Source organism: Streptococcus sp. HCA-5024 (genome assembly GCF_037890265.1).
Taxonomy (GTDB): Bacteria; Bacillota; Bacilli; order Lactobacillales; family Streptococcaceae; genus Streptococcus; species Streptococcus lingualis.
In genome coordinates, this window is the sequence record NZ_JBBKBR010000001.1 from 400764 (window position 1) to 516106 (window position 115343).

The following is a 115343-nucleotide window of genomic DNA, read 5'->3' on the forward strand; positions in this document are numbered from 1 at the left end:
AAAAATCTGTTTTAATTCCGTCCTTGGCCAGATCTTCTACCAATTCTTGGTAAAAGTCTGCTCCCAGACGAGCCAGGCGATACCAGGCCTTATTCCGCCGTTTAGAAAACCAAGGGCTAATAATGCCTGCCGCTGCCTTAGTTGCTTGGCCGACTCCATGGTCATAGACGGTCACATCCACTTGTACTTCTTTGGATAAATAATAGGCTGCAGTAGATCCCACGATCCCTGCACCGATAATGGCAACTTTCATCATGCCCCCTTAGATATGGTAAAAAGGATTGGTGCTGGCTTGACTGCCAATCACTTCAATCTTCCACGCTTCTTCAGCCTTCCACTGATTGAGCTTTTCTACTAATTTTGACACAAAAAGAACCTCGATATGGTGTCCCGGATCCAAGGCCAAGAGCCCATCACTCAGCATGTCCTGAGCCGTGTGGTAGTAGATATCTCCTGTGATATAGACCTCTGCTCCCTTTGCGAGAGCATCCTTGTAAAAGGACTGGCCACTTCCTCCACAAATGGCGACGTGCTCGATGACCCGTTCCAAATCTGCCTGGTCATAACTGACTATGCGCAAAGCATCTAAGCCAAAGGTTTCTTTGACCTTTTCAGCCAACTGGCCAAAGGTTTGGGTAGCTACCCGACCGATCCGGCCGATTCCGAATCCTTCCCCTGTCATACTGAGGGGTTCTGTATCTTCAATGTCCAAGAGCTGGCAGAACCAATCGTTGAGACCATCTGAGACAATGTCAATATTAGTATGGCTGACGTAGACTGCGATATCATGCTTGATCAAATCGATATAAATCTGATTTTGGGCCCGATCGGCTACCAAATCCTTAATCGGACGGAAAATGGGCGCGTGCTTGACGATGATCAAGTTCACTCCATGGGCGATAGCTTCCGCAACCGTCTGCTCGCGGATATCTAGGGCCACCATGACCTTATGGATGTCTTTTTGCAGCGTACCGACCTGTAGCCCACGGACATCTCCCTCCATGGAAAGCTCCTGAGGACAGTAGTCTTCATAGCGTTTGATGACTTCACTTGCTAACATGTAGAACCTCCTTGATGTGAGCGATGCGCTCTTCTAACGATGTTCTGGCAGATTGATTCTCAACTGGGACCTGCTCCAAGGCAAAACTTAATTTCTCTACTTCCTTGGACCACTTTTGGACAAACGCTGGAGCTTGCTCCTGCATCAAATAGGGACCAAAGCGTAGTTCCTTGGCTGACAACTCTTGAGAACCCTGTTCCACCACGAGGATCTCATAGAACTTCTCATTTTCTTCCAAGATAGCTTCATCAACAATGCGAAAATCATGCTCTACTAGCCAAGCCCGCAGTTCATCTTCCCGATTATTGGGCTGGAGGACCAAGCGAGAGACATTGGCTAATTTCTCAAGACCTGCCGCTAAGATATCTGCAATCAAGCGTCCGCCCATGCCAGCAATGGTAATACAGGAAATGCCATCTGTTGGTTCAAATGCAGCCAAACCATTGGCCAGACGGACCTCGATCTTGTCCTCTAAACCATTATCGGCGACATTTTGCAGGGCAGACTGATAGGGCCCCTCTACCACTTCCCCTGCAATGGCAGCCTCAATCTTACCTTCCTGTAAAAGGGCGATTGGGAGATAGGCATGGTCACTCCCCACGTCCAACAGACGCGCTCCAGCTGGGACGAAGCTAGCCACCAAGTCCAAGCGATTTGATAATTTTGTAAATTCCATGTGCTACTTTCTAAACTTTTATTCCACCCTTTAGTATACCATGTTTGCACCATTAAAAAAAGGCGCAACGGCGCCTTTTCATTATGCATCAATTTCCTTATATTCTACTTCCAAGCCACGTTTCACAGCTGGGCGATTGGCAATTTTCTCTGTCCAAGCTTGCAGATGCTTGTATTCCTTCACATCCAAGAAAATCCCTGCACGGTCCCAGACCTTGTCTTGAGCTAGACGGCCATACCAAGACCAGATGGCAATATCTGCAATGGTATAGTCATCCCCTGCGATATAAGGTTTAGTGGCCAATTCTTTGTCCAGTAAGTCCAATTGACGTTTGGCTTCCATGGCAAATCGGTTAATGGCATACTCGATTTTCTCCGGCGCATAGTGGAAGAAATGACCAAAGCCTCCCCCTAGGAAAGGTGCAGCCCCTGTCTGCCAGAAGAGCCAGTTGAGCACTTCTGTCCGTTTAGCCCGATCAGTCGGGATTAATTTGCCAAATTTCTCCGCTAGATACAGGAGGATATTGGCCGATTCAAAGACACGAATGGCTTGATCGCCTGATTGATCCAACATGGCCGGAATTTTCGAGTTTGGATTGATGGCTACAAAGTCACTACCAAACTGATCTCCCTCACCAATCTTGATCCGATAAGCGTCATAGCCTGCATCCACTCCCAGCTCTTTCAATTCCTCCAGCATAATGGTAGCCTTGATCCCATTGGGTGTTGGAAGGGTATAGAGTTGGAAAGGTTGATCGCCTTTTGGAAGAGTTTGTTCAAAGCGGGCACCTGCTGTTGGTTGGTTCAAGCCACCCCAGGCTCCTCCCATTTGACTTGGTGCTTCCCATACTTCTGGTAATTGATAGTTTGACATCTTTCTTCTCCTTTATTTCGCTACTCCTAGCATATCAAATATTGGGTTCCCTTTCAAAGATCTGCTACGCGAAGGCTACTTGACTTTTTTTGTCAAAATGATAGTATAGAAAAAATACAATTTTAAGGAGAAAATCATGTCCACGATCGATTTTCATAGTTTGGCAAAGACAGAACTTCACTGTCACTTAGACGGTTCCTTGTCGCTTCCAATCATTCGCCAGTTGGCAGCTATGGCCAATATTGACCTACCCGCTAGCGATGAGGAGCTCAAGCACCATGTCACTGCGCCTGCCCACTGTGAGAATCTTTTGGACTATTTAGAGGCTTTTGACTACATTAGGCCCCTCCTTCAAACCAAGGAAGCCTTGACGCTTGCTGCTTACGATGTGGCCAAGCAAGCTGCTCTCGAAAATGTCCTTTATATTGAGGTTCGTTTCGCACCAGAATTGTCCATGGACCAAGGGCTTACCGTTCCAGAAACTATCGATGCTGTCTGCGATGGTCTACGCCAAGCCCAGGAGGAATTTGGCATTGTTGCAAAAGCCTTGGTCTGCGGCATGCGCCAGTCAGATCAAGAAGTCACCTCTCGCATTCTTGCAGAAGCCAACCAAGTTAGCGATCAGGATTTTGTTGGTTTTGACTTTGCCGGGGATGAGCACAACTACTCTCCAGAAGATATTCGACCTTTAATCGAGCAAGTCAAGAGTTACCATCGGCCCATGACGCTTCATGCAGGTGAGTGTCATTGCCCACACTTTGTTGCCCAATCGATTGCATTTGGAATCAAACGCAATGGCCACGTGACGGCTCTATCTCATGAACCAGCCTTACTCCAATACTTTATTGAAAATGAGGTCACTGGTGAACTCTGATTGACCAGCAACCTCCAAACAAAAGCAGCGCCGACTATAGAAGATTTCCCTTATCTGAAGATGAAAGCAGCCGGAGCTCGGATCAGTATCAATACCGATAACCGGACTGTATCTGATACCGATCTTACCAAGGAATATGCCCTCTACCATCAGCATTTCCAAACCAAGGAAACTGACTTTTACCAACACAATATCGATGCCATCCAGGCTTCCTTTGCTAGTGAGGAGGAAAAACAAGAACTCCTTAGCAAACTAGAAAAAGCCTATGCGGACTATTTATAAAGGAAAAAACTAGCACTTTATGAGTACTAGTTTTTTGAATGGTTAAAAATTATTTTTTCAATTAAGAACCTATTTTTTTCAGTAAAAATAATGTCTTATTTTTAAAACTATTCAAGTATAAACTAAAAACTTTCCGCCGTGAGAAAAGTGCCTGAAACACTATTGTTTCAGGCACTCGGGAGTTTTGAAACCTTAGGTTCAAAACTAAGTCATGGAACTTCTTCGAAGTTCGCTGACGTCCGTACTCACATAAGGAAAGTTTCCAGGAAGACTTAACCTTCCATCTGCAGCTAGCACTCAAATAAGTGCTAGTTTTTTTAATCCTTCCACAAATCCATGGCCTTCAAGAAATCGTCTGAAACGGTCACATTGCGTGGGTTGGCTTGTTCGCGTTCTTGTAGTTTCGCCTCTACTTGGGCTAGACTGTTGATGCCTTCACTGCGCCAGTTGCGTAAAATGGCTTGGATATATTTCCAGTGAGGCTTGCCGTTAAAGACAGCTTCTCGTAATGCTGCCTTGATCACATCTGGATCTGTCTGATCTTCGCGCACAGTCTTGGTCAAGTCTTCAATCTCAAAAGGTGTCAAGAGTCGTCCCAGTTCTTGTTGGAAGGTTTCCACCAAGTCCTTGATGACATTTCCCTTCGCAGGCGCGCTTTGTGCCTTCCCTTGTGATTGGGCTTCTAAAATCTCATCCAAGCGCTCCAGGGCAATGGTCGCATCAAAGATGGCTTCAATCTCGCCATTGAGCTCAATGGTCCGGTATTGAAGAAGTCCCTTGGTGGTCAAATTGGACATAATCCGATTGACCTCTGTCACCGTTTTTCCTAGATGACTAGCAATCTGATTGGGAGTTAAGGCCTCTTGACCAGTCGTATTTTGAAGAAAGAAAAACTGCCAAACCAAGTAATCATCTGCTTGGTCAAACAATTCATGATAATGAAAAAGCAAGGCACTCGGAAGAACCAAGTTGCCATACTTAAATGCTTGTGAATATGTCATAATTCCCCTTTATAGGTAACCATAAAATGAAATATCTTTTTCCAATTCTTCCAAGCGGTAAGGTGTTTCTTGATAAACCGCATAGTTGATCCAATTACTAAAGAAAGTCGTCGCAGCTAGATTCCAACGAATGCGAGGTTCTGTATTGGCATCATTCTCATCAAAGTAATTTTTTGGAAGGGCTGGATCCAAGCCTGCCTTGACATCTCGGTGGTATTCTTTCGCCAGCGTATCGCGATCATACTCCAGATGGCCAAAGCTATACACCTCACGCATGTCTGGACTGGCAATGATGGAAAGGCCAACCTCATTTCCCTGAGCGATCACCTGAAGATTACTCTTTTCCAGAACTTCCTTCAAAGGAATATCGGTATAGCGGGAATGAGGGGCAAGGAAACGGTCGTCAAAGCCTCTCATGAGAAGACTCTCAGGACGCACCACTACCTGGTCATAGATGCCAGATAATTTGTCACAGAGCTCAACTTTTTGAATCCCGTAACGGTGGTACAGACCAGCCTGGGCTCCCCAACAGAGGTGCAGGGTAGAAAAAACATGACGCTTGGCCCATTCAAAGACCTGGGTCAACTCTTCCCAGTAGTCCACTTCCTCAAAGTCCATCTTTTCGACAGGCGCCCCCGTCACAATCAAGCCGTCATAGTAATTATCCTTGATATCCTCAAAAGTCTTGTAAAAACTCTCCATATGCTCGGCCGCTGTATTTTTAGACTTATGGCTCGCCATATAGAGGAAATCTACATTGATCTGCAAGGGCGTATTGGCCAGGAGGCGTAGCAGTTGAGTCTCAGTTGCTTCCTTAGTCGGCATGAGATTCAAAATCAGAACATTTATAGGACGAATATCCTGGTGAGTTGCTCGAACATCATCCATGACAAAAATATTTTCTGAACGAAGGATATCGACTGCTGGTAATTTTTTATCTAGAGTAATTGGCATAAAAAGCTCCCATCTTACAAGTTCTTAACTAACATTATATGATAGGAGCTTATAGTTTTCAATTATGGTTTTTCTGTAGCCAGTTATAGTATTAGACTATATTAGTAATGCATCAAGACTTTGTAGTCGTAATCGCCGATCGCTTCGCGACCTTTCAAATCATCCAACTCGATCAAGAAGGCACACCCTGCAACAACTCCACCGAGTTTTTCGATCATTTCGATGGTTGCTTTCACCGTACCACCAGTCGCCAAGAGGTCATCAACGATGAGGACACGTTGACCTGGTTTGATAGCATCAGCGTGCATGCAGAGGGTATCCACACCGTATTCTTTTTCGTAGTCAGCAGAAATGACTTCACGTGGCAATTTACCAGGCTTACGAACAGGCGCAAATCCAATTCCCAACTCAAAAGCGACCGGACATCCAACGATGAACCCACGTGCTTCAGGACCAACGATCATGTCGATTTTCTTATCGGTCGCATATTGAACGATTTCACGAATCGCATAACTATAAGCATTGCCATCTGCCATCAAAGGGCTGATATCACGGAAGGTAATTCCTTCTTGTGGATAGTTTTCAATGCTTGCAATGTAATCTTTTAAATCCATGGTTAACTTTCTTTCATAAAAAATTTTTTACATTCCATTATACCATGAATTCTACTAACTTGCATCATTTTTTGCCAAATCATTTTCCCAAGCTCCTGCGTCAAAAGCAAAAATCCCACATCCGAAAAATGATGTGGGATTGGAATTGGAAACATGCTTACTATTCTTCTATCAATTTATCGTACTCGATTTTCAAATCACCTAGGTTTTTTAAAGAATATCGAGAGCTTCCCCTTTTGAACCAGGTGCCAAGAATGTATTGTTCAGCTACCTTCTTACTTTGCTTTTTCAACCAAGTACGGTCTTTGCCGTAGGTGGCAAGGTGATCAAGAAGTTGCTGGCCCTCGTAGCTTGTCTCATTAATTGTCAAATAGAGGTCGCTTTGGTAAAAAATCTTTTTAGAGGCGTTATATTCAAATATCAAATTAACTGATGTATTTTCATCTAATTTGTATTTGTACATATAGAACCAATCCTTATTGCCCCTAAACATAGTAACAGCTAGATGCTCCTTTCCCCCAACGGTTTCATCTGAATAAGGATAAGTTTGAAATCCCTCGTCGTCCTTCCAGATGCGATCACTTCCAATCGTTTCTGTATAAGGCTTAAACATCACATAGCGCATCATCCCACCATTTTCAGAGTATACGATCTCTTCCATAGGATTTTTGAGGCTCAGGTAGATTCCCAGCCAATAAAGGCAAAAAAGTAAGATGGGAATCAACCAAACAAATAATTTAAAATTTTGCTTCATTATTCATCTTTCTTATATTGCATTTCTTCTTTTTCCAAACTTTCAATGAATAGGTAGGATGAATTATACTTTTCATGTTCCTTCAGATATTCCATTGATTGTTCTTCCGATGGTGTTTCATAAAGAACTGCATCACTTGTTTCTGCAATTATTTTTCCAGAGATCTCATCTGGTACTAAACTAGTAAAAATAGTTGATTTAACTTCCTCCAAGTCAACATTTTGTTTAAATTCTTTCTCTCTTAAATTTGGAGAGCTTTGCAGATCACTCATGTAATTATTCATCGCTTGCGTATAAGATTGAGTATTCGAAGTCATACGTTTTACAATATTAACAGAATCTAAGTCCGCAAGATAATCATCAATTCCAATAATTGGCTCCTTATCGGTCGCATTTCTAGTAGTATCACCTTCCCAGCCTGATAAGTCTTTAACATTTTTTCTTCCACCATAAATATCAGCTAAAACAAACCATCTAGGATTTAGATGTGTGGCCATTGTGATAGACTGATGAGTAAAGTCAGCTTTTTGATACATACTTTTTGCAACATCATAAACTTCTTCAGACGATATTTTATTATTTGTATATTTTTCCGCAACCCTTTTACTGTATTCCTTTAAGTCATCTTCTTCATACCTTCCAATATGTTCATCTGTCCCTGATACTATATGTTGTACATTTAATATATAGTAAAGATGTTTTGACTCCTCTTTACTTAATCCTAGTTCATCCATAATTTCATCAAAGCTCTTCTCGAAATGCATAACACCATAAGTTGTTAACTCTTCATAGTAAAAATAATCAACTAAAGAACCCGCAGTTTCATCCCACTTAAATCCCGTATATGAGGCGCTTCCAATAATCCTAAGAAGTATGTAATCTTTTTCCTCTTGAGACTTATCTGGGAATTTTTTATCAATGCCATCTCTGACTTTTATGATTTCCCTTGCCGTCTGCTCGTTAAATCCATACTGCACCATCAGGTTCTGAGCAAACATTGCATCTTCTGGGGACAGATCTTGTAAACTTGGGGATTCGCTTACTATTTTTTGAGCCTTTAATTCATCAACCCAAGACATATCTAGCCCATCTGTATAGTAATTACCATTAGCATCAACAACCACTTGACTTAACTGACTTGCTCCTTGAATAGCAAGTTGAAGAACAGTTAAACTATCTGAGAAAAATGATGCTACCTGTGATACAAACATTTCCAACTCATTAATTTTCTTTGTCACACTCTGAATTTCTGACTCTAGATTATTTTTTGAGTCAGTCAATTGACGAGAAGTCTCACGATGGGCATCGGAATTAAAAGTTAATTTATTAAAAAAGCTCTCATGCTCAGCAATCTGTTCATTAACAACTGTTAACATGTCTTCTTTACTTTTTTTGAGAGCTTTTAATTCTTCTAAATCAAGATTTCCATATTGAGATACAGGTTCATTTGCTGTTTTATATGAATTCAACTCGATCTGAATATCATCCACTGCTTCCTTGATTTTCGTAATTGCAGGGATAATAATATCGGTAAAAAGTCCTTTACCCGCAGTATATGCAGCTCCCTGCAATTTACCTGAATCCAAAGAACTTACCAAATAAGCGCAACCATTTGATAATCTTTCTGTAATTTCATTTGCAATTTCTATATTGTTTGATAGTGCATCAATTAATGCACTAGATTCTGCAGAACTATATTTCACTCCCAAGGCAATCGATTCCTTTCTGATATTAATTTATCTCTTTGTTCATCCGTATTTCGACGGATCGATTGACTCCATTTTTCTATGTCATCAAAATGGGTTTGCACATATTCGGACATTTGACGACGCAGTTCTTGATTATTTTCTAACTCCTGAATTCTAAATTGTGTTGACATATCCGATTCTGTTAGTAATGAGTCCACGCCAGAAGACAGCTGTTCAAATTGCTCAGCTAAATAAAGAACTCTGTTTTCATGGCGCTTCTGTAATAATTTAAAATCATCTTCCTTTTCTTCAAGTTCTATAATTTTTCGAGTCAAAGTAGAGCGCTCTTTTTCGCTCTTATCTATTTTTTTATTTAATGATTCCATCTTTGAGATTCCTCTATATCTCTCTTTTCAATTACAGCAGCAATTTGAGGGAACTTGTTGGCTTGAATTAGAACTGCTTGACTAAATTCGCTAATAGCCTGAAGAACTGAATTTGTTACCTCCTTTCCATTTTCCATTCCTGTAATTTCTTGGGTGTAAGAAAATGAAACTTGCTGATTTTGCACATTACTGGTATCAACTGAAACCAGCTCACTAATTGCATCTGCAGCTGAAATAGCATTTGATTGTATTAAGGCCATTTAATTCCTCCAAATAATTTTTTACTAAGAGATCACTCTTAGTTTTCCTTTGAGTTAGAAGTATTATAACATGCTTTTATAATTAAAAAAAGCTTAGTTAGTAGTATCTAAGCCTCATTGTAACTGATCTCCTATTATATTTATATACACTAAAAAAATCCCACATCTGAAAAAGATGCGGGATAATAATTGTTAGAATAGCCTTTTACTGTCCTTCTATTAATTTGTTGTACTCAATTTTCATATCCCCCAAGTTTTTCAGGGAATAACGGGAGCTTCCGTTTTTAAACCAAGTACCCAGGATGTATTGTTCGGCGACCTTCTTGCTTTGGTTTTTCAACCAAGTACGGTCTTTGCCATAGGCGGCAAGTTTCTTTAGAAAATCACTACCCTCTACTTCTTGATCATCCGCATAAAGATAGACTTCTTCTTGAATCAATGCTCTTTTTTTAGAATTGTATTTGAACATCATACGAACCGATACATTTTCTTTTAACTGATATTTATACCTATAAACCCATTCCGAACTGTCCCTAAACATCATGACGGATAGGTCTTCCTGACCACCAACGATTTTATCAGAATAGGGAAAAGTCTGAAATCCTTCATCTTCCTTCCAAGGAGCTTCACTTTCGATTGTTTGAGTGTAGGACTTGACAATCATATTTCGCATCATCCCACCATTTTCAGAGTAAACAATCTCCTCCATGGGGTTCTTGAGACTCAGGTAGATTGCTAGCCAATAAAGAGCTAAAAGTAGGATAGGAGTAAGCCAGAGGAAGTGTTTTAGGTGTTTTTTCATGAGGCCTGTCCTGTCAGATAATCATAGATTTCACGAACTGTCCCAAGAGCCATCAATTCCTGCTCTTTCACCGTTTGTTTGAGATTTTGGTAGATGGTGCTTTCAGCGATTTCTCGTTTTTCTGCTGTTTTATTGACCTTCATAATGCCATTTTCAATGGTCACAAAGCCCAACTCTTGGAAGATCTGGATCATTTTGACCAATAGGATCTGCTGGATCTTGAGATAGGTTGCTAGTTCTTTGAGTTTGTAACGAACATCGAACTCTGGGTATTGATAAATGGTTTTATAGAGTTTGGCATACTGGTCCCTGCTACCGTAGCCTGTCAGATAGTAGGCTTTGGCGATCTCATTTTTGAAATACACAGCTTGGAAATCATGCTCTTGAAAGATGTGACGCAGTTGCTCTATATCCTCAGGGATATTTCCAACCACTACAGCAGTTGCTCCTGCTAGATCAGGCAGTTCTTTGGTAAAATCAAGAACAGGAACACCTGCGGGGAGGCTGGCATTTTTAGAGCGGATATTAAAGAGCTGCACACCATCCACACGCGCATCAACCAGCATGAGCTGGAGGGTCGTTTGACCATTCCATTGGTTGACCGACAACTGCACAGCTAGCTCTAGGTCTTGCGCCTGTGCAAACTCTGCCTCTAAGCTTCCCAAGCCAAAGGCAACCACCTCAAAGGTCGCATCTTCTTGAGAAATTTTGAGTTTCAAGTGGGTATTGCCGGCTCCCATTGAGCGCGCCCCTTCTACCTTGAAGTTACGGACCAGAAAGACGGGCTTTTTATTGTCCATGCCAAAAGGACTCAAGCGATCAAAGCTTTTCAAGGTCTCAAGCGTTAGTTCTGTTAGATGCAGTTCCTCGTCGATGGCTAAGCTAGACTTGCTGCTGAGATCAATCTTTTGCTCTCTAATGTAATCCGTAAGAGCCTGAGACAAGGCAGGAAGTTGGTCCACCTCCAGCGTCATCCCTGCTGCACCAGCATGTCCTCCAAAGGCGACAAAGAGCGACCGGTGGGGATCGAGGGCGTCAAAGATATTGACCGACTCAGGACTCCGAGCGCTTCCTTTAGCACGCCCATCTTCGATGCTTAAAACAACTACTGGCTGATGAAGCTCTTCTAATAGACGGCCAGCTACAATACCAAGGATCCCTGGATTCCAGCCTTCCTTGGCCAAGACCTGGGCGGATAAGCTCGGATCGACCATGGTTTTAGCTTCGTCATAGATGGCTTGGACAATCTCTTTTCGTTCTTCATTCTTTTGATGAATCATGAGGGCAATCTCGTGCGCCTCTTCATCGTCAAATCCTGTCAGGAGTTCAATGGCCGGATTGGGATCATCGAGGCGGCCAAGGGCATTGAGACGAGGAGCAATCTGAAAACCAACCGTTTCTTCATTGACATCCTCCGGACGAATCCCTGCGATCTCCAAGAGTTCCTGCAAGCCCATGCGCTGGGTATGTTGGAGAACACCCAGACCATATTTGACTAGAATCCGATTCTCATCTGTCAGGCTGACCATATCAGCAATGGTCCCAATTGCTACCAGGTCTAAGAGATCGACTGGTACTTCCTCTAAGAGGGCACAGGCCAACTTAAAGGCCACACCACATCCTGCTAGATAATGGAAGGGATAATCCGCATCTGGATGCTCCGGATGGATGATCGCATAAGCATCCGGTAAAACCTCTGGCATGGAGTGGTGGTCGGTCACGATGACATCGACTCCCATCGCTTGGGCCATGGCAATGGCTTGATTGCCCGCGACCCCATTGTCCACCGTGACAATCAGGGAAATGCCTTGTTGCTCGATAAAGTATTTGTAGATACTCTCATTGGGACCATAGCCGTCTGTGAAGCGGTTGGGTAGGTAGACTTGCACCTCTGCCCCCATCTGCTCCAAGGTTTCCTTCATAATAGAGGCCGAAGTCATCCCATCCGCATCATAGTCTCCGTAGATCAGGATCTGCTCATAATCTTCAATGGCCCGTCGAATGCGCTCCACTGCTTTCTCCATATCATGGAGCAAATAAGGGTCGTGAAGTTTCTCTAACTTGGGCTCTAAAAAGTCTTCTAAATCCTCTTTGGTTTGAATGCCACGCTCATACAGCAAGGTTGCTAAGGACCCTTCCAGGCCTGCTTTTTTGGCAAGGGCCAAAAAAGTCTCATCTGCACTTGGCGAAGCTAACTGCCAATCGTATTTTGAAGTGATCATCTAGCTTTTGGTCTCCTCTTTTTCTTATCTGAATATTATAACATGAAAGGCTAAAATGGCGGGAAATAAAAGGTCGACTTATACAAAAACCAAAATCAACATTTTTCATTATTTTTGTTGCATTTAACTTGACTTATCATACTAAAAGAATATAATAATGATGATAATAATCTTTTAAATATGCAATGGGATGATTATTCTGTTAAAATTTGCAACGTTTATTATCACTTTAACATTATGACGCTTGTCATTTCCCTTGTTTTTCTATCTAAACAAACGTAGTTAGAGGGTTTGAGCTGATTTTGTCGGTGGGTTTGTTTTCTTTTAATGCATAAAGAGGAGCATATAATTCATCGATCTATCCTAAACTGAGGCAGCTGGTTTCATGGAGTAGAAATTAGAAGCCTTTCTATTTTAGGATATATCACTATATAGAAAAGCCTCGGAAAGGGCAGGCAGAAGAAAGGAAATGAGGCCAATTGAAATCTCTTTATAAAAAGATAGTTGCATTTGTAGCTATCATCGGTGTGGTAGCCTTGGGCTTGTCTGTGATCAAACCCGTAAGCGCGGCCACTGTTTCACCAACCGTCACCAACTTAAAGGCCCAAACAAATGGACAAAAGGTTACCTTTTCATTTGACTGGGATTTAACTGGTAAATCAGTTAAAGACGGTGATACATTTACTATTGACGCTCCAGAAGGTGTTAATATCACTGAAATTGCAACTCAATCACTCCAAGCAAATGGAGCTGAAGTCGCAACCATTTCAATGACAAACAAAAAGATTACTTTCACCTTTAAAAAAGCAATCGAATCCATGAACCAAAACGTTAAGGGTGGTTTCTCATACAAAGCAGAATGGGATAGCACACCAGGAAATCCTGGAAATAAAACTGCCACTTCTAAGGTTGGATCTGAATCCGTTGTTATCACTCGTCCTGACGGACCTGGAGTATTTGAATCTGTGTTGAACAAGTACAACCTTACTGGTGACTATGTAACTAAGCAATTCAAATTAGACGCATCTGAAAACTATGCATGGTTGAATGTTGGAGATGACTACTATCTGACAAAATGGTTCATCCGTATCAATGGAGATGGTAAGAAACAAGCTTTGACAAACCCTGTTGTATCAGATAAAATCCAAGCTCCAGCAGTCGATTACTCAAAAATCACTTTTGCTCCTGCTGCTAACCACGCTGCAAATGAATTCTTTGTGGGAACTTACTTGAAACCATCCTTTACATTAAGAAAAGGTGGACAAGTGGTGGCTTCTGGTTGGGACTTCTGGCAACATGTGAAATTCGATGCGGACGGCAATGGATTTACTGTGAATTTATCAGACGTCAGTGATGTCTTTAAAACAGCATCAAGCGATGAATTGATCGTTGAATACCAAACATTAATTCCTAAGACAACCATCAGAGTAGATAACAATGCTACATTGACAGCTGATGAAATCACAACACCTCAAACTGACCCAGCATTCTGGAACAATACAGAATTGAAATACTGGGTTACTGGAGATCAAACAGTTACTGTTCAAAAAGAATGGGTTGGTGATGATGAAGCTGACCGTAAAGATATCACGGTTCAATTGTATGCGGACGGCAAAGCCTTGGATGGGTTAACACAAACCCTTACAAAAGCTTCTGGCTGGAAAGCAGAATTTACGAAATTGCCAGGTATCAAAGACGGTAAGAAGATTGAGTACTCAGTAGTGGAAACAAACACTCCAGAAGGTTACACTTCTAAAGTTGAGAAAATTGATGATAACAACGTGATTAAAGTGGTCAACACATCAAACAAACCAAAGGTGACTGAAACTACTGCAGACCTTGTCGTTAAAAAAGCTTTCGAAGTAGCTGGTGATCAGGAACATAAACAAGTTCCAGTCACAGAAGGTCAATTTGAGTTTGTCTTGAAAGACGAAAACAACAAAGTAGTCGAAACTGCCAAGAACCAAGCAGACGGCACTGTTAACTTCAAGTCTCTAACCTTCAATAAAGAAGGTAGCTATACATACACGATCACTGAAAACAAAGGTACGGATGCTACTATCAACTATAGTACTCAAAGCATCACGGCTACTGTCGAAGTGAAGAAAACTGACGACAAACTCGTTGCTACTGTCACTTACTCAGGTGGAGATGGTGAAGAAAAAAATACGATCACCAATACTCAAAACAAACAAAAAGTTTCAAATGCTAAGGTGACCTTAAACCTTAAAAAAGCATTTGAAGGTGGTGAACTCAAGGGCGATGACTTTGAGTTTGTTGCAAAAGATTCAAACGATAAAGTTGTTGCTACAGCCAAGAACCAAAAAAATGGTTCGATTACTTTTGATAACATCACTGTAGACAAAGCAGGGACATTCAAATATACCATCACTGAAACAAAAGGTACGGACAAAAGCATTACCTACAGCGATAAAACCATCACGGCCACGGTTGTAGTGGTTGAAAAAGACAACGCCTTGGTTGTAGAACAAATCAGCTACTCTGATGGTCAAACTGACACAGATACGTTCACCAACAAAAAAGAAGCTCCTAAAACAGAAAGTGTAACAGCTACACTTCAAGTGAACAAGCTCCTTAAAGAAGGTGAAACAAACTTACCGTTGACAGATGATCAATTTGAATTTGTCTTGAAAGAAGGAAATAATACCCTTGAAACTGCCAAGAACAAGGCAAATGGTACTGTAACCTTTAAGGAACTTTCTTATACTGCAGAAGGAACACACACATACACCATTACCGAAAATAAAGGTACTGATGCTTCTATCAACTATAGCACACAAACCATCACTGCTACTGTTGAGGTGAAGAAAGTAAACGACAAACTCGTTGCTACTGTGACTTACTCAGGTGGGGATGCTGAAAAAGGAGATACGTTTACAAATACGAAAACACCTCCGACACCTGTTCCTCCAACAGTGAAACCAACGACAGCTAAATTCAAGGCTAAAAAAGTATTGGCGATCAATGGTTCGAGCGATCGTACACTGAAAGCAAATGAGTTTACTTTCCTTCTCAAGGATCAAAATGGTACGCTCGTTGATACCAAGACAAATGGTGAGAATGGGGATATTCTCTTCAATCCAGTAAGATTTAATGAAGCTGGTACGTTCACCTACACAATTGTTGAACAAAAACCAGCTACACCAGAATCAGCAATCACTTATGATGAATCTGTTCATACTGTAACAGTAACTGTTACAAAAGACGAAAATGGACAATTGAATGCGGATGTGCAATACGACGGTAAAAAGGATACTCCTACTTTCACCAACACGTACACACCTCCAACACCTCCAACTCCAAGTGAAAAACAAATTACCACAAGCAAGATTTTAGAAGGTTGTGACCTTCAAGGTGGTGAATTTAGCTTTAACCTCTTGGACGAAAATGGAACTGTTCTTCAAACAAAACAAAATGCTGCAGATGGTACAGTGACATTTGATGCGATCGCCTACACGGAAGCGATGATTGGTACTCATAAATATACCATTAAAGAAGTCCTACCAGCTGATCAGGCAAATATCCAATATGACGAAGGTCAAGTGGATGTCACAGTGACCGTCACAAAAGATGAAGCATCAAACGCTATCCAAGCAGTTGTTTCATACGGTGCGAAGAAAACCTTTATCAATAAGGTCATCCCACCAACTCCACCAACAGTGAATAATCCTGAATTGAAACTTTACACCCTTAGAGTTCGTAAGGTAGATGAAAAGGGTGATTACCTTGCCGGTGCGGTATTTGGACTCTTTGAAGCGGATGGTGTGACACCTGTTGCAAATCCTTATGGTCAAGGCCAAGCACAAGCGATTTCTGGTCAAGACGGACTTGCAAGCTTCGTTGGATTTGAAGCTAAAGAGTATGTCATCAAAGAGCTCTCAGCTCCAAGTGGTTACCAACTTTCAGATACAACCATCAAGGTCTCTGCAAGCGACTTTGCTTCTGCAACAAACCTTGTCGTTGATAAAGGAAACGTGGTGAATAAACTTCTTCCACCTCCACCATCAACAGATAAACCATATATTCCAACAACAAGCACAAGCAAACCAAAAACTCCATCATCCAACGGAGATAAGCCGAAGCCTGGTGACAAGCCAAAATCTAGTGAAACTCCTAAATCTAGTGACAAGCCTAAAGAAGGTAAACGATCTCTTCCTTCAACAGGAACGGAAGATCATTTAGGACTTCTTGTAACTGGTATGACATTAATCGCTACAGCTATTGCTTCTCTGAAACTTAAGAAGAAGGAAGACTTCTAAGAAACATGAAAGATCTAGTCAAACACGACTAGATCTTTTTCTTGTATTCGGTTACTCAATTCTGAATATTTTGATCTTCATAAAAAACAACTTTCCCATCTTTAACTTTAAATGAGTAACTGATAGAATCGGCGTAACTACCTTTGGAATAATAGAAATCATAGGCACCATCCGGCAGTTTGCTAGCGTCTAATTTTTTGGCTGCTGCTTTTAAGTCTTTTTCCTTAACGGATACACCATCCTCTATATAAATAGTCATACGGATTAACTCTTGATCGATTAAGGTCTGAAAAGGGATTTGATAGTAACCGGCAAAGTCCTTTTTCCCTTCTTTGAGATTTTGACTTGCGATACTATCTAGAATTTGCTCCTTCTCATCACGGTTGGAGTTAGATAAAAAACCAAAGAAACTAATAGGAAGACCTAGAGATTGCTTCTTTAATTGTCCCTCAATTTTCTTCTCCTTCTTTTGGACAGATTGCTGCTTCAAGTACGCTTCCTTATACTCTGGAAGATGGTCACTAGTTGTATCTGTCCAATCATTATGAAACACCGTATCCGTTTCTAATGTCACTGTTTGTCCATCATAGGTTTTCTCAGAGTAGGTATAAGACACATGATAAGTTGGGATTTCCAAAGCAGTCCAATCCAGTTTGTTTATGGTCACATCCCCATGCAGACCAACCTTAGCAAGCTCACTGCTGACTACTTCCTTCGCCTTTTTATAATCACTCGGTTTCATGATCTTGCAACTGGAAAGAAGAAAGAAACAAAGAATAAGTGGAATTCCTGCGAATAGTTTGAAATAGTTGGGCTTCATAGCCTGACCTCCTTGCTAAATCCGACCTAATCGATTAATTTTTTACAGCAGTCATATCTGAACAACCTATGAACCGATTGAAAATTCTAATGATAATTGAGAAGTTCCTATTATATGACATGACTATTTTTGAACGACCCATTTTGCATCACCATAAACAACCGTAAATGGTCCATCCCCATCTGTTAAATAGTTAATTTTATATATACCAGATTCTCCTGCTTCAAGGACTGTTGGCTGTTTGTAATTTAAAGTATTATTCAGCATATAAGCAGATTTGCCATGGCCATCATAGAGATCTACATTTGTATAATCTGGAGTATTTTCAATACTGAGAGGTGTTGTATTTGATAGGGTGAATTCGACGATCAATCGATGTTGTTTTTTCTTTGTATCGATACGGTCTTGATCATCCTGAACATCCAAATTTGGATCGTCTGTTACACTATTCAGTGTAACTTCTAAGCCATTAGCAAATAGAACTGGCTCTCCAATCGCATAGCTTTTAACAGGATTTTTTGGGTTAAAATTCTTTAATTTTTCTTTTACCTTTTGTCCATCACTATTATTTCCAGATGGGATGGTCCAAAAGATATTATTCTCATCTTGCTTACCATACTGATTATCCCCCTTCATTTGTTGAGGGATTTGTAAGAGAATAGCCAAGTTTTTTAAATCAATTCGAACATCACCTTGATTTGTCACTTCCATTTCAACCGTGAATTCCGTAGGCGAAGTTTTACTATCAGCATAACCGGATAATGAGGTTGCCTCGAAATTTTTGTTAACTAACTGTTGTAAAACTGTTGAAAGCATGATATAGGAAATATGATCATCACGATTTGTTTCTTTTTCAGCATACCTTTGATGGAATTCATCGAGCCAATCATAGAAGGCTTGATTGAAATCTGACTCATTAGGATTTTTATAATATTTATTCCCTCTCGATAAAAGCTCTGGGAAGTAAGTTGGTACCTGAATGCGAATGAATACTTTGTTTCCCTTAACTGCATAGACCTTTAACTCATATTTTTTTCCAAAGCTCAATGCATTCGTCATGAGCTTCAAATACATCGGACCATATATTTTGAGGGGGTACTTCTCACCAAGATATTCCACATAAGTATTTGGATCAAAAGTACTACTGTTTTTTTCAATTTTAGGGATAATATAATCGTTCCAGAGTCGAGTATACATATCTTCTTGATTTTTTGCCCCATTGGCCTTGATTACTGTGTCTATTCTACTTTGATCTACATAGACTCCTTCAACGACCTGCAAAGCTTTTTGAACCCTTCCTTCCTCAGATAGAGAGGCTTCATTCGGTTGCTGTCCATATATTGAAATACCATCGCTATCATCTGACCTCATATATTGTGGAAGTTTTTCGAACGTTATGTATCTGATACTGTTCTTTGCATCCCAATCAAATGTTGCTGCAGGTCCTGTCTTGTCAAAATGAATGTTTTTTCGATCGATTTTCTTCTGTACTTCTTTATTCGAAGAACCTTGTTTTTCTACAGTTCCTTGTTTGCAGGCACTCAAACATACTGGTATAAGTACCGAACATAAGACAAGGCCCCATTTTATTTTCTTCTTCATTCCATCTCCTCCTAATCTCATCCTCATTTTACCATCAATCCCCCCTTTTGTCAGTCAAATAGATAAGAGGCTGGGACAAAAGTCCTAGCCTCTCAATTGTCTTTGGATTGTCGAGCAAGACGCAGTGGTTGAGTGGGCTCTACTACGCTGATTTCATCAGCTTTTACAGCCCTACTCAACTGTGCGGAGGTGGTACGACGAAATCGAATTCTTACGAATTACCGATTTCTGTCCCACTCTCTTTATTTCATATAGATCATCCCTGTACAGGATTGCTCGGAAAGTTCAACAAAGCCCAGGGATTGGTAAAAGGCTAGATTTTTCTCGCTACGTTCAGTGGCAAGGAGCCGTTGGTAGACATTTGGGAAGGTCGCTAAAGCCTCTTCTAAGAGTTTCTTTCCAATGCCTTGGCGCTGGTGATCTGGTCTTACCAAAAGGTCCTGCACAAAAATAACCGAGTGGCCATCACCTACCAAGCGAATGTAGGCGACGAGCTCTTTCTCATCATAGACGGCCAACTGCCAGAGACTAGCTTTGACAGCTTGTTCCAGCATAGATGGGTTGTTGGTATAATTGGTCCAACCCACCGAGCTGTAGAGTGCGAGTAGGTCTGTCATCGCTGGAATTTCTTTTTTATAATCTAACATCTTAACTCCTTTTTAACCGATAGTGCTGGAAGAAGGCGATATCCCGGTAAGGGGACTCTTGGCAAACAGCTAGCTCCATCTCAAGCATAGACTCTCGCCAGCCTTCTTGGCCCTTGAAGCGGTTGTCCTGCAAGGCATAAAAGACACGGATCCCTTGGTAGTCCTGAACTTCGAGGGCTAGATCGTCTACTTCTCTATCTAGATCATAGGCCTGTGCCAAACCCATGGAGTGGGTTTCCAGATCTTGACCGGTTAAGAGATCAAGCGCCTTCTGAGTATCATTTTCAAAGACGACGGTCTGTAGGACGCGGCCAACCTCATTGTGCTTGACGATAGAGAGCAGGCCTCCTGGTTTTAAGAGACGGGTGAATTCCTTGAGAACATCCTTGCGATCCTCCACATACTCCAAGACATTGTGGCAAAGGATGACATCAAAACTGGCATCTTCAAAGCTCTCTATCTGCTCCAGACTTCCGACGAATTGCTGGTAGGAATGGTCCTGGGTCCGCAAGGCCACCATTTCCTCATTAGGTTCCACAGCAAGGACTTCACTGTCTTGCGCCAAGTGATTGGCTACAAGGCCAAAGCCACTGCCGAAATCAAGGACTCGCTTACCTTTGATGTCTTTTAATTGTTCAAAAAGGATATCATAATAGATCTGTCCCCAGGGTTGCCGGAGGTTCTCTAAATAGGCTTGAATATTTGCGGCCATCGATCTCCTCCTATTTGAAATTGAACATCTTGCAGGCTAGCTTGTCCGAGATGCGAGGGAAAAGGGTATAGAGCTTGTGGGTCAAGTTCAAGAGCCAAGGAAGATTGAGCTCGCGTTTTGCTTTTCCAAAGTTCTTTACAATCTTCTTGGCTACAAAGTCGGGTTCCAAAATGTAGCGGTCCACAGCTTTGACATAGCTTCCGTCTGGGTCTGCCTGGTCAAAGAAAGTGGTCCGGATGGGGCCTGGATTAACCGTCGTCACATGGACACCAAAAGGCATGAGTTCTAAACGCAGGGCATTGGAAAAGCCAATGGCCGCAAACTTAGTAGCTGAATAAAGGCTGGATTTGGCTGTTGCAACGAGCCCCGCCATACTGACGATATTGACAATGTGCCCCTTGCCTGCTTCCTTCATGTGCGCACCAATCAAACGTGAAAACTGCATGAGGGCAAAGGTATTGACTTCAAACATGGCATGAATCTGCTCATTGGTAATCTGGTCAAACTCTTCAAAGATTCCATAGCCTGCATTGTTGACCAAGAAATCGATCTGTCCATAGCGCTGATAGAGCTCTTCTACCAAATCTTGGACGGCTGAGGAATCCGTGATATCGATCCCGATGCATTCAGCTTGAGGATGACTGGTATAGAGCTTTTCCAATTTTTCTTGATTTCTACCTAGGAGAATCAGCCGATCTTCAGGGAGGAGCTTGACCATTTCTTGGGCCAATCCTCCACTTGCTCCTGTTATGAGAATGGTTCGCATCTTATATCTCCACTTCTTCCAAATCTTTGACGACATAGACATTTTCAAAAATGCTGGACGCATCCTTGCGCAATTGGCTGATATCTTTTGATAAGAAGCGAGCACTGATGTGGTTCAAAAGAAGGCGTTTTGCTCCAGCTTCACGCGCCACTTCTGCCGCCTGCATATTGGTCGAGTGACCGTGTTTCTTAGCAATTTTCTCATCGCCCTTGCCATAGGTAGACTCATGGACCAAGACATCCGCATTGACTCCAAGGCGGACGCTGGCATCAGTCTTTCTGGTATCTCCGAGGATCGTGATAATCTTACCAGGTCGAGGAGCTGAAATATAATCCGCTGCAATGATCTTAGTGCCATCCTCCAGGGTGACATCTTGGCCATTTTTAACCTGACCAAAGAGCGGCCCAAAGGGAACACCCGCTGCCTTCAGCTTATCTGCGTCCAGCGTCCCTTCGAGGTCCTTCTGCATGATCCGGTAACCCACGCAGAAAATGGTGTGGTCCAAGGCCTCGGCATAGACCGTGAATTTATCGGTTTCTAAAATCTTACCTAGAGAATGTTCATCGAATTCATGAAAATGGATGCGGTAAGGCAGGCGAGAGCCTGATACGCGAAGACTGGTCATGACAAAGGATTTGATCCCTACTGGTCCATAGATATCCAGATCCGTCTGCTCTTCATTGGCCTGAAAGGCCCGACTAGAGAGGAAACCTGGCAAACCAAAAATATGGTCTCCGTGTAGGTGAGTAATAAAGATCTTGCTAACCTTTCGCGGACGAATAGTCGTTTCTAAAATTTGATTCTGTGTCGCTTCGCCACAATCAAAGAGCCAGACTTCATTGATCTCGTCCAGCAATTTGAGCGCTAGGCTCGATACATTACGGGCTTTTGAGGGTTGCCCAGCTCCCGTTCCTAAAAATTGAATGTCCATTGTCTACTTTCTATCTATATAAATCATGGCCGTCCGGTTCTCTGAACGGAAAGAAAGGTTGCCTGGGTAGGCTTGCGCTAGCTCAAGGAGCTCCTCTTGGTTATATCCTGATAGTTTCAAGCGTCCATCTTCCAAGGTCATCAAGTCAGTCAGGGCTGAGAGGGCTTCTGTTTTAGTGACCACTTCTGGCTCAGCCTCTTGCAAGCAGATCTTGCCATCTTTTTCAAAGACCAAACAATGTGGAAAGATCTCTGCAATTTCGAATAAAATCGAAGGGCCGATTTCCTCTGCTGGATGTTCAGCAAAGACACAGGCTAGCTCTTCATTTACGTAAGCCAAGCCATAAGACTTCCCAGATAAGTTGAGGCGAATAAAGGGCTTTCGTTCATCAAAGCTTTGCTGAACTGTGAATAAGTCAAATACCCGACTCAAGTCCAAGAAATAATCCATGGCCTCCTTGGGGCTCTTCTTTTGATAGAGCTCTGCGAAATAGGCGTTGATCACACTTGGGGGAGGCGTAATCACACGGAGACGCAATTCCTCAGGGATTGTGCTTAAAAGATTGGTCAGGTAGACCCGATCGAGGCTGGTATAGCCTCCATATTTTATTGCTAAATCAACGTAATCCGTCATAAAATTCTTCCAACTTCCACTTATTTTTCTCTGCGATATAGCCTTGAATGACCTCGACATCCTCTTCAAATTCGCGCTGGTCAATGATCGCTACTGTTTCTAGATCATGTGTCCGATAAGATTTTGAAAAGGGAACGCGAATGGTAAAGGGAACAAAGAGTTCTCTCAGTTTTTCTAGGAGCAAAGCCTGGAGATCTTCACGGGCTGTCTCAGAGCGTGCTGAAATCAAGCTAAAAGGTGTCTGGGTTGGTGTAAAGTCTGCTACTTTATCTGCTTTGTTGTATAGCGTCAAGCGAGGGATCTCCAGCATATCCAGATCCTTCATGATCGAAAGCACCGTCTTTTCATGCTCCTCGTGATTAGGATCAGATGCATCGATGACATGGACCAGGAGGTCTACATTCTTACTTTCTTCCAAGGTTGACTTAAAGCTCGAAACCAACTCTGTTGGTAGATCTTGGATAAAACCAACCGTATCGGTCAGCGTCACTTGCAGATTACCAGTTAGATGGATGCTCTTAGTTGTTGCGTCCAAGGTCGCAAAGAGTTCATCGGCTTCATACTGGCTCTTACTGGTCAGCTGATTCATAATGGTCGACTTTCCTGCATTGGTATAGCCGATCAAACCAATCTTAAAGACAGGTGATTCCAAGCGTTTTTCACGAAGGGTTTCCCGGTTCTTTTCAACTGCCTTGAGCTGACGCTCAATATCGGTGATTTGATTGCGAACGCTCCGGCGGTTCAACTCCAACTGACTTTCCCCTGGACCACGAGAACCAATCCCCCCAGCTTGACGGCTGAGCATGATCCCTTGACCGACAAGGCGTGGCAAGAGGTATTTGAGCTGGGCCAAATGTACCTGCAACTTCCCTTCATGACTCCTAGCCCGCATGGCAAAGATATCTAAAATCAACTGCATCCGGTCAATGACCTTAACCCCAAGGATTTCTTCTAAGTTAACATTTTGACGGGGGGTTAGGCGATTATTGACCACCACGGTCGTAATCTCATCTGCTTCGACCATTTGAGCGATTTCTTCGAGTTTTCCTGAGCCGACAAAGGTCTTGGTATCGTATTTCTCCCGCTTTTGTGTATAAGAGCCCCGGACATCCCCACCAGCTGTTTTAGCCAGGCTCGCCAACTCCTCCATAGACATGTCAAAATTGTCCATACCTTGAAGTTCCACACCGACCAAAAGGATGCGTTCTTGTTTTTTTTCTGTTTCAATCATGCTGTAAAAACTCCTTTACATCTGCAAGAACCTGCTCCTTGAAGTGGGGGGCAGAAATGGCGTAAAATTTTACTTCCATCCGATTTCGAAACCAGGTCAACTGCCGTTTGGCAAAGCGCCGCGTATTGCGCTTGAGGATCTCACTGGCTTCCTCAAGGCTCTGCTCTCCCTTAAAGTAAGGAAAGAGTTCCTTGTAACCAATCCCTTTAGCTGCCTGAACCTCCAGATGGTCATCATAGAGCCACCGAGCTTCATCCAGCAAGCCTTCCTCTAGCATGCGATCTACTCGGCGATTGATGCGCTCATAGATCAAGGATCGATCATCATCTAGACAGATGAGATAGGGTTCATAATCGGTCTCTTCGTTTGCGAGGTCCTGCCCAAAATGCCCAATTTCAAGAGCCCGCATGGCCCGACGGCGATTGATCTGAGGAATCACAAGTCCTTGCTCCGCTACCCTTTGGTACAAGTCTTCATCCGACAACAAATCCAATTGAGCGCGATAGGCCAGAATCTCTTCATGAGGAACTTCACCACCTAGATGATAACCTTCGAGCAAACTTTGGATGTAAAGGCCTGTCCCACCTGCAATGATAGGAAGCTTACCTCGGGCTGTGATCTCTTCAATGGCAGTCTTGGCTTCTCTTACAAAATCAAAAGCCGAGTAAGACTCGGTCACCTCCCGCACATCAATCAAATGATGGGGAGCTGCAGCTTGCTCTTCTGGTGTCGCCTTGGCTGTTCCAATATCCAGCTTGCGATAGACTTGTTGACTATCGCCACTAATGATTTCACCATTGAGGGCTTGTGCTAAATCGATCGCAAGAGCTGTCTTTCCAACAGCGGTCGGTCCCACAATCACAATTATCTTGGTTTTCATCGTTTTTCCTTGCAAAATTCACGTTTTTTCGTTACCATATATTATAACATAAATATTTAAAGTTCAGAAAAGGAGAAATTCTCATGGCTAAAGGATTTGGTAAAGGTTTTGTTACTGGTGTTGCTGGTACAGTTGCTGCTGTCGCAGGTGCAGTTTACACATTCAAGAAAAAAGTAATCGAACCAGAAGAACAAAAAGCAGCTTTCATCGAAGAAAACCGCAAAAAAGCAGCACGTCGCCGTGTCTCACACTAATCATTCAAAAAGCTCCGGGCAACCGGGGCTTTTTTTGTATCTGTTAGTTGCTTTTACATTTTAATAAGTCAGTCGAAATATCCAATGAATTAGTCAAGTAATCCCACAATTCTCTATGTCATCATTTACATATTTTTCTTTCCGCAGTGACAAAAGTACCTGAAACAGGAGCTGTTTCAGGTACTCGGAATTATTGAGACCCTAGGCTCAATAATTAGCTATGGAACTTCATGGATTGCTGAAATCATCCACTGGATAATTTCACCTAGCGTCCGCCGTCACCTAAGGAAAGATAAAATATAAAGAATGATTTCACCGTTCTTTGATCATCTTCGTTGCGATCTCCAAGAGTTCCACTCCCATCTGAAAATGCTCGTCTAACAAATCATAGACGGCATCTTCGGACAAGACACCACAAGGAAGATCTTCTGGAAAGTCAGCTTGATTGGACAAGTCCAAATCATCAAAATAGGCCTGACTACTATAATAATCGCGCAGTTGGATATAGCTTTCTTGATGCTCTCTTAGTTGTTCCACTGCTTTTTTGGTTTCTTCCAAAGTCTTGGCATAGTCATTCAAATAACCTTCCATTCTTTGGATCCGTTCGATGTTTTCCTGTGCAATTGCCATGATTTACTCCACTTTCACCACTTCTAGATGGATTCCTCCTAGAAGCACGAGATATTTTTCTACTTGCTCTTTGCCATAAGAACGACGAAGAGCTTCTGCATAGAGATCGAGCTGATCCCGGTAGCGTTCGACCAACTGGCTAGGAACCTTGTAGTGATCCGTCTTATAATCAAAGAGCAGGATCCGGTCTTCTAGCACCAAGTAACCATCCAAAATCCCCCGCACGACGAAGTCCTCACCACTGGCTGGATCTTTCTTCAGCATGGCAAAGGGAGCTTCGCGACGGACACGTGGGGCTTCTTTTTGAAGCAAGGCCCCCAAAGGCGTCTCATAGAAAGCAAGGATGGCCTCTAGCTTGATACGGGCTTTGACCGCTGGCTCTGCTTGAACTTGCTCCAAGGCTTGACGCAGTGTATCTAGCGTGATTTCTTCTTCAAGAGGCACGCGCTGCATGAGTTCATGGACAGCACTACCGACCTGGGCTCCTGTCACGGCTTTTTCTTGACCAAAAGTTGGCAGCTCAAACTCAGGCGTCACAGTCTTTGCATCCATAATCTGGACGCCATTGGCATCCATGACCGGCTCGTAGAATTTCTTAATCTGACTAGGAGTACGGACACTTGGCAAATGAATGGCCGGAGCATAGAGCTGATTGAGACGATCAACATTTTCCAAGATATCCAAGGCCCGGCGAATATCCTCTGACTGGCGGACATCCTTGAGCTGATCCAGGCGGGCATCCTTTTCCTTCTCTAGTGGCTCCAGCTGGTCTGGTGTCAGGTCTTCATCTGTCACAAAACGCGTGTCATAGGCTAGGGTATTCTTGGTAAATACATCTTGAATAGCAAAGAGCCAGTCCTGATAAGAGGTCCATTCTTTTCGTTTTTCCGGATCCAGCTTGCCATTGCGACTAGTCCCCCAATCGGTATCACGCAGTTTGTCCTCACGGCCTTTTCCGACCAAATAGAGCTTGAGCTCAGCCCGTGTCATGGCGACATAAAGAAGACGCATCTGCTCAGAAATTGTGGCCAGTTTTGTTTCTTCCACATTGCGTTGGTAGCAAGGTGTTTCGATCTGCAGGCGAATGGTTTCTGGAGCAGCTGGATTTTCTGTCTCAACCGGCAGGTTCGCAACATATTTAAAGCCAATCCCTTTTTGACGACTGAGAATGATTGGCCCCGATTGATCCTTACGGTTAAAGGCCTTGTCCATATTGAGAATAAAGACATACTTGAATTCCAGCCCCTTACTCTTATGGACGGTCATGAGCTGGACGGCATCTTTTGGAGCCGCAAGAGGGACGCTGGCCAAATCGTGTTCATTTTCGATCACCTTGTCGATCATAGCAATGAAGCGCGACAAGCCCTTGAAGCTGGCCTTCTCATAATCATTGGCCCGAAGCGTCAAAGCGTAGAGGTTGGCCTGGCGCTGGGCCCCATTTGGAAGAGCGCCGACATAGTCATAGTAATAGCGATCATCATAGATTTTCCACAGCAAATCATAGAGCGAAGAGGTCTTGGCAGCAGCGCGCCATGCGGATAAAATTTTGAGGAAGTTCTCGATTTTAGCTGAGAGCTTGGCATCAATCAACCGTGCCTGCTCTGCAGTCTTTTCAAGGGCTAACTGGACCTTGTGGTAGAAGGCCACTTGCTTTTGCTCTGGAAGCGTCTGTAAGGAAATCCGTGCCAACTCATCTTCATCAAAGTCAAACATGGGGGATTTCATGAGAGCAACCAAGGGATAATCATGCAAGGGATTGTTAATGGTCCGCAAGGTATCCAACATGACCATTACTTCCAGTGACTCAAGATAATGCGCCTGTCCGCTATCTGCCACAATCGGAATATGGTACTGGTCAAAAGCTTCCAGTATCGCATCATTTCTCGTTCGAGTCGCAGTCAAGAGCGTGATCTCTTTAAAGGGCACTTTTTCCACCCGATGGAGACGTAAAATTTCTTTGATGACCAGGAGAATTTCTCCCTTGGAAATCGTCTCGACTCCAAGGGAAGCTTCCTCGTCTTCAGTCTTTTCTTCCTGATCTTGGGAGCCATCATAGAGCAAAAATTCTGCTCGATGTTGTGGCAAGGCCATCCGCTGCTTGTCGCTTCCTGCAACCAGATAATGGGTTTGATTGTAGTCAATCTCTCCTACCTCTTCGTCCATCAAATGGCGAAAGACATCATTGGTCGCGTCCAATACCTCCACATGACTCCGGAAGTTTTCCTTGAGGAGGATCAACCGTCCTTTCGCCCCTTCTTCTTGATAAGCCTTAAATTTATCATTAAAAATCTGTGGATCTGCCTGACGGAAGCGGTAAATGGATTGCTTGATATCTCCCACCATGAAGCGATTGTGGCCATTTGACAGCAAGTCCAACATCCGCTCTTGGGTGTGGTTGGTATCCTGGTACTCATCGACCATGACCTCATGATAGCGCTCTTGATAGGCTTGTCTCACTTCTGGGAATTGCTCTAAAATTTGAATGGCAAAATGACTGATATCCCCAAATTCATAAGCTTTTTCTTGGATTTTTCGCTCCAAGTAAGCGAGAGCAAAGTCTCTGATAAAGTCCCGCAGCAAGGAGAGCATGGGGCCTTCTTCTTGGTGGAAGGTTTGTTGAAATTCCAGCTGATAGAGCTGATTTTCCAAGTCTCTGAGGCGATTGATATGTATGGTTTTATCCTGGTTATAGGCTGTGACTAACTCTTTCAACTCTTCCTTACGGGCTCTGTTGGTCAAAGCTCCCCCATTTGAAGCCCGACTAATCGCGACGACAGCTTTTAGGACAGAGGTCAGTTGCTTTTTATTGGTGCGACCTGTCAGGCTTCCAATCTGATCGAGCACCTCTTCTACAGCTTCCAAATATTTGGCCTTACCAAATGCTTGGCCTTCATTGGACAAATGAAAGGCAAAAAAGCTTTCTGCCTCATAGAGGGCCTGCTGGATGCTCTCCATCAGAGTAGCTTCCACCTGGTCAAAATCGGTCTCTTCATAACCTTTTAGGAAATGCTCTTCCAGCCATTTCTCCGGATCACTGGTCGACTGAAGAAAGTCATAGATCTGGTAGATCTGTTCTTTAAACAAGGTCAAATTTTTGCGCTGCCCTGTGAAATTCTTGACCATCTGCACAAAGGCTTCTTGGTTTTCCCCCTGGTAATAGCGGTCAAAAACAGCTTGAAAGACTTCATTTTGTAAGATGCGTTGCTCACTGGCATTTTGTAAAATGCGAAACTGAGGCGCCAACCCAAGCAAATAGCCATAGCGCGTTAGGACCTTTTGGGTAAAAGAGTCCATGGTTCCGATATCGCTGGTGGCGACATCTGCGATTTGACGGGCCAGGTGTTGCTTGAGCTCTGGGTCATCGCTCGCTTGCAGGGCTTTTCCAAGTTCACTTTCCAAACGCTCCTTGAGCTCCCCTGCTGCCTTGACCGTAAAGGTCGAGATAAAGAGCTCCTTAATCGAGATGCCTCGCTGGATCTGATCCAAAATCCTTTGCACCATGACAAAGGTCTTCCCCGAACCAGCAGAGGCTGACACCAAGATATTGGTCCCCGAACTATAGATGGCATCGATCTGTTCTGGTGTTCGCTTTTGCTCTTTGGTAGAAACTGCCTCTTGGGCCTGAAGGGCCTTGATTTCTTCTCTTGTCAAAAATGCTTGTTTGATCATTTGTTCAAGACCTCCTTCATCTTCTCGATCCAAGCGGTTTTCACCTTTTCACCGCGTATTCCTTTTTGGTCTAGTTTGGTCAAGAACCGTGCCTGACCTAGGTGACGATCCGCTTCAAATCCTGTGATCGATTTAAACTGCTCCACGAATGGTGCGATATTGCGCCCATTTTCACTATAGGGATTGATGGCAAATTGCCCCTTGAGAATCCCTTCTGCTGCTGTTTTATAGAGATAAGCGTTGTACAAGAGGAGCAAGTCCAGCTCTTCCTTACTCAGCATCATGGCCTTGTTTTTGTCATAGGCCTCGCCCAGATAAGGCGCCTGATCTGCCATAAAGAGCCCCTTGTACTGTTGACTTTTCATGGTTTGGTTGATGGCATCCTCTACTGTCTTGGTCTTTTTCAGATCCACTACAGGATCTCCCATTTCCAAATACATGGCCCCGAAAATCCCCTGCTCTTCTTGGTATTCCTTCAGATCCTGGATGGCAGAAAGATAGGTCGGCAATTGAGAATTCAGGCCATTAAAGAACTTGTCATAGTGGAACTGCGTCAGACTGGACTTGTAGTCCACGACTCCGAGGGCTCCCCGATCCCTCAATTGATCAATGCGGTCCACCTTGCCTCGTAGCTGCAGAAGACGGCCATCGGACAATGGATAAGAGGTGTGGGTGCTCCCTCCAAAGAGGGTCTCTTCACCAATGGTCTCGATGCCATTTTGCTGGGCGAGGACCCGTCCGGTTGTTTTCGCGGTATCAAGAAGCAACTGACGAATAAACTCGGTCTCTCCACTTTCAGCATACAATTGCTGGAACTCTGCTTCCTGGCTGGTTTCTCGAATCGCCTCGTTTAAACGCCGATCAAACGCTTGATCGGAGCTATCTTTTAAGACTTTTTCAAAGATCCGGTGCAGGAAATTCCCATGACTGCGAGCATCTGGCCGGATGGTTTCGTCTTCTTGTAAGCCCAAGACATAGCGCAGATAAAAGGCATACTGGTGCTTGTAGTATTCATTCAAGGCAGAAGCGGATAAGGTCAATGCTTTGCCCTCTGGATAGAGCGCTTGAAGCGTATCCGACTGAAGCTGACGGCTCTTTAATTCCGTTGAAATTTGAGGAATCTGGATGCCTTCAGTGGCTAATTTCTTGCGTAAGACCCGTACCGCCACACCCCAAAAGCTGGCTTCTTCAGGAGACAACTCACTCGTAATTTCTTCTTGATGGAGCTCGATCACGCGCGCTAAAAGGGCTCGGTAGGTCCCGATATCATCACTCGAAGCTTGGGCTTGTTTGGTCGTCCACTCGATGGCAATAGGCTCCTTGGCCAATTCGACAAGGTAAGGAGAGACACTATCTTCCATTTCATTGACCAAGCTAGGAGCCGATAGAACCAGTTGGTTGGTCGCCGCATTGAGGAGCGAAACTGCCACAAAGCGATTCTTCTTGAGATTTTCGCTGGTCACCACCTGGAGCTCTGCTCCTTCTTGGGTGGCGTCATTGAGCTGCTGGCGCTCTTCTTCACTGAGTAGAGAGGTGTTCTGAGCGATCTTTGGAAAACGCTCCTGGGTCAGCCCGATCGCGTAGACGTAAGGCGCTGTCAAGGGTTCAATCAAGTCATAGGACTGAACCGTGACTACATCGACCGTAGCAGGAATTGTCCGGTATTGAGACAATTGCATCCCCGATAAGAGGAGGGCCAAAAAGTCATCCACTGTCAGCTCTTGGTCCTCAAAGACCAGGTTCAACTCTTCTAAGACATGAAGGAAGGCCTTCCAGACTTGATCATAGCGCTCCTGCTCCTCCAAGGATAGATCCTTGATCAAAGCTTGTAGGTTCTGAGAAAGCTGAGCCTCTTGCAGAAACTCTGTAAAGGCGGTTAAGAGATGGGTCACCTTTTGTTTGCGCTGTGAAAAGAAAGGGACTAGAGGTTCTACGACGCGTTCTCGGAGAGTATTGAGCTCTTCCAAATTAAACTTACCCTGACGATTGCTGGTAAAAGGCTTGTGAAATTTTGTAGCACCCTTTACTTCTGCAAAGCGAAGGTATTGCTCAAAAGCATCGACTTCCTCTTGCGTCAGATCACTATACAGACCCGTTTTCAACAGATTGATAACGTCTTCTGTCTGGTAATTGAACTGCTTGATCCGCCCTAGCGATTCAACGACCTGAATCAAGGGATGGTGGACCATGGCTTCACTTCGTCCCAAGTAAAAGGGAATCTGATACTGGTCAAAAATGGTCTTGAGTTGCAGTTGATAAGCTTCTACATCGCCTAGCAAGACCCGAATATCCCGATAGCGGGCCCCATCATGAAGACGCTGACGGATCGATTTAGCGACAAATTCCAACTCTTCCTTTTGCGTATTGGTTTGCCAGAGTTGAACCGCTGTTCGGTCGTGCTCCTTGAGCTCATTTTCAACTTGTGAAAAATCGTAGCGCGCTTCTAGCATGCGGGTAATGCGACTAAAGGAATCTTCAATCGCTTGCCCACAATACTGAGGCTGTACCTCAAAAGTCTTAGCCAGCTGAAGGAGAAAGTCAACACTAGCCTGGTAAAGATTGCCCTCTCTAAAGCTTGCTCGATAGGCTTTTTCACTGGCATAGACCCCGATGACAATCTCCACTCCTTTTCGGTGAAGGAGACTAATCAAAGCCTCTTCTTCCGCAGAAAAACGCGTGAAGCCATCGACGACGATCGCTACATCCTGTAATTGCTCTTCCAGCCGTCCTTCTTCGACCTGATTGAGGAAAAAGGCCATCTTGGACTGGGATTCATACCGGTGCTGGACCAGCATCTCAGAGACTGCTTCAAAAATCGCCAAGAGGTCCTCTCTTTTTTCAGCTTCCTCGAGCAACTCCAAATCTGTAAAATCCATCTGGGCTGTCTGCAATTCATGATAGAGCTGGACCAGTTGCTGGATAAACTGAGGATCCTTACGCAGGGCCCCGTAAACTTTAAGATCCTGCTCCTTCATGTGGGAAAGAGCTTTAAAAAATAACATGCCGAGACCGATATCATCTAAGGGTTGCTCCTCAAAAACCTGATTCAGGATGAAATAACGAGCCATTTGGGCAAAGCGCGTGACAGTAATGGCAAAAGAAGCCTGACCTTCTAAATAGGACAAGACCTTGGCTTCTTTTTCAAAGGAAAGAGAGTTGGGCGCAATGTAAAACACACGCTTGCCCTTTTCTACTAACCCTACGGCTTCTTGTGTCAGGACCTGGGTCAAGGGGGTCCGAACATCCGTATAGAGTAATTTCATCCGATACGTTCTCCTTTTGGCATTTTCTTGAGAGCTTGTTATCTCCTTATTATATCATTTTCACAAGAGGGACTAAAGCAAGAAGTCATGCTCCTCTTGGCCCAATATTAGGAGATTTATGCTACAATAAAAGTTGAAGAGACAGAAAGGATACCACCTATGACCAGCATTTATGATTTTTCTTTAGAAAACCAGAATGGGGAGGAGATTCCCCTTTCTCACTACCAAGGTAAGGTCCTCATCGTGGTCAATACAGCAACAGGCTGTGGCTTGACCCCGCAATACCATGGACTGCAAGATCTATACCTGCGCTACCAGAAAAAGGGGCTTGAAATCCTAGACATCCCCTGTAACCAATTCATGGGGCAGGCACCAGGAACGGCAGAAGAAATCAATAGCTTCTGTAGCCTCAACTACCAGACCACCTTCCCACGATTCGCTAAAGCCAAAGTCAATGGTAAAGAAGCCCTTCCTCTCTATGACTGGCTCAAAAACCAAGCAGCCGGGCCACTAGGCAAACGCATCGAATGGAACTTCGCAAAATTTGTCATCGACCGACAAGGCCAAGTCGCCCAACGCTTCTCCTCCAAAACAGAACCAGCTGCCATGGAAGACTTGATCCAAGAATTACTTGAGAAATAAGCAAAAAGCCTGAAAGTGTAGTCAGGATTTTGATGAATGGCTATTTATTTTCGAGACTTTCCGCTGTGAGAAAAGTGCCTGAAACAATAACGTTTCAGGTACTCAGGAATTTTGAGAGTAAAACAGTTTGGGAAACTGTTTTAGCCTGAGCCCAGAAATTAAAGAGCGAAGGGGCTCAATAATTAGTCATGGAACTTCCTGGATTGCTGAAATCATCCACTGGATAATTTCACCTAACGTCCGTACTCACCTAAGGAAAGTTTCTAAGAAGTCATTATCCATAAGCCAAAAAAGCCTGAGCTAACGCTCAAGCTTTTTTATTATTAATCAATTTCAAGTCCACCGGTGTACAGGCGGTAATAGGTGCCACGTTCTGCCATCAAGGAAGCATGGTTGCCTCGTTCGATGATGCGTCCGTGGTCCATCACCATGATGACATCGGAATTGACAATCGTCGATAGACGGTGGGCGATAACAAAGACAGTCCGACCTTCCATCAAGCGGTCCATCCCTTCTTGCACCATCTTCTCTGTCCGTGAGTCGATCGAAGACGTCGCTTCGTCCAGAATCAAGACTGGCGCATTGGCAAGGGCTGCACGGGCAATGGCGATCAATTGTCGTTGACCATTTGATAGGCCAGCCCCATCATCCGTCAAGACTGTCTCATAGCCCTGATCCAAGTGCTTCACAAAGGAATCCACATTGGCAATCCGAGCTGCTTCAAGGATTTCTTCCCGTGTTGCATCAGCACGGCCATAAGCGATGTTTTCTGCAATCGTACCAGTGAATAAGTGGGTATCTTGAAGAACGATTCCAAGGGAACGACGAAGAGAATCTTTCTCGATCAATTTAATATCGATTCCATCATAGGTGATCATTCCTGACTGGATGTCATAGAAGCGGTTGATCAAGTTGGTGATGGTTGTCTTTCCTGCACCAGTCGCTCCGACAAAGGCCACTTTTTGACCCTTATCTGCATAGAGATTGATGCCATGAAGAATTTGTTTCTTCCCATCATAAGAGAAATCAACATTATCAAAGACCACATTTCCGACCATCTTGACAAGCTGGTAATCTCCATTTGGACGAGGGTGTTTCCAGGCCCACTTGTTGGTTTTCTGATCAGTTTCGACCATTTCTCCATCGACCAGTTCATAATTGACCAGCGTCACTTTTCCTTGGTCGACTTCTTCTTCTTCGTCCAAAAGATCAAAGACACGATCTCCACCAGCCAAGGCCATAAGGACAAAGTTCAATTGTTGAGAGACCTGAGCAATGGGACCTGTGAAGGAACGGTTCAATTGCAAGAAGGCCATGAGTCCACCAATGGTTAAACCACCGACGCCGTTTAGCGCAAAGAGTCCACCGATCAAGGCTGTTAGAACAAAGGAAACATTTCCCAAGTTCCCAAGAATGGGCATGAGGACATTGGCATAGCGGTTAGCCTGGTAGGAAGACTCAAAGAGTTGGTCATTGATCCGGTCAAAATCCTCAATGCTTTCTCTTTCATGCACAAAGGCCTTGACCACTTTTTGACCAGACATCATTTCTTCAATAAAGCCGTTCTCAATCCCCAAGTTCTTTTGTTGGGCGCCGAAGTAACGACCTGACTTGCCAGAAACATCCTTGATGATAAAGACCATGACGATAACCATGAAGAGAACAATCAAGAACAAGAGTGGACTAACCGTCAGCATGGTAATCGTTACCCCAAGGATGGTAATTGCTGAGGATAAGAGTTGAGGAATGGATTGTTCAATCGCTTGGCGAAGAGCATCAATATCATTGGTATAGATAGACATGATGTCCCCGTGTTGGTGGGTATCAAAGTAACGTACCGGCAGTTTTTGCATACGGGCAAACAACTGATTTCGAAGACTTCTAAGTGAGTCTTGTGAAACGGTCGCCATAATCAAGGTAAAGCCATAGTTAGCAAGTACCCCGATCAAACAGATCAAACCGACCCGTGTTAAGAAGGACAAGAGCGGTCCGAAATCATGGCTATTGCTTGTCAGCATGGGCTCCACATAGACGTCGACCAAGGACTGAATCGAAGCTGTCACATTGACCGTCGCAAGAGACGATAAAATGATTAAGATAAAGGAAACAATCAAGGATACCTTGTAGTTTTTCCAAAGGAAGTCGAGCAGGCGAAGGATAGAGCCTAGATTTGCTTTTTTCTTAGTTTTCATCTGCTTCTCCTTTCCCTTGTGTTTGCATTTCATATACTTCTTGGTAGATGGCATTGGTCGCAAGCAATTCCTCGTGACGACCGATGGCATCAATCTGACCATCATTCATCACAATGATGCGATCTGCATCTTGAATAGAGGAAATCCGTTGACCAATGATGATTTTGGTAGTCTCTTTCAAGCTGGTTGCCAATCCTTGACGGATCAAACTATCCGTCTTGGTATCGACCGCCGAAGTCGAATCATCCAAGATCAAGATCTTCGGATTCATGAGAAGGGCACGCGCGATACAGAGACGCTGGCGTTGGCCACCGGAGACATTGGATCCCCCACGCTCAATAATAGTGTCATAGCCATCTTTGAAATCTTGAATAAATTCATCGGCTTGGGCAATCTTACAAGCTGCGATGATCTCTTCATCTGTCGCATCCTTATTTCCCCAGCGCATATTTTCTTTAATCGTACCAGAGAAAAGGACATTGGTCTGAAGAACCATGGCCACTTGCTTACGAAGGGAATCCAGATCGTATTCTTTGACATCGTGGCCTGCTACTGTCACCCGACCAGACTCGACATCATAAAGACGAGGAATCAACTGAACCAAGCTTGATTTCCCTGATCCTGTTCCTCCCAAGATACCAATCACTTCCCCTGAACGAATGGAAAGATTAATCCCTTGTAAAACATGGGTCTTATCGCCATTTTCATCAGTATAGGCAAAAGTCACATCCTCAAAGTTGATCGAGCCATCAGCAACTTCTTTGATCCCATTTTCTGGAGAGACAATCGTCGCTTTGGTCGTCAAGACTTCATTGATCCGCTCGACAGAGGCCATAGAAATCGACAGCATGACAAAGATCATCATAAACATCATGAGCGACATGAGAATGGTCATGGTGTAGCTAAACATAGAGGTCAAATTCCCAGTAGAGAGTTGACCACCAACGATCAGATGAGCCCCGATCCAAGAGATCAAAAGGAAAGAAGCATACATGGAAAGCATCATAGCTGGGCTACTCAAGACAACGACACGGATAGCCTTCATAAACATGTTATAAATCAAACGTGAAGCCTTCTTGAATTTAACGGTTTCATCTGCTTCCTTAACGTAAGACTTCACCACTCGCATATTGGTGATGTTTTCTTGAATGCTGTTATTGAGATTGTCATAAGCTTCAAATACTTCTGTGAAGAGCGGATAAACAATCTTCATGATGATGCTTAAGACAGCTGCCAAAAAGATGGTCACATAGACAAAGATCATGGCCATTTCCGCATTGATCATGAAACAAGCCACAATGGCAAAGATCAAATTAAGCGGTGCCCGTACACAGATCCGAATGACCATTTGATAGGCATTTTGCACATTGGTCACGTCCGTCATCATCCGAGTGACTAACCCACCTGATGAGAACTGATCAATATTTTCAAATGAGAAGGTTTGAACCTTTTTGAAAATAGCCCGACGAAGGTTTTTGGCAAAACCAGCCGATGCATAGGCGCCATAACGGGCAGACTGCATCCCACAAAAGAGGGAGAGAAAGGCACAGACCAGCATGAGCCCACCGTAAAACAAAATATTGTTCATGTTTCTTTGTTGAACACCTTGGTCCAAAAGACTCGCCATGACAAAGGGAATCGAAATCTCAAACATGACTTCAAAGACCATGAACAAGGAAGCCAAAAACGAGGGCTTCTTGAATTCTTTGATCTCGGAAATTAAGGATCGAATCATTATTACCTCCAATGTTATTCATACTTTTTTCTGCGGTAGAAGCAAAGCTTCTTTCCATCGAAAATAGGTCAAAACACACAAAATTCCCTGAGGGAAAGACCCTAGGGATTACGCGTTTTTTATAGTCTTCATTGTAACCTAAATTACAAAAAAATGCAAGATTTTTAGACAGCATCCGTTTTTCTGTTTATCTAGTACAAAAGAGGCTGGGCCAAAAGTCCTAGACTCTCAATTGTCTTTGGATTGTCGAGCAAGACGCAGTGGTTGAGTGGGCTCTACTACGCTGATTTCATCAGCTTTTACAGCCCTACTCAACTGTGCGGAGGTGGGACGACGAAATCGAATTCTAACGAATTACCAATTTCTGTCCCACTCTCTTTTCTATTTATTCAGCTAAGAGCACTTCTTTGATGGTTTGTTTTTGGAGTTTTCTGTTGGATAGATAAAAGAGGCTTTCATAAACCACAGCAAAAGCAAGCAAGGTCCAGAAGCACACATTCCCATCAAAGTGATGCTCAATTTTACCAGGAACCGTATCTTTGATCACACCGATCAAGAATTCCATGATACCGTATTGATAAGCCGTCCCAAGAACAAATCCTAGATAGGCCCAAAAACGATAGGGAGCGAGAATATGACTTTGGCATTCACGATCGGTGTAGCCAAAAGCCTTCATAAGAGCCAAGGTTTCACGACTTTCTGAGACAACAATCCCCAATGACAAAAAGAGTATCGAGAAAGAAAGGATCAAACCAATCATGATCATCATAGTTTGGATGATATCATCTGTGTAATCCCTGAGGCCAAAGGACAATTGAACCATGGCCGCAAAACACATGGATCCAAAGACCACAAAAAACAAGATCGATTTTCTCCCCCAAATCAGTGACAAGGATAGCTCTTTTAGGAAGTCTTTCTCTTTCTTAGGAGCTCGCTTTCTCCTTTTGACCTTGATCGGACTTGGAGACTTTTTCAATAAGAGAAGCGCAGGCGTTTGTAGTTGTCTTCTAGCATAACCAATCGCGAGAAGCATAAAGAAGCTCGTTGGCAGGATCACCAAGGCAAGCAGGAGCTGCCAGTGAAGGTGAATGGTAATTTCTGGCAAAATCCCCTTCTCATTACGGAAGTCGTAAAAATGTCCCATCATGAGAAATGAAGCGAAATAGCCAAGAAGCGCTCCAGCTCCAAAACTAAGTCCAAAGGCCCAAAATCGTTTCGCCAACTGGCCATTGCTGTAGCCCAAAGCCTTTAAAATCCCTAATTGTTCCTTGTGGTCATCAACAAATTGTTTGATATAAAAACACATGAGAAGGACCGACGTCAAGGACAAGACAACCCCACTGACCATGGCCACCATCCAGGAAAGCGAAACCTGGGCATCATAGTAGGTCTGAATCATGGGATTGGTTTTCGAAATTTCCAACTGCACGATATCCAGGTAAAAATTCAAGAAGAGATTGGCCACAAAGACCGCACAGGCTCCAATGATACTGACGACAACTAATTTTCGAATATCTTTTACTGAAAACATGGCTTACCATCCAATCTCATAGGCAGTCTGAGGCTGATCATTGGTCACAACTTCGGTAATCTTGCCACTATTGACACGAATGATGGTTCTGGCCATATCCGCAATATTTTGGTTGTGCGTCACCATGATGAGGGTGAAGCCCAGCTTTTCCTTTAACTTCCAGATATAGTCCAGAATCTTGCGCCCTGTTTCTTCATCGAGAGCTCCCGTCGGCTCATCTAAAAAGAGAATCTCTGGCTTTTTGGCCAAGGCCCGAGCAATGGAGACTCTCTGCTGTTCCCCACCAGACAATTCACTCGGATATTTGTCCAGCTTATCGCCAAGTCCCAAATCCTCGATGATCTGCAAAAAATCATGATTGTTTGCCAGGTCAGCCCCCATTTTTACATTTTGTCTGACCGTTAGATTCGGCAATAGATAATACTGCTGGAAAATAAAGGCAATCTTCTCCCGTCTAAAGGCCGTCAATTGAGCATCCGTGAGTTGAGACAAATCTTGTCCTTGAATGAGGATATGTCCCTCATCTACCTTTTCTAAGCCTGATAACACGTTTAAGAGAGTTGATTTCCCCGATCCAGAAGGGCCGAGGATAACCACATCATCCTGGTCTTGAATCTGCAAATCAATCCCTTTTAAAACCTTGGTTTGGCCGTAACTTTTGTGCACATTTTCTAGTTGAATCATTTCTTTCCTACCATTTCTTTGATGAGAGATTGACAAACCTCTGTCAGTAATCCAATCACTTCTTCCATGCCGAACTGATAAATACCAGAAGCAACCATAGAGGCCATCCCGTGTGAGTAGATAAATAGATGCTGGTACAAGCGACTAGCTTCCTCTACAGTCAAAGGATAGTCTGCAACAATCGAATCCAGAACCAATTGGTAACTATGATCCTTCATGGGAAGAAAATCTTGAAAGCGACGAATCGGATCTTTGCTAGGATTTTGGAAAAGCAATTGAAAAAGTTGGGGCTCTTTTGAGGCGAAAAGGATATAAGCAACCCCGACAGATCGGAAAGGCTTTTCATCTTCTAAGGCCTTGCGAATATACTCCACCACGACCATTTCCGCAGCACCAATAACCTCTGCTTGTAACTCAGCCATATTAGCAAATTGCCCAAAAATGACTCTCGGTGTGGCTCCCAGTTGCTCCGCTAATGCTCGAGCCGTTAAACTAGCCATGCCCTGTTCGCGTACCAATTGTAAAGCTGTCCCAATGATAGCCTCTTTACTAAATTTAACCTTGGGTGGCATAAGACTCCTTTCACGCAACATTTGTTGCGCAACGCTTGTTGCATAAAAGAATACCATAAAAGATAGAGACTTGTCAAGAAAAATCTGAAAACTACCAAACAAAAAACCAGACCACCGATAAGAGTGGAATCTGGTTTACTAACAAGATTCTAAGGCAAATCATTTCCTGCAGCCAAGTAGATTTGGTACCATTCCTTACGAGTTAGGGTGACTTCTGCTGCTTTCCCTGTTTCAAGGACATGCTGGGGCTTGGTCGTTCCGATGACCGCCTGCATCTTACCAGGATAGCGGAGGACCCAAGCAAGGGCGATAGCTGTCGGTGTGACCTGGTATTTTTTCGCCAAGTCAGTAAGGACGTGATTGAGGGCCGCAAACTCTTCTTTACCGACAAAATTCCCCTTGAAGTAGCCATGCTGGAGGACAGACCAAGCTTGAATCACCGTATCAGTTAAGCGACAATACTCAAAGACACTGCCATCTCGCACGGCTGCTTTTGGCCCTTCCATATTGACATGAAAACCAGCTTCAAAGCTCGGTGTAAAGGCTGCACTCAACTGCAGCTGGTTGACCTTGAGAGGTTGTTTGATAGCCGTTTTGAGCAATTCCATCATCATGGGATTTTGATTGGACACCCCAAAATGACGGACCTTGCCCGCTTGCTCCAACTGATCAAAAGCTTCCGCTACTTCTTCAGGCTCCATGAGGGCATCCGGTCGGTGAAGGAGAAGACTATCCAAGCGTTCAATCCGCAGACGCTCGAGGATGCCATCAACGGAATCCAAAATATAATCTTTGGAAAAATCAAAATAGGTAAAGCCATCTTTGCGAATCCCACACTTGGACTGGATCCACATCTGGTCCCGAAGATCCGGACGACGCTTGAGGACCTTCCCCAGCAGGACCTCACACTGACCATCGCCATAGATATCCGCCAGATCAAAGGTGTTGATCCCAATTGACAAGGCTGCCTCCACCAAGGCCTCCACCTCATCTTCACTCATCTGACTGATCCGCATCATCCCAAGGACAATCGTGGACAGACGCTCATTTTCAGCAAACTCAATATAGTTCATGTCCGCCTCCTTTTCTGTAGTTCTATTGTATTGAAAAGGCTTGCAAAAGTCAATTTGAAATCAAAAAGCCCTCAGCGATAACTGAGAGCTTATCTAATTAGCGATAGCTAAGAGCACGTTTGATGGTCTTCCATGGTCCGAGGTCATCGGTCTGAAGGATCAGGCTCGCATAGATACGGGCAATGAGCACTGTTCCCACAATGGTAAAGAGAACTGCAATTCCCAATGAACCCCAAGCTTCAAGACCAGTCGCGTAGCCATTGATGGTACGGAATGGCATGAAGAAGGTTGAGATAAAAGGAATGTAGGAACCGATCTTTAATAAGAAGACATCACCGGCACTTCCCAAGGTGGTTACCCCAAGGAAGCTAAAGATAACTAACATCATCAGTGGCGAAATCGCTTTTCCTGAATCTTCAGGTCGTGCAACTGTGGAACCTAAGAAGGCAGAGAGCACCACATACATAAAGATCCCAAGGATAATGAAGAAGACGGTATTAAGCGAGATCGCTTCTGCTAGGTGTTGGGTAATTGGAGAGTTTGGAGCGAGAATATCCTTGACAACTGGGATATCTGCTCTAAAAATCCAAACAGCTACTAACCCAACGACATAGACAAAAATATGGGTAAAAATCACTCCGAAGAGTCCGAGCATGCGTGCGAAGAAATAGTCGGTTGCTTTGATACTAGAGAAGACCACTTCCATGATCTTGGTTCCCTTTTCACTGGCCACTTCTTGGGCTGTGATACTAGAGTAGAAGATCAAAATCATATAAAGCAGCATTCCCAGACCACCTGCAACCATGGTTTGCACCATTTTCAAGCCTTCTTTTTTCTCGTCAATTTTTTCTTTGAGAGAAACCTGTTGAGACAAGGCTGTCAGCTGCTCTTTGCTTAGATTGGCACGCGCTAGATTGATCCCTTGTTGGACCTGGCTTAATTTCGCAGTGACAAGGCTTTTCAATTCCATTTTCATGGCTTGATCACCCACATAAGTGGCTTCTAGCTGGCCATCTTTTTCATCGACCGTTAGGTAAGCAGCTGCTTTCTCATCCTTGATAGCTTTTTTAGCTGCAGCTTCATCCTTGTAGTCCAAGGTCAAGCCATCAGTTCCTTTGAGACTTTCTTTGACAGCTGGAACTTCTGTCACCAAGGCCACCTGGTTTTTGGCATCTGTAGAAGAACCTGTCAGATAACCGATTCCAATGCTCAATCCTAAAAAGAGGAAGGGACCGAAGACCATGAAGAGGAAACTCCATGATTTCACTTGTCTGATATAGGTTTCTTTCATTACGACAAACATCTGTTTCATACTTCTACTCCTGATTCAAGTTTAAAAATCTCATCAATAGTTGGGGCTTGGTGGTCAAAGGTTGCTAGGTAGCGACCCTTGGTCAAGCGGTCAAATAATTCTGGACCAGCTGACGCATCATCCAAGATCAACTTCCAAGTACCTTGCTTGGTCATGCTGACCTTGGTCACGTGTGGCAGAGCTTCTAGCTCTTCTTTGCTAAAGTCGTTAGAAACAAAGAGACGAGTCTTGCCATAGCTATTACGGACCTCTTGGACTGGCCCTGAAAGGACAACCGAACCATCACGGATCATTAGGATATCATCACACAACTCTTCGACATTGGTCATGACGTGGTCAGAAAAGATAATGGTTGCCCCACGCTCTTTTTCTTCAAAAATGACCTGCTTGAGCACTTCTGTATTGACCGGATCCAAGCCGCTAAAGGGTTCATCTAAAATGATCAATTTAGGCTCATGGATCAAGGTGATGATCAATTGAACCTTCTGTTGGTTCCCTTTTGAGAGACTCTTTATTTTATCGGTCAATTTTCCTTTTACTTGGAGTTTTTCCATCCAGGTCGGTAATTTTTCCTTGACCTCAGCAGTGCTCATTCCTTTTAAGGCAGCCAAATAGCGGACCTGCTCAAAAATCGTGAGTTTTGGCATAAGACTACGTTCTTCTGGCAAATAGCCAATTTCCTTGTAGGTTTCTTGGGTGATCGCTTTGCCACCTAGGCGAATCTCGCCACTGTAGTCCAAAAAGCGCAAGATACTGTGGAAAATAGTTGTTTTCCCGGCACCATTTTTCCCAACTAAGCCAAGGATATGCCCTTGTTGAGCTGTCAGATCTACTCCGAAGAGAACCTGCTTATTCCCAAAGCTTTTTTCTAAATTTCTAATTTCTAACATGGATGACTCCTTTACTCTTTATAATAACGTTTGGTAATCTTGTATTGTGAGACCAAGATATAGAGATAAATCAGTGATACAACTACTAAGGCTAATAAGATATCGGTATGGAAAAAGGTACCAATCAAGAAAATTCCAATTAAAGCAAAAGGCAAGATATAATTGTTTAACTTAATGATAATTTCATAGTTTTCCTCGTAGCTAATCTGCTTTTCTGCTTCATCCATCATACTCATCATAAATTCACGCACTTCCTTGGCATTAGCATTGCGGGGAATTGGTTTTCCATAAATCAGATGGAAGGTCTTGCGAAAGAAGATATCCGATAGGAAAAATAGGGCAAACAAGACAAGAAAGAGATAGAGCATGGTAAAGTCTCCAAAGATAAAAGCCATGTCCCCAGCGCCAGGTCTATCTAAGTCGACCAATTGACTATAAAAAATGACGACTAAAAAGTAGGGCAAGATCATGATGCCTTTAAAAATGGTCGCTAAGCCATATAGTTTTTTCTTTTGAATGTCATAGTGATAGGCTTCATCATCGTCTTCTATTTGGAGCATCTTTTGATGGACTTTTCTCGCGCACATCAGTAAGACCATCGTGAGTATAAATGCGACTAAGAATAAAACTGCTGAGCCCAAAAGGAGTACTTCTTTACTAAAGAAGGATTGGATTTCTAGGGGCTTTTCGTATCCAAACATTTCTGTCAAAAATCCGATAACTCCTCCGATCAAGCCGGAAACTGTAATGATCCCTACATTTCTCCAAAAACGAAAACGGGCTGACCTTTCTTTATACTTCTTTTTCATTGTTATTCCTCTTCCTCTACTAGACTAAAAACATTTTCCACCGGTTCCTTGAATATCTGGGCGATGGTGATCGCAATGATAACCGAAGGGGTGTACTCCCCTCTCTCCAAGAGACTGATCGACTGGCGCGAGACTCCAGCTAGCTTGGCTAGCTCAGATTGGTTGAGACCATCACGCGCCCTCAGCTCTTTCAGTCGATTTTTTAAAATCATGGCTTTCGCCCCCTTATAGTTGAATACCTTGAATATCTTGAATATCTTCGATACGGACTAATTTGGTTTCTCTTTGTTGTTTATTGGTCTCACGACTCAATTTGACCCAATCTTCATCGATATCCATAATCTCATATTCGGTTCCAAACCCATTTACTGTCACCTTGACCTTTTGGCCTTTTAATTCTTCTAAAAGTCTAGACATTTCTTGATTTCCTTTCACTTGTTTTTCTAATCTTTTAATACGTTTGTTCAACTTTTTTATCTTCTTTTCTGTGCTTGCATAAATGATAACCAGAAAAGGGATAAATAGAATCCATATAGCTCCCATAAGAATACCTCCTCTTCTTTCAACTAAAAACATTGTAACACTTCTTTTTCTTTTTGACAAGTATATTTGTCAAAAAAATAAAAATATTTGTCAAAAATAAAAATATGATTGACAAGATCATTTGAGGTAAGAAATAAAAGGTCCGTATTTGCGCACCTTTTAGCGTTCCTTTTTCCATTGACAAGATTTAGAAAAAATTTTTATAATGAAGAAAATACTACTAAGGAGAATCTACATGACGATTCGTATAGCTCAACCAAAAGATATTCCTGCTTTAATTGGTCTCTTAGAACAGATTCTTTCCGTTCACCACCAAGCTCGTCCCGATATTTTCAAGGAAAGTGGCGAAAAATATAGTGAAGAAGAGTTAGAACAGTTAATGGCGCAAGATCAGACACCGATTTTCGTCTATGAAAATGCGGATGGCCAAATCCTAGGACATCTCTTCGTCACTATTAAAGAAGTCTCTGACAATCCTGTGCTTCATCCGATAAAAACCCTCTTCATCGAGGACTTGTGTGTCGATCAAGCAGTGCGTGGGCAAAAGATCGGCGATCAACTCTATCAATTCGCTGTCAGCTATGCCAAGAAAATCGGCTGCTACAACCTAACTCTTAATGTCTGGAATGACAATGAAGGAGCCCTTCGCTTCTATCAAAGACAGGGCATGAAACCTCAAGAAACGGTCATGGAAACCATCTTGTAAAATGAATTTTAAAAACCGTTGATGAGTCATCAACGGTTTTTTCTATACACATTTTAACGTACTTCTGCGTCTACTTTTTCTTCGAGAGAAGCTTGGATTTTTTCCATGTAGCGTGCGACTTCTTCATCCGTCAAGCTATCTTCTGGATTTTGGAAGGTCAAGCTGTAGGCCATAGACTTCATGCCAAGACCTAGTTTTTCACCGGAGAAGACGTCAAAGAGTTTGATGTCTGTCAAGCGTTTCACGCCAGCAGCTTGAATCGCATCAACCACTTCTTGGTGGGTCACTTCTGCTTTGAGGAGAAGGGCGATGTCACGGCTCACTGCTGGGAACTTAGTGATTTCCACAAAGGCTGCGGCTGGTTGAAGAGCTGCTTCAATAGCAGATAAGTTCAATTCTGCCACATAGGTTTCTGGGATATCATAAGCCTTAGCTGTTACAGGATGGACTTGTCCCAAGACCCCAATCACTTGGTCACCCAGTGAGATCAAGGCTGTCCGACCTGGGTGGAGACTCTTGATTTCTTGTGTTGCTGTATAAGTCACAACAAGACCCAAGCGAGCAAAGAGGGCTTCAAGGATTCCTTTTGCATAGAAGAAGTCAACTGGAACAGCTGCAGTTTGGAAGTCTTTTTCAGCGACTAAGCCAGTTAAAGCAAAGGCAAAGCTGTTGATTTCGTTTGGCAATTCTTCTTTTGGATTGCCTGTCTGTTCAAAGACTTTTCCGATCTCGTAGAGGGCCAAATCTTTGTTCTTACGGGCGACGTTATAAGCTACGGTATCTAAGATCCCTGAGATCATATTTTGACGGAGGACTGAACGATCCACAGTCATTGGCCACATAAGCTCTGTTAAGTTGCTTGGAGATGTAGCGAACTCCACTGCTTTTTCAGGAGTTGTCAGAGCGTAGGTAATGATTTCAGTCAAGCCTGCTCCTTCAGCAATGGTCCGAACTTGGCGACGCAATTTTTGAGTCGCTGTCAATTCACCTGCTGTCCCGTCATCTTTTGGAAGGGTTGCTGGTAATTTGTCATAACCATAAATCCGAGCAATTTCTTCAAAGAGGTCCGCTTCAATGGTGATGTCCCAACGGCGACGAGGAACGCTGACTGTGAAGCTTTCTGCATTTCCAGAAAGGCCAAAACCAAGACGACGGAAGACATCTTCGACATCCGCGTAGGAAAGCTCTGTCCCAAGGACACGGTTCACGTCTGCAAGAGTTGAAGAAACTTCCACATCAGAAGTATCCAACTGGCCTGCTGAAACGATGCCCTTACGCACGGTTGCACCAGCCAATTCAGCAATCATGCTCGCTGCCGCATCAAGGGCTTCATTGACAGTTGCCACATTGATCCCTTTTTCAAAACGTGAAGATGATTCAGAACGAAGGTTGAGGCGACCGCTGGTCTTACGGATTGATTTGCCATTGAAGACAGCCGCTTCAAGAACAACACGAGTAGATTTTTCAGAGATTTCTGTAGCTTCTCCACCCATGACACCTGCAAGGGCTACTGGTTTATCCGCAACCGTAATCACGAGGTCACTTGTTTCCAACTCACATTCTTCCCCATCCAAGGTTACCAATTTTTCACCAGCACGCGCTTCACGCACACGGATATCAGTTCCTTCAAAGGTATCCAAGTCAAAGGCATGCATAGGTTGACCAAAGTAAAGCAGAATATAGTTGGTTACATCGACCACGTTATTGATGGGACGGATGCCTTCGTTCATGAGGAGGTTTTGCAACCATTGTGGACTTGGTGCGATGGTTACATCGTCTAAGATACGGGCTGCATAGTAAGGTGCCTTATCAGTGTCAATGCTGACAGAAAGAGCATCTGCTACAGCTTGGTCCGTTTCAGTCAACGTAAAGTCTTTGAAATTGACTGCCTTGTCATAGATCGCTGCTACTTCGTGCGCCACCCCACGCATAGAAAGAGCGTCTGCACGGTTTGGAGTGATGGAAAGTTCGATGATTTCATCATCCAAGTCGAGGTAAGAGAAGACTTCTTCTCCTGGAACAGCATTTTCTGGCAAGATTTGGATGCCATCTGCAAATTCTTTTGGTACAACGGAGTCAGAAATTCCCAATTCACCAAGGGAACAGATCATTCCGAGAGATTCCAAACCACGGATTTTCCCTTTTTTAATCTTGTAGTTATCCGCAATGCGAGCACCCGGAAGAGCCACCATAACCTTGATGCCTGCTCGCACATTTGGTGCTCCACAGACGATTTGACGGGCTTCTTCTTCACCCACATTGACTTGGCAGACATGCAAGTGTGTTTCTGGCACATCTTCACAAGACAAGACTTCTCCGACGACAATTTTTGAGAGACCAGCAGCTGGTGATTCCACACCTTCTACCTCGATCCCTGTAGTTGACATTTTTTCAGCCAACTCTTCTGATGGCACATCCACGTCCACCAATTGTTTTAACCATTTATATGATACTAACATTATTCTGATCGTAAGATCCCACTAGGTGAGATCTTCTCAATTCCTTTCTCTCAATTTGGACCCACAATTAAGCTTGCGGATTCTCCTTCAAATGCTTGCGCAGCAACCAGTCTGTATCCACGGTTTCCCCTGTGATAAAGTGGTGCTCGCTAAACCGTTTAAATCCGAATTGTTTGTAAAAGTTTTGGGCCTTAAAATTTCGTTCCCAGACACCCAGCCAGGCCCAGTCAAATCCACGTTTTTGAGCTTCTTTTAAGGCAAAGCTAAACATTTCCTTGCCATAGCCCTTGCCATGATGTTCTTTTTTGACATAGATGCGCTGGATTTCAAAAGCATTGTCCATCTCTACTGGCTCTGTTTGTGCCTTACCCCAGTTAAACTTGAGAAAACCACAAATTTCCTGATTGTGATCTAGGACAAAATAGGTCTCTGATTCCGGGTCTGCCAAATCCTTTTGGATTTGCTCTAGCGATAAAACCGTCTGGTAGTAATCTTCCATATCGGCATCAGAGATGTAGGGACCAAAGGTATCCCCATAGGTTTCCACCTCTAATTCCCTTAAAATTTGAAATTCATTCGGCTTAACTTTTACTAACATGATGATTTAAATTGTTCTGAAAAACGGATATCCCCTTGATAGAAGCCACGGATATCATTGATTCCGTAACGAAGCATGGCTACACGCTCCTGACCAAGTCCGAAGGCGAATCCTGAATAGACTGTTGAATCAATGCCACTCATCTCAAGGACGCGTGGGTGAACCATACCGGCTCCCATGATTTCAATCCAACCAGTTTTCTTACATACGTTACATCCAGCTCCACCACATTTGAAGCAAGAAACGTCTACTTCAACTGATGGCTCGGTAAATGGGAAGTAAGAAGGACGCAGACGGATTTGACGTTCTGCACCAAACATCTTTTGCACGATCAATTGAAGCGTTCCTTGAAGGTCTGCCATTGAGATGTTCTTCCCAACAACCAAGCCTTCGATCTGATGGAATTGGTGGCTGTGGGTCGCATCATCCGTATCCCGACGGAAAACACGCCCTGGAGAGATCATCTTCAATGGTCCCTTGCTAAAGTCATGCGCATCCATCGCACGCGCCTGTACTGGTGAGGTATGGGTCCGAAGCAAGATTTCTTCTGTGATATAGAAGGTATCCTGCATATCCCGCGCTGGGTGATCTTTAGGCAGATTCATGCGTTCAAAGTTGTAGTAGTCTTGCTCCACTTCAAAGCCATCCACGACTTGGTAACCCATCCCAATAAAGATATCTTCGATTTCTTCACTGGTTTGGGTCAAGATATGACGGTAACCACTAGCAACTGGACGCCCTGGAAGGGTCACATCGATACTTTCGCTAGCTAGTTTCGCTTGGACTTTCTTTTCTTCCAAGAGTTTGGTTGTTTCTTCAAAAGCAGCCGTCAAGACATCGCGAGCTTCATTGACGTGTTTCCCGATAACCGGACGCATCTCTGCAGAAACATCTTTCATCCCTTTGAGGATCTCAGTCAGAGATCCTTTTTTCCCAAGGACAGAGACCCGTAGTTCTTGCAATTCTTTTTTATTTTCAGCAGAAATCTGCTTCAAAGCTGCCAGCGTTTCTTCACGAAGCGCTTTTAATTGTTCTTCAATCGTTGACATATTTCCTCCATCATGGTCCCTCTACAGACATAGAAAAAACCACGCGCCAACACCCACATTCGGAGCGTTGACACGCGGTACCATCCGTTTTTTATCCGTAAACCAGACCTTAATTTCTAAATCCTTTACGCAAGTGAATTCACTCAGCTTTCATGCAAAGAGCTTTCAGTCACGGCCCTTCTCCCTGTCGCACTTCCCTTGAGGTACTAGTCTTGCAGATTTCTATTCAATTACTACATAGTTTATCAGATTTTTAGTTAAAAAACAAGTTAGATGAGACTAATTCACTAGAAAAAGGAACAAGAGGTAGTGCATTATCTATTTGCCTTGTCAGTTGCATCTGCTTGCCTCTTCAATAGAAGAGTGGCTGCTTGGTTAAAACCATCACACCAGTTATACCATTTTGCTTCATACTCATCTTGAGGCAAGATACGATGTTTTAAATCAAAAACAGAGGATATCTTTCTTTCCTCGCAAGCTTGCGCATAGAGAGCATACAACTCATCGCCACCATCTCGATCAAACTCAGCAGAAATCGTATCCCGACCTGCCAATAAAGCCAGATAAGCCCTGTGATGCCCGTCTGTAATCAAGAAGCAATCTCCAAATGCAAGAACACTAATTGGATCCACATTGATGATGTCTACCGACTGATCCAGCATCTGGATAGCTTGTAACTTCTTTTCTGATAAATATAGTTGGGTCGGATGAAGATCTGTTATCTTGACTTCCATATCTTTCTCCTCTACCATGAGTAACATAGCTGGTCGTGTGCACTGGTAAACATTTTTAAAGGTCACGATTTAAAGACCTGCCAAAGCAAAATTACCCTGCCATTCTTGTGATTCGTTTTCTTTTTATTTAATGACTTGTCCAGCATCTTTCAAGACAGATTCTGGAATAGTAATGCCCAATTCATCTGCGACTTTTTTATTGATGACAGATTTTCCTTGGCTAAAGATTTCAACAGGTGTATCAGCTGGTTTTTGACCTTTCAAGATCTTCGCAGCCATTTTACCAGTTGCTACTCCAAGATCATGTTGGTCGACAACGACTGAACCAAGACCACCAGCTTCTACCATAGCTGTCGCACTTGGGAAGATTGGTTTTTTAGCTGTTTTGTTAGCTTCGACAACAGTTGAGAAGGCTGATGCGATAGTATTGTCGATTGGAACCCAGATGGCATCGACTTTGCCTGACATTACAGACACGGTAGAAGCAATTTCATTTGTAGAAGGGACTGAATAAGGAACCACCTTGTAACCTGCTTTTTCAGCTAATTTTGTAAATTCTTCTACTTGCGTTTTAGAATTATCCTCACTGGTTGAGTAAAGGATCCCGATTGTTTTCACGTTTGGAGTCAACTCTTTGATCAATTTCAACTGTTGCTCAGTTGGATTGTGGTCAGATACCCCAGTGATATTGCCACCTGGTTTTTTTAAATCTTTGACCAATTTAGCACCGACCGGATCGGTGATAGCACCCATGACAATTGGTTTGTCTTTGGTTGCACTAGCCAAACCTTGAGCAGATGGAGTTGCAATCCCAATCAAGACTTGGTTATCCTTGTCTACCAATTGTTTACTCATGGTCGCAACTTTGTTTTGGTCGCCTTCTGCATTGAGGAAATCAATGTCCACTTTGTCCTTGTCATAACCTTCTTCAGCCAAACCATCTTGAATCCCCTTGTAGATCAAGTCGAGCGAAGGGTGGCTGACCAACTGCAAGACCCCAACTTTAGCCTTTTCATTGCTGCTTGCTGCCTTGTTGTCTTTGCCTGCTGTAGCTGAATAGATCGCTGTCCCAATGACTGCTGCTGCAATCAAACCAATAATTCCCATTAAACGTTTATTTTTCATTTTTAATACCTCTTCTATTTTTCATTTTCTTCTTTTTTTCCATCATCTAAAGACTGCGACGCCATCGTTTCTTCATTTCTTTTCTCCCTTCTCATCTAAAACAAAAAACACGCCCACACATAGCAAAAGCTATGTGAGGACGTGTCATCGCGGTGCCACCTCACTTATGGGAAAAGGATAGTCTCCCCCATATCTCTGTCTTGTCTAGCAACAAGTTGCACGATAAGGTGTGCCAACCGAATTTTTATTGTTTCAAATTCATCTCATCATTAGTCCAATTTCATAAACTGCCGCTACCCACTCTCAGCAACCGTGGGCTCTCTTGAAACTTTCATTTACTACTTTTCTAATTTCTTACATTTTAGAATTTTCTTTCAAAAATGTCAATACTTTTTCTGCATTTTTTTGAAAACGTTCGCATTTTCTCTTCATTTTCTATTGAACAGCTTCTAGCTTCTCTCTGGGATTTCCGCTCTAATTTTGATATAATTTACTAGAATAAACGCTAGAATGTTGAGGAATCCCATGTCTTTTGATGGATTTTTTTTACACCATATGGTGCAAGAATTGAAGGCCGAACTCTTGAGCGGTCGCATTCAAAAAATTAACCAACCTTTCGAGCAAGAATTGGTGCTCCAAATCCGAGGCAATCGGAAAAACCAAAAGCTCTTGCTCTCTGCCCATTCTGTCTTTGGACGGGTTCAACGGACCCAGACCAACTTTGAAAATCCTGCCTTTCCCAATACCTTTATTATGGTTATGCGCAAATATCTTCAGGGCGCTGTCATTGAAGGAATTGAGCAAATGGAAAACGACCGGATTCTTGAAATCCGTGTCTCCAATAAAAACGAAATTGGAGATGCCATTTCTGTCAGCTTAATGATCGAAATCATGGGCAAGCACAGTAATATTATTCTCCTAGACCGGACCAGCAATAAAATCATCGAGGCCATCAAACATGTCGGCTTCTCACAAAATAGCTACCGGACCATTCTTCCTGGATCAACCTATGTAGCCCCTCCGAAAACCGACGCGGCCAATCCTTTTACAATTGGAGATGAAGCCCTCTTCGCCCTTCTTCACAAGGAAGAGTTAAGTCCAAAGAACCTTCAAAAATGTTTCCAAGGTTTGGGGCGAGATACGGCTCAAGAATTAGCCAAGCGACTTGAGACCGATGAAAAATTAAAGACCTTCCGGACCTTTTTCAAGACACCTTCTGAGCCTCGCCTAACGACCAAATCCTTCTCGGCTATCCCCTTTGCGGATGCGACCAGTCAAAGGTTCGAAACACTTTCAGATCTGCTAGATGACTATTACCGAGACAAGGCTGAGCGCGATCGGGTGCAACAACAGGCCAGTGAATTGATCCGCAAGGTCGAAAACGATCTTGAAAAGAACCGGAAAAAATTAGCCAAACAAGAAGCCGAGTTAGCAGCGACCGACAATGCAGAAGAGTTCCGCCAAAAAGGAGAATTGCTGACAACTTTCCTCCACCAGGTACCAAACGACCAAGACCAGGTTGTCCTGGACAATTACTATACCAACGAACCCATCACCATCCAACTCAATAAGGCTCTGACCCCCAACCAAAATGCGCAACGCTACTTCAAACGCTACCAGAAGTTAAAAGAAGCCGTCAAACATTTGACCATCCTCATTCAAGAAACCAAGGAAACCATTTCTTATCTTGAAACGGTTGAAACAGCCCTTTCTCAAGCGAGCCTAGCTGAGGTGGCAGAAATTCGAGAAGAGCTAATCCAGACCGGCTTTATCAAACGGCGCAACCGCGAAAAAATTCATAAACGGAAAAAACCTGAGAAATACCTAGCTAGTGATGGAAAAACTATCATTTTAGTGGGTCGCAATAATTTACAAAACGATGAACTGACCTTTAAGATCGCTAAGAAAGATGAGCTCTGGTTCCATGCCAAAGATATCCCGGGAAGCCACGTCGTCATTACAGGAAATCTAAATCCATCCGATGAAGTGAAGACCGATGCTGCAGAGTTGGCCGCCTACTATTCCAAGGCCCGCCTCTCAAACCTGGTCCAAGTAGATATGATCGAAGCCAAGAAACTCAATAAACCAACCGGTGGAAAGCCCGGCTTTGTCACCTACACCGGCCAGAAGACTCTGCGGGTCACCCCAGAAGAAGAAAAAATCAAAGCCATGAAATTAACGGACTGATTTCAAAAATAAAAGGTTGAGCGACGCTCAACCTTTCGTGTTTAAGATAATGTTATTTAAGAAACTTTCCTTAGGTGAGAACGGACGTCAGCGAACTTCGAAGAAGTTCCATGACTTAGTTTTGAGTCTAAAGTCTCAAAACTCCCTAGTGCTTGAAATGATTATATTTCAAGCACTTTTCTCACGGCGGAAAGTTTCAATATATGTTGAATGAGCCTAAAAGTATACCTCATTTTATTTTTCAGCATACTTAGAACAGTTTGTCTACATTCTAAAAGGTTGAGCGATGCTCAACCTTTTTATTCTGCTTTATTGATGTCTTCTTTGACCTCATCAACATTGAATTTGGCAAAGAGGTACTGACGGTCTTGAACTGGGAAACGTTGATCCAGCTGATCGATAGCTCCCACCTCTACAATCCCTTCTGTGATGACAAAATCCATGACATGGCCACCAAAGGTGTGGTCATCTGAAATAAAGTGCAAATGATAACCAGCCACACTCACGCCATGGAAAATTTCTGGTGTCCAAAAACCGACGATGGTTCCAGTGACATTTTCCCGTGTATATTCTGGCTGATGGGTTGCAACCTCTGCAAACTTCATCTCTGGTGTTGATTTTGGAATCATACGGACATGCATCTTGGCAAAGTCACCACGAATCTTAATGGAGCGGAAAAGATTTTCCCCATCGTAATAAGATTCAATACGGGCTTCCAATTCCTCGTCCGTCATTTCAAAGCGTTGGCGGAAAATGACTTCTGCTTGGTGAGGGACGACTGCTGCATAGGGAACCTTGGCATCCGGAGAAACTTCGACTATTTCAGGATGGTCCCCTGATCCCTTGGCCTGATATGCCTTACCATCTAATACGATCAACTCTCCATCAATAGAATCAAGCGTCCCAACTCCTAGATCTCCGTGTTCCAAGAGTTCTCCAATCGTAAATGAACCCCCATACAGACCCGCCATTAGGGCACCTAAGGTATTGTATTGAAAAAGTTTCACTGGTTCCATGTTTTTCTCTCCTCATTCTATCTTCTACCAGTATACCACAAACTATTCCGAATCTTCACGATATGGTTTTGATTAGAGGCTATCATAGAGGGTTTGCATCTGTACATCGTCTGGTACGATCGCCAAATACTGATTAGCCACTTCACGCGCCTTCGTCACATCTCCAGCCTCACGCAACAAATAAACATAGGCTTCGAGGAATTCTGGGTTGTCCTTTAAGTCCTCATAGAGCTCTTGGTAGGCTAAGACGGCCTCTTCTGATTTCTCCAAGGCAGCCAAGGCACGGGCAATGTTCCACCGGGTAACAACTGTTTCGACTTCTTCATTTTGCCAATCCAAGACTTGGTCAAAGCGTTCCTGTTCCAAATAAAGGGTGGTCAGGCGAAGAGCAATCTCTTCTATATCATCTGCCACTTCTTTAGCCTCTAATAGATAAGCTTCTGCTTGCTCAGGCTGGTGGAGTTCATAAGAAAGCTGAGAAGCAAGGAGCTTCAATTGGGCATCAAATGGATTCTTCTGGATCCCTTGTTTAGAAATCTCAAGTGCTTTTTCACGGTCATTTTCAGCCTGTAAAGCCAAAGCATAACCATACTCATAACCCTCAAAATCAGGCGACAAGGTATCAATTTGTTTGTAGTAGATCAGGGCTTTTTGGAATTCTTCTTGGTCAGACAATAAGGTCGCTAATTCGTAAGCAATCTGGTCATCAAACTCAATCTCCAGAGCTTTCTCTAAGAAGGGAACAGCTGCTTCAAATTTACCAAGATTGGCATAGGCAAAACCAATTCGTTGATAGGTGGAAATTCCTGTTGCTTCCAAAATCTCCCGATTGTCTAACTGGGCATACTCTTGGATAGCCTCTTGGTAGCGTTCCAATTCCAGATCAATTTCAGCTAGTCCTAATTGAATGATGGGATCATCAGACAGACGGGCTGCTTCAACTAATTTTTCACGCGCCACATCTGCTAGGCCTTCCATCTGATAGAGATCCGCCTTAACCAAGAGACTGGCCACATACCAGTTAGAGTCTGGCTCAATTTCTTCTAAATAAGCAAAGGCCTCTTCCGTTTGGCCTTCCTCTGCAAGGATGGTTGCCAAACTTAGATACACTTCTGGATAGGTTTCTGCAATCTGTTCATAGATCTCTTTTGCCTGAGGGTAAAAACCGATACTTTCAAGATATTGACCTAAATCCAATAATTGCGCTTCACTATCTTCTAACAAAGCCTGTTGAAATTGAACTTCTGCCTCTTCTAGCTCTTGCCGATCGAGAGCCTCTACCATTTGTTGACTATGACTCACTGTGTGTTTCCTCTTCTACTTCATTGTGTTCTTCATACAAGCCACTGACGACCTTATACCATTCAAAGATAGCTCCGATCACCACCTTAGCAGATGCATAGACTGGAATTCCAAGGAAAACTCCCCAGATTCCAAACATAGATCCTGATGTCAAGAGCACAAATAAAATGGTAATTGGATGGATATTTAACTGGCTTCCCAAAACCAAAGGTGATACAAAACGTCCTTCAATGGTTTGCTCCACCGCAAATACAATCAAGACCTTAATAAACATCTCTGGTCCTGCTACCAAGCCCAATACTAAGGCAGGTAACATGGCTAAGAAACTACCCAAGTAAGGGATCAAATTCAAGATTCCCGCAGAGATCCCCAGTGTCACCGCATAGCGCAAACCAATGATCTTAAAGAAGACGATGAACATAATAGCGACGACAATGGCTACCGTAATTTGCCCTCGAACGTAGTTGGAGAGTTGGGTGTTGACATCTGAGAGAACTTGTTCAGCCGGTTTACGAATCTTAGTCGGTAAGAAGCGAACAATGTGGCCCTTTAAATTTTTTCCATCTCGAAGAAGATAAAAGACAATAAAAGGCATGATGATCAAGGCAACAATGACTTGCGAAGCCACTCCAATCAAGTTGCTGACCCAATTGACAGCCCGCCCAGAGATCGAACTGGCCCAAGAAGTAATGTTTGCAGACAATTCCTTGGTGATCTCATCTAACTGGGGTTTGATATCAGAGGAGACGCGATTATCTAGAAAATCATCGATGGTTGCATTGGCCTTTTCCAAATAAGTTGGCAAGTTATGAAAGAAACTCACCACTTGTCGTTGGACGGATGGAATCACTACAGCTAGACCCCAAATTAAAAGCACTGCAATCAAGAAAAAGACGAAGGAAATCGCAAAAATCCGCTTGAGTCCTTTTCTTTCAAGAAAGTCAACAATAGGGTTGAGCAGGTAATAGAACAAACCAGAGATAATAACAGGCAGCATGACGGCTCCTGCAAACTCAAAAATAGGAATAAAAATAAAGGTGATTTTACTCAAAACCAAAAGGTTCAAGCCCAACAGCAAGGTAACTAAAAATACGGTAATGGCCTTGTTGTCTAAAAACCATCTAAAAAACCAGGACAAACTAAACTGTTTTTCTTTATTATCCACAGAGAACTCCTTTTCATTTCAATCTGTTTCTATTTTAGCATTTTTTGAGCTTGAAGTTACGAAAAAACTGGCAAAATCAGAAAGAAAGGCCTCCCCTTTTCAACTAGCAATTGCCTTCCAATAGGACCTTTGATATAATAAACCTAACAAATCATACGAGGTGACCTATGTCTCAAACCATTTATTTCGGTACCTATACCAAAAAAGAATCCAAAGGAATTTACAAGGCACAATTTGACCCTGAAACAGGGACATTGAGCCAACTTGAACTAGTTGCAGCTGAACCCAATCCAACCTATATCGCTTTTTCTGAAAAAGGAAACCTCTACAGTGTCGGAGCTGAAGAGGGTAAAGGAGGAATCGCAAGCTTTACAGCTGATTTTCAGCCACTCAATCACGTTGTTGAAGAGGGGGCGCCACTCTGCTATGTCTCTGTCGATGACAAGCGTCAACTGGTCTATGGAGCCAACTATCACAAAGGCCAAGTTCTCGTATATCAGCTAGAGGCAGATGGGCGTTTGTCCTTTGTCGATCAAGACACCCACCAAGGAAGTGGTCCTCATGCCAATCAAGCAAGTCCACATACCCACTATGCAGACCTTACGCCAGATCAGTACTTAATCACGTGTGACCTAGGAACTGATAGTTTGCATGTCTATGATGTCAGTGAGGAAGGAAAACTGACCCTGATCAATCAGTATCAAACAGCTCCAGGGGCAGGACCTCGTCACCTGGTATTTCATCCTCACTATAAGACTGCCTATCTCATCAATGAATTAAATGCTACGATCGATGTACTCTTTTATGACGGTATGGGTGAATTCGAACACTTCCAAACTGTTTCCACACTTCCATCAGACTACGATGGTCAAAAATGGGCTTCTGCAATCAAGCTCTCAGCTGATGGAAAATTTCTCTATGCATCTAACCGTGCTCATAATTCCATCGCTGTCTTCAAAGTTGTGGCTGATGGTAGCCTAGAACTGATTGAAATTGTTCCAAGTCAAGGGCTCAATCCACGTGATTTTACGCTTAGTCCTGATCAAAACTATTTGATCGCAGTCCATCAAGATTCACCTAATGCCACCGTCTTCAAACGAGATTCTGCTAGCGGAAAATTGACCCTTCTATCCGACGACTTCTATATTCCAGAGGCCGTTTGTACGGTTTTTCATTAAGTCGTTTTAGTTGTCAAACCTCTAAAAAAATGATTAAATAGATGAGAAAAAGGCGCGAGCCTGACTTCACAACTTATATTTTAGGAGACTTTAACATGAATCCATTGGACTTATTTAACCAAGTGAAAGAAATGATCGAAAAGAAAGATTTCGACGCTGCAAAGAAATTTGTTGATGATAACAAAGACAACCTCGGTGACTACCTTGAACAAGCAAAAGGGCTTGTTTCTGGAAATGAAATGGTCAGCGGTGCCTTGGACAAAATCAAAGGCTTGTTCTAATAAGACGATTCCTCAACGCTGTAGTTGAGGAGTTTTTGTTTGGCTCGATAACAAAAAAATCCTTGAGAAAACTCAAGGATCTTTTTAGTCTAGTAAACTAGCTTATTTCTTAAGGTTGTAGAATGATTTCAATCCACGGTATTCAGCTACTTCACCAAGTTGATCTTCGATGCGAAGCAATTGGTTGTATTTAGCGATACGGTCTGTACGTGAAAGTGAACCAGTCTTGATTTGTCCTGCGTTTGTTGCAACTGCGATATCAGCGATTGTTGAATCTTCAGTTTCACCTGAACGGTGTGATACAACGGCAGTGTAACCAGCTTCTTTCGCCATTTCGATAGCGTCGAATGTTTCAGTAAGAGTACCGATTTGGTTAACTTTGATAAGGATTGAGTTAGCAGCACCTTCTTCGATACCACGTGAAAGATAGTCAGTGTTTGTTACGAAGAAGTCGTCACCAACCAATTGAACTTTACCACCAAGACGTTCAGTAAGAGCTTTCCAACCGTCCCAGTCGTTTTCATCCATACCATCTTCGATAGTGATGATAGGGTATTTGTCAACCAATCCTTCAAGGTAAGCGATTTGTTCTTCAGCAGTACGAACAGCAGCGCCTTCACCTTCAAATTTAGTGTAATCGTAAACTTTGCGTTCTTTATCGTAGAATTCTGATGATGCACAGTCAAATCCGATAAATACGTCTTTACCTGGAACATAACCAGCAGCTTCGATAGCAGCGATGATAGTTTCTACACCATCTTCAGTTCCGTCGAAACGAGGAGCGAATCCACCTTCGTCACCAACGGCAGTTTCAAGACCACGACCTTTAAGGATTTTCTTAAGTGCGTGGAAGATTTCAGCACCCCAACGAAGAGCTTCTTTGAATGTAGGTGCACCAGCAGGTACGATCATGAATTCTTGGAAAGCGATTGGAGCATCTGAGTGAGATCCACCATTGATGATGTTCATCATTGGAGTTGGAAGAACTTTAGTGTTGAATCCACCAAGGTAGCTGTAAAGTGGGATTTCAAGGTAGTCAGCAGCAGCACGAGCTACAGCGATAGACACACCAAGGATTGCGTTTGCTCCCAATTTACCTTTGTTAGGAGTACCGTCAAGAGCGATCATAGCACGGTCGATAGCTTGTTGATCACGTACATCATAGCCGATGATTGCTTCAGCAATAATGTTGTTTACGTTGTCAACAGCTTTTTGAGTACCAAGACCACCGTAACGAGATTTGTCACCGTCACGAAGTTCAACTGCTTCGTGTTCACCAGTAGAAGCTCCTGATGGAACCATACCACGTCCATGAGCACCTGATTCAGTATATACTTCTACTTCAAGTGTTGGGTTACCGCGTGAGTCTAGGACTTCGCGAGCGTAAACATCAGTAATAATTGACATTTCTTACTCTCCTTATTGAGTTATATTTTTTACTCCTCTATCATATCGTAATTAGGCTATTTTTTCAAGAAAAAACAAGGAAATCTACGAAAATTGAGAAGTTTTTAACAAGAAAACGGTTCCACTGCCTTATTTTCTTCCATTTCCCTTCCTTATTTAATTTTTTAGCATTCTTCTACTCTTCTGCTGCGCTTTATGCTATACTAAGCTTATGACAGATATTAATAAAACGATTTTAGAAAAAGCTGCTGGTCCTACTCGATTCAATCCGGATGAGCAGCGTCGATTTTTGGAGACGTATGAGGAACGGGTGATTGCTTCATGCACCTTGGAGGAGGCAAGGGACAAGATGTACCTGGAGCAGTATTCGACAATCCTCACTGATATTTCAGAGCGCTTTCAACCTATTTTGGTCAAGATCTCTCCAGCTTTAGACGAAAGCAGCCAGCTACAATATTTGAAAAAAACCAAGGACCTTGGCTTGGTAGCGAGCATCGTTTCGGATGACTGTCGCCATTCCCCCTTTGGTCTCATCATCCATACTGACCACCCATCTGGAATTTCTCCAACAGATATGAGTCTCCAGTATCCAAATTTGTTTGAAAAGAAAGAAGAGACTGCCAGTCCAGAAAAGAAATCATTTTGGAAACGTCTCTTTAGCTAAAGAAAAACCAATGGAAGGGAACATCTCCTTTCCATTGGTTTTTTAGTTTGCTTTTATTTTTAAAAGGTTCCCAATATTTCGAGCACAGGAAATCAGATTCCTTTCAGCATGAGCGAGTGCATCTGCTACCTCACAAGGAACAGGTACGATAGAGAAGGCAGCTTCAATGTGATGACTAGGAAAAGCAGGCAAATCGTCCGCTAAGCTACCACAAATAGCAAGCACTGGGATCTTCTCTGGTGTTCGTTTGGCTACCCCGACAGGAGCTTTTCCAGACAAAGATTGGAGGTCCATCCTACCTTCTCCCACGACGACCAGATCCGCTTTTTGAACCTTACGATCGAAGTCGATTAGATCCAAACTTTTCTCAATTCCTGAGGAAATCTGACCTCCCGCAAAAGCGACCAAGCCTGCTGCCATGCCACCTCCAGCTCCGGCGCCAGCCATGGATAAAATTCGGGCATCTGCTAGCTGGTAAAAATCCTGCATAGCCTGGTCGACAGCTGGAAACAGAAGGAGATTCAAACCCTTTTGCCCGCCAAAGATATAGGTTGCTCCTTGACTGCCACAGAGAGGATTGGTGACATCCGTTAAGACCTGGAGCTCGATGTCTTGTAAAGCTTTTGGAACCGCACTGGTATCTATTCTATCCACACGACCGATCGAAGCACCTACCGGACGAAGCAGATGACCTTGGTCATCATAGAAGGCTACCCCTAGTCCGGCTGCCATCCCAATCCCGCCATCATTGGTAGCTGAACCACCAATTCCCACACAGATCGTTTTAACCCCTTGGTCAACCAATTGCAAAATCAGTTCACCAATTCCTCGTGTCTCTAGTTCTAGTGGATTGCGTTTTTCAGCTGGGATAGAGCCTAAGCCAACAAGAGAGGCCATCTCAAAAAATGCCATCTCATCTTTTTGGTAGTAAGCCATTGAAACAGGCTTCCCAAATGGTCCTGTTACCTGAGTATGCTTCTTGGTTAAATTCAGAACGCCAGCGAGTGTATCCATGGTTCCTTCGCCACCATCCCCTATGGGAAGGAGGTCAAAAGTTGCATCTGGTAGAGCCTCTTGAAATCCTTTTTTTAAGGCTTCTGCTACTTGTTTGGCGGATAAGGATTCTTTAAATGAATCCGGTGCTAGTAGGATATGCATGCTGTTTCCTTTCTATGCTGGTCTAGAATTTCAAGAACTAGGCTTAAATCCCTCTTCTCGATACGATATGGGGCTCGCTCAGCGACGATTGGCTTAGCCATAAAGGCAATCCCGATACCGGCTGTTTCAATCATGGGAAGATCATTGGCACCATCTCCCATAGCAATCGTCTGACTTCGTGGGACATGATTTTCTTTCGCCCACGTCAGGAGAGACTCTTTTTTCCTTTCAGGTGTGATTATCCCACCGAGGACTTTCCCTGTCAAACGGCCATCAGAAGCCTCTAAATGATTTGCTAGGACTAGATCAATTCCTAAAGACCTCGCAATAGGGTCGATGACTTCATGAAATCCCCCGGAAACAAGACCAACCTTGTAACCTCTTTGATGTAGTTCCGTGATTAATGTTTCAGCACCCGGCGTGACTTCCATCTGCTCCAAAATTTTCGGAAAGATAGAGGTCTCTAACCCCTTCAATAAAGCAACACGCGCCTCTAAAGATGCTGAAAAATCCAGCTCCCCTTTCATCGCTTGTGCTGTAATCTCTGCCACTTTTTCTCCCACGCCAGCTTCTTGAGCTAGTAGATCAATCCCTTCCTGTCGGATCAAGGTTCCATCTACATCCATAACGAGGAGACCTGTTACTTCTTTCATCGCTTTCCTTTCTTATTTCTCCCTTACTATACAAAAATAGGGTTTAAATTTCAAGTTTCAATGATGATTTGAAGATAAAAAAATGACCTCCTAAAAGGTCATTTTTCTGTTATTAGAAGCGAATTTGCTCCCGAGTTTTTTCGTATGAAGTAACAAAGCGATCAGTTACGCCAGCTTCTACCATTTCCAAAGCATCTGAGATCACCTTAAAGGAAGCTGCATAGTCATATTCTCTTTCGAAAATATAAAGGGATTCATCAAAAGCTGCTTGCACATGATCATCAAATGAACGGTAACGGTTCGAGTATTGCAATAACTGCTCGGTTAAAGTAGCATTTTGTACAATTCGATAAGTCGCTTCTTCCAATTCATTCATATCATTTGTCAAAATATCTAACAAACGATTGGTTGACTCGATGTTGATTTTATCCCCTTCCAACTCATCCATCAAAGCCTCTGTATTGTTGCTTGCTGTGAAGAATAATTCCAAGAATTCTTGAGGGATTCCTGGCAAGTTTCGCTTGTCCATATAGCGTTTAATGGCATGCAAACGGTTGGCATAGATGTTAACTTTTTGGCGAGCATTGGCATCGTCTTTTTCAACTTTTGAAAGGGAATCACTCAAGCCGATTTGCTCATCTTCGATTTCTTTCAAGCGAGCCTCAATAGCTTCTAACTCTTCTTCTACGATAGAATAAGCTTTTTGTGTTTCAGATGAATCTTTCAAGGCATCTTCTACCACATTTTCTTGTGAAGATAGCTCAGCTTCCAACTCTTTTAACTGTTGGCTGAAGCTTTCATTCAAGACGAATGTTTTACCAAGGCGTTCCACTTCTGCTGCAAGGTTGCTATTGTTATCTTTTGCGTGTTTCAAATAGCCAGGCAGTTGTTTCACTAACTTCTTCACAACTTTTTGTGATTCAATTTCACGAGTAAAGATGTGATACAATGCATCGATTTCTTCTTGAATTTGTTCATTTTCGTAAATGGCATTGTCCAATTCAAGGGCGGATACATTTGCCATATTGTTCTTCAAGGAAGCATGCAACTGTTGGAAACGAGATTCAATATCTGTTTCAGTGAAGTGGTAGCCAGATTCCAAAAGCTTGCGGTAGCCACTTTCCAAATCCTCTAATTGGTCTGGAAGTTTTGCTTGAAGGGCAGTGACAATTTCTGGCACTCGCTCAACAATTTGTTTTAAGGCTACAATATGATTTTCAGCTGTATCAAGGATTTCAGCCGCTTCAACAGGGTCACCTGAAGAATTCAAGGTTACAAATTGTGAGAACTCAGATTGAATATTTCCAATTTGTTTTTCAATTTCAGGAAGCGCACTGCCATAACGATCTGGGTCTGAAGTGACTTCTTTTTGAAGTTCTTCAAACATATCCAAGGCATGAACCACACGACCGCTATTCTTTTGTTCCTGCTCTTCCAGATCAGAAAGGGCTTTGCGAATCGCCTTGATATCTTCGTCGATCAATTGGATCTGACTTTCGATATTGTCAATGGCTTGTTTAGCCTTCATGAAACGGAAAGAATTATTATAGCCTTCCGCTTCAAACAGATTGTTTTCAATATCAGCAAATGAATTTAAGGATAAATCTACCCATTTTTGATTCCATTCACGAAATGCAACTTGACTTTGACCAATCAAATGCATGTTTTTTACGGCCTCTACTTCATCGTTGACCGGAAGGTTGTATAACTTTTCTTTTCGTTCTTCCAGTGCTGCCAGTAAGGCTTCATTTCGTTTTCTCAAAATGACTGCAACCACATATCCTACAATCAAGATAAGGGCGACAATAAAGATGAGAACAATTAGTCCACTAGACATATAAAAACTCCTTCATCGTATTACTTGAACGTAATCCTAGTAATTATACCATAAAATATCCATTAATGGGAAGCGTTCGGTGAATTTTATACATCGAGTGTACTATATTCAGCGTTTTCTTCGATAAATTCACGACGTGGTTCCACACGGTCCCCCATCAACATATCAAAGATCTTATCTGCTTCCGCAGCATCGTCTACTGATACTCGTGCCATCAAGCGGTGTTCTGGATTCATGGTTGTTTCCCATAATTGGTGATCATCCATTTCTCCAAGACCTTTATAGCGTTGGATGGTTGGTTTTGAGCGACCTTCTGAATAACGTTCCAAAGCTGCAGCTAATTCAGCTTCTTGGTTGGCACCAGGTTGGATATATTCTTTGATTTCACTACCGACTTTGACCCCATAGATTGGTGGTTGCGCGATGTAAACATATCCCGCTTCCAAGACTGGTTTCATATAGCGATAGATCAAGGTCAATAGAAGGGTTCGGATATGAGCGCCATCGACATCGGCATCGGTCATGATCACTAATTTTTGATAACGCGCTTTTGTAACATCAAATTCGGCACCAAATCCAGTTCCCATAGCAGTAAATAAACTACGGATCTCTTCATTGGCTAGAATTTTGTCCATACTTGCTTTTTCAACGTTCAAGATCTTACCACGGATTGGGAGAATCGCTTGGAATTCCCGATTTCGACCAGATTTTGCAGATCCTCCGGCTGAATCCCCTTCGACGATAAAGAGTTCTGTTTCTTGTGGATTGTTTGAAGAACAATCTGCCAATTTACCAGGTAGGTTGGAAATCTCAAGCCCTGATTTCTTACGGGTTACCTCACGCGCTCGCTTAGCAGCCACGCGAGCTTTCGCTGCTAAAATCCCTTTTTCGACGATTTTCTTAGCAATTTGCGGATTTTCCAAAAGGAAATCAGAAAAGGCATCACTAAAGAGTCGATTGGTAATCTTAACAACTTCTGAATTTCCAAGTTTGGTCTTGGTTTGTCCTTCAAACTGTGGATTTGGATGTTTAACCGAGATCACTGCTGTTAAGCCTTCTCGAACATCTTCCCCAGTTAGATTGTCTTCGTTTTCTTTTAAGAGTTTATTTTTCTTAGCATAATCATTGATCACACGAGTGAGAGCTGTACGGAAGCCCTGTTCATGCGTTCCACCTTCATGGGTATGAATGTTATTCGCAAAACTCATGACCGTCTCATGGTAGCCTGTGGTATATTGCATAGCTACTTCAACTGTAATATCATCCATTTCACCATCTGTGTAGATTGGTTTTTCAAAGATGACATCTTTGTTTTCATTGATGTATTCAACGTAACTAGAGATCCCACCTTCGTAGTGGTAATGCTTTTCTTGCTCTAAGCCTTCTCGCTTATCCGTCAAAGAAATACGCAAGCCACGATTCAAAAAGGCTAATTCTTGAATCCGTTTATTTAATTTTTCAAAATCATACTCGGTGGTTTCCGTGAAGATTTCTGGGTCTGGAATAAAGTGGACGGTTGTCCCTGTCCGATCTGTCTCCCCGATGACTTTCAAATCATCCACAACGTGTCCACGTCGATACTCTTGGTAATGGATACTGCCATTTTTATAGACGCGAACATCGAGGGATGTGGAGAGGGCGTTGACGACGGATGATCCTACCCCGTGAAGACCACCAGAAACCTTGTAGCCGCCTCCGCCGAATTTTCCTCCTGCGTGAAGTACGGTAAAGACAGTTTCGACGGCAGGTCGACCTGTCTTTTCTTGGATATCCACTGGGATCCCACGACCATCATCGACAACCGTGATCGAATTATCTGCTTCAATGAAAACTTCAATATGGCTAGCAAAACCAGCTAAGGCTTCGTCAATCGAGTTATCTACGATTTCCCAGACCAGATGATGAAGACCTTCTTTTGAGGTAGAACCAATATACATTCCCGGACGCATCCGAACGGCTTCTAGTCCTTCCAAGACCTGAATCTGACTGGCATCATATTCTTGCGCTTGAATTTCTTGCTGTTTATCCTCTGTCATAATTTCCCTTTTCTATTCAAATATAAACTGGTGTAAGTGTGGCATGGAATCAAATAAATAGGTCGAAAGCCCTGCAGCCTTTCCAGCTTCTATATCGATTGGACGATCTCCGATGACCAGACCGTCTTGAATACCATATTTTTCCTTCAAATAAAGCATAGAGGCTGGGTCTGGTTTTCGAGGAAAGCCCTCGTCTGCCGTTACAATCTCCGTAAAGTAGGGTGCAATGCCTGTCTGTTCAATAAGGGTCAAAACTTGGCGATCCCGATGAGATACCAAAAAATGGCGTCCTCCATGTACTTGAATCTCTTCTAGTAACTCTTTTGCTCCATCAAATAAAACCGGATCTTGCAAACCTAAGGCTTCTTTTTTCTTGTATTCCGTACGAAAATTAGGAATATGAGGCGCAAAGGTATGGATAGCATCCTGTGTTGAGATTTTTAACGCTGCATAAACAGAATCATGATCGGCTTGGATGTGAAAGTCCTTCAATGTCGCTACAAAGGCATTTGTGGACGTTTCGTAATTATCCAATAGCGTCCCACCAAGATCCCATATAAAATCATGATAATTCATAGTCAATATTATACCACAAATGGACAAAAAAAATAAGCTAAAACCCTCATTTAGGGGGGATTTTAGCCATTTTTTACGGTCATTTCATTTTAAATCAAATAAAACTCTTTTCACACTATAATAATGATCTATCACCAGAAACCGTTGTGTCCAAAAGAGCCCTTTTATGCACCTCCAAAGACGTCCTGATAGAGCATTCCTTGCCGAAGGCTTTGGGCATCTCCTCCAAAATGATCCACCAAGGCATAAGCTAAGGCTAGGGCTGTTGAAGGACCACGACTGGTGAGAAGATTACCGTCTTTCACCACTGTTTCTTTCTGATAATGGCCATCTTGAATCTCTTCTTCAAAGCCATCGTAACACGTATAGTGTTTATCTTTTAAGAGACCTGCACGCGCCAAAACAATGGGGGCAGCACAAATTGCAGAGATGGTTTTTCCTTTGCTACTTTCTTCCTGAAGGGCTGTGATCAATTCTGCATTGTCCCTCAAATTCGCTGCTCCTGGCATCCCACCTGGCAAGAAGATTCCATCATAATCTGACAGGTCTCCATTCCAAAGGCGATCTACTTCCACTGTAATTTGGTGAGAACCCGTGACTGTTTCTTCCATACCAATGAGGTCGCAGTCAATCTCAGCACGTCTCAAAACATCGACAATGGTCAAGGCTTCAATTTCTTCAAAACCGTTTGCTAAAATCGTTGCTACTTTTTTCATTTTCATTCCTTCTTTCTAACTATTGTGCCTTTTTAAGGACTACTTTTTTACGGATTGGAACCTCTTCTTCTAGCCCTTTCTTTTTACTACTATGATTATATATTGAGAGTACTAGACCAATACCAATCAGATTACTAATAATAGAGGAACCTCCTTGTGAGATAAAGGGGAGAGGAATCCCCGTCAAGGGGAGAAGGCCCGTTACCGCTCCGACATTTTCAAAAATATGAAAGACCAGCATCATAATAAATCCTATGGAAATATAGGTATAAAATTGGTTGTTGGACTGGAGGGTGATTTTTAAAATACGGTAAATCAGGGTCACATATAAAATCAACAGCACAAGAGCTCCAACAAAGCCAAAGTCTTCTGCTACTACTGTAAAAATCATATCACTTTCCCTTACGGGAACCAATAAATTAGAGACATTAAATCCTTGACCAAAGAGGCCACCACTGGCAATGGCTAGCTGTCCTTGCGCCTGCTGGTAGGTGGTTGTTTGTGCATAGTCAAAAGGATTTAACCAGGCTAAAATACGGTTCATTTGGTAGGTTGGCATCCCTACTTGCTGGTGCAGAAAAGCCCGACCCCCTTCTGATAGAAAGAGAAAGAGAAAGCCTGCTAACCCACCTGCTAGAAGCAAGATGACCGGCAAGATTATTTTCCAAGAAACTCCTGAAACGAGCACTAAGCCCGCAAAGATGGCCAAGAATACTAAGGCCGTTCCCAAGTCCTGCTGGAGGGCCAATAAGGCAAAGACCGGAATTGTATAGATGGTCAACTCTAGAATTAAAAACCAATCTTGTCGTAACAATCGCTCACGCCCCTTATTTCTTTGTAAAAATCGAACAATAGAACGTGACAGCATCAGGATGAAGGGAATCTTCATAAATTCTGAAGGCTGAAATAAGGTGATGTTTCCATAAGCTACCCAGTTTTTAGCTCCTGTTGAAGCCACCAAGTTTGGATTATAAAAAACAAGAGGAAGAACCATCAAGGCCAAGCCTAGTAGGTAAAGAAAGGGAGTGATTTTCCAAAGAAATTTCGTACTAAAAATCGTCACAATCAGGCAAATGATACATCCCACACCAATCCAGGCTAATTGCTGCCCCAAAAAAGGCCACACCATTTGGGGATAATCATGAGAAACTGCCACATAAACGGATAAGATCCCTATCATAAGTAGTGTGAAGACAATTCCAATGATCGAATAATCCAGGTGGATCGTCCAAAAATGATTTTTCTTCATTCACATTCCTTTCTGTGAGAATCATCAAATTAATTAATAGAACAACATCTGTAGAATCAAGCTAGATCCTGCCACACAGAACCAAGCAATCAAACCTACCAGAAGGGGGGCTGCTCCTGCCGCACGGAACTGTTTCCAAGAAACCTTGCTTCCGATTCCAACCAAGGCCATGGCCATAAAGAGGTGAGAAAGGTCATTTAGGTAAGGTAGGACCACTTTAGGTACCAGGCCAATAGAAGAAAGAATGGAAGCCACAATAAACCAGATAATAAACCAAGGAATAATTTTCTTTAACATTCCTTTGTTTCTTCCTTGTTGTTTACTCCTATACCATTTTAAACCGATCAAGCCCAAACAAACTGGTACAATCATCAGGGCGCGTGTTAACTTAACAATTGTAGCCATTTGCCCCGCTGCTTTACTGTAAGAAAATGCTGCTGCTACAACAGATGACGTATCGTTAATGGCTGTTCCTGACCAGAGGCCAAATTGGAAATTAGACATATGCCATAAATGCCCTAATACTGGAAAGATAAAGACAGCCAAAATGTTGAAGAAGAAGATAGTTGACATAGATAGGGCAATTTCCTCTTCGTCTGCTTCAATGATCGGAGCTGCTGCTGCAATAGCAGATCCACCACAAATAGCTGTACCAAACCCAATTAAGGTCCGTAGATGAGATTTCAGGTGGAAGACTCTCCCAAAAATAATCGCTGCAAGAAAGGCAACGGTTATCGTCGGCAGACTAATCTTTAAAGAAGATAAACCTGTAGAGGCAACTGTCGCAATGGGCAAGCTAAATCCCATGAAGATAATCGAATACTGCAACAATTTCTTACCGGACCAGTTCAAGCCTGGTCGTGAATTCTCCGGCAAATCCACAAATTCATTAAGGACAATTCCTAAAATTAAGGCAAAAACACTGGAGCCAATAATGGGAAAGAAAGTTCCCAACAACATAGCACAAAGTGCCAGTACAAATGCAATTGCAAGTCCAAATCCTTTATTTTTCATTCTCTCAATTCCTTTCAAAAAAGTCAGCTGCTTGCTCAACAAGCCGCTCTCTCACTGTCGTGTGAAGGGGCAACACTTGCTGCAAGCCATCTAAAATTTGTTTTCCATATCGTTTGGTCACCACCCGCTGATCCAATAAGAGGACCAACGATTCCTGGTCTTGAAAACGGCTGGTTCTCCCAATAGCCTGTTTGAGCCTTAAAATTGCGACTGGAAGACTATAGTCATAAAAGGGATTTTTCCCCTGTTCTCTGAGTTGGGTATTCAGCTTTTGAACCATATAATCTTTAGGGTTATCAAAAGGAAGGCGCGTGATGATTTGAATCACTTCTTTTTGTTGGGAAAAATCGACTCCCTCCCAGAAGCTTCCTGTTCCCAATAAAATAGAGCTTTCTCCTCGGTCAAATCGTCGCTTAATATTAGCTGCATCGCCATTTCGATACTGGGCCAAATGAGGAAACTTCAAGGCGTTTGACGTCTCCAGTAACAATTCTTTTGAGGTAAACAAAAGAAAAATTGGTTTTCTTAGAGGAAGGAGTTCATCGATGAGCTGACAAATCTCTCCTGCATACTCCACGGAAGATAAAGAAACGACATCTGGAAAATCTATCGGCACCAACAATTCCTGGTGTTGTTTGACTGTTACTGGCACCCGGTAGATCTGCTGCTCTTGGTATCCCAAAAGGGCAGGTAAGTGCACCTTTTTACTGATAGCGATCGTCGCTGATACAAAGAGCACGGGTACTTCTTCAGGAACAAACTCCTTAAAGGATAGCAAGTCCTCAACTCCTCCATGGAGACGAAGAATCTGGTGGCTTTCGACCACTTCCTTGTCCATCCAAAAGTTTTGGTAGCGCTCATCAAACAATTCTCTTAGATTCTCTAGAGATTCGTTTTTTAATTCCGATACATCCTGTCGAATTTTTGCCACTGTTTGATCTGATAAGATCGCTGTTTTTCCTTGTACAACTTCCTTAGAGCAGGCATTTAGTTCAAATTGAATACTCTCCAGCAACCGTCGCTGCAGCAGATCTTTTTCCTCTTCGATGGCGTGTTGCAAGCTTAGAAGAAGAGATTGCAAGTTTTCTTCTCTCTGTGAAAACTGCTCCAAAGCAAAGAAGAGTTTTTGCGCTTCATCCACTACCAGAACAGATTCTTGAAGTAGACTCTTATCATCCTCTAGACGAGTTAACAGATAGGCATGATTGGTCAGAATTACCCGGCTGGTTTTCACTTTTTCCTGGCCCAGACGCCAAAAATCTTCCTGATAAAAAAGCGAACGCTTTGACAATTGGCCATCGTGGCATATTTCAGCTACAAAATGAAGATGACGATAGAGTTGGCCAATTTCACTGAACTCTCCCGTTTCTGTCATGGTCAGCCAAACCAACAGTTGCATTTTAAAGCGTCGAATCATCCCATTATCTGACTCACTCTGTAAGGCCTGATAAAATTTATCGAGTTGGATATAATCCTTGGGACTTTTCAGGCTATGAAAGGGAATTTGGAAAAGATCTTGGATGGTCTTTCCTTCCTTCTTCATAATTTGATCCTGAAGAATTTTAGTCGGAACACTGACAAGAATGCGTTTGGAGGTTTTCGCCAAAAGCGTTAATAGATAGGCATAGGTTTTCCCAATACCCGTTGGCGCTTCAATAAAACTCGGAAGTGGCTGTTGCAAACTATCCTCGATATAGGCCACAAATTCTCTCTGCTCCGGATAAGCTTCCATTCCCAACAGCTGCATATTGAGTTCAAACTGTTCAGACAAATGACGACTTTCTAAAAACTGCTGTGGCTTTCGCAGATAGAGACCATGAACTTCTACTAAATGATCTGGTAAAAAAAGGCTACTGTCTTCAAGCGCATCTTCTATTAAGAGTCGTGATTCATAAATCAAACAATCTGCCATCGAAAGAAGTTTTTCGATCAATCCTCTTGGTAAGCTCGCAATTTTCTCTCTCAATTTCAACAGCAGCTGGGCCGTTGCCATAGCATCCGCTAGAGCGGAGTGAGCATGGTGCAACTCAATTTCCAGTTCAGCCGCAAGCGCTCCTAAATTGTAGCGTTCCAAAGTCGGATAGAAAATTTGAGACAATTCAACCGTATCAATCCGAGGAGTCGTTAGCTCAAATCCTTCCCAAAAGAGGGCTTCTGCCAATAAATTCGCATCAAATTTGACATTATGGGCCACAAAGACGGCATCTTCTATTAATTCAAAAATTTCTTTTGCCACTTGTGCAAACTCTGGAGCTTTTTTCAAGCGAGCATCTGTCAGGCCAGTCAATTGTTTGATATGCTCATCCAATCGTTCATGGGGATTCACATCCGTCTCATAGGATTGCGTAATCCTCCCATCTTCGATGATGACAATCCCAACCTGAATGATCTTAGCATTGCTTCCAGCACTGGTCGCTTCCAGATCCACAATGGCATATTTCCGTTTCTGTCTTGTCATAATACTTAAAATTATATCACGTTTGAGCAAGCTCTGCAGATTTTTTTCTCCTTTCATGCTGACTTCAATCCTGTTATTTTCCTCGCAATTTGATACACTATTCTAGAAAGGAGTCCTTATGAAAATCTATCGTACCGTTAATCCTGTAGCTTATGAAAACACCTACTACCTTGAAAATGACCATTCCCTCATTCTTGTCGATCCAGGTAGCGACTGGGCGACCATTCAAAAACAAATAGATCGCATCGGTAAACCAATCGTAGCGATTCTTTTAACCCATACACATTACGATCACATTATGAGTCTTGAAAAGGTTCGTCAGACCTATCATTTCCCATCTGTTTATGTCCATTCAGCAGAAGCCAGTTGGTTGTCTTCTCCTGTCGATAATTTATCTGGTTTGGATCGTCATGCGGATTTAGAAGATGTGGTATGCAAGGAGGCCGACTTCCTTTATGACATTCGCTCCGATTACCAAATAGCCGATTTCCACTTTTATGTTCTGGAGACACCAGGCCACTCTGCAGGAGGGGTCTCCATCGTCTTTCCTGAGGATCACCTGGTTCTATCCGGTGACGCCCTTTTTCGCGAAACCATTGGACGGACCGATCTTCCAACAGGGAACGCGACACAGTTGCTTAGCAGTATCAGAGAAGAACTCTTTACCCTTCCATCTTCCTACACTGTCTATCCCGGTCATGGCCCTGAGACTTCTATTGGTCACGAGAAGATGTTCAATCCCTTCTTTAGACAATCCTAAAGAGTCCTTATCATCCTTCCTGTCCTCATAAAAGTAGACAAAAAAAGCAAGTGCGAACTTGCTTTTTTATTATATCTTAAGAAAACGTCTCATGGAGATTGAAGAACCAATCGCTCCAATCAAAATTCCTAATCCAAAGAGGCCACCGACCATGATCGGTACCAAGAGATGAGGACTATAGAGATACAAGTTTTGATCTGCCAAGTTATTGTTCATAGATGTATAGACAACATTATAAACATAGAAGACCAAAGCTGAAGGAACCAAGGCTCCCAAGAGACCGATCCAAGCACCTTCTAAAAGGAATGGTGCACGAATATAGCCATTTTTTGCTCCTACCAGTCGCATAATCTTAATCTCACGACTACGTGAAATGATGGTAATCCGAATGGTATTTGAAATCAAGAAGACTGCGATGAAAATCAATAAAGCTACACCAATCAAGCCCCAGTTTCGGATGAAGGTTCCAAGAGCAAACAAGCGTTGGGTATCGACCCCACCATCTTTAACTTCAGAGACCCCTTCAATTTTTTTGGCATCAGCCGATACTTGCTTTACATATTTAGGAGCTGTTGTCTCTACATAATAAGCATCATAGAGAGGATTGGCATCTCCATCAAAAATCTTCCAGTTGTTCCCAGCCGTTTTGATCAGTTTATCATACTGTTCTTCCTTGCTAGAAAAATCAACCTTATCAACATGCTTCATGGCTGTCAGAGCATCGTAGACCTTATGGTAGTTTTCATTGGTCACGGTTTGACCGTCTTTTTCAATCTGCTCGCTCTGATCTTGAATATCCTTGCGCATGTATACTACAACCCGCACACTGTTTTGAATATCATCTGAAAGCTTGATGGTATTGGCAATAACTGAGGCGAAAATAGCAACCAAGCTAAGGGTAATCATAACCGAGCTGACCGCTGCAATCGTCATCCAACCATTTCGTTTCAAGCTTTTAAGCGATTCGATTAAGTGTCGGAAAAATCTTCTAATCATCGTATCCGTACTCTCCTTCCGCTTCATCACGCACTACACGACCATTTTCAATCGCGATGACACGGTGACGTAAAGTATTTACAATCTGGCTATTGTGGGTCGCCATCAATACCGTTGTCCCTTGCAGATTAATCCGCTCCAAAAGATTCATGATTTCCCATGAATTATCTGGGTCCAAGTTCCCCGTTGGCTCATCCGCAATCAAGACTTTCGGATTGTTGACGATCGCACGAGCAATCGCAATCCGTTGTTGCTCCCCACCGGACAATTCATTCGGGAATGAGCGGACCTTGTGTTTCAATCCGACAAGATCCAAAACTTCCATCACACGCTTTTTAATATTGCGACGGCGCTCACCGATAACTTGCATAGCGTAGGCAATATTTTCATAAACGGTTTTCTTTGGAAGCAATTTATAATCTTGGAAGACCACTCCCACATTGCGTCGCAACATAGGAATATCGCGTTTTTTGATTTTATCCAAATCAAAATCAGCTACTTTCAAACTTCCTTTATCGTGTTTGACTTCACGGTATAAAAGTCGAATAAAGGTCGACTTCCCTGCACCAGAAGGTCCTACGATGTAGGCAAATTCTCCTGGTTCAATTTGGACAGAGACCCCGCGAAGGGCCGTTGTCCCGTTGTCATACTTTTTGACAACATCTTTCATTTCAATCATTGACATGTAATGAAATTCCTTTCATTCTTTTCTGGTTGATTCCCTCGAGGTTATTGGAGACGCCATTTAAGGTAGGCATCGATAAAGCCATCGATATCTCCATCCATCACCTTGTCTACCTGCGCTACTTCGTAGTTGGTCCGGTGATCCTTAACCATGGTGTAAGGGGTAAAAACATAGGAGCGGATTTGACTTCCCCAGGTGATTTCTTTTTTATCCCCTTTTAGAGAATCCACTTCTGCTGCTTTTTTCTCTTGCTCTAATTGGTAGAGTTTAGCCTGCAACATCTTCATCGCACGATCACGGTTCCCGTATTGGGTTCGATCCACGGTGGATGCCACTACAATCCCTGTCGGAATGTGGGTCAAGCGCACCCCTGTAGAGACCTTGTTGACGTTTTGTCCACCAGCTCCACCAGAGCGGAAGGTATCCATCTTGATATCATCATCACGAACTTCAACCTCGATGGTATCGTCTAATTCGGGCATAACCTCAACAGATGTAAAGGACGTATGACGCCGTTTAGCAGAGTCAAATGGAGAGATTCGAACCAAACGGTGTACCCCCATTTCAGATTTCAGAAGACCGTATGCATGTGGCCCTTCAAAAGATAAGGTCACAGACTTGATTCCAGCCTCATCTCCAGCTTGATAGTCCAAGACTTCAACTTTAAAGCCGTGAGCATTTCCAAAACGAGTATACATCCGAAGAAGCATGTCGCCCCAGTCCTGAGCTTCTGTTCCTCCTGAACCTGGGTGGATTTCTAAGATGGCATTATTATTGTCATAAGGTTCAGACAATAGCAAGGTCATCTCATAGCTGGTCATACGTTTATCCAGCTCCTCCAACTTCTCGATCAATTCTTCTTTGACCGAATCGTCTTCTGCCAAAAAGTCCAGTAAGATTTCTGACTCATCAAAGAGATCCACCATTTGATGGAAATTTTCATAGGTCTGCTTGAGTTCATTTAATTCTTGAGATGTCTTTTGCGCAGCAATGTTATCATCCCAAAAATCAGGTTCTGTCATTTTATTTTCTAAAATGGCAATTTCTTCTTCCAATGCCTCTAAGTCAAAGAGACCCCCTGAAAGAAGCTAATTTTTCACGATTTGCGTCAATTTTTTGACGAATTTCTGAAATGTCCATAAGTACCTCTTTCTATGTATCTAGTCTATTATATCATAACCTTCACTATTTGCCCACCTTCCAATATTGGATCTGCTGGTTGACCACCACCAATCCAGCTGATTTTCAGCATTTTTTCTATTCATTTGTAACCTAATTGTTAGAAAAAAAGATCCTCTTATGCTAGACTGGTAGCATGACAACAGTAGCTTTTATGTCCGATTTACATATTGATTCGAACAACTTCGGCAAAGAAGAAATAGAGACCCTGATCACTCTTTTCCTGCAACAAAACATTCAACATCTCCATATTGCAGGAGATATTGCCAACGGCTTTGAAAAGACCTCACAGGAATTTTTAGACCAACTTCAATGTCACCTTCCTGTGACCTTTAGCTTAGGAAATCATGATATGCTGGGCCTATCAGAAGAAGCCATGAGACCTTTTGAATTTCAAAAGATTCCCTTCTCCAATCATACGCTTTTTGCTTTTTCGGGCTGGTATGACTACAGCTTTGTTCCTACTATCTCTCCCCAAAAACATCTCCAAACCAAAAATCTATTTTGGTTTGACAGACGCCTCCAACGAATGGGATCTGATCCAGCCATTACCCAACGTCTGTTGCGAGAGCTCGAAACAGAACTCATGCAAGTGGATCAACCCTTGATCATCGCTATGCACTTTGTTCCTCATAGTCAGTTTCTCCTACGCCATCCTTATTTTGAACGCTTTAATGCTTTTCTAGGGAGCCAAGCCTTTCATGAACTGTTTAGACAATATCCTGTCAGAGAGGTGATTTTTGGCCATAGCCACCACCGAATGCCAGCAACAACGATTGACACCATCACCTATCATGCCAGACCTTTAGGCTATGTCCGAGAATGGGAGCTCTGCAAACAATTTTTCGAAGCTTTTCCTGAATATGATTTTCCAAAACGATACGATCCCTACAAACGCTATCGCAGAATCAAAGACCTCCCCGAATTTAAAGCATACAAGAAAAAACAGCTCACTCATGAATTTTCTCAAGCCATGACGATCCTTGAACTATAAAAAAATTGGTCCCTCTGGGACCAATTTTTTTACACTTCTGTATCCAAGAGATTTTTTGCAACGATTGCAGCCAGAACACCACCGACAATTGGAGCCGAGATAAAGATCCAAATTTGTTGAAGGGCTGCACCACCAACAAAGAGGGCAGGTGCCAAGCTACGAGCTGGGTTAACAGAAAGTCCAGTAATGTTCAAACCAACAAGAATAATCAAAGTCAAGCTCAAACCGATCACAAGACCAGCGATCTTGCCATTACCTTTGGTAGCTGATGTTACTGTCATGATGACCAAAATAAAGATAAAGGAAGCAATTACTTCAAACAAGAATCCGCCAAATGGAGTCACACCCTTCGCTAGGGCGTTTTCACCAAGACTAGCTGTTGACATACCTGAATTTGACAAGAGGAAGAGAACTGTTGCAGATGCGAGAACCGCCCCTACTACTTGAGCTGCAATATAATTAACCAAGTCCTTTGAAGACAAGCGTTTGTTCACAAACATGGCAATCGAAACAGCCGGGTTCAAGTGGGCACCTGAAACAGTCCCAATTGAGTAAGCTGCTGCAACAATGGATAAACCGAATGCCAAGGCAATTCCTAAATGTCCCAGACCTTCTGTTCCATTTCCAAAAACGACTGCGCCAGTCCCGATAAAGACAAGCATAAATGTGCCGATTACTTCAGCAAAAAACTTTTTCATAACTAAGTTTCCTTTCTTCAAACTGTTGACTAGTTTATCAAAAATCCACACGTACCTCAAGAAATATGCCCAGTCTATTTTGCCCACAAAAAAAGCCATCCAAAGATGACTTTTTAAGGCTTAAATGGCGTTTTTATCTTTACCAAGTGCACGTTGAACGGCTTTAACGATTTCAACAAGGACAACAATCAAGAGCGAACCAATCAAAACAGCCAACCATTGCGTCAAACTCAAATGAGACACGTGGAAGAGTTTATTGAATCCAGGTACCATAATCGTCGCCATTAAAAGAATAAAGGCAACTGGGATCGACCAGTTAAAGGTCTTGTTCTTGAAGAGTCCCACTTTAAAGATAGATTGGTAAACAGACTTAACGTTAAAGGCATGAAGCAATTGGATCAATCCAAGAGTCGCAAAGGCCATGGTCAAAGCGTCTGCATGGATTTCGGCACGAGTCGCATGTTCTGGAGAGAGCAAAGCCCAGCCATAAACACCAAGAACCAGCATGGTTTGGAAGATACCTTGATAAAGAATAGCTCCGAAGACCCCACCGTCAAAGAAGTTAGATTTACGTCCACGAGGTTTGTGGCTCATGACACCTGGCTCAGCTGGTTCCACACCAAGAGCGATGGCTGGAAGCGTATCGGTTACCAAGTTGATCCAGAGAAGATGCACTGGTTGCAATACATCCCAACCAAAGAGGGTTGCAAAGAAGATGGTGAAGACCTCAGCCATATTGGCAGACAAGAGGTATTGGATAGATTTTTGGATATTTGAGAAGACCTTACGTCCTTCTTCTACCGCTACGATAATGGTTGCAAAGTTATCATCTGCAAGGACCATGTCTGAAGCTCCCTTAGAAACTTCTGTACCAGTGATCCCCATACCGATACCGATATCAGCTGTCTTAAGTGATGGCGCATCGTTGACTCCGTCACCTGTCATGGCAACAACTTTACCTTCTTTTTGCCATGCTTTTACGATCCGAACCTTGTGTTCAGGTGATACACGAGCATAAACAGAGTATTGTTTGAAGACCTTTTGGAATTCTTCATCAGAGAGTTCATTCAACTCAGCTCCTGTAAAGACGTGATCTTCTGTGTCATTTGGATCGATGATACCAAGACGTTTGGCAATGGCTTCAGCTGTATCTTGGTGGTCACCCGTGATCATGATTGGACGGATACCCGCTTCCTTAGCGACACGGACAGCTTCTGCTGCTTCTGGACGCTCAGGGTCAATCATGCCGACCAAACCAGAGAAGATCAGGTCAGACTCAACAATTTCAGATTCCAAGGTAGGGATTTCGTTGCTTGTCTTATAAGCCATCATCAAGACACGAAGGGCTTGTTTAGCCAAGTCTTTGTTGGTAGCAAGGATAGCTTTCTTATCTTCATCTGTGATAGGACGAACTTCCCCATTGACTTCAATACGTGTCACACGTTTGAGCAATTGGTCAGGAGCCCCCTTGACAGCGATAAAGTAAGAACCGTCTGCTTCCTTATGGATAGTAGACATAAGCTTACGGTCAGAGTCAAATGGCAATTCTGCCACACGTGGCTCATCCTTCAAAATTTCGCGAACATCAAAATTGTGATCCAAACCAAACTGTACCAAAGCAGTCTCTGTTGGGTCCCCAATCAACTTGCCAGATGGGTCCACCTTAGTATCATTGGCAAAGTTCATGATACGAAGGGTATTGTTGCTAGCAGCAATCTCAGCTGCTGAGCTTTGCAATTGACCGTTGGTGTAGACCTTCTCAACAGTCATTTGGTTCATAGTCAAAGTACCTGTTTTATCAGATGCGATGATTTCTGTTGAACCAAGAGTTTCAACCGCTGGTAATTTACGAACAATCGAATTGCGTTTGGCAAGGGTTGTAGTTCCCAAAGATAGAACGATAGTTACAATGGCAGGAAGTCCTTCTGGAATGGCCGCAACCGCAAGGGCTACCGCAACCATCAAGCCTTCTAATGGATGCTCTCCACGAACGAAGACACCAACTAAGAAAGTAATGACCGCAATCACAACAATTAAGTAAGTCAAGGCTTTAGATAATTGTTCCAAGCTTTGCTTCAATGGTGTTTCAGTCTCATCGGCATTAGCCAACATATCTGCAATCTTACCAACTTCTGTATACATACCAGTGTTTGTTACGACACCAATACCACGACCATAAGTTACATTTGAGTTTTGGTAACCCATATTAACGCGGTCCCCAATACCAGCATCTGCTTCAACAAGTCCTGTCACATCTTTTTCAACTGGCACAGACTCCCCTGTAAGAGCTGCTTCTTCAATTTTAAGAGAAGCTGCTTCAAACAAACGCATATCTGCAGGCACGACATCTCCCGCTTCAAGCAAGACGATATCTCCGGGTACCAATTCTTTTGAGTCAATCTCAATAACATGGCCATCACGACGAACACGAGCCATGGGGCTAGACATATTTTTCAGAGCTTCAATGGCTGCTTCTGCTTGCCCTTCTTGGTAAACCCCAAAGGCAGCATTCAAGACAACAACGGCCAAGATGATCATGGCATCCGTTAGACCGTCCATTCCTTCTGTAATCACAGAAAGTGCCGCTGCCACAAGCAAGATGATAATCATCAAATCCTTAAATTGATCAAGGAATTTAGCTAGTAGGCTACGTTTTTCACCCTCTTCCAACTCATTACGACCATAATTCGCTAAGCGTTCTTGAGCCTGGGCGGTTGACAAACCTTCGACAGATGAGTCCAAGTTCTTTAGGACTTCCTCAGAAGATTGCGTGTAAAACAAATCTTTATTTTGTTCTTTTGACAAAACAGTCTCCTCCTTTTTGGCCTCTTTTTACAAAAAAAGAGACCTGTTTTTTAAAAAAACAAGTCTCGCTGTTTAATATAGTGCCGGAAATAATTCGTAATGACGACACTATCGCGGAAAACCGCCAGCTACTCCCTTGAGTGGTTTTATTATACCATTTTTATAGAATAAAGCAAGCAGGATCTCGAATAATTTAATGAGGATTATTCTTCCCATTCCACCAGCAATTGATAATTGGCAAATTCCTGTTCGCCATCGAGAGTTAACAAGCGATAAGAGACTTGCAAATGACCTGCTTCTAATTGAAAGAGGTCTGTTGTAATCAAAAACTGCTGAATGCCCATCGGAGTTGGGATGATTGCCCCACCATCTTCATTTTTGTAGAAACGCATGATGGATTTAGGACTTGAGAATCGTGTCATGACCAATTCATCGTTGGAAAATTTCAAAGCAACCTTTTCATCTTCTTCATTGGTATACAAGAGATATTGAAAACCTGCTTTTTCCTTCCATTCACCTTGATAGTACTGATCAACAATTTCCATTTCTTCTCCAAATCGAATGGTATTTTGAATGCGAATCTGCATCTTTGTCTCCTTCTCTTCTTTTCTTGCCATACTATTCTATCAAATTTTACGCATTTTGACTGCCCCTATTAGCCTCTAGATCGCAAAATAGGCTTTTTTTTGCTATAATAGACCCATGAATGAAAAAGTCTTTCGCGATCCCGTGCATGATTACGTTCATGTGGATCATCCCATCATTTATCAATTAATTAATAGCAAAGAATTTCAACGACTACGCCGCATCAAACAACTGGGGACATCTGGTTTTACCTTCCACGGTGGGGAGCATAGTCGTTTTTCTCACTGTCTTGGCGCCTATGAAATTTCAAGACGCATTCTGTCCATTTTTGAGGAAAAGTATGCAGAGCAATGGCATTCTGATGAAAACTTACTGACCATGACAGCCGCCCTTCTTCATGACATTGGACATGGTGCCTATTCCCATACCTTTGAAGGACTGTTTGGGACCGATCATGAAAAAATGACCCAGCTGATCATCACCAGTCCAGAGACGGAGGTCAATCAGATCCTCTTACAGGTAGCTCCTGATTTCCCAAATCGTGTAGCCAGCGTCATTGATCATACCTACCCCAATAAACAAGTGGTGCAATTGATTTCTAGTCAAATTGATGTGGACCGGATGGATTATTTACTGCGGGATGCCTACTTTACGGGTGCTTCCTATGGAAAATTTGACTTGACCCGTATTTTGCGCGTTATTCGACCGATTGAAAATGGCATTGCCTTCCAACAAAATGGCATGCATGCTGTCGAGGATTACGTGGTCAGCCGTTACCAAATGTATATGCAGGTCTACTTCCACCCAGCTACTCGTGCCATGGAAGTCCTCCTTCAAAATCTACTCAAACGCGCTAGAACCATTTATCCAGATCAGAAAGAGTATTTTCAACTGACTTCACCTCGCTTGATTCCATTTTTTGAAGAAGAAGTCACTATCCAAGACTACTTAAATCTAGATGACGGTGTGATGAATACCTATTTCCAAGTCTGGATGGATAGTCCGGATACCATCTTGTCTGATCTTGCTCAGCGCTATATTAATCGGAAAGTCTTTAAATCGACTCTATTTACAGAAGATAAGCGAAAAGACTTAGCAATCCTTGAAAAACTGATTAAAGAGGTTGGGTTTAATCCAACCTACTACACCGCTATTCATCAAAATTTTGACCTGCCCTACGATATTTATCGACCAGAGCTTGAAAAACCACGGACCCAGATCGAGATGATCCGAAAAGATGGGAGTCTCGCTGAATTGTCTCAGTTGTCTCCACTCGTCGCTGCTTTAGCAGGAACTCGCTATGGGGACAACCGCTTCTATTTCCCAAAAGAAATGCTGGAGGTTAATGGACTTTTCAGTAAGCAAGTAGAGGAATTCACTTCCTATATCACCAATGATTATTTTACAGGAGAGACGGATGTCCATTAAATTAGTGGCGATCGATATCGACGGTACACTTCTCAATTCAAAAAAAGAGATCACACCTTCCGTATTTGAAGCCATTCAAGACGCTAAAGCCGCAGGCGTTAAAATCGTTATCACAACTGGTCGTCCTATCGCAGGGGTCTCAAAACTTTTAAAAGAACTCCATTTGATGGATCCTGGAGACTATGTCATTACCTTTAATGGCGGTCTGGTGCAAGAAACTGCTACCGGAAAAGAACTCATCAAAGACCTTTTACATTATGAGGACTATCTCGATATCGAGTCTCTTGCTAACAAACTCCAAATCCACTCTCACGCTATTACTAAAGACGGCATCTATACCAGTAATCGAGATATTGGACGCTACACCATTCATGAATCTCAACTGGTCAATATGCCCCTTTATTACCGGACGCCTGAAGAAGTTCGTGAGAAAGAATTTGTCAAGGCCATGTATATCGATGAACCAGACATTCTGGATGCTGCGATTGCAAAAATCCCTAAAGAATTCGAGGATCGCTTCACTATGGTCAAATCAGCTCCTTTTTATTTAGAAATTCTAGGAAAAACGACCAATAAGGGATCAGCTGTTCTTCATCTAGCTGAACGACTTGGAATCCAGCAAGAAGAAACCATGGCCATCGGAGATGAGGAAAATGACCGCTCCATGCTAGAAGTCGTGGGACATGCCGTCGTTATGGAGAATGGCAATCCAGCTCTTAAAAAAATTGCTACAACTATTACCAAATCAAATGATGAATCTGGCGTTGCATACGCCATTAGAAAGTGGGTATTATAAGAAATGTACCATTACCAGCTAGGAATTTCTGCTAGTGAGCATGATGACTTTGTTATTCAGAGTGACCAAACCAATCTCTTACAAAGCAGTTCATGGGCAAAAATCAAAGATAATTGGGGAAATGAACGAGTTGGCTTTTATCAAGAAGACCAATTAGTCGCGGTTGCAAGCATCTTGATTCAACCCCTGCCACTTGGCTTTTCCATGCTCTACATTCCTCGTGGCCCTATTATGGATTACCAAAACAAGGAGCTAGTTTCATATGTGATCCAGTCCCTTAAAAAGATAGCCAAACAACACAAGGCCTTGTTTGTGAAATTTGATCCAAGTCTTTTCTTGAGCAAACACTTGATTGGACAAGAAAATACGGAAACCACTGATGTACAAGCGGTGATCGATACCTTAACTAAAGAAGGGGTTGAATGGACTGGCCGAACAAGTGATCTGGCAGAAAATATCCAACCACGCTTTCAAGCGAATATCCACAAAGAGTTTTTCACCGAACAAGACCTTTCAAAATCTACTCGACAAGCCATCCGAACTGCTCGAAACAAAGGGATCCAAGTCCAATTTGGCGGGACTGAATTGTTAAAGGACTTTGCTTCTCTCATGAAAAAGACAGAAGCACGTAAAAGCATTCATTTACGTGGAAAAGATTACTACGAAAAACTGCTCACGACCTACCAAGGACAATCCTACATTACTTTGTCTACTCTTGATCTCACAGAACGGAAAGCCTCCCTTACAAAAGATCTTGAAAAAAACAAGGCCGAGGCTGAAAAATTCACCGAAAAAACAAAGCCTGGCAAAGTTGAGAACAACCAAAAAGAAAAAGAGCGGATAGAGGAAGAACTGCAATTTCTTGAGCACCATCTCCAGGCAGGTAAAAAGGTCGTTCCTTTATCTGGTACCTTAAGCCTTGAATTCGGTGGGACATCTGAAAATGTTTATGCAGGGATGGATGAAGAATTCCGCCGTTACCAACCCGCCATCCTCACCTGGTATGAAACTGCCCAACACGCTTTCGACCGTGGTGCTTCTTGGCAAAATATGGGAGGCATTGAAAATTCACTAGATGGTGGACTCTATCATTTTAAATCTAAATTTAATCCTATTATTGAAGAATTTGTTGGGGAATTCAACCTTCCAACAAGTCCACTCTATCCACTTGTTAACACAGCTTACAAGATCCGGAAAAAATTAAGGAGTAAATAAGTTACATGACTCTTACGACAATTTCAAAAGAAGAATTTACCTCATTTGCAAATACCGTCTCCCATCGCTCTTTTATCCAGTCTGCTGAAATGGCAGATCTGCTTGAAAAGCGAGGAAACACGGTCCAATTTATCGCTTGGAAACAAGAAAATCAAGTCCAAGTGGCAGCGATCTTGTACAGTCTTCCTATGACGGGTGGTCTCCATATGGAAATCAATTCTGGCCCTCTTTACCAAGAGGAGACTATGCTAGAACCCTTCTATGCAGCCTTAAAAGACTATGCGAAAGAGAATGGAGCTATTGAACTCGTTATTAAGCCCTATGATACCTATCAAACCTTTGACAGTGACGGCAATCCAACCAGTGAAGAACAAACCCATTTCATGGATACCCTAAAAAAATTGGGCTATCAGCATGATGGTTTAACAACAGGTTATCCAGGTGGAGAAGGTGATTGGCATTATGTGAAAGATATGGAGGGTATCACCGAAAAAAATCTTCTCAAGAGCTTCAGTAAAAAAGGAAAGCCACTTGTCAAAAAAGCCAAATCTTTCGGTATTGAACTGAAACGATTAAACCGAGATGAACTGCAACTCTTTAAGGATATTACTTCCTCTACCAGTGACCGTCGCGACTATCAGGATAAAACCTTGGATTATTACCAAACTTTCTATGACAGTTTTGGCGACAATGCAGATTTCATGATCGCAACACTGAACTTCCACCATTACTACACGAATCTTGAAAAAGACCAAGGAAAACTAGCACAGAAGATTGAGAAATTACAGAAGGATCTTGAAGTCAACCCCAATTCAGAAAAAAAACAAAATCAACTTCGTGAATTCTCTAGCCAGTTTGATACCTTTGAGGTGAGAAAGAAGGACGCGAAAGAATATATTGAAAAATATGGAGATCAAGACGTCATTCTTGCAGGTAGCCTCTTCATCTATATGCCACAAGAATCCACCTATTTATTCAGTGGCTCTTATACAGAATTTAATAAGTTCTATGCTCCTGCTGTTCTCCAGGAATATATGATGCTTGAAACCATCAAACGTGGTATCCCAAGATATAACTTCCTAGGTATTCAAGGAATCTTTGACGGGTCAGACGGTGTGCTTCGTTTCAAACAAAACTTCAACGGCTACATCGTCCGTAAGATGGGGACCTTCCGTTATTACCCAAGTCCTCTGAAATACAAAATGATTTCTCTCATTAAGAAACTATTAGGACGTTCCTAACTCAAAAGACCAGCTTTGAAGCTGGTCTTTTCTACTATAAAAAAGACGAGAAACCTCTCGCCTTTTATATGTCATTATTTAACGAAGTCAAGCAATGCCAAGAAGCTTTCAGCTTCAAGTGATGCACCACCTACAAGAGCTCCGTCAACGTCTGGACAAGCCATGTATTCAGCAACATTTTCAGGTTTAACTGAACCACCGTATTGAACACGTACTTTGTCAGCCACTTCTTGACCAAAGTCAGCAGCTACAACGTCACGAACAACTTTACACATTTTTTGTGCATCGTCTTGTGAAGCAGATTTACCAGTACCGATAGCCCAGATTGGTTCGTAGGCGATTACTGTTGAAGCTACTTGTTCTGCAGTCAATCCAGCAAGAGCAGCTGAAACTTGAGCCCCTACGAATTCTGCTGCTTTACCAGCTTCGTAAGTTTCAAGGCTTTCACCACAACAGATGATTGGAAGCATACCGTTCGCAAAGATTGCTTTTGCTTTTTTGTTGATGTCTTCATCAGTTTCGTGGAAGTAGTCACGACGTTCTGAGTGACCGATCACAACGTAGTCAGTACCGATTTCTTTCAAAACTTGTGGGCTAGTTTCACCAGTGAAGGCACCAGCATTTTCAAAGTAAGTGTTTTGTGCAGCAACTTTAAGGTTTGAACCTTTAGCAGCAGCAAGTACAGCTGTCAAGTCAACTGCAGGAGCTGCGATGCCAGCTTCAACAAGATCAGCTGAAGGAAGTTTTGATGCTACAGCTTCAACGAATGCTTTTGCTTCTTCTGGATTTTTGTTCATTTTCCAGTTACCAGCGATAAATGGTTTACGTGACATTTCACATACCTCTTTTTTCTAATTTTATACTATCTATTTTACCATAAATTTCGTCATAATGAAAGGTTGCACAAGCTCATTTTACTTTTTACCAAAATAAAAACCCCGTCTTCACGGGGTTTTCTGTCTGCCTATATAATTGTTAATCTGGGAACTAGATCGAATTAAGCTTCGATTTCAGTAACCATACCTGAACCAACAGTACGTCCACCTTCACGGATTGAGAATGTAGTACCTTGTTCAACGGCGATTGGGTGGATCAACTCAACGTCGATAGTCACGTTATCACCAGGCATTACCATTTCAGTTCCTGCTGGAAGTTCGATAGATCCAGTCACGTCAGTTGTACGGAAGTAGAACTGTGGACGGTAGTTGTTGAAGAATGGAGTATGACGTCCACCTTCTTCTTTAGTAAGGATGTAAACTTCACCTTTGAATTTAGTGTGTGGGTTGATTGAACCTGGTTTAGCGATAACTTGTCCACGTTCGATTTCATCACGTTGGATACCACGAAGAAGCACACCAACGTTATCCCCTGCAAGACCTTCGTCAAGTTGTTTACGGAACATTTCAACACCAGTAACAACTGCTTTTTGGATTTTTTCTTTGATACCAACGATTTCGATTTCGTCGTTGACACGAACAACACCACGGTCGATACGACCTGAAGCAACTGTACCACGTCCAGTGATTGAGAATACGTCTTCGACTGGAAGAAGCAATGGTTTGTCGGTATCGCGTTCTGGTTCTGGGATGTACTCATCAACAGTATCCATCAATTCCATGATGATGTCTTCATATTTAGAGTCACCTTCAAGAGCTTTAAGAGCTGAACCTTGGATAACTGGAAGGTCATCACCTGGGAAATCGTATTCTGAAAGAAGGTCACGGATTTCCATTTCAACCAATTCAAGCAATTCTTCATCGTCAACCAAGTCAACTTTGTTCATGAAGACGATCAAGTGTTTAACACCAACCTGACGTGAAAGAAGGATGTGTTCACGTGTTTGTGGCATTGGTCCATCAGTTGAAGCTACTACAAGGATAGCTCCGTCCATTTGAGCGGCACCAGTGATCATGTTTTTAACATAGTCCGCGTGTCCTGGAGCGTCGATGTGAGCGTAGTGACGTTTAGCAGTTTCGTACTCAACGTGTGCAGTGTTGATAGTGATACCGCGTTCGCGTTCTTCTGGAGCAGCATCGATAGACGCATAGTCTTTTGGTTGGTTAACTGATGAAGGCAAGCGACGTGCCAAAACAGTTGTGATTGCTGCAGTTAGGGTAGTTTTACCGTGGTCAACGTGTCCGATTGTACCGATGTTAACGTGCGGTTTACTACGATCGTATTTTTCTTTTGCCATTTGAGTAAAAGCCTCCAATAAAATATATTTTATAGATAGACAGTAGGCAATACAGTCTAACTTTCCTTACTATTCTATCGAATTTTAGATAAAATTGCAAGCCTTTTACCTATATTTTCTTAATTATTCCTCTTCTTTTCTTTTATTTTATCAGCTTGCTGAAAGATCCTGTTCTAGCTTTGAAAATTCTCATTTAAAATCTTCTATTCAAGCCCAATACGTACCTTTTGCGCCTTTGGGTTCAGGGAATAAAAAAATCGGAACAGTCGTTCCGATTTTTTTAACCTGAATTACGTAATCCTGTAGCCACCCCATTGATCGTAATATGGATTAGCTTGTCTTGATCGGCTGGTAATTGGCCGGTCCGTTGACGTCGAATCAGTTCTAACTGAATATAGTTCAAGACGTTAAAGTACGGCATCCGATAGTCCAAACTTTCTTTCAGATAAGGGTTCTCCGCGAGCAACTCGTCTTGTTCCTCAATCATCAAGATGATGTCCTTGGTCAATTGCCATTCATGTAAGATAATCTGATAGATATTGCGAACTTCTTCTTCTTCACACAATTGGGCGTACTCAAAAGCAATGTCCATGTTGGCTTTGGATAAGACCATGTCCACATTTGACAAGAGAGATTGGAAGAAAGGCCAGTTTTTATACATGTATCGAAGAGTTTCAATATTCTCAGGATCCTCATCGATAAATTCCTTAAAGCTAGAACCTACTCCATACCAACCAGGGAACATCACCCGACTTTGTGACCAAGAGAATACCCAAGGAATAGCACGTAAACCACCAATTTCTGTAATAGTCTTACGAGCAGCTGGACGTGAACCAATATTAAAGCTTGAAATTGCTTTGATCGGACTTGATTCAAAGAAGTAGTCATAGAAGTGCTCATTTCCAAAGACCAAATCACGATAGATATCGTAACTGCGATTCACGACTTTATCCATGACTTCCCCGAAACGATCAAACATAGAGAATGGACTCTTTTGTTCGGCGATCATTCGGTTAATGGTTGCAGAGACGAGCATTTCAAGGTTGTAGTAGGCAGCATCTTTATTTCCATATTTATTGCCGATCACTTCCCCTTGCTCAGTTAAGCGGATACGGTCATTAATGGATTTCAACGGTTGAGACGTGATGGCTTCATAAGTAGGACCTCCACCACGGCCAACAGTACCACCACGACCATGGAAGAAGGTAATCTTCACTCCAAACTCATCTCCGATAGCGGTCAATTGTTGTTGGGCTTTAAAGAGGGTCCAACAAGAAGACAAGTATCCACCATCTTTGTTGGAATCAGAGTATCCTAACATAATCTCTTGATAGTTGTTCTTAGAAGCAATCCAACGTTTGGCAATCGGAAGAGACAAGTAACTTCTCATGGTTTCTTCTGAGTGATCCAAGTCTTCGATCGTTTCAAACAACGGTACGATTTGAACGCGAGCTTTTTCCTTATCGACTAAGCCCACTTCTTTCAACATCACAGCCAATTCTAACATATCTGACACACTTGTTGCATGAGAAATGATGTTTTGACGAATGACTTCTTCTCCTAAACGATCCTTCAATTCACGGGCCGTTTGGAAAATCGCTAATTCTTTTTCAAGCAGTTCAGATTTTTCAGCATGAGTTGCTGATAAAATACGTGGGTCTTCTAAAAGTTCTTTCAAGAGAACTTGACACTTTTCATCCTCTGATAAATCAGAATAGTGGTCATTAATCCCTGCTGATTTCAGCAATTCTGCCACACAGGCTTCATGCACACTCGAATCCTGGCGCATATCAATAGAGGCCAGATAGAATCCAAAAACATCGATGGCTTCTAGAAGTTCTGCAAACTCACCAGAAATTAAATACTCTGATTTGTTTTCTAACAAGGAATCTTTGATCTTTTCAAGGTCTTCTTTAAATTCTTGAGCAGAGGCATAAGCTGGTGCTTCTTTCTCAGAAATTTTCTTTAGAGCTCCAGAGATACGATTGCCGATATAATCAGAAACTGGCCCTTGTTGATGAGCATTTGCTCCTAATAACCTCTCGACAGCATAACGATCTTCTCTGGTTTCTCCCACCATCGTCCATTCTTTTAAATTGACCAAGGTTTGGATCAATTTTGACTGGATATAGTGGAAAGCACGACGGTATGGTTCTTTTTCACGAAAGACAGATGTATCACTTGATAGGGCTGCCATTTCAGCTACTGCTTCACTTGTTTTAGAAAGACTCGTTGAAAGGGAGAAATGACGGTATAATTTAGAAATTTTTTCGATGTAATAGTTCAAAATGACTTCACTTTGAATGGTTGCTGAACGCTTCAAGGTCTCAGCTGTTACAAACGGATTCCCGTCCCGGTCTCCCCCAATCCACATGCCCATTGTGATCGGACGTGGTTGTTCAAGCTCTAATCCATGCTCTTTTGCCAAGCGTTTGTATTCCAACATAAGATTTGGAACAGCTTGTAAGAAAGAGCTATTGTAATATTCCATGACATTGGTAATTTCATTAGTAACCTTCAATTTTTTGTCACGAATCATATCCGTTTGCATCATGATTTCGATATTACAACGAAGGTTGTTATACCACTTATTCTCATTCATTAAACCAGCTTTAACATCCCGGTGCTGACGAAGAAGAGCATGAATATGATTGGTTAGATCCAGCATGGTTTTTCGTTGCACTTGAGTTGGATGGGCTGTTAAAACAGGTACAATATTGAGATTTTCAAGAATTTCTTGTGCATCTTCATTTTTCGCAACTTCTTTGATGGTTGAAGAAAGTTTTCCGAGGTATTCACCATCCACGTTATTCAAATGATTGATTTCATAGGCCAAATCGACATCTTCTGAGATGTTAATCAAGAGTGGCAAAATGGCAAAATAACGTGAAATCACTGTCATTTCTTCATTTGTCAATTGTTCCACTATTTGATTCAACTCACGATAGTTCTGTGTTTTTGATAGATCCTTCAACTGCCTAATTTTATCAAAGGTTTCCGGACGAACCAAATTTTTCGTAATATCATCTAATAAATTGGTTAAGATTTCGGCTTCTTCTTTGATAATATCTTTATTTGTGAAGTTCTCTAATTTTTGTAAGACCATTTTTTCTCCTTTTTGAATAGCCATTCAACAATTCCCTTTTAATAATAAGGTTTGATTTTACCTTTTTCTTCAAAAACCATGCCTTCTTGTTCCATCTTGGCCCGTTTTTCACTAGCGTCGATATTCAAAACGAAAGCAATCGCTACGGATAAGACCCATAAACTATTTCCCCCTTGGGATAAGAAGGGGAAGGTCACTCCTGTAGACGGAATCAAACCAGAAATTCCTCCGATGTTAATGAAGGTTTGCACTAAGATCATCCCACCAATCCCAATGGCCATCATCGAATTAAAAGGATTCTTTGCTCGAATACCGACTAAAATGATCCGAAGAATTAAGAAGAATAAGAGAGCAAGGATCAAGCTAGCTCCAACAAAACCTAATTCTTCAATCACAATTGCAAACACAAAGTCTGTGTGCGCTTCTGGTAAGTAACCTTGTTTTTCAATGGAATTTCCTAGCCCCAAGCCAAACCAACCACCGTTACTCATGGCATAGTAGGAATTAGCTAATTGGTGACCTGCGCCAGACAAGTCATTAAAGGGGTTAAAGAAGGCACTAAAACGTTTGGCCACATAACCAAAGACAGGAATTTTAGCAACACGATCCACACCGATGATCCATATTGAACCAAGTACAATGGTGGATGCTCCAACAACTAAACCAAGTAAAGAGGTAAACCAACGGTAGCCCACTCCACTAGCCGTAATCATAATCAAGACCGTCAAGGCCAAGATCGTTGCATTTCCCAAGTCCGGCATAATCACAACGATTCCAATCAGAATCAAGGTCAGCCAACGCCAATCGTTTAAATTCCTTGGGATCCATTCATTGTGGGTCAAGGCTTGATAATCATAATCGCGTATCTCGTCTTGTCGTTTAGAAAAGATCAAGGCTAGATACCAGACTAAGATCACCTTAAGGTACTCCGCTGGCTGGATACTGAATCCTCCAGGAATTGTCAACCAACCATGAGCTCCATTGACCGTATCTGTGATAAACCTAGACAAAATCAACAAAATCACTTCAATAAAAATGACAAAAGCCAGCACTTTTTTATTTCGAAGGAAGTTTAGGCTAAATTTATAAATCAAGGCGATGGTTAGGAGACTTAGGATGAAAAAGAGCCCCTGGGTCCGGACCATCCGAATCGAACTCACTCCACTTTGAATTGCCAAGGCACTTGTTGTCGAATAGACAACAATCAAGCCAATGATGGATAAAATCAAATAGGGAATGAGGATGGAGTAATTTAAAAGATGTCTTTTTTCAATTTTCATAATTCACCATATTCCTAATGTTCAACCTTCATTATATCATTTTTAAGAAGCAAAACCAAGGAAAGGCCAGAAAAGATTCGGCTTCTTCCCTATTTTCAAGAAATATTCTGATCATTCTTCTTATTTTCATATATTTTTATCCTTTTTCGATGAAAAGATTCCTTTTTTTTGAAAATAATGGCTGAAATGTGGATCTTTTAAGCATTAAGTTTTGCCTTTTCGTTTTATTTACGGTAAAATGATTTTGTATGAGAAAAAGGATAAAACCCGTTGTTCTCTTGGTCTTTTTTATCGGTTTCATTTCTTTTCTCGTTCTTTCACGAACGATTGCCGATCTGCAAGCCAGAGAGCGACAAGAAACAACCAAAACCATTCCGAACTCCAATACACCTCGAAAAACAACTACTGCAAGCTCTTCTTCTAAAAAAGAAGAAGACATCAATCCAGAACTGGTTGGCCGCCCGATCATTGATATTTCAGGCTGGCAATTGCCTAGTGAAATTGATTACGATGTCCTCTCCCAAAATGTGGGAGGTGTAATCGTTCGTGTCCATAGTGGGGCTCAAGCTAAAAAGGAAAATGCAGCAACCTACTTAAATGGTCTGGATAAATCTTTTAAAACCCATATCCAAGAATTCCAAAAACGAAATATCCCTGTCGCAGTCTATGCTTATGTCGCGGCTAAGGATAAAAAAGAAATGGAAAAAGAAGCAGAGGAATTTTACAAGGCTGCTTCTCCTTACAAACCGACCTACTATTGGTTAGACGTTGAGGAAAAAACCATGAAGGATATGAACGCAGGTGTTGAAGCTTTCCGAGCAAAACTACAAGCTTTGGGTGCAAAAAATATTGGACTCTATATCGGAACTTACTTCATGGAAGAACATAGTATCTCCACTGATAAATTTACGGCTCTTTGGATTCCTACTTATGGATTTGATGATGGCTACTATAATGCTGCACCAGATACCAACACGGAATACGACTTGCATCAATATACCTCTCAAGGGCAATTAAATGGATTCTCACACTACTTGGATCTCAACCAAATTGCTCCGACGCAAGACCAAGAAGCGATTTATCGGAAACTTTTCAAGGTACAAAAAGATAACTCTTCCTCATAGCCTTAAAACAGCAGATCAAGTGATCTTCACTTTTTCTGCTGTTTTCTATTTTTCAGGAGAAGGCAATATTGCCGCTATTATATGTTATAATGGTCTAATGAAATCTGATTTTGTAGAGAAAAAGAGAAAAGGAGAAAGCCATGGCAAAAAAAAATAAAGTAAAAAAAACCTTGGTCGAGCAGATCTTGACAAAAGCAAAAATTGAGCACGTAGGCCTACAAATCAACGCTTTAGAAGGGATCTTACCAGAAGGGATTGATCGCTCTACTATTTTCAAAACCCTAGCTCTCAAAGGAGATAAAACGGGGCCCGTGATTGGGATCATTCCTATTACGGAGCATCTTTCAGAGAAAAAATTGGCCAAATTATCGGGAAATAAGAAAGTGGCTATGATTCCTCAAAAGGATCTCGAAAAAACCACAGGTTATATTCATGGTGCCAATAATCCGGTGGGCATTCGTCAAAAGCATCCTTACCCTATTTTTATCGATGAATCGGCCCTTCAGTTAGAGAGCATGATCGTATCTGCTGGGGAAATCGGCCATAGTATTCAAATCAAACCACAACTTCTAGCAGACTTCGTACAAGCGACTTTTGCAGATATTTTAGAATAATGACAGAGAAGGAGACAAGATTGTGAAACTATATTTTATTCGACACGGACGGACAGAATGGAATGAAGAAGGACGTTTTCAGGGATCAAATGGCGATTCTCCGCTGTTACCGGCCTCTATTCATCAGCTTGAAAAATTAGGAAAGCACCTAGCTAGTGTTCCTTTTGATGCAGCCTTTGCAAGTGATCTGCCACGAACAGTCCATACCGCACAGATCATCCTCGATCAATTGGAGGCACCTCTAGAATTGCAAGCAACGCCTGCTCTTCGTGAGTGGAATTTAGGAAAACTGGAAGGTGCTAAAATTTCTACCATTTCCGCTATCTATCCCCAACAAATGGATGCCTTTCGCCATAACCTAGCCCGCTTTCAAAATGAAATCTTTGATGCAGAATCTGTCTATGAAACGACCAAACGTACCTGTGATTTTGTAAAAAGCCTGAAAGAAAAAGAGCTCGATACTGTCCTCATCGTTGGACATGGGGCTAATTTGACAGCTTCTATTCGAACCTTGCTTGGTTATGAAACAGGAGAACTCCGCAAAAATGGCGGACTAGATAATGCCAGCGTGACGATTCTGACAACAGATGATTTTGAGCATTATCACTTAGATACTTGGAACGACACCTCTTATATGGAAGACTAAAAAACACTGATCTTGCGATCAGTGTTTTCTTTTAGCTTATTTCATAGTTGGGAAGAGAAGGACGTCGCGAATCGTTGTTACATTTGTCAACAACATAACGAGACGGTCAATACCAATTCCAAGTCCACCTGTTGGTGGCATACCATATTCGAGGGCTTCAACATAGTCATAGTCGATGCCTGTAGCTTCGTCATCTCCCAATTCTTTGGCACGCGCTTGTGCTTCAAACCGTTGCAATTGATCGATCGGATCATTCAATTCCGTGAAGGCATTCGCATACTCTTTGGTCATGATGAAGAGTTCGAAACGGTCAGTGAAGCGTGGATCTTCTGGATTTTTCTTAGCCAATGGGGACACTGCTACTGGGTGACCGTAAACAAAAGTTGGTTGTGTTAAGGTTTCTTCAACGAATTCTTCGAAGAAGGCATTGATAATTTGTCCCACTTCTGTGTAGTGTTTTTCAACTGGTACATGTTTTTCGTTTGCCAGTGCTACAGCTTCTTCAAAGGTCATGTCTTGCCAGAAGTCAACACCTGTGATTTCTTTGATCGCATCAACCATGTGAACCCGTTTGAATGGTTCGTTGATTTTGATTTCTGTTCCTTGATAGTCAATTGGACCATCACCATGGACCGCTTTCGCAGCATGTTGGATAATGCCTTCTGTTAAGTCCATGATATCGTGGAAGTCAGCGTAAGCTTGGTAGACTTCGATCGAAGTGAATTCAGGGTTGTGAGTAGCATCCATTCCCTCGTTACGGAAGATCCGTCCAATTTCATAGACGCGTTCCATCCCACCAACAATCAAACGTTTCAAGTGAAGCTCAGTCGCGATACGAAGCACCATGTCAATATTTTGCGCATTGTGGTGAGTGATAAATGGTTTGGCAGCCGCACCACCAGCTTCATTGTGAAGCACTGGTGTTTCCACTTCAAGGAATCCTTGACCATCTAAATAACGACGGATTTCAGAGATGATTTTTGAACGGGTTACAAAGCGTTCGAAGCTTTCACGGTTTGAAATCAAATCCAAATAACGTTTGCGATAGATGGTTTCAACATCTGAAAGTCCGTGGAATTTTTCAGGCAAGGGACGAAGGGCTTTTGACAAGTGAGTGATATGAGTTGCTTTAATCGAAAGTTCACCCATGTCTGTGCGCATGATTTCCCCTTCAACACCAAGGAAATCACCAAGGTCAGCTTTTTTGAAGATTTCGTAGTTTTCTTCTCCAACAGCATCCTTACGAACGTAGATCTGAATTTGACCTTCACGGTCTTGAAGATGGGCAAAGCCAACCTTTCCTTTTCCACGTTTGGTTACGAGACGACCAGCAATAATAGCTGTTTCGTTCAAGTCGTGGAGTTGTTCTTTATCTAATTCTGAATATTTTTCTTTTAATTGACCTGAATTTGCAGTGCGTTCGAATCGTTTCCCAAATGGATCGATTCCTTGTTCACGAAGGGCCGCCATTTTCTCACGACGGACAATCTGCTGGTCATTCAATTCTTCCATATGTTCAGTAGTCATTTGGAACCTCCTAAGTTATTCTCCCCTATTCTATCATATTTAGACCAGAAATTCACTAATATTTACCAATTAAACAAAAATAAGATGGAAGAAAAAATGCAGCTTCTTGAATGAATACTCAAAAACATCTGAAGACCATCGTTGACTACCTAAATAGCTTGACCTGTATAAGACGAGATGATTGAAAAGGTTTCGACAAACTATTCCACAACAGCATCAAAAAGGAGCGTGGAGAATCTTGAACCATTCATCCTGACCCGCTCCTATTTTTTATTCATAACGCAGTGCTTCGATCGGATTTAACTTAGAAGCCTTATTCGCTGGTAAAATTCCAAAGATGATGCCTACAAAAGCAGAGAAAATAATACTGCCGATAGCGACATTTAAGGAAATAATCGGCGGTCCTTCTAGGGAGGCTGCTGCGAGTGTAGTAATCAAGCTATTCACACCATAAGCAAGACCAAGTCCAATCAGCCCACCAATGATGGTCAAGACCATCGACTCAATCAAAAATTGAACCAAAATCTTACCTCGGGTTGCTCCCAAGGCTTTGCGAAGTCCAATTTCTCTCGTCCGCTCAGTGACAGAAACCAACATGATATTCATGACTCCAATCCCACCAACTAAGAGAGAAATCCCAGCAATAGCTCCGATTACTGATGTCATAATTCCTACTACTTTATTGGTTTCCTCTAGGATGCTATCCAAATTAAAGATTTGAAATTCTCCCTGGCGAACACCTGAAAGTTCTGTTAACTTTTGAGCAGCTTCGATCCCAACAGATTTGATTTCTTTCACATTTGGAACGTGAACGACAATGTTCTGAATCTCGTCTGTTCCAAATTCAGAAGCCAGTTGGGTATTGGCCATCAAGGCACTTCCACCTGAAGAAGCTCCATAGAGGGCTGTCCCTGCATTTGGATCCTTGAAAATACCAACGACGCGATAATTGTTGTCCCCAACAGAGACCACCTGATTCAGTGGATTCTCCGTTCCAAATAATTGTTGAGCCAATCCTTCATCAAGGAGCACCACCCGTGAGAAATTACTATAGTCTGAAGGGGTTAATTTTCGTCCAGATAAGAGCTCAACCTTTTTGACAGAAAAATAGGTCTCATTTACCCCTTGGATGTTCACACCGTCTGCTTTTTTCTTTTGAAAAGCAATGGTTGCATTGGAGGTATTGCTAACATAGTAACCATCGATGCCTTGAATCTTGGTTAATTCCTTAACCCAAGATTCTTGCACAACTGGTGGTGCTTCTTGGACTTGACCATCAACATCTTCAGCGTTTTCCCCATCGATATCCGATGGAGCAGCCATCCCTCGGTCTTCAGCTGCAGGGCCACTTTCGCCTCCGCCTTCTCCTTCTCCAGTATCATCAGAAGGGCCAATATTGATCCCAGTCACATAGCCACTCTTGTTGGGAGAATAAGAGATTTGTACATACTCTTGGTCCTTGGTGAAGGTCTTGGTGACACCAGCTTTCATTCCATCTCCAAGAGCCATAATGACAACGACAGAAGCAACCCCAATAATGATCCCTACCATGGTCAAGAAAGACCGTAATTTATGGCTCATAATCGAGCTGATCGCAAATTTCCAATTTTGCATTAGGTCCCCCTTTCCAGCTTGCTATCTGAGGAGATCACTCCATCACGAATGACGATGCGGCGATGCGCAAAGGCTGCAATTTCTGGCTCGTGTGTAACCATGATAATGGTTTTTCCTTCTTGGTTTAGCTTGGTTAACAAGTCCATTATTTGCTCCCCCGTCTTGGTATCTAGGGCTCCAGTCGGCTCATCTGCTAAGACGATGGCTGGCTGATTGACGAGAGCTCGAGCGATCGCAACCCGCTGTTTTTGACCTCCAGAGAGTTCCGACGGCAAATGGTGCATGCGAGAATGGAGCTCTACCTTTTCAAGGTACTGCTCAGCTAATTCCTTCCGTTTAGCAGGATGAACTCCTGCATAAATGAGAGGCAGTTCCACATTTTGAAAGGCATTGAGCTTGGAAAGAAGAAAGAATTGTTGAAAGACAAAACCGATCTGTTCATTTCGAACACGTGCTAATTTTTTCTCACTGAGATTTCCAACCTCCTGACCTTCTAGAAAATACTCTCCACTGGTCGGGCGATCCAACAAGCCAATGACGTTCATCAAGGTCGATTTTCCTGAGCCAGATGGACCCATAATGGCCACAAATTCTCCCTCTTCGACTTCTAAATCGATGTCTTTTAAGACACGAAGTTCCTGATCCCCATTTTTATAGGTTTTATTGATTCCTTTTAGTTCAATCAATTTTGTCATATTTTCCGATCTCTTTTCCATCTTCCAGTTTCTCATTAGGATTCACAATAACTTGAGCATCTTTCTTCAAGCCTGACAAGATTTCCTGATTTTCAGCATCGGCGTTACCAAGCGTCACTTTTACTTTCTTAGCCTTGCCATTTTCGACCGTCCATACATAGCTCGTATCCCCATCAGCCATGATACTTGTCACGGGAACAAGGGGATGTTGAGTAGAACTTTTGACTTCAATATTGACAGAAAAGCCTTGTTTGAGTTCCCCAATCTCACTGGTAATATCCACTGTAAATGGGTACTTGGCTCCACCGCTTCCTTGTGTTCCACCTGCTGCATTGGCACCTGCTTGACCCGCGTCGGTCGGATAGTTGGCTACATAAGAAATCTTTCCTGTCCAGGTTTTATCCGGATAAACCTTGGAAGTGAGGACCACTTCCTGACCCTCAGAGATATTGGCCAAATTGTATTCAGACAATTCCCCTTTAACTTGTAAATTCCCGTTGCTCACAATGTGAACCAGAGTTTGGTTGGTCCCTGTAGTCGATTTTGAGACATCTTTATTGACTTCGACCACGGTACCATCTGTATTACTCCTGACTGTTGTCGCATCCAGAAGAGCCTTAGCCTTGTTCATATTATCGACCGCATCCGACTTAGCATCTCGTAAATCGCTAGCTTGAGAATCGACTGTCCGTTGGGTCTGCGAAGCTGATTTGGCATCTGCTTCTTCATCGCCTGTCGTATCAATGGTCACACCATTTGTCAGTAAGTCATTTAACTGACGATCTGCCTTATTGACAGCACGAACGGCTGCATCATAAGCGGTTTGGGCCTCTGTACTGCTATACTGAACAATTGGCTGACCTGCTGTTACTTGATCTCCTACATTGACCAATATCGACTGCAAATCCCCTTTTGTTCCATCAAAATAGACATACTGCTCCTGGTTAGCAGTGACTTTCCCAGTTAACAAGACCGAAGAAGCGATCGATCCATCCTTGACCGTTTGCACCATTGGAGTTTCTTTCGTGATTGCTTGATCAGGTGTATTTGGGTGCGAAAACATCATCACACTTCCTGTTCCAATCACCACAATTGCTGCACCTGCAGCTGTAAATAGTTGCCATTTTTTCAATTTCTTCATCGTTTTTCTCCATCAAAGAAAGCGTTTTATTCTATACCATAGTATACCATATTTCCTTACTTTTCTATCTAAAATTGACACGGCAAAATGAAATTTAAATGCTTGGTAACATGCTAAACCCTTGACTTTTGTAACAGTTGATATTACAATCAAACTGAAGTCCCATTTAGGAGGAAAACATGAAAGAATTTGATATTATTTCAATCGGTGGAGGTAGTGGAGGAATCGCTACGATGAACCGGGCTGGGGAGCACGAAGCGCGCGCCGCCGTCATTGAAGAAAAACAATTGGGGGGCACCTGTGTCAACAGAGGATGTGTGCCTAAAAAAATTATGTGGTATGGTGCACAAATTGCAGAAGCTATTCGCGATTATGGACCAGACTATGGATTTACTTCTGAACAGACAAAATTTGATTTTGCAACCTTAAGAAAAAATCGCGAAGCCTATATTGACCGTTCCCGTAATTCCTATGATGGCAGTTTCAAACGCAATGGGGTTGAACGAATTGAAGGACGTGCCCGTTTTGTGGATGCTCATACGGTTGAGGTAAATGGAGAAACCATTAAGGCCAAGCATATCGTGATTGCGACCGGTGCCCATCCCTTTATTCCTTCTGTTCCTGGAGCTGAATTTGGCGAAACGTCTGATGATGTCTTTGCTTGGGAAGAACTCCCTACATCCGTTGCCATTATTGGAGCTGGCTACATTGCAGTGGAACTAGCCGGTGTGCTCCATGCCCTAGGTGTTCAGACCGATCTCTTCGTTCGCGGTGATCGTCCCTTAAGAAAGTTTGATTCCTACATTGTCGATGGCTTAATGGAAGAAATGGAAAAACAAAACCTTCCGCTTCACAAACATAAGGTTCCCATGAAGCTTGAAAAATTAGCAGACGGTCGTGTGAAGATTTATTTTGAGGATATGACCAGCCACGTGGCAGATCATGTTATCTGGGCAACAGGACGAAAACCAAATGTCCATGATCTCAATTTAGAAGCTGCAGGCGTCACCTTAAATGAAAAAGGATTCATTGCAGTGGATGAATACCAGAATACAGTTGTTCCAGGAATCTATGCTCTTGGGGATGTTACAGGAGAAAAAGAATTAACTCCTGTCGCTATTAAAGCTGGACGCACTCTTTCTGAACGACTATTCAATGGAAAAGTCAATGCCAAAATGGATTATACAAACATCCCAACCGTTGTCTTTTCTCACCCTGCTATTGGAACCGTTGGCCTAACGGAGGAAGAAGCCCAGCAAACTTATGGTAAAGAGAATATCAAAGTCTATACTTCTCAATTTGCTTCCATGTACACCGCTGTTACCCAACACCGCCAGCAAGCAAAATTCAAACTCATCACTGCTGGTCCCGAAGAAAGGGTCGTTGGCCTTCATGGTCTTGGCTACGGAGTCGATGAAATGATCCAAGGATTTGCAGTTGCTATCAAGATGGGAGCGACAAAAGCCGATTTCGACGCAACCGTCGCCATTCACCCAACCGGATCCGAAGAATTTGTGACCATGAGATAAAAAATAAGAGAGTGGGACAGAAATCGGTGATTCGTTAGAATTCGATTTCGTCGTCCCACCTCCGCACAGTTGAGTAGGGCTGTAAAAGCTGATAAAATCAGCGTAGTAGAGCCCACTCAACCACTGCGTCTTGCTCGACAATCCAAAAACAATTGAGAGGCTAGGACTTTTGTCCCAGCCTCTTTTTCTTTGTTTATGGTAAGATGGCAATGGCACGGACAGGTGAACCAGTTGCCTTGTCCCAGTGAGGGAAAGCAATCGAAATCAAAGCACCTACAGCTGGAACTTGGTCCAATTGGTTCAAGACTTCAACTTGGTAGATATTTTGTTCCAAGAGGTAGTATTCATTGACCAAGCCATGCTCTGCTGCTGGAATACCTGCATCTGTATCGAAGGTTTCATGACCGACAGCCTTAACATGGCGTTCATGAATCAAGAATTCCAAGGCTTCACGGCTCCATCCTGGACTTTGTTGAACCCCATTTTCATCAAGATTGCGCATAGCATCTTGATCTGGCCAACGTTTTGACCAATCACTACGGAAGGCAACAAAAGCTCCTTCTGCAATTTGTCCATGCTCTGCCTCAAAGTCTAAGATATCTTGTTTGCTCAAGATAAAGTTTGGATTGGCTGCAACTTCTTTAGACTTGTCGATAACATAAAGTGGCAAGAGGAGATCTTTGAGGTCAATCTCATCCAACCAACGACCCCCTTCTACAAAGTGAATCGGTGCATCGATATGAGTTCCGTATTGACCAACCACTGTAAATTTTTGAACATGGAAACCATCTTTTAATGTGAAAAGATCTTCTTGTTGCAAGGCAGGAAGGGCTGGGAAGTGTGGACTTTCCGCATTGATTTGGTGACTCAAGTCCACCCATTTTTTAGCTTGCAATTCTTTATAAATACTTAGTAAATCTGACATGTTTCTTCCTCCTTATTCGCCCCAAACTTCAGCGACAATTTCCTTAATCAAACCGATTTTTTTCCATTGGTCTTCTTCTGTCAAAATGTTTCCTTCTTCTGTCGAAGCAAAGCCACACTGAGTAGACAGGTAAAGATTTTCCAACGGTACATACTGACTTGCTTCTTTAATACGAGCAATCACTTCGTCCTTATTCTCCAATTGACCACTCTTAGATGTCAAGAGGCCTAATACCACACCTTTTCCAGGAGTTACTTCTGCAAGTGGTTCAAAACCACCAGCACGATCAGTGTCAAACTCTAGGAAGTAAGCATTGACGGCTTCTTCTCCAAGGAGTTCTTTGGCAATCGGCGCATAACCACCTGATGAAGCCCAAGTAGAATGGAAGTTCCCACGACAAACGTGCGTATTGACGGTCAAACCAGCTGGAACATTTTGGTAGACATCGTTGTTAAAGGTCAAGAAGAGATCAGCGAGTTCTCGGCGAACCTCATCTTTTGACTTGCCTTGAGCTGCTCCCCAAGCCGTCAAGAAATTATCATCTACCAAGACACCCCAAGTACAATCATCTACTTGAAGGGTCCTAAGTCCAGCGTCATACAAATCTTGAATCACTTGAAGATAGGCTTGCTTGATATCTTCACGAACAGCCGCAAAATCAGGATAGATGGTATTCAATTGTTCTACATGTTCTGCATCACGGATCAATTCAAAATAGAATTGCGCAGGTGCTGGGATGGTATATTTAGCCTCTACACCATCTACATCTGCCACAAGATCCCTCAAGAACTTGTAATGCTCTACAAATGGATGATTGGCTCCTGTGATTTTTCCAACGACAAGCGCTGAGTCCGCCTTGGTTGTTTCATCATAGAATTGATAGCCTTGGGCAGCTTGGACATGATCAATGCCCCCAAAGCCCCAGAAGAAATCCAAATGCCAATAAGCTCGGCGGAATTCTCCATCTGTTACTGACTTTAGACCAGCAACAATTTCTTTTTCAACGAGGTCACGAATCGCCTGATCTTCTACTTTTGTTAAGTCAGACTGACTGATTTTTCCAGCTGCGAAATCTTCACGAGCTTGAACCAAAGCTGCTGGACGAAGAAATGAACCAACATGGTCTACGCGATAAGGTGCATGTGTATGTGTCAATATGATTCCCTCTTTCCTATAAGTTTTACATTAATTCATTAATGCAACCATTATAGCAGTCCAACACTTGATAAACAAGGGTTTGGGATAATCTAATATCTTTGACATCTATATAGCCTTAGGCTATAACAAAAAAGAAGTCCTTGAAGGACCCCTTTTCTTAATTTTTAAATGCATCGAGCATGACTTGGAACTCTTCGTTTGTGAGTGTAATGCCTTTTCCCATCTTTGTATGGTCGGGACTCCAGGTCCGGATATCATACTTAGCAGGAGCACCATTAAAACTCACACGGTTCAATTCTTTGGTCCAACCCTTGTCATTTTCTGACAAGACCAGCAAATGTTCTTCGATTTGGAATGAAAATTCTGCCATTTCACGACTCCTTTCTTGCCTTCTCATCTCTATTATTCGTAAATCATTTACAAAATCGTTGAAATTATCTATAATATATTGTATCAAGTTATGGAGAATTTAGCTATGAAAAAATTTCTCGAGATCGTTAAAGACCGAGCAAATGAATTTTTCAATGGAAAAGTCAGTACCCCTGCCCCATTAGAAGATGAGAGAATTATTGAAATCATTCAACAAGCATTGCGAAAAAAACAAGGGGTACATGTTATTTTTTCAAACAAGAGTTTTACAGGCGATATTGTCAAGTATGACCAAGAACGCCGACAACTGATCGTGAAAAATTTCAAGAAGAGTATGTCCACGATTATTCGGATTTCTGAGATCCAGAAAATCAGTTTGGTCCCCAATAATATTCGCATCGCCCAACAAAAAGGAGAGGTTTAACCCTCTCTTTTTTTGTTATACTCGAACAGTTTTACTTGCCCCATCTTTTGAGTAGAGATTGATTAAGCCTTCCTGGCAAGAACGAATCATATCTCCTGGCTTGACTTCTTGAGGGACCGTGATCGTGAGAAGTTCCATCGGATTTGGTGCGCGATCAATCTTCACTCCATCCTTATCATGCAAGTCTTGGATCTGGCATTCAAAATGACGGAAGCCTGGTCCATAGAATTCCACTTGGTCGCCTTCATTGATGACATTCCGTTGGCGAATCGTCGCAGTCATGGTAGATGGATCAAAGTCCACGACTTCTCCTACAAATTTGTATTGAGGAATCTTACGACGTGCCCCAAACAATTGTTCATTTTCAGTCGGTGTTTGGTAGTAGAATCCAGTTGCTAATTCACGTTGAGCAACCTTCCACAATTCATTGATCAAATCATCCTTGATAGCATAAAAGGCTTCTGGACTTTCCATATAGGCATCACAAGCTGCCTTGTAACAGTTGGCAACAGTTGATACGTAATGGACAGATTTCATCCGGCCTTCAATCTTCAAACTATCAACCCCATTATCAATCATATCTGGAATATTTTCGATCATACACATGTCCACGGCTGACATAGAGTATTCTTCTGGGACTTGTCCTTTGATACTCTTGCGTTCTTGGCCAAATGGCATGTCGTAGAGGTCATATTTCCAACGACAAGATTGAGAACAACCACCACGGTTGGCATCTCGGTCAGACATGTGGTTAGAAAGGGTACAACGTCCGGAATAAGAAATACACATGGCTCCATGAACGAAGGCTTCGATCTCAAGATCGGTACGCTTACGGATCTCTGCCAACTCTTCCATGGATACTTCACGGGCCAAGACAACACGGGTCAAGCCATATTCTTTCCAGAAATGAAAGGTCTCCACATTGGTTGCAGAAGCTTGCGTAGACAAGTGAATATTGAGGCCAGGTGCATAGGTTGCACAGATTTCAATCAAGGCTGGGTCTGAGACGATCACGGCGTCAAGTCCCATATCTCGTAATTCACGGAACCACTCGCCAGCCCCTTGTTCATTTCCCTCATGGGTTACCATGTTTGAAGCAACGTGCACATCCACTCCACGGGCATGAGCATACTCAATACCTTCACGAAGCTCATCCATGGTGAAGTTTCCGGCACGGCTACGCAAACCATAGGCTTGTCCACCAACGAACACTGCATCTGCCCCATAATTAACGGCAACTTTTAATTTTTCTAATGTTCCAGCAGGTACCAAAACCTCTGGACGTTTTTTTGTATTTGTCATGTTTTCTCCAATTTACAAGATTGTCGATATGATGAATAGCCTCTTCGTTCCCTGAAAAAGGAAAACTCACAAACGAAGAAGCCCTAGTTTTTTTATTATTTTACACGATCTGGTTCATAATCATAGAAACCAGTATCCAAACCACGATTAGCTGGATGCAATTTGCGGATTTCTTCATCAAACAGATAGGCTTGATCCTGTGTAAATGTTCCTTTTTGAATCAAATCACGGGCCTTGACAAAGTACTCTGTAATCTTGACAAAGTTTTCACCCGGACAGTAGACACCATCGAGTTTCCAATGATCAAAGCCATGTTCTACCAACTCAGACAATTTGGTCATCATATTCAAGTCATTATTTGAGAAGATATGGGTTCCATGTTTGTCTTCATAGACCGAATAATGAGAATTTGGATCTCCTGGCTCGGCCAAGAACAGATCCCGATCTTTGGTCACAGACTCTTCTGTCTTGATAAAGTTGTAATAGTTCTGAAGAAGCGGTCGTTTCGAATGGTGAATAATGCTAGCGCCATAGACCAAGACTTCTGCTGGAATCTGAAGATTCTCAGCCATTACGAATAATTCGGCAGACGGAATCTCACGAGCCAAAACAGCTTCAGAAGCCCCTGCCTGTTTTCCCCAGAAATTGATCTGGCGGCTAGAAGTGACCATGGTTGAGGCATCGTAAATCGTTTTGAATGGATAGCCATCTCGTTTCAAGACATAAAAAACGCCCGCATCTCCGACAGTAATATAATCAGCCTGAATTTCCTTTAGAAAATCTAGGAAAGGCTTGATTGAATCCATCATCGATTGGTGCATGAGTGCATTTACAGCTACTGTCAATTCTTTGCCAGCAGCATGGACCAGTTGGGCAATTCGATTTATTTCGTCATAGCTTAAAGTTTGAGGCAATCGTAATCCGTAATCTTTTTCACCGACATAGATTCGGTCAACCCCTGCATCAATCAGGGCTTGCGCTTGCTCAACACTCTCTGCTGTTGCTGTAATAATAATATTTTTCATAGAACCATTATAACAAAAATTCCGATATTCTAGAGAAATTTATTCATTTTGTAAAATTTGTAACATTTTTGTAACATTTATATAGCTGAATTCATGATAGAATAATAGAGTACTGTTAGGAGAGAGAAAATGCCCGTAAGAAATTTAAGACACTATGATGAAAAATTCGATTATATCGAATTAACCAAACAAACCCAAGAATCCCCTGTTCAGGACTATGCTCCTGAAGTTGAACCCGCGCCTCAATTAAGTGAATTGCTATATTTTTTAAATATCGCTGTTTTCTGTGTGTTGACGGTTGTATTTAGTTTTATCTTTTTAGCAACAAAAATGAATACCTTCTTTGCGTTTGCCTTAGCGATTGGTTCTAGCTTTGCTAGTATTCAAGGATTCCGAATTTACTACAATAAACGAAAAAAATAAAAATCAGGTTCGCCTGATTTTTTTATTTACTCGAATTTTTTTAATTGGAATAACAATTGGAAGACAAAACTTAGCTGCCAATTACTGTCTTACCTTCCATAAAAAGAGACTGGGACAAAAGTCCTAGCCTCTCAATTGTTTTTGGATTGTCGAGCAAGACGCAGTGGTTGAGTGGGCTCTACTACGCTGATTTCATCAGCTTTTACAGCCCTACTCAACTGTGCGGAGGTGGGACGACGAAATCGAATTCTAACGAATTACCGATTTCTGTCCCACTCTCTTTTTTATACTTCTTTTGTTTCTTCTTCAGCTGCTTCTTCAGAATCTTTTTCATCCAATTCTAAAACGATGTCTTCTGATTCTGTTTGTTTGCGAATGGATTGAACCAAGTCATTGCCACTTAGATTTTCTTTTTGAAGTTTATCCTTAAATGAGTGATAGACTTCTTGAGATTTTTCAACCACATCTTGCGTCTTTTCTTTGACAGACTCCAAAACAGTTCCTGTCGTAATTTCTCCAGAACCAACTTTTTCTTTGGTTTGTTGGATCACTTCTGCTGCCTGTTTTGAAACATCCTTAGCAGTTTGTTTCACCGATTCATGTACTTCTTGAGGATCTTCTTGATAATCTTTTACGAAGCGCACCACTTTTTTAGTGACTTTCTTTCCTTGCTCAGTTGATAAATAGTAGGCTGCTGAAGCACCTGAAATCACACCAATTAATAAACTAGATAAACGTCCCATATTCTTCCTCGATTCTATTTAAATAATTTTGAAGCCATCTTAATCGCTTTTAATCCGATAGAGGCTTTCACTGTTTTTCCACCAGCTGACACTGCTTTGACACTCAATTGACGGGCTTGATCATTCAAATCTGAAACAGACTCTGAAAGATCCGCCACGGCTGTAAAGAGTGGGTCAATCGTTGCAACTTTTTGATTCAAATCGTCCGTTAAAACATTGACTTTTGCCAATAAATCATTGGTCTGATGCAAGGTGACATTGACATCTGACGTCAAAACTTGGATGGTTTTTTGAGTTTCATCTACAACTTTTCCAATCTTTGAGAGGAAAAAAATCATATAAATGACAAGCGCTACTAAGGCAAGGCCTAAGAGGCCGTAGGCAATTTCAATAAACATATATTACTCCTTTGTTTCTACATAATAAGGGGCTTTTTTGCGACGTTGGTAGATGATAATGGCGAGTCCAACTAGAATCAGGATCATCGACAACCACTGGGAAACACGTAAGCCAGCAAACATCAAGCTATCCGTCCTCATTCCTTCGATGATCATCCGACCAAAACCATACCAGATAAGGTAAAAGGCTGTGATCTCACCTTGCCGCAAAAATTGGGGCTTCCTCCGAAGAATCAAGATCAAGAGAAAACCTAGCAGATTCCAACTGGATTCATATAAGAAGGTTGGCTGACGATAACTACCATCTATATACATTTGGTCTCGAATAAAAGAGGGCAGGTAGTTAAGACTTTTAACAGCAGCTCCATAAGCTTCCTGGTTAAAGAAGTTCCCCCAACGTCCAATACTCTGTGCAATCATGACGCTTGGGGCCGCAATATCTAAGAAATCAATTGGCTCAATCAAGCGTCTACGAGAGAATAGATAGAGGACAAGGGCACCTGTCAAGAGGCCACCATAAATCGCGATTCCTCCGTTCCAGATGGCGAAAATCTCACCAGGGTGCTGGCTATAGTAACCCCATTCGAAAATAACGTAATAGAGTCTAGCCCCCACAATCGCAAGCGGAAAGGCGACCAAAATGAAATCAATGATGGCATCTGGATCAATTTTTTTACGGGGCGCTTCTTTCATAGAAAGATAAACGGCTAGAATCAAACCAGAGACAATACAAATCGCGTACCAACGAATACTGATCGGACCTAATTGAAGGGCTACTGGATTCATTCCTTCACCTCATTTTGACTAATCAACTGGGACAAACGTTCTTCAAAAGTTTTGGTAGCATCATAGCCCATTTCTTTGGCCCGAACATTCATCGCTGCAGCTTCGATCACGACCGAAATGTTCCGACCAGTCTTCACAGGGATGCGAATCCGAGGAATGGTCACGCCACCGATTTCCAACTCTTCTGCATTATTACCAAGACGATCATAAACCTGATCCTTAGCATAATTTTCCAAGTAAACGGCGATTTGGACTTGTGAAGAATCCTTCACAGCACTCGCACCGTAGAGACTCATGACATCGATAATCCCGACACCACGGATCTCTAGTAAGTGACGTAGGATTTCAGCTGGCTCTCCCCAAAGGGTCATCTCATCTCTCGCATAGATATCGACCCGGTCATCTGCTACAAGGCGGTGACCCCGCTTGACAAGTTCCAAACCTGTCTCGCTTTTTCCGATTCCGCTATCTCCTTGGATCAAGACACCCATCCCATAAATATCCATCAAGACACCGTGTACACTCGTACGTTCTGCTAGCCGACTATCCAAATAGCTAGAAAGCTCTCCAGATAAACGACTCGTTGCAACATTGCTCTTCAAAATGGCTAGTTGCTTCTCTTCCGCAGCACGCAACATTTCTTCTGGAATTTCTAAATTCCGCGCGACAATGATGACAGGTGTCTCTGGCTGGAACATCTTGCGCAAGACCTGATGACGGTTGTGAGAGCTCATCTTCACCAGGTAGGACCATTCTTTCATTCCTACAAGCTGAATCCGCTCAGGTGTGTAATAGTCGAAATAGCCCGTCATTTCAAGACCTGGACGTGAAATGTCCGCAGTCGTAATTTCCTTGCTTAAGAGGCTATCATCCCCATAAACAACCGATAGACGAAGCTTTTCCTGTATATCGCGAACAGTAACTGCCATATCATTCTCCCTTTTCAAATTCTCTCTCTATTATAGCAGATTTTCTCTTCAGACGAGAGACTGAAGTGTCATTTGAAAGATCCATTTTCAACTCCTTTTTAAGGCAAGCAAAAAGAGGCCGAGACAAAGGTCTCCAACCTCTAGGAAATGATGGGAACATATGAAGAATGCTCTAGCCTTGGCCTTGCAAGAAATCTTTGATCATAGATTTGATTCCGATAGAGACCGCATAGACCACCGCATTTGAAGGAAATGCGATCAAGCCGTGCATAAAGGCGAAAGGACCTCCCCCCAACAAGGAGAAAACCAGATACAAAACCGGCAGAAATAAAATCGAAAACCGATAAATTTGTGGCTTTCTAGCCATTTCTGTTGGCAGAAACAAGAGGTAGAAGAGACTATTCCAAATGCCCAGTGGAAAAAGGAGCATTCCCATCAAAACTGTTCCAACTCCTTCCCCAAAAAAACGATTTAAAATGAAAAACTGTCCTATAAAACTGAAGAAGAGATATAGAATAAAAGCAAGGGAATAGAACTTCTGCTTCACTCGGATCTCCTTTTAGAAAAATGGACTATCATTCTGATCATGGATGGGTTCAGCCTCTTTTCTTCGACGAGGTCGAGGGCCATCGTCAAACATTTCCTGCTCCTCCTCGTCCTTATAAGGTAAGGTCGTATCTAACAGTAAATAGATAATCACACCGATAAAGGCATGAGAAACCGTAAAAAGAATAAACAAGAAGCGTAGGAGAGTTACACTAAGACCAAATTTATCGGCTAAGCCAGCTAGCACACCTGAAACCAGGCGATGTCGTTTTAATTTGTAAAATGATGATGTCATTTGATTTTCCTCTTTCTAGTTAGACCTATTTTAGCAGAGTCGAATTGGAAAGAGATCCGCCTAAAGACCGATTCTTACCCTTGTCTCATTTCAAGGAATTGCAGGCGGCTGTGACAGCGACCGCAGGCATATTTCTTCAGATCGATTTTTCGCTTTCGTCTATACTCTTGGCCACAATGGGGACATTGATAGAGATAGATCCGCTTGACTCGCCCAGCTCTATCTGGAAGAGGAGGTGTGAAACGAAGACCGTCCACTTGCTGGAGGAGTTGCTTAAAGTCTAGATCTTTGTGGCAATAGCCTTTACCTTGCTCGTAAAGATGGTAGTGGCAGAGCTCGTGGCGGACGATTTTGCGAAAGACCTCTAACCCGAAAGCTTGGTATATTTTCGGATTAAAATCAAGGTGTCGATCCTTGGGAAAGAAACGACCTCCAGTGGTTTGAAGACGTGAATTCCACTCTGCTTGATGACGGAATTCTCTCCCAAAATCTTCCAGGGATACTTGACGCACATACTCAGTCAGATTCATTCGGAGCTACCAAACTGAGATTGACTTTTTCGCGTTCCACATCAATCTTCTTTACCCAGACGGTTACCAAATCACCTACTGAGACGACCTGGCTTGGATGCTTAATAAACTGCTTGCTCATATGGGAGATATGAATCAAGCCATCTTCGTGAATGCCAATATCGACAAAGGCTCCAAAGTCAACCACATTGCGCACAACCCCTTCTAATTTTTGGCCTATATGGAGGTCTTTAATATCCAAGACATCCTGACGGAGCACGGGTGCATCAAAGGAATCCCGCAAATCGCGCCCTGGTTTTAGGAGATCGGCAATAATATCTTTCAGGGTTTCTGGTCCCAGATCCAGCTGAGTAGACATCTCCTTTATGTTCACAGCTTTTAATTTTTCCTGAGCGGATGCATCGAGTTCGGTAATTTCAAGAAGTTGAAAAAGTTTTTCAACTTCCTTGTAACTTTCAGGGTGAACGCCGGTATTGTCCAAGATGTTTTTACTTTCAGGGATGCGTAAGAATCCAGCAGCCTGCTCGAAAGCCTTGGCGCCGAGGCGAGGGACTTTTTTAATCTGTGCTCGTGAAAGAATCACTCCTTCTTCTTCCCGGTATTTCACAATATTTTCAGAGATGGTTTTATTGAGTCCTGCTACATGCGCTAAGAGAGAGGGACTAGCCGTATTGATATTAACCCCAACTTGGTTGACCACAGTATCTACCACGAAATCCAAGCTTTCTGTCAGTTTTTTCTGATTGACATCGTGCTGGTATTGACCCACACCGATAGATTTGGCATCGATTTTCACCAATTCTGCTAGCGGATCTTGCAAGCGGCGGGCAATGGAGATGGCCGAGCGTTTTTCAACGGTTAGCTCTGGGAACTCATGACGGGCCAACTCACTAGCTGAGTAGACAGAGGCTCCGCTTTCATTGACAATAACATAGCGAACTCCTGGATGGTCATGAATCACCTCTGCGACAAAGGCCTCACTTTCACGGCTGGCGGTTCCATTTCCAATCGCAATAATTTCTACTCCGAACTCCTTGATCAAGGAAGACAGTTCCTTTTTAGCCTGCTCGATCTGAGCTGGTTTTGCAGGAGCAACTGGATAGATGACCTGGGTGGCGAGCATCTTTCCTGTCTCATCGACAACGGCTAGTTTAGCACCGGTCCGAAAGGCTGGGTCAAATCCAAGGACCACGCGCCCTTTTAATGGAGGAATGAGCAATAGATTCCGTAGATTCTCAGAGAACAATTGAATGGCTCCGTCTTCTGCCACCTCCGTCAACTCTGTCCGAATCCGACGTTCAATCGCAGGAACGATTTTTTTCTTAACCGCTTGTTGAATAACCTCATCGACATAGGCATTTTTAGTTTTAAAACGAGCCTCAAAAATACGAATGATTCGATCCAGTTGGTGCTCGAATCCGACTTTGAGAACGCCCAATTTTTCCCCACGATTGAGAGCTAGAGTCCGGTAGCCTTGCATATTCTTGATCTTCTCAGAAAAATCATAATAGATTTCAAAGGTTCTCTTAGGATCTAAGCTTTCATCCTTCAAGGTTGACGTCATGAGGGAATGCCCATGAATTTCTTGATAGGTGAGGGCCCGTAATTGGGTATCCTCTGAAATAGCCTCTACCAGAATATCCACTGCACCAGCTAATGCTGCGGTTTCAGTTGGGAAGGCCTCGCAGGTAAATTTCCGAGCCTCTGCTTCCAAGTCTGGACTATTTTGCAAAATGAGACGTGCCAAGGGGAAAAGTCCTGCTTCTCGGGCAATCGTCGCCTTGGTCCGCCGTTTTTCCTTATAAGGGAGATAAAGCTCTTCGACATCCGCTAATTTTTCAGCAGCCTCAATAGCCTGCTTGAGCGCCTCTGTCAGTTTGCCTTGTTCCTCAATCTTAGCAAGGACGGTTTCCTTTCGTTCAGCTAGAGCCGTTAAGGATTTGTCCCGGTCAATAATGGCCTTGATCGCTACTTCATCTAAATTTCCCGTCATATCTTTTCGATAGCGGGCAATGAAGGGAATGGTTGAGCCTTCTGCGGTCAGACTCAATACGGTATCGATTTGTTTTAAGCTAACACCCAATTCTTGGGCTATTTTTTCATATTTATCCATAGCTTCTATTATAGCATATTTTGCTGACATCAAGGGGTGAGATCGCCTGTCCTGGTCTCTGTTTCAGGGATTTTTCATAGAATAATTTTGACCCTCTTGATCTTTCCTTTTATGCTCCATTTCCCCCTTGCTCTTTCCTTTTTGTTATAATGAAAGAAAATAAAAAGGAGGCCCAACAATGGCTATTAAATTCTCAAAAACAGATGATCTTGATAAAATGTTTGAAAACTTTGCAAGTTTTCCGGATGTAGAAAAGAAAGTAGAATTTCCTGAAGAAAAAAAGAAGGCAGAAACTGCTACAGCTAAAGAAGCAAAGAAGGTTAAGTAATGACATTCTTTCAACACCTTCCCTCTAGCGTCTTGCAGGCTGGGGCTATTTTTCTCTCGATTATTATCGAGGCCCTACCTTTTGTCCTAATCGGAAGTATCATTTCAGGGATTATTGAGGTCTATATCACCCCCGAGAGGGTCTACCGCTTTCTTCCTAAGAATAAATTTGGGCGGATCTTCTTTGGGACTTTTATCGGTTTTATCTTTCCTTCCTGTGAATGTGGGATTGTTCCCATTATCAATCGCTTTCTAGAAAAGAAAGTCCCAAGTTATACTGCTGTTCCCTTTCTGGTGACAGCACCGGTCATCAATCCTATCGTTCTCTTTGCGACCTACTCAGCCTTTGGGAATTCTGTCAAGATGGCCCTCTACCGCGCCCTTGGTTCCCTACTGGTCGCAACGGTACTAGGGATCTTTCTTGGTTTTATTCAGACAGATTCGATCCAAAAAGAACATCGTAAGGCTGTACATGAACATGATTTTAGGGACTTGAGCAAAGGTCAAAAGCTCTTCCAAGTCTTGGTGCAAGCCATTGATGAATTCTTTGATACAGGACGCTACTTGGTATTTGGTTGTCTCTTTGCCAGCCTCGTCCAAGTCTATGTCCCAACACGGATCCTCACTTCGATCAGTGCGACACCGGTTATTGCTATTCTCCTTCTCATGGTCTTGTCCTTTCTCCTCTCACTTTGTAGCGAGGCGGACGCCTTTGTTGGATCCTCTCTTCTAACAAGTTTTGGAGTAGCGCCTGTTCTTGCCTTTCTGGTGATTGGGCCTATGCTTGATGTCAAAAATCTCCTCATGATGAAAAATTATCTCAAGACCCGTTTTATCTGGCAATTTATCGGAATTGTGAGTGGAGTTGTGTTCCTTTATGCTTGGTTTGTGGGGGTAGTGCTATGATTCGTTTCTTGATATTAGCTGGCTATTTTGAGCTCACCATGTACCTGCAATTATCTGGTAAGCTCAATCAATACATCAACTTACACTATTCTTACTTGGCTTATATTTCCATGTTCTTGTCCTTTGTTTTAGCTCTTGTGCAGCTGATCATCTGGGTCAAGCAGATGAAGATCCACAGTCATCTCTCTGGCTTCTGGGCAAAAGTGGCGAGTATTTTCTTGCTCTGTATTCCTTTGTTTGTCGGGCTATTTTTCCCTACAGTGACACTGGATTCCCAAACAGTCTCTGCCAAAGGCTACCACTTCCCGGTTGCGGCTGGATCTTCCAAGGAAATCCAGCAGGACGAAGGGACAACAACCCAGTATCTCAAACCAGATACTAGTAGCTATTTTACCAAATCTGCCTATGAGTCAGAAATGAAGCAGGCGGCAAAGAAATATGTTGATAAAAAAGTGATTCAGGTGACCACTGAGAATTACATGGAAGTCATGGAAGTGATTTATGATTATCCTGACCAATTTGCAGGAAAGACGATCGAGCTGACCGGTTTTGTATACAATGATCCCAATAACAAGGACAGCCAATTTCTCTTTCGCTTTGGGATCATCCACTGTATCGCAGATTCCGGCGTCTACGGTCTCTTAACGACGGGTGCTCCGCAGCATTTCGAAAACAATACTTGGATCCATGCGAAAGGAACCTTGTCCATTGAATACCACAAGCAGCTCAAGCAAAGCTTGCCTGTTCTCCACATTAGCGATTGCCAGACCATTACGAAACCGGCTAATCCATATGTCTACCGCGTATTCTGATGGAGTCACCAAGTTTCTTCGGTAATCGATCCAAACAGCTTATAGCAATTGAAGCTAGAATCCACATTGGTTCTAGCTTTTTCTATGCTTTCCTCTCAAATCCTCTAATCCAAGCGGAAAATATTCGGAACAACGATTCCATCAAAGAAATCTTGTAGATTTTAT

The 115343-nt window shown here is 42.7% G+C and carries 104 protein-coding genes, 1 pseudogene and 1 other annotated feature (1 of these 106 only partly in view); of the genes and pseudogenes, 24 read left to right on the forward strand and 81 right to left on the reverse strand.

Annotated features, from left to right (window positions below; all coding sequences use genetic code 11):
• The 4 genes from WKT08_RS02085 to yghU form a co-directional block, all read right to left on the reverse strand.
• Positions 1-256, reverse strand: partial view of an NAD(P)/FAD-dependent oxidoreductase gene (locus WKT08_RS02085; RefSeq protein WP_340279691.1) — the start only. The gene continues 836 nt to the left of window position 1, outside the view; the window shows 256 of its 1092 coding nt (coding positions 1-256); the start codon lies at positions 254-256; the stop codon falls past the left edge of the window.
• Positions 257-262: 6 nt separating this feature from the next.
• Positions 263-1060 (reverse strand): Nif3-like dinuclear metal center hexameric protein, encoded by a 798-nt coding sequence (locus tag WKT08_RS02090; protein WP_340279692.1) that lies wholly within the window; start codon positions 1058-1060, stop codon positions 263-265.
• Positions 1047-1736, reverse strand: a complete 690-nt coding sequence (locus tag WKT08_RS02095; protein ID WP_340279693.1) for a tRNA (adenine(22)-N(1))-methyltransferase — start codon at positions 1734-1736, stop codon at positions 1047-1049. Before WKT08_RS02095 ends, WKT08_RS02090 begins: the two co-directional genes overlap by 14 nt.
• A gap of 81 nt (positions 1737-1817) precedes the next feature.
• A complete protein-coding gene (yghU, locus tag WKT08_RS02100) occupies positions 1818-2609 on the reverse strand; it encodes a glutathione-dependent disulfide-bond oxidoreductase (protein ID WP_003007871.1) in 792 nt (263 codons plus the stop codon).
• 136 nt (positions 2610-2745) lie between these two features.
• On the opposite strand from yghU, the pseudogene add reads away from it, so the two are divergent.
• Positions 2746-3765 (forward strand): annotated as a pseudogene (gene add / locus WKT08_RS02105) (adenosine deaminase).
• A gap of 317 nt (positions 3766-4082) precedes the next feature.
• Here add and WKT08_RS02110 read toward each other — a convergent pair.
• The 9 genes from WKT08_RS02110 to recJ form a co-directional block, all read right to left on the reverse strand.
• Positions 4083-4766: a DnaD domain-containing protein gene (locus WKT08_RS02110; protein ID WP_003007874.1), complete on the reverse strand. Its 684-nt coding sequence runs from the start codon at positions 4764-4766 to the stop codon at positions 4083-4085.
• A 9-nt stretch (positions 4767-4775) separates the two neighbouring features.
• Entirely contained in the window at positions 4776-5720 is a 945-nt protein-coding gene (gene metA, locus WKT08_RS02115; RefSeq protein WP_049483310.1) for a homoserine O-acetyltransferase MetA, read from the reverse strand.
• Between the two features lie 101 nt (positions 5721-5821).
• Positions 5822-6334 (reverse strand): adenine phosphoribosyltransferase, encoded by a 513-nt coding sequence (locus WKT08_RS02120; RefSeq protein WP_340279695.1) that lies wholly within the window; start codon positions 6332-6334, stop codon positions 5822-5824.
• A gap of 160 nt (positions 6335-6494) precedes the next feature.
• Entirely contained in the window at positions 6495-7088 is a 594-nt protein-coding gene (locus tag WKT08_RS02125; protein WP_031576836.1) for a TipC family immunity protein, read from the reverse strand.
• Positions 7088-8791, reverse strand: coding sequence for a hypothetical protein (locus WKT08_RS02130; protein ID WP_225305939.1), 1704 nt, complete (start codon positions 8789-8791; stop codon positions 7088-7090). Before WKT08_RS02130 ends, WKT08_RS02125 begins: the two co-directional genes overlap by 1 nt.
• Positions 8788-9162: a hypothetical protein gene (locus WKT08_RS02135; RefSeq protein ID WP_031576840.1), complete on the reverse strand. Its 375-nt coding sequence runs from the start codon at positions 9160-9162 to the stop codon at positions 8788-8790. The genes WKT08_RS02130 and WKT08_RS02135 overlap by 4 nt, the downstream gene beginning before the upstream one ends.
• On the reverse strand, positions 9150-9422 hold the full coding sequence (locus WKT08_RS02140; protein ID WP_009731321.1) for a hypothetical protein: 273 nt from the start codon (positions 9420-9422) through the stop codon (positions 9150-9152). Before WKT08_RS02140 ends, WKT08_RS02135 begins: the two co-directional genes overlap by 13 nt.
• Before the next feature lie 205 nt (positions 9423-9627).
• Positions 9628-10224 (reverse strand): TipC family immunity protein, encoded by a 597-nt coding sequence (locus WKT08_RS02145; protein ID WP_031576842.1) that lies wholly within the window; start codon positions 10222-10224, stop codon positions 9628-9630.
• Positions 10221-12446 (reverse strand): single-stranded-DNA-specific exonuclease RecJ, encoded by a 2226-nt coding sequence (gene recJ / locus WKT08_RS02150; protein WP_340279697.1) that lies wholly within the window; start codon positions 12444-12446, stop codon positions 10221-10223. The genes WKT08_RS02145 and recJ overlap by 4 nt, the downstream gene beginning before the upstream one ends.
• A gap of 479 nt (positions 12447-12925) precedes the next feature.
• Here recJ and WKT08_RS02155 point away from each other — a divergent pair, with 479 nt between their 5' ends.
• The gene (locus WKT08_RS02155) at positions 12926-16726 is read left to right on the forward strand and encodes a Spy0128 family protein (RefSeq protein WP_340279698.1); all 3801 of its coding nucleotides are present in this window, start codon (positions 12926-12928) and stop codon (positions 16724-16726) included.
• A gap of 55 nt (positions 16727-16781) precedes the next feature.
• Here WKT08_RS02155 and WKT08_RS02160 read toward each other — a convergent pair whose 3' ends face one another.
• The 9 genes from WKT08_RS02160 to miaA all read right to left on the reverse strand — a co-directional run bounded on the left by WKT08_RS02160 (position 16782) and on the right by miaA (position 24948).
• Positions 16782-17546, reverse strand: a complete 765-nt coding sequence (locus WKT08_RS02160) for a hypothetical protein (protein WP_340279699.1) — start codon at positions 17544-17546, stop codon at positions 16782-16784.
• 123 nt (positions 17547-17669) lie between these two features.
• Positions 17670-19148 (reverse strand): hypothetical protein, encoded by a 1479-nt coding sequence (locus tag WKT08_RS02165; RefSeq protein ID WP_340279700.1) that lies wholly within the window; start codon positions 19146-19148, stop codon positions 17670-17672.
• Between the two features lie 242 nt (positions 19149-19390).
• Positions 19391-19795 (reverse strand): GNAT family N-acetyltransferase, encoded by a 405-nt coding sequence (locus WKT08_RS02170; protein ID WP_340279701.1) that lies wholly within the window; start codon positions 19793-19795, stop codon positions 19391-19393.
• A gap of 1 nt (position 19796) precedes the next feature.
• Positions 19797-20507, reverse strand: a complete 711-nt coding sequence (locus WKT08_RS02175) for a class I SAM-dependent methyltransferase (RefSeq protein WP_340279702.1) — start codon at positions 20505-20507, stop codon at positions 19797-19799.
• Between the two features lie 10 nt (positions 20508-20517).
• Positions 20518-21273: an SDR family NAD(P)-dependent oxidoreductase gene (locus WKT08_RS02180; RefSeq protein WP_340279703.1), complete on the reverse strand. Its 756-nt coding sequence runs from the start codon at positions 21271-21273 to the stop codon at positions 20518-20520.
• 1 nt (position 21274) lies between these two features.
• On the reverse strand, positions 21275-22204 hold the full coding sequence (gene rnz, locus WKT08_RS02185; protein WP_003011107.1) for a ribonuclease Z: 930 nt from the start codon (positions 22202-22204) through the stop codon (positions 21275-21277).
• Positions 22205-22207: 3 nt separating this feature from the next.
• Positions 22208-22837 carry a cystathionine beta-lyase gene (locus WKT08_RS02190; RefSeq protein WP_340279705.1) on the reverse strand — a complete coding sequence of 210 codons (630 nt, stop codon included), beginning with the start codon at positions 22835-22837 and terminating at the stop codon, positions 22208-22210.
• Positions 22821-24068 (reverse strand): GTPase HflX, encoded by a 1248-nt coding sequence (hflX, locus tag WKT08_RS02195; RefSeq protein WP_031576943.1) that lies wholly within the window; start codon positions 24066-24068, stop codon positions 22821-22823. Before hflX ends, WKT08_RS02190 begins: the two co-directional genes overlap by 17 nt.
• Positions 24061-24948: a tRNA (adenosine(37)-N6)-dimethylallyltransferase MiaA gene (miaA, locus tag WKT08_RS02200; RefSeq protein ID WP_155124760.1), complete on the reverse strand. Its 888-nt coding sequence runs from the start codon at positions 24946-24948 to the stop codon at positions 24061-24063. Before miaA ends, hflX begins: the two co-directional genes overlap by 8 nt.
• Positions 24949-25031: 83 nt before the next feature.
• Here miaA and WKT08_RS02205 point away from each other — a divergent pair, with 83 nt between their 5' ends.
• On the forward strand, positions 25032-25202 hold the full coding sequence (locus WKT08_RS02205) for a DUF3042 family protein (RefSeq protein ID WP_003002781.1): 171 nt from the start codon (positions 25032-25034) through the stop codon (positions 25200-25202).
• A gap of 312 nt (positions 25203-25514) precedes the next feature.
• Here WKT08_RS02205 and WKT08_RS02210 read toward each other — a convergent pair whose 3' ends face one another.
• From WKT08_RS02210 to rexB, 3 genes are read right to left on the reverse strand one after another with little or no spacing between them, the layout of a single operon-like run.
• On the reverse strand, positions 25515-25832 hold the full coding sequence (locus tag WKT08_RS02210; RefSeq protein ID WP_340279708.1) for a DUF4298 domain-containing protein: 318 nt from the start codon (positions 25830-25832) through the stop codon (positions 25515-25517).
• Between the two features lie 3 nt (positions 25833-25835).
• Complete coding sequence (gene addA / locus WKT08_RS02215) at positions 25836-29501, reverse strand: helicase-exonuclease AddAB subunit AddA (RefSeq protein ID WP_340280092.1); 3666 nt, start codon at positions 29499-29501, stop codon at positions 25836-25838.
• Positions 29498-32764: an ATP-dependent nuclease subunit B gene (gene rexB, locus WKT08_RS02220; protein WP_340279709.1), complete on the reverse strand. Its 3267-nt coding sequence runs from the start codon at positions 32762-32764 to the stop codon at positions 29498-29500. Before rexB ends, addA begins: the two co-directional genes overlap by 4 nt.
• Positions 32765-32923: 159 nt before the next feature.
• Between rexB and WKT08_RS02225 the strand changes: the two genes are divergently transcribed.
• Positions 32924-33406, forward strand: coding sequence for a glutathione peroxidase (locus tag WKT08_RS02225; protein WP_134974078.1), 483 nt, complete (start codon positions 32924-32926; stop codon positions 33404-33406).
• Positions 33407-33729: 323 nt separating this feature from the next.
• Here WKT08_RS02225 and WKT08_RS02230 read toward each other — a convergent pair whose 3' ends face one another.
• From WKT08_RS02230 to WKT08_RS02280, 11 genes are all read right to left on the reverse strand, one after another.
• Positions 33730-35598: an ABC transporter ATP-binding protein gene (locus WKT08_RS02230; protein ID WP_041826381.1), complete on the reverse strand. Its 1869-nt coding sequence runs from the start codon at positions 35596-35598 to the stop codon at positions 33730-33732.
• Positions 35588-37333 carry an ABC transporter ATP-binding protein gene (locus tag WKT08_RS02235; RefSeq protein WP_340279710.1) on the reverse strand — a complete coding sequence of 582 codons (1746 nt, stop codon included), beginning with the start codon at positions 37331-37333 and terminating at the stop codon, positions 35588-35590. The genes WKT08_RS02230 and WKT08_RS02235 overlap by 11 nt, the downstream gene beginning before the upstream one ends.
• Positions 37334-37718: 385 nt before the next feature.
• The gene (locus tag WKT08_RS02240) at positions 37719-38864 is read right to left on the reverse strand and encodes an FtsX-like permease family protein (RefSeq protein WP_070674412.1); all 1146 of its coding nucleotides are present in this window, start codon (positions 38862-38864) and stop codon (positions 37719-37721) included.
• A gap of 3 nt (positions 38865-38867) precedes the next feature.
• The gene (locus WKT08_RS02245) at positions 38868-39548 is read right to left on the reverse strand and encodes an ABC transporter ATP-binding protein (protein ID WP_004182281.1); all 681 of its coding nucleotides are present in this window, start codon (positions 39546-39548) and stop codon (positions 38868-38870) included.
• Entirely contained in the window at positions 39545-40120 is a 576-nt protein-coding gene (locus WKT08_RS02250; protein WP_340279711.1) for a TetR/AcrR family transcriptional regulator, read from the reverse strand. Before WKT08_RS02250 ends, WKT08_RS02245 begins: the two co-directional genes overlap by 4 nt.
• 149 nt (positions 40121-40269) lie before the next feature.
• Positions 40270-41193 carry an aldo/keto reductase gene (locus WKT08_RS02255; RefSeq protein ID WP_340279713.1) on the reverse strand — a complete coding sequence of 308 codons (924 nt, stop codon included), beginning with the start codon at positions 41191-41193 and terminating at the stop codon, positions 40270-40272.
• A gap of 97 nt (positions 41194-41290) precedes the next feature.
• Complete coding sequence (locus tag WKT08_RS02260; RefSeq protein WP_023918604.1) at positions 41291-42505, reverse strand: ABC transporter permease; 1215 nt, start codon at positions 42503-42505, stop codon at positions 41291-41293.
• Positions 42502-43395 carry an ABC transporter ATP-binding protein gene (locus tag WKT08_RS02265; RefSeq protein WP_023918606.1) on the reverse strand — a complete coding sequence of 298 codons (894 nt, stop codon included), beginning with the start codon at positions 43393-43395 and terminating at the stop codon, positions 42502-42504. The genes WKT08_RS02260 and WKT08_RS02265 overlap by 4 nt, the downstream gene beginning before the upstream one ends.
• An 11-nt stretch (positions 43396-43406) precedes the next feature.
• The gene (locus tag WKT08_RS02270; protein WP_340279715.1) at positions 43407-44204 is read right to left on the reverse strand and encodes a DUF3169 family protein; all 798 of its coding nucleotides are present in this window, start codon (positions 44202-44204) and stop codon (positions 43407-43409) included.
• A gap of 2 nt (positions 44205-44206) precedes the next feature.
• Entirely contained in the window at positions 44207-44416 is a 210-nt protein-coding gene (locus WKT08_RS02275; protein ID WP_023918610.1) for a helix-turn-helix transcriptional regulator, read from the reverse strand.
• Between the two features lie 13 nt (positions 44417-44429).
• Entirely contained in the window at positions 44430-44747 is a 318-nt protein-coding gene (locus tag WKT08_RS02280) for a hypothetical protein (RefSeq protein WP_049497476.1), read from the reverse strand.
• Between the two features lie 235 nt (positions 44748-44982).
• Between WKT08_RS02280 and WKT08_RS02285 the strand changes: the two genes are divergently transcribed.
• Positions 44983-45453 (forward strand): GNAT family N-acetyltransferase, encoded by a 471-nt coding sequence (locus WKT08_RS02285; RefSeq protein ID WP_182322037.1) that lies wholly within the window; start codon positions 44983-44985, stop codon positions 45451-45453.
• Between the two features lie 53 nt (positions 45454-45506).
• Here WKT08_RS02285 and pheT read toward each other — a convergent pair whose 3' ends face one another.
• The 5 genes from pheT to trpX all read right to left on the reverse strand — a co-directional run bounded on the left by pheT (position 45507) and on the right by trpX (position 51418).
• On the reverse strand, positions 45507-47912 hold the full coding sequence (gene pheT, locus WKT08_RS02290) for a phenylalanine--tRNA ligase subunit beta (protein ID WP_340279716.1): 2406 nt from the start codon (positions 47910-47912) through the stop codon (positions 45507-45509).
• Between the two features lie 67 nt (positions 47913-47979).
• Complete coding sequence (locus WKT08_RS02295; RefSeq protein ID WP_340279717.1) at positions 47980-48510, reverse strand: GNAT family N-acetyltransferase; 531 nt, start codon at positions 48508-48510, stop codon at positions 47980-47982.
• A complete protein-coding gene (gene pheS, locus WKT08_RS02300) occupies positions 48504-49559 on the reverse strand; it encodes a phenylalanine--tRNA ligase subunit alpha (RefSeq protein WP_340279718.1) in 1056 nt (351 codons plus the stop codon). Before pheS ends, WKT08_RS02295 begins: the two co-directional genes overlap by 7 nt.
• 314 nt (positions 49560-49873) lie before the next feature.
• Positions 49874-50293 carry a chromosome partitioning protein ParB gene (locus WKT08_RS02305; protein WP_340279719.1) on the reverse strand — a complete coding sequence of 140 codons (420 nt, stop codon included), beginning with the start codon at positions 50291-50293 and terminating at the stop codon, positions 49874-49876.
• A gap of 123 nt (positions 50294-50416) precedes the next feature.
• A complete protein-coding gene (gene trpX, locus WKT08_RS02310) occupies positions 50417-51418 on the reverse strand; it encodes a tryptophan ABC transporter substrate-binding protein (RefSeq protein WP_340279720.1) in 1002 nt (333 codons plus the stop codon).
• A 132-nt stretch (positions 51419-51550) separates the two neighbouring features.
• Positions 51551-51782 (reverse strand) — a binding site (T-box leader).
• A gap of 161 nt (positions 51783-51943) precedes the next feature.
• On the opposite strand from trpX, the gene WKT08_RS02315 reads away from it, so the two are divergent.
• Positions 51944-53605 (forward strand): Rqc2 family fibronectin-binding protein, encoded by a 1662-nt coding sequence (locus tag WKT08_RS02315; RefSeq protein ID WP_340279721.1) that lies wholly within the window; start codon positions 51944-51946, stop codon positions 53603-53605.
• Positions 53606-53904: 299 nt separating this feature from the next.
• Here the strand turns inward: WKT08_RS02315 and budA are convergent, their stop codons facing one another.
• The 3 genes from budA to WKT08_RS02330 form a co-directional block, all read right to left on the reverse strand.
• A complete protein-coding gene (gene budA / locus WKT08_RS02320) occupies positions 53905-54621 on the reverse strand; it encodes an acetolactate decarboxylase (RefSeq protein ID WP_021153550.1) in 717 nt (238 codons plus the stop codon).
• A gap of 72 nt (positions 54622-54693) precedes the next feature.
• The gene (locus WKT08_RS02325; RefSeq protein WP_340279722.1) at positions 54694-55923 is read right to left on the reverse strand and encodes a tetratricopeptide repeat protein; all 1230 of its coding nucleotides are present in this window, start codon (positions 55921-55923) and stop codon (positions 54694-54696) included.
• Positions 55913-57088, reverse strand: coding sequence for an AI-2E family transporter (locus WKT08_RS02330; RefSeq protein WP_340279723.1), 1176 nt, complete (start codon positions 57086-57088; stop codon positions 55913-55915). The genes WKT08_RS02325 and WKT08_RS02330 overlap by 11 nt, the downstream gene beginning before the upstream one ends.
• Before the next feature lie 167 nt (positions 57089-57255).
• Here WKT08_RS02330 and WKT08_RS02335 point away from each other — a divergent pair, with 167 nt between their 5' ends.
• Positions 57256-58266: a lactonase family protein gene (locus WKT08_RS02335; protein WP_340279725.1), complete on the forward strand. Its 1011-nt coding sequence runs from the start codon at positions 57256-57258 to the stop codon at positions 58264-58266.
• 95 nt (positions 58267-58361) lie between these two features.
• Complete coding sequence (locus WKT08_RS02340) at positions 58362-58547, forward strand: hypothetical protein (protein WP_003002861.1); 186 nt, start codon at positions 58362-58364, stop codon at positions 58545-58547.
• Positions 58548-58649: 102 nt separating this feature from the next.
• Here WKT08_RS02340 and eno read toward each other — a convergent pair whose 3' ends face one another.
• Positions 58650-59954, reverse strand: coding sequence for a surface-displayed alpha-enolase (eno, locus tag WKT08_RS02345; RefSeq protein WP_031574100.1), 1305 nt, complete (start codon positions 59952-59954; stop codon positions 58650-58652).
• 211 nt (positions 59955-60165) lie between these two features.
• Here eno and WKT08_RS02350 point away from each other — a divergent pair, with 211 nt between their 5' ends.
• A complete protein-coding gene (locus WKT08_RS02350) occupies positions 60166-60618 on the forward strand; it encodes a DUF1694 domain-containing protein (protein WP_024055076.1) in 453 nt (150 codons plus the stop codon).
• A 42-nt stretch (positions 60619-60660) separates the two neighbouring features.
• Here the strand turns inward: WKT08_RS02350 and WKT08_RS02355 are convergent, their stop codons facing one another.
• From WKT08_RS02355 to WKT08_RS02395, 9 genes are all read right to left on the reverse strand, one after another.
• Positions 60661-61776 (reverse strand): glycerate kinase, encoded by a 1116-nt coding sequence (locus tag WKT08_RS02355; protein WP_340279726.1) that lies wholly within the window; start codon positions 61774-61776, stop codon positions 60661-60663.
• Positions 61761-62429, reverse strand: a complete 669-nt coding sequence (gene serB, locus WKT08_RS02360; RefSeq protein WP_340279727.1) for a phosphoserine phosphatase SerB — start codon at positions 62427-62429, stop codon at positions 61761-61763. The genes WKT08_RS02355 and serB overlap by 16 nt, the downstream gene beginning before the upstream one ends.
• A 112-nt stretch (positions 62430-62541) precedes the next feature.
• Complete coding sequence (ezrA, locus tag WKT08_RS02365; RefSeq protein ID WP_340279728.1) at positions 62542-64266, reverse strand: septation ring formation regulator EzrA; 1725 nt, start codon at positions 64264-64266, stop codon at positions 62542-62544.
• A gap of 86 nt (positions 64267-64352) precedes the next feature.
• Positions 64353-66302 (reverse strand): DNA topoisomerase (ATP-hydrolyzing) subunit B, encoded by a 1950-nt coding sequence (gene gyrB / locus WKT08_RS02370; protein WP_023918630.1) that lies wholly within the window; start codon positions 66300-66302, stop codon positions 64353-64355.
• 12 nt (positions 66303-66314) lie between these two features.
• Positions 66315-66878 carry an HAD-IA family hydrolase gene (locus tag WKT08_RS02375; RefSeq protein WP_340279729.1) on the reverse strand — a complete coding sequence of 188 codons (564 nt, stop codon included), beginning with the start codon at positions 66876-66878 and terminating at the stop codon, positions 66315-66317.
• Between the two features lie 164 nt (positions 66879-67042).
• Entirely contained in the window at positions 67043-67594 is a 552-nt protein-coding gene (locus WKT08_RS02380) for a DJ-1 family glyoxalase III (RefSeq protein ID WP_049507689.1), read from the reverse strand.
• A gap of 19 nt (positions 67595-67613) precedes the next feature.
• A complete protein-coding gene (locus WKT08_RS02385; protein WP_340279732.1) occupies positions 67614-68843 on the reverse strand; it encodes an FtsW/RodA/SpoVE family cell cycle protein in 1230 nt (409 codons plus the stop codon).
• Between the two features lie 33 nt (positions 68844-68876).
• A complete protein-coding gene (locus WKT08_RS02390) occupies positions 68877-69857 on the reverse strand; it encodes a YeiH family protein (RefSeq protein WP_049472428.1) in 981 nt (326 codons plus the stop codon).
• Positions 69858-69861: 4 nt separating this feature from the next.
• Positions 69862-72315, reverse strand: a complete 2454-nt coding sequence (locus WKT08_RS02395) for a bifunctional DnaQ family exonuclease/ATP-dependent helicase (protein WP_340280098.1) — start codon at positions 72313-72315, stop codon at positions 69862-69864.
• 118 nt (positions 72316-72433) lie between these two features.
• Between WKT08_RS02395 and WKT08_RS02400 the strand changes: the two genes are divergently transcribed.
• Positions 72434-73075: an MBL fold metallo-hydrolase gene (locus WKT08_RS02400; RefSeq protein WP_049472430.1), complete on the forward strand. Its 642-nt coding sequence runs from the start codon at positions 72434-72436 to the stop codon at positions 73073-73075.
• Positions 73076-73144: 69 nt separating this feature from the next.
• Here the strand turns inward: WKT08_RS02400 and ftsX are convergent, their stop codons facing one another.
• The 3 genes from ftsX to prfB form a co-directional block, all read right to left on the reverse strand.
• Positions 73145-74071 (reverse strand): permease-like cell division protein FtsX, encoded by a 927-nt coding sequence (gene ftsX, locus WKT08_RS02405; RefSeq protein WP_042759907.1) that lies wholly within the window; start codon positions 74069-74071, stop codon positions 73145-73147.
• Positions 74064-74756: a cell division ATP-binding protein FtsE gene (gene ftsE / locus WKT08_RS02410; RefSeq protein WP_003008021.1), complete on the reverse strand. Its 693-nt coding sequence runs from the start codon at positions 74754-74756 to the stop codon at positions 74064-74066. Before ftsE ends, ftsX begins: the two co-directional genes overlap by 8 nt.
• Positions 74757-74800: 44 nt before the next feature.
• Positions 74801-75896 (reverse strand): peptide chain release factor 2 gene (gene prfB / locus WKT08_RS02415; protein WP_100209015.1). Its coding sequence is split into 2 segments (ribosomal slippage): positions 74801-75823 and positions 75825-75896, totalling 1095 coding nucleotides; the frame shifts between segments, so codons are not numbered across the junction.
• Positions 75897-76071: 175 nt separating this feature from the next.
• Here prfB and WKT08_RS02420 point away from each other — a divergent pair.
• Positions 76072-76929: a metallophosphoesterase gene (locus tag WKT08_RS02420; protein ID WP_340279738.1), complete on the forward strand. Its 858-nt coding sequence runs from the start codon at positions 76072-76074 to the stop codon at positions 76927-76929.
• Between the two features lie 29 nt (positions 76930-76958).
• Here the strand turns inward: WKT08_RS02420 and WKT08_RS02425 are convergent, their stop codons facing one another.
• The 3 genes from WKT08_RS02425 to WKT08_RS02435 all read right to left on the reverse strand — a co-directional run bounded on the left by WKT08_RS02425 (position 76959) and on the right by WKT08_RS02435 (position 81019).
• Positions 76959-77627 carry an MIP/aquaporin family protein gene (locus WKT08_RS02425; protein ID WP_340279740.1) on the reverse strand — a complete coding sequence of 223 codons (669 nt, stop codon included), beginning with the start codon at positions 77625-77627 and terminating at the stop codon, positions 76959-76961.
• 120 nt (positions 77628-77747) lie between these two features.
• Entirely contained in the window at positions 77748-80432 is a 2685-nt protein-coding gene (locus WKT08_RS02430) for a cation-translocating P-type ATPase (RefSeq protein ID WP_340279742.1), read from the reverse strand.
• A 203-nt stretch (positions 80433-80635) separates the two neighbouring features.
• Positions 80636-81019 carry a DUF1934 domain-containing protein gene (locus tag WKT08_RS02435; protein WP_003008038.1) on the reverse strand — a complete coding sequence of 128 codons (384 nt, stop codon included), beginning with the start codon at positions 81017-81019 and terminating at the stop codon, positions 80636-80638.
• A gap of 115 nt (positions 81020-81134) precedes the next feature.
• Here WKT08_RS02435 and WKT08_RS02440 point away from each other — a divergent pair, with 115 nt between their 5' ends.
• Genes WKT08_RS02440 through WKT08_RS02455 form a run of 4 tightly spaced genes read left to right on the forward strand, consistent with a single transcriptional unit; the run spans position 81135 to position 85697 of the window.
• Complete coding sequence (locus WKT08_RS02440; protein WP_023918647.1) at positions 81135-82445, forward strand: HD domain-containing protein; 1311 nt, start codon at positions 81135-81137, stop codon at positions 82443-82445.
• The gene (yidA, locus tag WKT08_RS02445; protein ID WP_340279749.1) at positions 82435-83241 is read left to right on the forward strand and encodes a sugar-phosphatase; all 807 of its coding nucleotides are present in this window, start codon (positions 82435-82437) and stop codon (positions 83239-83241) included. The genes WKT08_RS02440 and yidA overlap by 11 nt, the downstream gene beginning before the upstream one ends.
• Positions 83242-83244: 3 nt before the next feature.
• On the forward strand, positions 83245-84456 hold the full coding sequence (locus WKT08_RS02450; RefSeq protein ID WP_195487669.1) for an aminoacyltransferase: 1212 nt from the start codon (positions 83245-83247) through the stop codon (positions 84454-84456).
• A 5-nt stretch (positions 84457-84461) separates the two neighbouring features.
• Positions 84462-85697 (forward strand): aminoacyltransferase, encoded by a 1236-nt coding sequence (locus WKT08_RS02455; RefSeq protein ID WP_340279752.1) that lies wholly within the window; start codon positions 84462-84464, stop codon positions 85695-85697.
• A 74-nt stretch (positions 85698-85771) separates the two neighbouring features.
• Here WKT08_RS02455 and tpiA read toward each other — a convergent pair whose 3' ends face one another.
• The 4 genes from tpiA to ftsW form a co-directional block, all read right to left on the reverse strand.
• Positions 85772-86530 (reverse strand): triose-phosphate isomerase, encoded by a 759-nt coding sequence (gene tpiA, locus WKT08_RS02460; protein ID WP_049514632.1) that lies wholly within the window; start codon positions 86528-86530, stop codon positions 85772-85774.
• A 164-nt stretch (positions 86531-86694) separates the two neighbouring features.
• Positions 86695-87891, reverse strand: a complete 1197-nt coding sequence (gene tuf / locus WKT08_RS02465; RefSeq protein ID WP_031574016.1) for an elongation factor Tu — start codon at positions 87889-87891, stop codon at positions 86695-86697.
• Between the two features lie 280 nt (positions 87892-88171).
• Positions 88172-90997 carry a phosphoenolpyruvate carboxylase gene (ppc, locus tag WKT08_RS02470; protein ID WP_340279756.1) on the reverse strand — a complete coding sequence of 942 codons (2826 nt, stop codon included), beginning with the start codon at positions 90995-90997 and terminating at the stop codon, positions 88172-88174.
• A 38-nt stretch (positions 90998-91035) separates the two neighbouring features.
• A complete protein-coding gene (gene ftsW, locus WKT08_RS02475) occupies positions 91036-92277 on the reverse strand; it encodes a cell division peptidoglycan polymerase FtsW (RefSeq protein WP_021153577.1) in 1242 nt (413 codons plus the stop codon).
• A 248-nt stretch (positions 92278-92525) separates the two neighbouring features.
• Here ftsW and WKT08_RS02480 point away from each other — a divergent pair, with 248 nt between their 5' ends.
• The 3 genes from WKT08_RS02480 (at position 92526) to WKT08_RS02490 (ending at position 94661) form a co-directional block, all read left to right on the forward strand.
• Entirely contained in the window at positions 92526-93401 is an 876-nt protein-coding gene (locus WKT08_RS02480; protein WP_214254782.1) for a GH25 family lysozyme, read from the forward strand.
• A 140-nt stretch (positions 93402-93541) separates the two neighbouring features.
• Positions 93542-94015: an aminoacyl-tRNA deacylase gene (locus WKT08_RS02485; RefSeq protein ID WP_118396693.1), complete on the forward strand. Its 474-nt coding sequence runs from the start codon at positions 93542-93544 to the stop codon at positions 94013-94015.
• 22 nt (positions 94016-94037) lie between these two features.
• The gene (locus WKT08_RS02490) at positions 94038-94661 is read left to right on the forward strand and encodes a histidine phosphatase family protein (RefSeq protein WP_340279763.1); all 624 of its coding nucleotides are present in this window, start codon (positions 94038-94040) and stop codon (positions 94659-94661) included.
• A 36-nt stretch (positions 94662-94697) separates the two neighbouring features.
• Here the strand turns inward: WKT08_RS02490 and lysS are convergent, their stop codons facing one another.
• The 4 genes from lysS to WKT08_RS02510 form a co-directional block, all read right to left on the reverse strand.
• A complete protein-coding gene (lysS, locus tag WKT08_RS02495; protein WP_003016025.1) occupies positions 94698-96188 on the reverse strand; it encodes a lysine--tRNA ligase in 1491 nt (496 codons plus the stop codon).
• A gap of 270 nt (positions 96189-96458) precedes the next feature.
• Positions 96459-97802 (reverse strand): ABC transporter permease, encoded by a 1344-nt coding sequence (locus tag WKT08_RS02500; RefSeq protein WP_155199811.1) that lies wholly within the window; start codon positions 97800-97802, stop codon positions 96459-96461.
• Positions 97802-98497 (reverse strand): ABC transporter ATP-binding protein, encoded by a 696-nt coding sequence (locus WKT08_RS02505; protein WP_003002759.1) that lies wholly within the window; start codon positions 98495-98497, stop codon positions 97802-97804. Before WKT08_RS02505 ends, WKT08_RS02500 begins: the two co-directional genes overlap by 1 nt.
• Positions 98481-99638: an efflux RND transporter periplasmic adaptor subunit gene (locus WKT08_RS02510; RefSeq protein WP_340279767.1), complete on the reverse strand. Its 1158-nt coding sequence runs from the start codon at positions 99636-99638 to the stop codon at positions 98481-98483. The genes WKT08_RS02505 and WKT08_RS02510 overlap by 17 nt, the downstream gene beginning before the upstream one ends.
• A 179-nt stretch (positions 99639-99817) precedes the next feature.
• Between WKT08_RS02510 and gorA the strand changes: the two genes are divergently transcribed.
• Entirely contained in the window at positions 99818-101167 is a 1350-nt protein-coding gene (gorA, locus tag WKT08_RS02515; protein WP_340279769.1) for a glutathione-disulfide reductase, read from the forward strand.
• A gap of 193 nt (positions 101168-101360) precedes the next feature.
• Here the strand turns inward: gorA and WKT08_RS02520 are convergent, their stop codons facing one another.
• The 3 genes from WKT08_RS02520 to WKT08_RS02530 all read right to left on the reverse strand — a co-directional run bounded on the left by WKT08_RS02520 (position 101361) and on the right by WKT08_RS02530 (position 103620).
• On the reverse strand, positions 101361-102092 hold the full coding sequence (locus tag WKT08_RS02520; RefSeq protein ID WP_003015569.1) for a cyclase family protein: 732 nt from the start codon (positions 102090-102092) through the stop codon (positions 101361-101363).
• Positions 102093-102104: 12 nt separating this feature from the next.
• Positions 102105-103247 carry a 5-methyltetrahydropteroyltriglutamate--homocysteine S-methyltransferase gene (locus tag WKT08_RS02525; RefSeq protein ID WP_049523227.1) on the reverse strand — a complete coding sequence of 381 codons (1143 nt, stop codon included), beginning with the start codon at positions 103245-103247 and terminating at the stop codon, positions 102105-102107.
• A gap of 160 nt (positions 103248-103407) precedes the next feature.
• On the reverse strand, positions 103408-103620 hold the full coding sequence (locus WKT08_RS02530; RefSeq protein WP_003002541.1) for a YdbC family protein: 213 nt from the start codon (positions 103618-103620) through the stop codon (positions 103408-103410).
• A 90-nt stretch (positions 103621-103710) separates the two neighbouring features.
• On the opposite strand from WKT08_RS02530, the gene WKT08_RS02535 reads away from it, so the two are divergent.
• Complete coding sequence (locus WKT08_RS02535; RefSeq protein ID WP_013903885.1) at positions 103711-104043, forward strand: hypothetical protein; 333 nt, start codon at positions 103711-103713, stop codon at positions 104041-104043.
• Between the two features lie 15 nt (positions 104044-104058).
• On the opposite strand, the gene WKT08_RS02540 is transcribed toward WKT08_RS02535, so the two are convergent.
• A complete protein-coding gene (locus WKT08_RS02540) occupies positions 104059-105345 on the reverse strand; it encodes a peptidase U32 family protein (RefSeq protein WP_003002878.1) in 1287 nt (428 codons plus the stop codon).
• A 95-nt stretch (positions 105346-105440) separates the two neighbouring features.
• The gene (locus WKT08_RS02545; RefSeq protein ID WP_045759685.1) at positions 105441-106370 is read right to left on the reverse strand and encodes a peptidase U32 family protein; all 930 of its coding nucleotides are present in this window, start codon (positions 106368-106370) and stop codon (positions 105441-105443) included.
• A 129-nt stretch (positions 106371-106499) separates the two neighbouring features.
• Here WKT08_RS02545 and WKT08_RS02550 point away from each other — a divergent pair, with 129 nt between their 5' ends.
• Positions 106500-106793, forward strand: a complete 294-nt coding sequence (locus WKT08_RS02550; protein WP_049490960.1) for a DUF3270 family protein — start codon at positions 106500-106502, stop codon at positions 106791-106793.
• Between the two features lie 284 nt (positions 106794-107077).
• Here the strand turns inward: WKT08_RS02550 and WKT08_RS02555 are convergent, their stop codons facing one another.
• From WKT08_RS02555 to WKT08_RS02590, 8 genes are all read right to left on the reverse strand, one after another.
• Complete coding sequence (locus tag WKT08_RS02555) at positions 107078-107536, reverse strand: YtxH domain-containing protein (protein ID WP_023918695.1); 459 nt, start codon at positions 107534-107536, stop codon at positions 107078-107080.
• A gap of 14 nt (positions 107537-107550) precedes the next feature.
• Complete coding sequence (locus WKT08_RS02560) at positions 107551-107934, reverse strand: DUF948 domain-containing protein (protein ID WP_013903891.1); 384 nt, start codon at positions 107932-107934, stop codon at positions 107551-107553.
• A 3-nt stretch (positions 107935-107937) separates the two neighbouring features.
• The gene (lgt, locus tag WKT08_RS02565; RefSeq protein ID WP_201089256.1) at positions 107938-108720 is read right to left on the reverse strand and encodes a prolipoprotein diacylglyceryl transferase; all 783 of its coding nucleotides are present in this window, start codon (positions 108718-108720) and stop codon (positions 107938-107940) included.
• Positions 108717-109649, reverse strand: a complete 933-nt coding sequence (gene hprK, locus WKT08_RS02570; protein ID WP_003008114.1) for an HPr(Ser) kinase/phosphatase — start codon at positions 109647-109649, stop codon at positions 108717-108719. Before hprK ends, lgt begins: the two co-directional genes overlap by 4 nt.
• 172 nt (positions 109650-109821) lie before the next feature.
• Positions 109822-110085 (reverse strand): hypothetical protein, encoded by a 264-nt coding sequence (locus WKT08_RS02575; RefSeq protein WP_260314051.1) that lies wholly within the window; start codon positions 110083-110085, stop codon positions 109822-109824.
• 123 nt (positions 110086-110208) lie between these two features.
• Positions 110209-110490 carry a PspC domain-containing protein gene (locus tag WKT08_RS02580; RefSeq protein WP_195412408.1) on the reverse strand — a complete coding sequence of 94 codons (282 nt, stop codon included), beginning with the start codon at positions 110488-110490 and terminating at the stop codon, positions 110209-110211.
• 74 nt (positions 110491-110564) lie between these two features.
• Complete coding sequence (locus WKT08_RS02585) at positions 110565-111020, reverse strand: SprT family protein (protein ID WP_340279784.1); 456 nt, start codon at positions 111018-111020, stop codon at positions 110565-110567.
• A complete protein-coding gene (locus tag WKT08_RS02590; RefSeq protein WP_445330254.1) occupies positions 111007-113163 on the reverse strand; it encodes a Tex family protein in 2157 nt (718 codons plus the stop codon). Before WKT08_RS02590 ends, WKT08_RS02585 begins: the two co-directional genes overlap by 14 nt.
• A gap of 148 nt (positions 113164-113311) precedes the next feature.
• Here WKT08_RS02590 and WKT08_RS02595 point away from each other — a divergent pair, with 148 nt between their 5' ends.
• Genes WKT08_RS02595 through WKT08_RS02605 form a run of 3 tightly spaced genes read left to right on the forward strand, consistent with a single transcriptional unit; the run spans position 113312 to position 115178 of the window.
• On the forward strand, positions 113312-113461 hold the full coding sequence (locus WKT08_RS02595) for an SPJ_0845 family protein (protein WP_173018773.1): 150 nt from the start codon (positions 113312-113314) through the stop codon (positions 113459-113461).
• On the forward strand, positions 113461-114366 hold the full coding sequence (locus WKT08_RS02600) for a permease (RefSeq protein WP_340279790.1): 906 nt from the start codon (positions 113461-113463) through the stop codon (positions 114364-114366). Before WKT08_RS02595 ends, WKT08_RS02600 begins: the two co-directional genes overlap by 1 nt.
• The gene (locus tag WKT08_RS02605) at positions 114363-115178 is read left to right on the forward strand and encodes a TIGR03943 family putative permease subunit (RefSeq protein WP_003015619.1); all 816 of its coding nucleotides are present in this window, start codon (positions 114363-114365) and stop codon (positions 115176-115178) included. The genes WKT08_RS02600 and WKT08_RS02605 overlap by 4 nt, the downstream gene beginning before the upstream one ends.
• Positions 115179-115343: the final 165 nt, after the last annotated feature.

Coding starts and splice junctions, on each gene's coding strand:
- pheT (WP_340279716.1), bottom strand. CDS start 47,912: ATGTTAGTATCATATAAATGGTTAAAACAATTGGTGGACGTGGATGTG.
- WKT08_RS02535 (WP_013903885.1), top strand. CDS start 103,711: ATGGAGAATTTAGCTATGAAAAAATTTCTCGAGATCGTTAAAGACCGA.
- WKT08_RS02285 (WP_182322037.1), top strand. CDS start 44,983: ATGACGATTCGTATAGCTCAACCAAAAGATATTCCTGCTTTAATTGGT.
- tuf (WP_031574016.1), bottom strand. CDS start 87,891: ATGGCAAAAGAAAAATACGATCGTAGTAAACCGCACGTTAACATCGGT.
- WKT08_RS02175 (WP_340279702.1), bottom strand. CDS start 20,507: ATGGCCGCAAATATTCAAGCCTATTTAGAGAACCTCCGGCAACCCTGG.
- WKT08_RS02180 (WP_340279703.1), bottom strand. CDS start 21,273: ATGCGAACCATTCTCATAACAGGAGCAAGTGGAGGATTGGCCCAAGAA.
- WKT08_RS02265 (WP_023918606.1), bottom strand. CDS start 43,395: ATGTTAGAAATTAGAAATTTAGAAAAAAGCTTTGGGAATAAGCAGGTT.
- WKT08_RS02340 (WP_003002861.1), top strand. CDS start 58,362: ATGAATCCATTGGACTTATTTAACCAAGTGAAAGAAATGATCGAAAAG.
- WKT08_RS02205 (WP_003002781.1), top strand. CDS start 25,032: ATGGCTAAAGGATTTGGTAAAGGTTTTGTTACTGGTGTTGCTGGTACA.
- addA (WP_340280092.1), bottom strand. CDS start 29,501: ATGATCAAACAAGCATTTTTGACAAGAGAAGAAATCAAGGCCCTTCAG.
- WKT08_RS02500 (WP_155199811.1), bottom strand. CDS start 97,802: ATGCAAAATTGGAAATTTGCGATCAGCTCGATTATGAGCCATAAATTA.
- miaA (WP_155124760.1), bottom strand. CDS start 24,948: ATGAAAACCAAGATAATTGTGATTGTGGGACCGACCGCTGTTGGAAAG.
- WKT08_RS02400 (WP_049472430.1), top strand. CDS start 72,434: ATGAAAATCTATCGTACCGTTAATCCTGTAGCTTATGAAAACACCTAC.
- gyrB (WP_023918630.1), bottom strand. CDS start 66,302: ATGACAGAGGATAAACAGCAAGAAATTCAAGCGCAAGAATATGATGCC.
- lysS (WP_003016025.1), bottom strand. CDS start 96,188: ATGACTACTGAACATATGGAAGAATTGAATGACCAGCAGATTGTCCGT.
- WKT08_RS02275 (WP_023918610.1), bottom strand. CDS start 44,416: ATGATTTTAAAAAATCGACTGAAAGAGCTGAGGGCGCGTGATGGTCTC.
- WKT08_RS02160 (WP_340279699.1), bottom strand. CDS start 17,546: ATGAAGCCCAACTATTTCAAACTATTCGCAGGAATTCCACTTATTCTT.
- WKT08_RS02095 (WP_340279693.1), bottom strand. CDS start 1,736: ATGGAATTTACAAAATTATCAAATCGCTTGGACTTGGTGGCTAGCTTC.
- eno (WP_031574100.1), bottom strand. CDS start 59,954: ATGTCAATTATTACTGATGTTTACGCTCGCGAAGTCCTAGACTCACGC.
- WKT08_RS02380 (WP_049507689.1), bottom strand. CDS start 67,594: ATGAAAAAAGTAGCAACGATTTTAGCAAACGGTTTTGAAGAAATTGAA.
- WKT08_RS02600 (WP_340279790.1), top strand. CDS start 113,461: ATGACATTCTTTCAACACCTTCCCTCTAGCGTCTTGCAGGCTGGGGCT.
- WKT08_RS02580 (WP_195412408.1), bottom strand. CDS start 110,490: ATGACATCATCATTTTACAAATTAAAACGACATCGCCTGGTTTCAGGT.
- WKT08_RS02125 (WP_031576836.1), bottom strand. CDS start 7,088: ATGAAGCAAAATTTTAAATTATTTGTTTGGTTGATTCCCATCTTACTT.
- WKT08_RS02590 (WP_445330254.1), bottom strand. CDS start 113,163: ATGTCAGCAAAATATGCTATAATAGAAGCTATGGATAAATATGAAAAA.
- WKT08_RS02530 (WP_003002541.1), bottom strand. CDS start 103,620: ATGGCAGAATTTTCATTCCAAATCGAAGAACATTTGCTGGTCTTGTCA.
- WKT08_RS02120 (WP_340279695.1), bottom strand. CDS start 6,334: ATGGATTTAAAAGATTACATTGCAAGCATTGAAAACTATCCACAAGAA.
- hprK (WP_003008114.1), bottom strand. CDS start 109,649: ATGGCAGTTACTGTTCGCGATATACAGGAAAAGCTTCGTCTATCGGTT.
- WKT08_RS02225 (WP_134974078.1), top strand. CDS start 32,924: ATGACCAGCATTTATGATTTTTCTTTAGAAAACCAGAATGGGGAGGAG.
- gorA (WP_340279769.1), top strand. CDS start 99,818: ATGAAAGAATTTGATATTATTTCAATCGGTGGAGGTAGTGGAGGAATC.
- WKT08_RS02250 (WP_340279711.1), bottom strand. CDS start 40,120: ATGCCACCCAAGGTTAAATTTAGTAAAGAGGCTATCATTGGGACAGCT.
- WKT08_RS02485 (WP_118396693.1), top strand. CDS start 93,542: ATGGCAAAAAAAAATAAAGTAAAAAAAACCTTGGTCGAGCAGATCTTG.
- serB (WP_340279727.1), bottom strand. CDS start 62,429: ATGAAAGAAGTAACAGGTCTCCTCGTTATGGATGTAGATGGAACCTTG.
- WKT08_RS02510 (WP_340279767.1), bottom strand. CDS start 99,638: ATGAAGAAATTGAAAAAATGGCAACTATTTACAGCTGCAGGTGCAGCA.
- WKT08_RS02230 (WP_041826381.1), bottom strand. CDS start 35,598: ATGAAAACTAAGAAAAAAGCAAATCTAGGCTCTATCCTTCGCCTGCTC.
- ftsX (WP_042759907.1), bottom strand. CDS start 74,071: ATGATTAGAAGATTTTTCCGACACTTAATCGAATCGCTTAAAAGCTTG.
- WKT08_RS02420 (WP_340279738.1), top strand. CDS start 76,072: ATGACAACAGTAGCTTTTATGTCCGATTTACATATTGATTCGAACAAC.
- WKT08_RS02505 (WP_003002759.1), bottom strand. CDS start 98,497: ATGACAAAATTGATTGAACTAAAAGGAATCAATAAAACCTATAAAAAT.
- WKT08_RS02455 (WP_340279752.1), top strand. CDS start 84,462: ATGACTCTTACGACAATTTCAAAAGAAGAATTTACCTCATTTGCAAAT.
- rexB (WP_340279709.1), bottom strand. CDS start 32,764: ATGAAATTACTCTATACGGATGTTCGGACCCCCTTGACCCAGGTCCTG.
- ppc (WP_340279756.1), bottom strand. CDS start 90,997: ATGGTCTTACAAAAATTAGAGAACTTCACAAATAAAGATATTATCAAA.
- WKT08_RS02140 (WP_009731321.1), bottom strand. CDS start 9,422: ATGGCCTTAATACAATCAAATGCTATTTCAGCTGCAGATGCAATTAGT.
- WKT08_RS02545 (WP_045759685.1), bottom strand. CDS start 106,370: ATGAAAAATATTATTATTACAGCAACAGCAGAGAGTGTTGAGCAAGCG.
- WKT08_RS02385 (WP_340279732.1), bottom strand. CDS start 68,843: ATGAAGAAAAATCATTTTTGGACGATCCACCTGGATTATTCGATCATT.
- WKT08_RS02435 (WP_003008038.1), bottom strand. CDS start 81,019: ATGCAGATTCGCATTCAAAATACCATTCGATTTGGAGAAGAAATGGAA.
- pheS (WP_340279718.1), bottom strand. CDS start 49,559: ATGTCAACGATTGAAGAACAATTAAAAGCGCTTCGTGAAGAAACGCTG.
- WKT08_RS02135 (WP_031576840.1), bottom strand. CDS start 9,162: ATGGAATCATTAAATAAAAAAATAGATAAGAGCGAAAAAGAGCGCTCT.
- WKT08_RS02375 (WP_340279729.1), bottom strand. CDS start 66,878: ATGAATTATCATGATTTTATATGGGATCTTGGTGGGACGCTATTGGAT.
- hflX (WP_031576943.1), bottom strand. CDS start 24,068: ATGATTGAAACAGAAAAAAAACAAGAACGCATCCTTTTGGTCGGTGTG.
- lgt (WP_201089256.1), bottom strand. CDS start 108,720: ATGAATCCAGTAGCCCTTCAATTAGGTCCGATCAGTATTCGTTGGTAC.
- WKT08_RS02550 (WP_049490960.1), top strand. CDS start 106,500: ATGCCCGTAAGAAATTTAAGACACTATGATGAAAAATTCGATTATATC.
- WKT08_RS02540 (WP_003002878.1), bottom strand. CDS start 105,345: ATGACAAATACAAAAAAACGTCCAGAGGTTTTGGTACCTGCTGGAACA.
- WKT08_RS02170 (WP_340279701.1), bottom strand. CDS start 19,795: ATGTTAGATTATAAAAAAGAAATTCCAGCGATGACAGACCTACTCGCA.
- WKT08_RS02295 (WP_340279717.1), bottom strand. CDS start 48,510: ATGTTAGTAAAAGTTAAGCCGAATGAATTTCAAATTTTAAGGGAATTA.
- budA (WP_021153550.1), bottom strand. CDS start 54,621: ATGGAACCAGTGAAACTTTTTCAATACAATACCTTAGGTGCCCTAATG.
- WKT08_RS02335 (WP_340279725.1), top strand. CDS start 57,256: ATGTCTCAAACCATTTATTTCGGTACCTATACCAAAAAAGAATCCAAA.
- WKT08_RS02260 (WP_023918604.1), bottom strand. CDS start 42,505: ATGAAACAGATGTTTGTCGTAATGAAAGAAACCTATATCAGACAAGTG.
- WKT08_RS02110 (WP_003007874.1), bottom strand. CDS start 4,766: ATGACATATTCACAAGCATTTAAGTATGGCAACTTGGTTCTTCCGAGT.
- WKT08_RS02165 (WP_340279700.1), bottom strand. CDS start 19,148: ATGAAGAAGAAAATAAAATGGGGCCTTGTCTTATGTTCGGTACTTATA.
- ezrA (WP_340279728.1), bottom strand. CDS start 64,266: ATGTCTAGTGGACTAATTGTTCTCATCTTTATTGTCGCCCTTATCTTG.
- WKT08_RS02585 (WP_340279784.1), bottom strand. CDS start 111,020: ATGAATCTGACTGAGTATGTGCGTCAAGTATCCCTGGAAGATTTTGGG.
- WKT08_RS02305 (WP_340279719.1), bottom strand. CDS start 50,293: ATGGAAGTCAAGATAACAGATCTTCATCCGACCCAACTATATTTATCA.
- WKT08_RS02280 (WP_049497476.1), bottom strand. CDS start 44,747: ATGGGAGCTATATGGATTCTATTTATCCCTTTTCTGGTTATCATTTAT.
- WKT08_RS02595 (WP_173018773.1), top strand. CDS start 113,312: ATGGCTATTAAATTCTCAAAAACAGATGATCTTGATAAAATGTTTGAA.
- WKT08_RS02240 (WP_070674412.1), bottom strand. CDS start 38,864: ATGTTTTCAGTAAAAGATATTCGAAAATTAGTTGTCGTCAGTATCATT.
- WKT08_RS02270 (WP_340279715.1), bottom strand. CDS start 44,204: ATGAAAAAGAAGTATAAAGAAAGGTCAGCCCGTTTTCGTTTTTGGAGA.
- WKT08_RS02145 (WP_031576842.1), bottom strand. CDS start 10,224: ATGAAAAAACACCTAAAACACTTCCTCTGGCTTACTCCTATCCTACTT.
- ftsE (WP_003008021.1), bottom strand. CDS start 74,756: ATGTCAATGATTGAAATGAAAGATGTTGTCAAAAAGTATGACAACGGG.
- WKT08_RS02235 (WP_340279710.1), bottom strand. CDS start 37,333: ATGATTCGATCCTTAATTTCCGAGATCAAAGAATTCAAGAAGCCCTCG.
- WKT08_RS02440 (WP_023918647.1), top strand. CDS start 81,135: ATGAATGAAAAAGTCTTTCGCGATCCCGTGCATGATTACGTTCATGTG.
- WKT08_RS02560 (WP_013903891.1), bottom strand. CDS start 107,934: ATGTTTATTGAAATTGCCTACGGCCTCTTAGGCCTTGCCTTAGTAGCG.
- WKT08_RS02575 (WP_260314051.1), bottom strand. CDS start 110,085: ATGGGAATGCTCCTTTTTCCACTGGGCATTTGGAATAGTCTCTTCTAC.
- metA (WP_049483310.1), bottom strand. CDS start 5,720: ATGCCAATTACTCTAGATAAAAAATTACCAGCAGTCGATATCCTTCGT.
- rnz (WP_003011107.1), bottom strand. CDS start 22,204: ATGGACATTCAATTTTTAGGAACGGGAGCTGGGCAACCCTCAAAAGCC.
- ftsW (WP_021153577.1), bottom strand. CDS start 92,277: ATGAAAATTGAAAAAAGACATCTTTTAAATTACTCCATCCTCATTCCC.
- WKT08_RS02605 (WP_003015619.1), top strand. CDS start 114,363: ATGATTCGTTTCTTGATATTAGCTGGCTATTTTGAGCTCACCATGTAC.
- WKT08_RS02480 (WP_214254782.1), top strand. CDS start 92,526: ATGAGAAAAAGGATAAAACCCGTTGTTCTCTTGGTCTTTTTTATCGGT.
- WKT08_RS02520 (WP_003015569.1), bottom strand. CDS start 102,092: ATGTCAGATTTACTAAGTATTTATAAAGAATTGCAAGCTAAAAAATGG.
- WKT08_RS02355 (WP_340279726.1), bottom strand. CDS start 61,776: ATGCATATCCTACTAGCACCGGATTCATTTAAAGAATCCTTATCCGCC.
- WKT08_RS02255 (WP_340279713.1), bottom strand. CDS start 41,193: ATGAACTATATTGAGTTTGCTGAAAATGAGCGTCTGTCCACGATTGTC.
- WKT08_RS02555 (WP_023918695.1), bottom strand. CDS start 107,536: ATGGGACGTTTATCTAGTTTATTAATTGGTGTGATTTCAGGTGCTTCA.
- recJ (WP_340279697.1), bottom strand. CDS start 12,446: ATGATCACTTCAAAATACGATTGGCAGTTAGCTTCGCCAAGTGCAGAT.
- trpX (WP_340279720.1), bottom strand. CDS start 51,418: ATGAAAAATAAACGTTTAATGGGAATTATTGGTTTGATTGCAGCAGCA.
- yghU (WP_003007871.1), bottom strand. CDS start 2,609: ATGTCAAACTATCAATTACCAGAAGTATGGGAAGCACCAAGTCAAATG.
- WKT08_RS02315 (WP_340279721.1), top strand. CDS start 51,944: ATGTCTTTTGATGGATTTTTTTTACACCATATGGTGCAAGAATTGAAG.
- tpiA (WP_049514632.1), bottom strand. CDS start 86,530: ATGTCACGTAAACCATTTATCGCTGGTAACTGGAAAATGAACAAAAAT.
- WKT08_RS02450 (WP_195487669.1), top strand. CDS start 83,245: ATGTACCATTACCAGCTAGGAATTTCTGCTAGTGAGCATGATGACTTT.
- yidA (WP_340279749.1), top strand. CDS start 82,435: ATGTCCATTAAATTAGTGGCGATCGATATCGACGGTACACTTCTCAAT.
- WKT08_RS02350 (WP_024055076.1), top strand. CDS start 60,166: ATGACAGATATTAATAAAACGATTTTAGAAAAAGCTGCTGGTCCTACT.
- WKT08_RS02090 (WP_340279692.1), bottom strand. CDS start 1,060: ATGTTAGCAAGTGAAGTCATCAAACGCTATGAAGACTACTGTCCTCAG.
- WKT08_RS02390 (WP_049472428.1), bottom strand. CDS start 69,857: ATGAAAAATAAAGGATTTGGACTTGCAATTGCATTTGTACTGGCACTT.
- WKT08_RS02210 (WP_340279708.1), bottom strand. CDS start 25,832: ATGGCAATTGCACAGGAAAACATCGAACGGATCCAAAGAATGGAAGGT.
- WKT08_RS02425 (WP_340279740.1), bottom strand. CDS start 77,627: ATGAAAAAGTTTTTTGCTGAAGTAATCGGCACATTTATGCTTGTCTTT.
- WKT08_RS02395 (WP_340280098.1), bottom strand. CDS start 72,315: ATGACAAGACAGAAACGGAAATATGCCATTGTGGATCTGGAAGCGACC.
- WKT08_RS02245 (WP_004182281.1), bottom strand. CDS start 39,548: ATGATTCAACTAGAAAATGTGCACAAAAGTTACGGCCAAACCAAGGTT.
- WKT08_RS02190 (WP_340279705.1), bottom strand. CDS start 22,837: ATGACGGATTACGTTGATTTAGCAATAAAATATGGAGGCTATACCAGC.